Raw genomic sequence first — 115,343 nt, forward strand, 5'->3', positions numbered from 1 at the left:
CCACGTGTTACTCACCCGTCCGCCGCTAAACTCTTGGAGCAAGCTCCAAGGGTTCCGCTCGACTTGCATGTATTAGGCACGCCGCCAGCGTTCGTCCTGAGCCAGGATCAAACTCTCCATTATAGAGTAGTTGATTGCTCAAATACTTGCTGGCGTATCGCCGTCCGAAGACGCGCGATTCGCTTGGATCTGTTTGCACTGATCAGTAGGTTTGCGCGGGCCGTTTGCGCGGCCGTTGCTGTTTGTTGACGTTTTGCTGTTCAGTTTTCAAGGTTCAGTTTGTTTACCGCGCTCATTGGCGACTTGATTAATATAACACGGTCATATTATAGAGTCAACACTTTGGTGTAGATTTTTTCACAACTTTATTATAACAGAAAATTCTTAATAAAAAGATTACAAAAGCGTTACAAATTTGAAAGGAAATCCCCTCTTTACATTGAAGGCATCACCTAATATTTAAAGCTCTCCCATCCTTGGTCAACACTTGAAATTTCTTTGTAAAAAAGCCCTGCGTATATTTTCATACGCCGGCTTCAAACTTTGGAATTGTTTTTACAGTTTTCTATGCCCAACGAAAACATTTGGAGTTTCTTCTATATATACTCTGCTGTCGAAATTTACGCTACAGAAAAAAGTCCGCCCAGAAAATGGCGGACTTTTGTATTTACACTAAGAAAATAAAATACAAAATGAAAATTACGAATAGGCCGTACATGATTGGATGAACTTGCTTAGCTTTTCCTGAAGCGACCATTGTAATTGGATAAAAGATAAATCCAATTGCAATTCCTGTTGCAATACTATAGCCAAGCGGCATAGCAATCATCGTCAAGAATGCCGGAACTGCAATTTCAAATTTAGTCCAATCTATCTTCCCAAGCGCCGAAACCATCAGGACACCTACGATGATTAAAGCCGGAGCTGTCACAGCGCTTGTAATTACTTCAAGCAAGGGATAAAAGAAAATGGATAACAGGAACAACAGACCGGTGACGACAGCGGCAAAGCCGGAACGAGCTCCTGCTGCAACTCCAGACGTCGATTCAATGTATGAAGTCGTCGTCGACGTACCGAAGATCGCTCCGCTTACTGTAGCGATCGAATCGGCCAAAAGCGCTTTGCCGGCTCTTGGCAATTTGTTATCTTTCATCAAGCCTGCTTGGTTAGCTACAGCAACCAAAGTTCCTGCCGTGTCAAAGAAATCGACAAACAAAAAGGTTAAGACCACTATTAGGAACTGGATGTTCAGCAAGGAACCAAAGTCATTGAAGATAGGTTCAAGCGCTACACCAAAAGTAGGCGCCATACTCGGCACATTCAAGTCAACGACAGCACTTGGCAAGTCGACTACATTAAAGATCATCCCAACAACTGCTGCGATTAAAATTCCGAAAAAGATCCCGCCGTGAATTCCACGGACTATGAAGATAACCGTAACGACTAAACCAAAAATCGCCAATAATGCTGAGCCGTTCGATAAATCACCCAAGCCAACCATCGTATCTGGATTGCTGACAATAATCCCTGCATTCTGTAAACCGATAAAGGTAATATAAAGACCGATTCCCGCACCCACCGCATATTTTAATTCGGCAGGAATTGCGTTAATGATTAACTCACGTAATCCTGTTAATGTAATAAGAATAAAAATAAGACCGGAAAATAATACACCTGTCAATGCAGTTTCCCATGGAATTCCGTAAGTCAAAATAACTGTGTATGCAAAGAACGCGTTCAATCCCATTCCCGGAGCAAGAGCAATCGGGTACTTCGCCAGGATTCCCATGACTAGACAACCAATCGCTGCCGCAAGAGCGGTTGCCATAAAGACAGCTCCGTAATCCATGCGCAATGCGTCATCAAGATCCGGAACGGATTCCAATGTCAATGTCAGCGGGTTGACGACAAGAATATACGCCATCGCCAAAAATGTGGTTAAGCCGCCGATAAATTCACGACGGTAGTTTGTCCCCAGTTCTTCAAACTGAAAATACTTCTTCATTCTAATTCCTCCGAATGCCAGCGTATAAATTCTACAAAAGAAAAACGCATACAGCGGATTGCCGTATGCGTTCGATTTATCCCAGCAATTGAAAATTGAAGGGCATCCTACTCTAAAAGTGAGCGGACTAAAATCGTAGTCGAGTCATTTACGGTGACTCGGTAGAAACTTTCGGGCCATATCCCCGACATTATACGACAAGCTTATTTAATTTCTTTCGTAATATATCATGTATAAATATATTCCACAATACTAAACACGAACATTTGTTTAAAAAAATCAAAAAAAGTTCGTAAAAAAGACAAAGGTGTCAGCTGCAACAGCTGACACCTTCAAATTTACTCCCACTCAATCGTTGCTGGTGGCTTGCTCGTAATATCGTACAGTACACGGTTAATGTGATCCACTTCGTTAACCAGTCGAACACTGATTTTTTCAAGGACTTCCCAAGGAATACGAGCCCAATCAGAAGTCATCCCGTCAATTGAAGTGACCGCACGGATACCGATCGCATAATCGTAGGTACGGGCATCCCCCATTACACCAACACTGCGAAGATCCGGCAGGACGGTAAAGTACTGCCAAATGTCACGATCAAGGCCGGCTTTGCTGATTTCATCACGCAGAATCCAGTCAGACTCACGAACGATTTCCAATTTTTCTTCCGTGACCGCTCCCATGATACGAATGCCAAGGCCTGGACCAGGGAATGGCTGGCGCCAAACGATTTCATCCGGCATGCCAAGCTCTTTTCCAAGAACGCGCACTTCATCCTTGAACAGTGTGTTCAATGGCTCGATCAATTTAAACTGCATATCTTCCGGTAATCCGCCTACGTTGTGGTGGGATTTGATGGTTTGTGCAGTTGTCGTACCACTTTCAATAATGTCGGTATAAAGTGTTCCTTGTGCAAGGAAATCCATGCCTTCCAATTTTGAAGCTTCATCATCGAATACGTAGATGAATTCATTGCCGATGATTTTACGTTTTTTCTCTGGGTCTGTCACGCCTGCTAATTTGTTCATAAAACGGTCGCGCGCATCAATTTTGATGACGTTCATATTGAATCCGTCAGCAAATGTCTTCATGACGCTTTCCGCTTCCCCTTTACGTAGAAGGCCATGGTCTACGAACATACACGTCAATTGATCACCAATCGCTTTGTGAATCAAGACAGCGACTACTGATGAATCCACTCCACCGCTAAGTGCGCAAAGCACTTTTTTATCGCCGACTTCTTCACGGATTTTTTCAATTTCCAATTCGATGTAGTTTTCCATTGACCAGTCATCATTCATCCCGCAAACGTCATAGACGAACTTGCGCAACAGGTCATTCCCGTAAATGGAGTGGCGGACTTCCGGGTGAAACTGAACGCCATAAAATCCTCGGCTTTCGTCAGCCATCGAAGCGATCGGGCAGCCTGCACTTGTTCCGATAACATCAAACCCTGGAGGTGCTGCAGTAACCAAATCGCCATGGCTCATCCAGACGATCTGTTCTTCGGGCAAGTCTTTAAAAATTTTACTTTCTTTGGTCAGTTTCAGCTCTGCTTTGCCGTACTCGCGGTTTTGGGATTTCTCCACATTTCCTTTCAAGTGCAACGCCATCAGCTGCATGCCATAGCAAATCCCTAAAATCGGCAAGCCCATTTCAAAAATCGCCTCATCGATGGAAAAAGCGTTTTTATCGTAAACAGAATTCGGACCACCTGAAAAGATGATCCCCGTGGCATTCATATCTTTGATTTCTTCAGCAGTGACTGTGTGTGGATGGAGCTCACTGTAAACGCCGATTTCACGAATGCGGCGAGTGATCAACTGATTGTATTGACTTCCGAAATCCAAAACGACGATTTTTTTCTGCTCTTTCAACATTGGACTAACTGGCAAAACCTTCACCTCTTCTATTCAATTCAGGTCTCAAAATAGCAAAAGAACGCGAAAATTGGACCTCGCGTTCTTCTGCTCTACATCAAAAAGGCGAATGCACATGTCTGAGAGCATGCGTCATCCACCTTCATAGTCAAGTCATTTCCGGGGACTTGGTAGAGACATCCGATCCATATTACCGGACATATATGAGGGCACCTGTAATCTATAATTTTCTCAATTGTACAAGCTAAAAGCTGTAAAATCAACCGCTTGTCCGATTGATTAAATTTTCCCAACTTTCCCTCAACTCAGGCCAGTCAACGGATTCACCATCGCCGCCATATACTGTTCGTTCGTAGGCCTCTGTCAACTCCGACATTTCTCGTGTGCCGAAAAACGAATCGATGTATGCGGCATAGGATTTCAACGTCTGCCCAGGCTTTCTGGAAATGCCGTACAATTCCAGTTGTTTTAACAAACGGAGGTATGCTTTTTCAAAGCGCTCCGTTCCGCCTCCACGCATTCGGTAATAGGAAACCAACAATTTTGGCATCCACCTATGGCGAATTTTAAAGAGAACGGCCGCCAGAATCGCCCCGCCCACCATGGCCCAGATCAGTTTCCAGCGATTAGCTGCAATGAAATCAGAAAAGCGATCCCAGAAAGAAGGACCAGAAGCCACAGCTGCTTCTTCTTCGCCTGTATCTTCCGGTTCTTCTGCTATCGGTTGTTCCAGTTGATCTGGTTGTTCCGGATCAGCTGCATCCAGCTCCAAGTCGAAATCGATGGACGAAGCTCCAGTAAAGCCGATCGTCGGTTCGAACAGCATCCAACCGACTCCAGGCATATAAGCTTCAACCCAAGAATGGGCGTTATTATTAGTCACCTGATAAATATCGGTGTCTCCTTCCGAATTGATCAGCTCTCCTTCGTTAAATCCCTTTACCCAGCGAGCGGGAATATCAAGAGAACGAAGCATGACCACCATAGCCGTTGAAAAATTATCGCAATATCCTCTTTTGGTTTCGAACAAAAACTGATCGACATAATCTTGGTCAGCTTCAGGAACAGGAATATCAGATTGGCTGTATTCAAATCCGGATGTACTGAAATACCGTTCAATGGCACGCGTTTTGTCATAGACTGTATCGCTGTTGTTAGTAATTTCAACAGCTAAATCCCTGACACGCTGCGGCAGCTCTTCCGGCAATTGCAAAAAGCGGTCATACTCTGAGGAAAGCTCAGCAAGATCCTCCTCGCTCGTTTCCCGTAAAGCCGTCAAACTATAACTCGGCTCATTGAAGAAGATTTCATAAGTTTCAGGTTCGAATTCCTGTCCATTTTGATACGTTTCAAAACGCTGATCTGCTGTATTGTATTGGTAGTTAGGCGACTCGTCCATGGAAAACGATTTTGTTCCATACGGATAAAGCACAAACGGGAAATCCTGCTCCATTGACAACAACGCTGTTTCCAACTCTTCTTCAGCAGAAATAAAATCTGTATCAACCGTTTCGTTGTTGCCATACACAATCGAATCGCCCAAGTTCTCCGTCAATTCCCACCCCTTGGTGGTATAAATATCTTTTGATTCGACTTTCCAATATTGACCCTCTGGCACTTCTGCGCGGAAAACAGGTGTATCGTCACCAATAAAGGAACCGCCCAACCTCGAATCATCTACTCCATAGCCGATTCTTCCAACATTTCCTCCACTGCCGACACCACCCTGTCCAGAGAAAGAAGTGATAAATGGAACAGGATCCGGCCAAATCGGTTCTGCTTTCGGTAAATATAGCGCTATCGCGGTTGAAACAGCGACCAGCAAAACAAGCGGCACCGCAAACATGGCCATTTTATCCGTCCGCTCCAATATGCGATGCCCTTCCATCCACCGGGCTAAATGCAGCAAACCAGCGAGCAGCAGGCCAATGACCATAATCCGGATAATGGCTGTTTCTCCCGAATACGGACTGAATGTATCAAGAACTGCAATAAAAACGACAGTCAATAAATAAAATAAAAAGATGCTCAACCGGAAACTTACCCAGTAATGGATCAAATAAATAGCCATCCACAACAAGATGAAAAACAGCACGGTCCGAAAAACGTCAGTGGTTTGTGCCCAGTTTTGAGTGGTTAAGGCTGAGAAATTCATGCCAAAATCGTTCCGCAGAAATGAAATCGCTTCCCCTGTGAAAAGCAGGTTGCCTGTATAGACATAAACAATGAACCATAAAATATAAAGAATTTTTATAGGCCCGGAAAACCACCAGGGCACCCTTAAGAAAGCCATCAATAAACCGACCGCAATAAAAATCAAAAAGAGTGCTTTATGCCCTGTTTCGGTCAGCACAATAACCGGGGTCAGCCATTCAGCCAGCATAAAGAAAACCAGCACATACAAAACAGCCATAAATAGTTTGTTTTTTCTTATGGAAGTCATTGCCGGTTCACCTCCGTAAATACTGTTGAAAAATTCTCTGGGCTTACACGCTTTACTATAAAGCCTTTCGATCGCGCATATTGATGAACTGCTTCATCTTCCTTAAGCAGAGGTTCGCCCTTATTGCTAACAACTAAACACATGCAATTGGTAAGATTTTTTGCATTCCGCCGAATGGCATGGACCATGTCCATAGACAATTGACTCGTTACATACAGCAAACTCGAAGTGTTCATCTGCTGAAGCTCACGGCCAATGGCTTGATCGACCGGTTTGTCCAAATCGCTCTGCACTTTCGCTAAATGATACATCACCCGCTGCAAATGCTCTTCGGTTTGGACCAACGGGAAATAATTGCGATTTTGTCCGACTGACAAATAAGCAAGGCTGGAATTGGCGCGTACAATGGATTGCAGAATAGAAGCCACCAACTCTACCTGAAGTTCAAACTTCTCAGAACTTCTTCGGTCATCTAGTAAGAAAAGCTCTTGAGACTGACGATCTTCAAATTCTTTCGTCCGCAAAGTCTGAGTGCGCGCATAAGATTTCCAATGAATCCAGGATACACGATCTCCCGGCTGATAATCGCGGATGCCGCTGGCCATCGTCGTGTCTTTCACCAAAGTAAAAGGAGCCGCCATCGATCCTTGGTCATAACGTGATTCCATCGGCCGATAAGCAATTTCCACAGTATTCGGATAAACCAGGATAGTCTGTTGAACTGGCAGCAATCGGCTTTTTTTTACCCACCCGAAAAAATCTGCAATTTCCATATGAATCCCTTCCATTACATGCTCACCCCTAGGCATTTGATCAACAGCATAGGTCCAGGAATAAACTTTTCGGAATCCCGGAACAATCATTTTCTGTTGCTGTCCCGACATTCTTTTAATCAGTGAAGGAGAATTGGTTTGCTCACTCAATACCGTATAGAGCAATGGAAAGGGAATTTTGCGGTAAATCGTAGCTGTAGCTGAAAAGCTTCCGCCTTTTCTAACCTGTCCTGTATGAACTTCTCTTGTAGCTTCGACATCCTGTAAGGGATAAAAAGTCAACAGCACGGAATAAAGGATAAACGGAAGAGACATGTAGAAAATAAACCAGCTGACAAATCCACCCTGGAACATGGCAAAGGAAAAGGTCAAGAAAAGGATGAAAAGCACGAGGATAAGCCGTCCCCACAAGCCTGTAATTTTTTTCAGTTGGCTCATTGGCCAACAAGCCTTTGAACAGGCACACGGGTTTTCGCTAATATTCGTTCCGTAATTTCTTCCGCGGTGATTCCATCATAACGAGCTTCTGAACGGAGCATGATGCGATGGCCAAACACGAACTTCGCCAAATATTGTACATCATCCGGCGTTACGTAATCCCGTCCTTTCAATAAAGCATAAGCTTGCGAAGCTTTCATCAATGCGATGGATCCGCGCGGACTGACTCCCAGATAGACATAAGAATCTTGACGGGTCTGTCTTGATAAATCGACAATATAGCTGCGGATTGTTTCATCTACTTTAATCGTTTTTACTTGCTCCTGAAGTTCCAGTAGGTCATTGAGGGATATCACCGAAGTCAATTCTTCGATTGGAGCTGCGGACCGCGCCCGGTTCAGCACTTCCATTTCTTCTTTAGGCGTTGGGTAACCCATTTTGATTTTTAATAAAAAGCGGTCCAACTGTGCTTCAGGAAGAGGATATGTTCCTTCATACTCGATTGGATTTTGCGTAGCCATGACAAAGAACGGTTTGGGAATCTGCATCGTGACACCATCAATTGTTACAGAGGCTTCTTCCATTGCTTCCAAAAGAGAAGACTGGGTTTTCGGGGAAGTTCGATTGATTTCATCAGCTAAAATGATATTCCCCATAATCGGACCGGGTCGAAAATGAAATTCCATGTCTTTCGGGTTATAGATAGAGACACCGACGACATCCGACGGCAGCAGATCAGGCGTAAATTGGATGCGCTTAAAATCGGCACCTACTGATTTTGCTAAAGCACGAACCAACATGGTTTTCCCCACACCTGGAACATCCTCAAGCAAGACATGGCCATGAGACAACATCGCCACTATGCTCAACTCAGCAATATTGCGCTTGCCGATAATAACTTTTTCAATATTGTCGATCACTTGTTCCAATCGTTCTTTTGCATTCATCTATAGTTCCTCCAATACGAATCAGAAAATGTTTTGAATTATCACAATCTTATCGTAATCATAACGAATAATAGGCAATAACTCAACTGCACGGCTCTTTTCATCCGACCTTTTTCCCAAAATAAAAAAAGCAGAGTCCTTAAAGGAACTCTACTTTTTTGCTTATCATTTCCAAAAATCATCAAAAACAGTAATGGGCAAATGACGCTTATGCTGTGTTTTCAAATAATGGCCTTCCAGCTTTTCTTGAGCATCCGTAGGAATTTTTTTGCCTTCTAAGTAATCATCAATCATTTCGTACGTTACTCCTAATGCCACTTCATCAGGAATTGCGGGCTTATCTTCTTCCAAATCAGCAGTCGGAATTTTTGTATATAGATGTTCAGGAGAACCAAGTTCCTTCAACATAGCTCGTCCTTGGCGTTTGTTCAAACGGAATAGCGGCGTCAAATCTGCTGCTCCATCGCCGAATTTTGTATAAAATCCTGTAATGGCTTCTGCTGCATGATCGGTTCCCAATACGACAGCATTGTGCATGGCCGCGACCGAGTACTGGGCCTTCATCCGCTCACGCGCCTTTTCGTTTCCTTTTGCGAAATCGGTCAACTCGATGCCAGCTTGTTCTAAAGCACGGTCACTTGCGTCCACTGCTTCTTTTATATTAATAGTATAAATTTTAGTCGGTTGAATAAAATCCAAGGCATCTTTGGCATCATGTTCATCAAACTGAACGCCATAAGGCAAGCGTATCGCATAAAAGCCATACTCATTGCCACCTGATTCTTCATTTAATTGGTCGACTGCCATTTGAGCCATCTTGCCGAGCAATGTAGAATCCTGCCCGCCTGAAATTCCCAATACATAGCCTTTTAAAAAGGAATGATGCTTTAAATATTCCTTTAGAAAGGCAACCGTCCGTTCAATTTCTTCTTTTGGCTCAATAGAAGGCTGCACCTTCAGTTCTTTAATAATTTGCTGTTGTAAAGTAGTCATAAGAATTCCTCCCTAGTCTCCGATATATTCATGAACCGCCTGCCGTACTTCTTGAATGTTCTTCATTTTGTTGTCCCAGCATTTTTGACTGAGATCCACCGGATATTCTTCAGGATTTAATGAACGTTTGTATTCATCCCACAGCAAATCCATATTTCGGATTGCATAAGCCTGCATTTCCTGCAAACTTGGATTTTCATAAATCACCTGGCCGTTATCAACGACTTTTTGATGGATATTGACTGCTTCGAAATTCGTTACGAATTTAGATACAAACGTATGAACCGGATGGAACATTTTCAAGCGTTCCTGCGAAGCGGGGTCTTCATCATGCATGGCAATATAATCACCTTCTGATTTCCCATTTTCCCTATCTATGATCCGGTAAACGTTCTTTAATCCTGGAGTGGTGACTTTTTCTGCATTTCCCGAAATTTTGATGGTATCTTCCATTTCGCCATTTTCATTTTCAATGGCTACCAATTTATAAACCGCCCCCAATGCAGGCTGATCGTAAGCAGTGATCAGCTTCGTACCGATCCCCCATGAATCAACCCGGGCACCCTGAGCTTTTAAGTTCAAAATCGTGTATTCGTCCAAATCATTTGATACCACTACTTCCGCTTCCGGAAAGCCTGCTGCATCCAGCATTTTGCGTGCCTCTTTCGACAAGAATGCAATATCTCCACTATCCAGACGGATTCCGTGAAAATTAATTTGATCACCCAATTCCTGTGCCACTTTTATAGCAATAGGCAGTCCTGACTTTAAGGTATCGTATGTATCTACTAAAAAGACGCAGTCTTTATGACGTTTAGCGTATGCATGAAACGCTTCGTATTCGTCCTTATAAGCCTGTACCATTGAATGAGCATGCGTACCTGCAACCGGAATACCAAATTTCTTTCCTGCACGCGCGTTGCTTGTCGCTTCAAGTCCGCCAATATAAGCTGCTCGCGTCCCCCAGATTGCGGCATCCATTTCTTGAGCCCGTCTTGTTCCAAATTCCATGACTCGTTCGTTTTTGACAATTTGCTTAATGCGGCTGGCTTTCGTCGCAATCAGCGTCTGGTAATTGACGATATTTAAAAGGGCGGTTTCGATTAATTGCGCTTCTACAAGAGGCGCCTCGACACGAATCAATGCTTCGTTTTGGAATACCAATTCACCTTCCACTACCGAATAGACGTCCCCTGTAAATCGGACAGTCCGCAAATATTCTATGAAATCTTCCTTATAGCCGAGCTCTTCCTGAAGATATGCCAAATCACTGTCCGTAAATTTGAAGTTTTTCAAGTAGTCCAAAATACGTTCCAATCCAGCAAAAAGGGCATATCCGTTGCCAAATGGCAATTTCCGGAAAAACAATTCAAATACCGCTTTCCGTTCGTGCATGCCATCTGCCCAATAAGCTTCCGACATGTTGATTTGATATAAATCCGTATGTAGTGCTAAACTGTCATCCGCATAATGCTTATCCATAAGAGTCTCCTTCTTCCACCATCAGTAATGCCTACAATTATACACCAATAAAGGGAAGACAAAAAATAAAAGCCATTTGAGCTAGGTCGAATGCATGAAATAATGATTCATTCAACAATGCTTTTACTTCGTGCGTTAAAACCACACTGTCAAATTCAATAAAATTACTTTGCAGTTTCAGAAAAACAAATAGTACAATCTATCGTTTTCATTTATCTTTTGACATTTATTAAAGATTGTGAGATACTTATTTGGTTAACATAAAGGTAACTGGTAAATTTTGATAATCTGGCATTCTACAATAATGTTTTTGAGAATACTTATTCACACTGGCGCGATTTAAGGATCGCAAGGACGTAAAAGAAGGTAGGGTTTACGTTGCTTAAGTTAGAAAGCACCCAGTGGAACAATGACCGCGGTACTGAAAGTAACACTTTCAATGGAAATGATTCCCCAGTAAAATGGGTTGAAAAATTGAGTCAAAACAAATTATAGTTACCTTAAACAAACAAAGGGATGTCCTCTAGTCGAGGGCATCCCTTTTCCAATTCTTCAGGATTTAATATTTAAGCGCGACATTCTTCAAGATGGTGTAATTGCGTAAAGCTTCAAGGCCTTTCTCCCGACCAAATCCACTTTTCTTGTACCCGCCAAAAGGCATCTGAACACCGCCACCTGCCCCATAATTATTAATAAAAACTTGACCCGCTCGAATTTTACTGGCCACACGATGAGCCCGTGCTCCATCTTTTGTCCAGACGCCCGTTACCAGTCCATACTCTGTACCATTCGCCAATTCAATCGCCTGCTGTTCCGTTTCGAATGAAAAAGCGGCAATGACTGGTGCAAAAATTTCTTCCTGGGCCACATAGCTTTTTGGTGCCAGCCCATCTATAACCGTCGGTTGGAAAAAATAGCCGTTTTCGAGTCCTTCTGTTTCCTGGCGCTTGCCACCCGTTAAAAATACAGCTCCTTCTTTATTGGCGACATCCATGAATTCCATGATGCGCGAAAATTGTTTTTCATTTAAAATCGGCCCTAAATCAGAATCATCTATTCCTTTTCCGATTTGGATGGCTTCCATCTTCACAACTACTTTTTGCAGAAACTCATCTTTAATCGATTGCTGGACCAGCAAGCGCGAACCCGCCGAACAGGTTTGTCCTGCATTTTGAATGATGGACCGCACAACCCAATCAACCGCTTCCTCCTGATCGCAATCTTCAAAGATGATATTTGGTGATTTGCCGCCAAGCTCCAAAGTTACCGGCTTAACGTTCTTAGCTGCTCCCATCATAACTGCAGATCCGGTTTGGACAGAACCCGTAAATGTAATATGGTCCACATCAGGGTGTTCTGAAATCGCGGCTCCTGCTTCAAAGCCATAACCGGTCACGACATTAAAGACACCTTTCGGCAAAGCAGTTTGATCAAAAATCTCTGCTAATTTGAGAGCGGTCAACGGGGTGTCTTCCGCCGGTTTCGCAACGACTGTATTTCCCGTTGCTATCGCTGCTGCTGTAGAGCGTGAAATAATTTGCAGCGGATAATTCCACGGAACTATGTGAGCTGTTACACCAATTGGCTCACGCAGGGTATAATCCAGAATTCCAGGCTGGACCGGTATGGTTTCCCCAAAAATCTTATCGGCCATTCCGGCATAATATTCGAAGTAAAGAGCTGCTGATTCGACATCTTTGCGGGCCTGTGTCAGTGGTTTTCCCGTATCTAAGGTTTCCAATAAAGCAATTTCTTCCGCATCTGTCCGCAAGGCATCTGCTACTTTATGTAGAATGCGCCCTCTTTCGATCGGCGGAAACGACTGCCATTCCTCCGATTCGAATGTCGATCGAGCCGCTTGCACTGCTGCCTCCACATCTTCTTTTTTTCCTCTTGGAATCTCTGCCAAACTTTCACCGGTTGCCGGATTTCTTGTTTCAAACCGGTCCCGCCCGATACTATCTATCCATTCCCCATTTATATACATCTGCTGTTTTTTCACTTTTTTCACCTCTCTTCAATTAAATTCCGCGTCCTCCGTCAACATTCACTACGCTGCCCGTCATCATTTTTGCTAAATCAGAGCTGAGGTACAAGACACAATTGGCGATCGCTTCGGGGGTGATCAGTTCACCCAGCGGTACACTTTTACGGAATATATTCTCTTTTGCCGCCCCTTCATCACTGCCGGCTGCAGTGAATTCGCCCAGCATTTTAGTATCAGCAGGGCCGGGGTTGATCGCATTGACCCGAATATTATAAGGAGCCAATTCAATCGCCAGCGCTTTCGTTAAGGAAATCGTTGCTCCTTTTGAAGCGATATAAGCATTCAATCCCGGACGTGGACGATCCACGGATACAGAAGCTATATTGATGATGGATCCGTTGTTTTGTTTCTTCATATATGGAACAACTGCACGGGAAGTTAAGAAAACAGCAGTCGAATTGATCGACATAATGCGTTCCCAGTCTTTCAAAGATACTTTTTCAATGTCAGTAGCTGCCTGGGCAATCCCGGCAACGTTTGCCAGTACATCAACCTGTCCAAAAGTATCGACAGTTTTTTTGACAGCATCTTCCACGCTTTGTTCATCTGTTAAATTACCTTGAATAACGAGCAATTGATTTGGGTATTGCGCTTCCAGTTCAGCAAGGCCATCGACTTGAATGTCGACACCCGCCACTTTTGCACCTTGTTCAAGAAATTGCTCCACTACCACTTTTCCCATTCCACCGCCTGCACCTGTAACAATTGCTACTTTGTTCTCCACCTTCATTTGACTCTCCCCCTATTTTGATACCAGCTGTTGAACCTTTTCTGCAATTGCTGTTCCCACGTCCTGTGTTGTGGAATTGCCTCCTAGATCTGGTGTCAGCACTGTTCCTTCTTGAAGCACTTGTTCAATCGCGTCAACTATGGCGGTCGACAGGTCGGTTCTTCCTAGGTGCTCCAACATCAAAGCGGCTGACCAGATTTGTGCAATTGGATTGGCAATTCCTTTTCCAGCAATGTCCGGCGCTGAACCGTGAATGGCTTCGAACATGGAAGGGAAGTTGCCTTCAGGATTAATATTGCCCGATGGAGAAACACCTAGACCTCCAACTAAAGCGGCTCCAAGATCTGTTAAAATATCTCCGAACAGGTTTGAAGCGACTACTACTTCGAATGATTCCGGACGCATCACAAAGTATGCAGCCAAAGCATCAATGAAATTACTTTCGAGTTCGATATCAGCATAGTCTTTCGCCACGGACTCGACTACTTCATCCCATAGTTTCATCGAATGGATAATAGCATTGGATTTGGTCGCACTGGTCACCTTGGATTTATTATTTTTTCTTGCATATTCGAATGCGTATTTGGCAATTCTTTCCACGCCCTGTTTGGTGATGACTGTGTTTTGAATAGCCATCTCTTGCGAGTGCTGCTGATAAAGCCGGCCGCCGATATTGGAATACTCGCCTTCTGCGTTTTCCCGGAATACCATAAAATCGATGGGCTGCTCATTTTTTAAGGGAGACTCAATTCCCGACAAACGCCTGATTGGCCGCATATTAACGTATTGCTGAAAATTTTTACGAATCGGCATAATCAATTCCCAAATAGTGACTTCATCCGGCACACGCTTGTCTCCAACGGCACCAAACAGAATCGCATCAAAATCCTTCAGTTGATCCAATCCGTCCTCAGGCATGATATGGCCATGCGCCAAATAGAACTCACTGCCCCATTCAAACTGTTTAAAATCAATATCAAAACTAGCATCTGTCTGTTTTAAGGCTTCTAGCACTTTAATCGCTTCTTTTGTAACATCCGGTCCAATCCCGTCTCCGGGAAGGACCGCTATTTTATAAGCTGGCATGAACTTTCCTCCGATTTCTTAGTCTCCAAGAAGGAATAAACTGATTCCTGGGATAAACGAAATAATGAGTACATCTACTATCATAATCAGCACAAACGGAACAATCGCTTTCAACAGACTTTCAAACTTCGTCCCCGCAATATTGGCGGCTACGAATAAATTGACTCCCACCGGCGGCGTAATGAATCCGATTCCGAGATTGACGATCATGATAATGCCGAAATGCACGAGATCGATGCCAAGCGCACTGGCAATCGGGACAAGAATCGGTGTTAAGATGATGATTGCTGCAGATGTTTCCAGGAAAACACCGCAGATCAGCAGCAGCAGGTTGATGATCAATAAAGCAATAATCCAATTATTCGTCACACTCAGCATCAATTCAGTCAGCTCAGCCGGAATCCGCTGCCGCGTCAAGTAGTAGCCGAATACAGAAGCCCCTGCAATGATGAACATAATGACTGCCGTTACAACAACAGAAGAAGAGAAAATTTTGACCAGATCCGCCAACTTGATTTCGCGATAAATGAAAATCCCGACAAACAGGCCATAAACAACTGCTACGACTGCAGCTTCCGTCGGTGTAAAAATTCCGCCGTAAATACCGCCAAGAATAATCACTGGCATCATTAAAGCCAAAAATGCATCTAAAAACGCCTTAAAGAAATCTTTGAAGCCAAATTTTTCTCCTCCGCCATAGCCCTCTTTCAATGAAATCAGGTACACCAGCAAAATCAGTGAAACCATAACAAACAAACCGGGAACAATCCCTGCGATAAACAATTCGCTGACTGATACACCAGCCGCTACACCGTATAGTACGAGAGGCACACTTGGCGGAATCATAATACCGATGGTTCCGCCAGCTGCTTGAATGGCAGTAGCGAAACTTTTGTCGTAGCCTTTATTGACCATTGCAGGAATCATTAAAGCCCCGACTGCAGCTGTTGTAGCAGCTGCAGACCCTGAAATAGCCGCAAAGAAGGCGCATGCCACAATTGATACAATGCCCAGACCGCCTTTGACCCGGCCGAAAATGACGTTGGCTAAATGGATCAGACGCCGCGAGATCCCGCCGCTCTCCATCAATTTACCCGCAAGAATAAAAAACGGAATCGCCATCAGCGGAAACGAGTCAACAGAGTTGAACATCCGTTGAATAATGACGATTAACGAAACGTTTCCATCGAGAAAGAATACGAGAGTCGAAGCGAGTCCAAGCGCTACGGCGATCGGAACATTAATTAAAAACAAAGCCATTAATAAAATAAACAGCACCAACGCCATCGTCAGACACCCCCGCTTTTAAAGTCTTTTGAAAACTGCGAGGCCATATTAATGATTAAAACTATACCGCTTACCGGTATTATCATATAAATCATTCCCATTGGAATCCGCAGCACAGGCGATGTTTGGGACATCCCTTGCATGGCCAAGTCATAGCCTTCAATCACCATCAATAAGAAAAAAATCAAGCTGGCAAATGTCGCAATGATATAGAGAATCTTACGGATGGAAACGCCGAACAAATTCACAAAAAACTCCATTCCGATATGCGCCTTCAAGGACATTGCGTAAGCTGCACCTAGAAATGTCAGCCAGATCAAGCTATATCGCGCCAACTCCTCAGTCCATGCAAGAGGTGAGTTCAAGATAAACCGAAAAATCACCTGGAGAAAAACGACGGTGACCAGTAATGCCATAAGAAGATTCAATACATGCTTGATGCCAAAATTCATATACCCAATTAATTTATCCATCGTCTTGCCTCCGATATAAAAAAGAGAGAAAGGATTCTCTCTTTTTGAATTAACTTATTGTTCGTTTACTGGGCATCCAGAATTTCGTTCAATAGATCCTGGTGTTCGATTGTTTCATAAACTGGCTGCACTGCTTCCTGGAAAGGTGCAGTATCAATGTCTTCTATGATTTCCATACCGTTATCCTTTAGAGTTTGAAGCGACTCCTGTTCCATTTCAACAATCAAATCACGTTCTCTCGCTCCTGCTTTTTGTCCTTCTTCGACAACGATGTCACGCAATTCTTCCGGCAATTCATCGTAAGTCTGCTGGCTCATCATATAAATGGCTACAGAATAAACATGGCCTGTCAAACTCATGTATTTCTGGTTCGCATCATATAAACTGAACTGATCTGCAACGATTGCCGGATTTTCCTGAGCATCGACTACTCCTTGCTGCAATGCAGTGATTGCTTCAGTCCAAGCCATTGGAGTAGGCTGTGCACCTAATGCTTCAAAAGCAGCTAAATGAATTTCGTTTTCCTGTGTTCTGATTTTCAAACCTTGCAGATCTTCAGGAGCTTCAATCGGACGAACGGCATTCGTAATATGGCGGTAGCCATTTTCTCCCCACGACAAACCGATGATTCCGTTTTCTTCCATCTTCGCGAATAGCTCGTCACCGATATCGCCTTCTAAAATTTCCACAGCCGATTCACGATCCTGGAATAGGAACGGTACGTCCAACACGCCTAATTCCGGCACAAAGTTGGTAACCGGTGCTGTTGATGAAACGACCAAATCGACAGTGCCAAGTCCCATACCTTCTGTCAATTCACGTTCTGCTCCAATTTCACTATTTGCAAAAACTTCAATTGTCACTTGACCATCTGTCCGTTCTTCTACAGCTTCTGCCATTTCCAGAAATCCAAGGTGGTAAGGATGATCATCCGGCAATGAATGGCCGGCCTGCAGGACATAAGTTTCTCCTGATCCTTCTCCTTCTCCTCCTGTTGATGAACCACTGTCAGAACCTCCACAAGCTGTTAAGCCCAAAACACTTGCTAGCATAACTGAAACAAATCCGAATTTTTTCTTTACCATCTTCTTTTCCCCCTTTTTTATTCTGCTTCAGCGCCCAGTATATCCCCACTTATTCAGCGAGAACGCAACTAGCCGTAAAAGTTTGGTTTGCCTGACTTGCCTCCATGGAAATCAAATCTGTAGGCTTTTTATGTCAATTGGAACAATTTCCCTGGATTCAATAAATTATGCGGATCTAAGGTCTTTTTAAGCGCTTGCATAACTACTAAAGAATTGCCATGTTCAAGTGGCTGATATTTCATTTTTCCGATTCCGACGCCATGTTCACCGGTGCAGGAACCACCGCGGGCCAGCGCATATTCAACAATATGCTGATTGAACTTTTCCGCTCTCGCCATTTCCTCGGCATCTTCAACATCAATCATCAGCAGCACGTGGTAATTGCCATCTCCGACATGGCCGACAATTCCACCAATCAACCCGTATTCCGGCAATGCCTTTATTGCGCCTTCGATTCCACCAGCCAATTCAGAGATCGGAAGGCAGACATCTGTCACCATCAATTTTTTCCCTGGATTAGCCCGCATAGCTGCATAGGCTAAATTGTGGCGTGCATCCCACAATAAGTTACGCGCAAGCGAATCCTGTTCAAATTTAAATTCCGAACAGCCGCTATCCAACAAAATCTCTTTAGCAAAATCAACATCCTGCATTAACCCTGCTTCGTTGCCGTGAAATTCAAGGAACAAAGTGGGCACTTCCGCATAATCTGTTTTGCTGTAGCTGTTTACCTGGGCAATCGATTGCGCATCAACCAGTTCGATGCGGGCGACTTGAATGCCGGCCGATAAAACGCCGACCACCGCTTCCACTGCCTGGTCGATGGTTTCAAATGTAGCCCTTCCAGCTACAATCATTTCCGGAATTCCATAAACTTTTAAAGTCAGTTCAGTAAAAGCTCCCAATGTTCCTTCAGAGCCGACGAACAAACCGTTCAAATTATAGCCGGAAGATGATTTGACCGCTAAGCTTCCCGTATGAATAATTTCTCCATTCGCTAAAACCACTTCCATATCACGCACTTGGTCACGCATGACGCCATAACGCACAGAAGTAGTGCCACTGGCATTGGTTGCTGCCATTCCGCCAAGCGTTGCGTCAGCTCCCGGATCCACCGAGAAAAACAAACCGTGTTTCTTCAATTCCTGATTCAGCTTGGAGCGGGTGACACCAGGCTGTACTTTGACTAAAAAGTCGCCAGGCATTACTTCAAGCACTTGGTCCATCAAGGAGAAATCGATGGAAATACCGCCGTTGTAAGGAATCACATGTCCTTCTAGACTGGTACCAAGACCAAAAGGAATAATAGGGACTTTGTGTTTTTCGGCGATTTTCATAATGCTGCTGACCTCTTCAGCGTTCAGTGGAAAAACAACTGCATCCGGAAAGGCAGGTTTGTGATAAGATTCATCCTTGCTGTGCTGATCCAGGACCACCGGGTTTGTTGAATAACGATCAGTCGGCAGCAAGCTTGCTAGTTCATCAAAATAGCTCATAGCAGCCTCCTTAATTTACGTAATATTCCGTCTTTTATTAACAAAATGACTCAGTGGAGTTGAAAGAAATTCCACTGAATGTTGATGCTTAGAACTTTATTTAATAGTAAAAAGATACTTCTTCACACCGCTTCCTCTTCATACATCAAGACGGAAGCGGTGTAAAAAAAGAAGCTTTCTATCAATTCGACTTTTGCAGTACAAATTTGTTTAACGGTTTAAGTAATCGGTGACTGCCCCTTTAGAAGAACAGGACACGTTATGTGCATATTTGCCAAGCACACCTTTTTTGTGGAGCGGTGGAGCTACCCAGTTTTTGCGGCGTTCCTCCAATTCTTCTTCAGGAACATCCATGGAAATTTCCTGCAACTCAGAGTCTATGGTCACCATGTCGCCTTCCTGTAAAAAGGCAATTGGGCCACCAGCCTGTGCTTCCGGCGCAATATGTCCAACTACTAAACCGTGTGTACCGCCCGAAAAACGTCCATCTGTCAGCAATGCTACAGACGCGCCCATGCCTTTACCGACAAGGATTGCTGATACTGATAGCATCTCCGGCATTCCCGGACCACCTTTTGGTCCTACATAACGGATGACCAATACATCTCCGTCATTGATTTCATTCGCCATGACAGCTGCTGTCGCTTCTTTTTCATTATTGTAGACGCGAGCAGGTCCAGTGTGGCGTTTCACTTTCACGCCTGAGACTTTCGCCACTGCGCCGCTCGGTGAAAGGTTTCCTTTAAGGACAATAAGTGGACCATCTTTGCGTTTCGGATTATCGAAAGGCATGATGACTTTTTGCCCTTCCTGCAACGCCGGAGCTTCATTCAGGTTTTCTGCCACTGTTTTGCCCGTGACCGTCATGCAGTCGCCGTGCAGATAGCCAGCCTCCAGCAACATCTTCATAACAGCCTGAACGCCGCCGACACGGTGCAGATCCTGCATGACATATTTGCCGCTCGGCTTCAGATCAGCCAAATGCGGTACAGTTTTCTGTAAACGGTTAAAGTCGTCAATCGTCAAATCTACTTCTGCTGCATGGGCAATCGCCAATAAATGCAGAATGGCATTTGTCGATCCGCCAAGTGCCATGACAACTGTTATCGCATTCTCAAACGCTTCTTTCGTCATAATGTCTTTCGGATAGACGCCTAGTTCAAGTAAATTATGTACTGCCGCACCCGCTTTTTCACAGTCCGCCAGTTTTTCTGGAGATACTGCAGGGTTGGAAGAACTTCCCGGCAAACTCATCCCCATCGCTTCAGCTGCCGACGCCATCGTGTTAGCTGTGTACATTCCACCGCATGAGCCCGCTCCCGGACAAGCGCCGCATTCGATATTGCGCAGCGTATCATCGTTGATGTCACCATTGTTATGCTGGCCGACACCTTCGAATACAGACACAATATCAATATCCTGGCCATTGTGACGGCCGGGAGCAATGGTTCCTCCATAAACGAAAACAGCCGGAACTTCAGAGTTAGCGATGGCAATCAAACATCCAGGTATGTTTTTGTCACAGCCGCCGATTGCCACTAGGCCGTCCAGACTTTCTGCTCCTACAACCGTTTCAATCGAGTCCGCAATGACGTCCCGGCTTGAAAGAGAATATTTCATACCTTCGGTCCCCATTGAGATTCCGTCAGAAACGGTAATCGTATTGAAGATAAATGGCACGCCCCCAGCAGCTCTTGCCCCTTTTTTCGCACTAATTGCTAAGTCATCAATATGTATATTACACGGCGTCACTTCACTCCAAGTACTGGCGACACCAATCATCGGTTTCTTAAAATCTTCATCGGTAACTCCTACTGAACGCAGCATGGCACGATTAGGTGCTTTCATCGCTCCTTCACTGAAAACCTTACTGTTAATTCGCAAATCTTTTTTCATAATTATCCTATCCTTTCTTTTCTATATATTATAGAGCACATTTGTCAGAATTCAACGAATAAAAAAATAATATTTTATTATTTTTATAATCGTCAAACAACTTACACAATGTATACGGTTTCATGTAGTCATAGCTTTTTTCATTCTTGCCGTATGCAATATATTTCTATATAATTACCTTGTCTACAATAACTTTTAGGACAGGAAGTAGCTGTCCTTTTTTCCAGTTATCCTGTTACATACTATGAGGTTAACCGAATGAATTCTTTATTTATTTAATGAAGTAAGGAAACGCGCTTGGAATTTCGAGTAAAAGGAGATGGTCATTTGTTGATTCGTGAAGCCAAAAAAAATGAGTTTTATTTATTGAAAGAGCAGCGCCTTTCTTCATATAAAACATATGAAGAAGAGCTCTCGGCACAGCACTGGGAACTGCTGAAAGCCAATCTGTCTTCCGATAATGACCAGCAGCCAGGAGTTGAAGTTTTTGTTGCAGAAATTAGTGGAGAGATTGCTGGCAGTGTCGCATTGTTTCCCGCTGAGTCCACAGCTTACGAATGGGATTCCGAGACGATTGATTATCCAGAAATCCGTTTATTGGCGGTCAGTACAGATTTCCGTTCCCGTGGAATCGGTAAAGCGTTGGTTGAACATTGCATCGATATTTCCAAAATTCGCAAACAAAAATTCATCGGACTCCATACGGGAAGCTTCATGAGAAACGCCATCGCCCTTTACGAAAAGATGGGCTTTGAGCAAGTTGTTTCACTCGACCATACACCGCTGGATGACGGCATTGTTGTCAAAGCATTTCGACTAGACATTCAAAAACAGTAAAAAGGTTCCGTCAAATTTTGACGGAACCTTTTTTTAAAAGATTCTTTTTAAGCATTTCTTCTATCGAGGAAAGGTTGATAGTTGAATTTTAAGAACGTGTTATTGAATTATGTGCGCTCCTGTCTTCACTTCTTCATAAGATTTCCCTTTCACTTTCTCCGAAGATTTTTCTACTGACTAGACAGTTTAAAGCAAACAACTTTCGGCTCTGTCATTTCTTGAATGGAGAATTTGATGCCTTCACGACCTAACCCTGAATTTTTAACCCCGCCAAATGGCATCGCATCGATACGATAGTCACTGCTGTCGTTGATCATAATGCCGCCTACATCTAATTTAGCGATCGCTTTATGTGCAAAATCAATATTTTTTGTAAAGATTCCTGCCTGCAGTCCATAATTGACGTTATTTGATAACGCAATGGCTTCGTCAAGATCTGTTACTGGATAAAGCAAGACGACTGGCCCGAAAACCTCTTCTTGCGCAATCGTGCAATTATCCGGGACATCCGTCAGCACGGTTGGCGAGTAGAAGGCACCGTTGCGCTCCCCTCCTGTTAGGACTGCTGCACCCTGATCAATCGCTTCGTCGACCAGCTTTTCAACGCGTATCGCTTCTTTTTCAGTAATCAACGGTCCCATATCCGTCAGTTCGGATTGCTTGTCACCCAAAATATATCCTTCTGCGCGCTCCACAAATTGGACTTTGAATGATTCGAAAATACTTTTCTGGATATAAATCCTCTGAACGCTCAGACAATTTTGTCCAGCTGCCGAGAAAGCACCTGATACGCTTGAACCCACAGCATCTTCTATATCTGCATCTTCCAGAATGATGACCGGTGAATTTGATCCAAGCTCCATGCTGACTTTCTTCAATCCTGCTTTCCGTGAAATTTCTTCACCCGCTTCCAGTCCCCCAGTAAAAGTGATCATTCGGACAGCAGGATGCGTCACAAGTACATCACCGATTTCGCTGCCCCGTCCTGTAATTACGGACAGGACCTTAGCTGGCAAGTCAGCAAACGAAAAGGCTTCTGCCAAAAGCAATGCGCTAAGCGGCGTGACGGTTGCCGGTTTAACGATGATGGCATTGCCTGACGCAATGGCTGGACCAATCTTATGGGCAACCAAATTGAGTGGGTCATTGAAAGGTGTGATTGCTCCAATAATGCCAATTGGAAAGCGATAGAAATAGCCGATGCGATTTTCATTTCCGGGTGACTGGTCGAAAGGAATTGTTTCACCGTTAATCCTTCTTGCTTCTTCTGCGCTGATGCGCAGGGTTTGAATAGCACGCCCTACTTCTTTTGTTGCTTCACGAATTGTTTTGCTGCTTTCCAAGGCAATTGTTCGGGCATACTTTTCTCTGTGCTTTTCAATATACTCAGCGGCGTCATTGATCACTTTTATACGCTGGTGAACTGGCATGGCGGCTGCAATTTCCGCTCCTTCTTTTGCTTCTTCTATACAATTGAGCATATCTTTTGCTGTAGCAGAAGGGACTGAATCAATGATGCTGTTGTCTTGGGGATTACGAACATCGATAATCCGATCACTGTTTATCCACTTTCCCGCCAGAAACATTTTTTGGCCTGCAAGATGAGTAGTCATCCTATTACCCCCTATTTCTTCATAGTTTGACCGGGTGCTTTTCCCGGGCGATTGTAATCAGGTCAATCAATAGCGAAAAACCTGTCTCTACCTTACCGGCTCCAGCTCCGCTTAATGTTACAGAGCCCAGCAGATCGGTCTCATAAGTAATTGCATTGGTTGCACCACTAATAGATGCCAATGAATCAGTCAAATCCACCTTCTCTGGTGCAATCGAAGCGACCACTCCAGCAACTTCTTTACGCGCTTTTGCTACGAGCTTCCAGCGCTTTCCTTCTTTTTTGGCTTCTTCAATATCCGCTAATGTAATACTTGAAATGCCTTTGCAGGAAACTTCTTCAACGGTCAAGGGAGCCTTCATGACATAGTTCGATAGAATAACAATTTTATAGCGTGCATCATAACCTTCCACATCACTGGTCGGATCCGCTTCTGCATAGCCCAAAGCCTGGGCTTCCATCAAAGCTTCTTCATAACTGACGCCATCTGTCTCCATTTTTGTCAAAATATAATTTGTAGTGCCATTCAGAATCCCACGCACCTCGGTTATGTCATTTCCGGCGAGTGTCGCAATTGGCATTCGTAGTGCCGGCGTTCCGCTCATCACTGTGCCTTCAAATCCCCACGATACTCCATGGCTGTCGGCAATTTCCGACAACTCCTTATATGCCAAAGCGACGGGCCCTTTGTTTGTCATTACTACATTTTTCCCATTTTCAAATGCTGTTTTGCAATGATCGATTGCCGGTTGTCCTGTTTTCACATCCGTATAGGACACTTCGATGATGGTGTCGGCATTCGACTCGCGAATGGTCATCAAGCTGTCCCAGCCTTTGATCAGTCCAGCAGTTTGAGGATAGTCCTCCACATTGCCGGTTTCTTTCAGCGTTTTTAAGACCAGTTCGATATCAAGACCATCTGGCTGATATATCGATCCTTTCATCAAATCAGAGATTGCCACGATTTTTGCTTCAAACTCTTCCTCTTGCTTCAAGGCTTCTTTTTTTTCGAGAAGGATTTCAGCTAAGCCTTGGCCGACCACGCCAAATCCTATAAACGCCAATTTGTGGACCATGGTTTACACCTCTATCTTTTTAGTTTCAACTACGTTCATATCCTCCTGTAAAGAACAGCTGCTCCAAGCAGCCAAGCTTTATTTATTGTCAGCCGAATTTTTTACCTGTTAAAAAATTGAGTGCTGTTTGTGCAAGAATCGCAGTTCCTATTGGCAGGCAGCTTTCATCGATATCAAAAATTGGTGTGTGGAGGTCCCGTTGGTTTCCATCAGGAAAAGCACTTCCCAAGAAAAACATAGATCCTGGCAGCTTTTGTGTGACATAGCCAAAATCTTCTCCACCCATGCCAAATGGTTTTTTTGTGATCCTTAAATCTGGATATGTTTCGCTCATTGCTTTTAAGAATTTTTCATTGATTGCTTGGCTATTAACCAACGCAGGCTCGCCTCTTTGAATTTCCAAAGAATATTCGCCATCCAGATCTTTTGCAATTGAAAATGCTCTTTTAAGTTCAGCCGATAATAACTCACGGATTTCAGATGAATAACTGCGCATCGTCCCTTCAATCTTCACTTCTGTCGGAATGATATTGCTTGCTGTTCCAGCATGGATCTGACCTACGCTGACAACGGCTGCTTCTAATGCCGGCACTTTACGTGAAACAATTCCATGCAATGCCTGTAAAACCGGACCCAGCATCCAGGTCGGATCTGTTCCAAGTTCTGGATAAGCACCATGTCCGCCAGTTCCCATAATTTTCGCACGAAAAACGTCGACATTTGCCATGCTGCATCCGTCATTGACTTGAACTTCTCCGACAGGGAGCCATGGACACATATGAACTGCAATAGCTGCATCTACTCCTTCGTATACGCCAGCTTGGATCAGATAAGGGGATCCTGACATTCCCCTTTCATCTATACACTCTTCCGCTGGTTGAAAGATGAATTTAACGGTTCCTCTGATGTCCATTTTTTTAAACTGCTCGGCCAGAATTTCAGCCGTTCCTAATACAATCGCAGGATGGGCATCATGGCCACAGGCATGCATAATGCCCTTATTTTGTGAGCGGTACTCGGTTTCATTTTCTTCTTCAATCGGCAGTGCATCGATATCTGCTCTGATTGCGATTGTCATTCCTTCCCCCGCAGTTAAGGTCCCCACTACGCTCGTGTCTAGTCCGATTCCTATATCCACTTCTATCCCATCGATTTCTTGTAAAATACCTGCAATGTATTGTGCGGTTCCGAATTCTTGGAAACTGAGCTCTGGATATCGGTGAAACGTGCGCCGCCATTCAACCAATTTTGCTGTCATAGAATTGGCTTGTTCCACAATAAGATGCTGTTCCGGCATTTTCCATGCACCTCAAATCTGAATTTAAACTTTCAAAGCGATTTCCACATGATTAAATGCTTGCTCAAAATCTGCAATGATGTCTTCGATGTTCTCGATGCCGCAAGACACACGGATCAGCCCTTCCGGAATCCCCATTGCCGCACGTTCTTCAGGTGTACATTCCACATGGCTCGTCGTGCGTGCTGGCCCCACAGTTGTTTCCACTGCGCCTAAGTTTGCTGCGCGGTGGGCATACTGCAATTTTGGAAGAAGATCCCGCACTGTATCAACGCCGCCTTTGACCGCAAAACTTAGCATGCCACCGAAATCTTTCATCTGTTTTTTGGCGATATCGTGATTAGGATGGGTTTCGAGTCCTGGATAGAAAACGTCCTCGACCAATTCTTTTGTTTGCAGGTATTTTGCTAGCTCCATCGCATTTTTACATTGCTCACGAACACGGAGGTGAAGTGTTTTCATGCCGCGCAAAGTTAAGTAAGCTGCCATTGGGTCCATTGTAGCGCCGTTGATTTCGCGATAATGATAAACTTGCTCCACCAGTTCATGTGAACCGACCAAGACACCGCCCAGTGCATCTGCATGACCGCCGAGAAATTTTGTCGCGCTGTGGATAACCAAATCCACGCCAAGTTCAAGCGGGTTTTGGTTAATCGGTGTTCCAAATGTATTATCGATAATAACAAGAGCCCCTACTTCATGCCCCGCTTTCGCCATCCGTTCAATATCAGTGATTTTGACGGTAGGATTTGTCGGTGTCTCCAGATAAAGGATTTTGCAGCCTTTCGCGACTTCCGCTTCAATTGATTCGTGGTTGCCGGTTTCAGCCAAAGCCACTTCGATATTCTGGCGCGGAAGAAATTCTGTAAAAATCTTATTGGTGCCGCCGTATGTATCTTTAACAGATACAATACGATCACCAGGCAGTAAGAATGTCGCTAATGTATTGCTGATAGCGGCCATGCCTGTAGAAAAGCTGGTTGCTGATTCGGCGCCTTCCAGAATCTTCACTTTATCTTCGAATGCTTGTACAGTCGGGTTCGTATTGCGTCCGTAAATATGGCCTTTTTTCTTTCCGATTGCTACGTCATACCATTCGTCCATATCGTCATACGTATAGGCCACACTTAATACGACGGGTACTTGAGTTGCTCCATGAGCCAAGTATTCTTTTTCTCCCGCCCATACCGCTTTTGTTCCTGCTTGAATATCTTTTTTTGTCATATGACCACTCCTCTTAGTTTTCTTATAGTTCTTGATTATCGATTTCCATTCCTATAGGCTGCTTCAGCAATTCCTGGTAAGCAACCAAGGCAATGGCTGTATCTTGTACTCCGGTGCCGGTTAAATCACAAACTGCAATTTGCTCATTGTTATCCCGGCCGATCACCTTTTTTGAAGTTAATTGGCCCAGTTCTATTGCTTCGGAAGAATCTTTTAAAACATCCCTGTCCAAGGCGTAGTGTAATTCTCCAGCCGCTGCCGCCCGAATTTTGGTCAAATAACCATTATCCAGAAGAAATGCTTGAGGAATAACAGTTTTTTCACTCATTAGCACCATGAATCCATTGCCGCTCGGCAAGCCGATTTTTGGGTTGTCAAAAAATCCGGAAGAAACTTTGATAGCAAACCTTATTTGATTAAGGTTTTTCCTTTGACATACAGTCCTCTGGGTACATTGCCAAAGATTTCGCAGCCATCTTCTGTCACCCGGAAAGATTCGCTTATTTCAATACCGGATTTATCGCTCCACATCCCGAGAATCATATGAAATGTCATATTCGGCTGCAGGATCGTTCGATCGCCTTTACGGATACTTGCTGTATGTTCGCCCCAGTCCGGAGGATAATTTAAGCCTATCGGGTAACCGATTCGTGATTCTTTTTCGTAATTGTATCTAGCAATTGATTTCGTCCATGTTTCGCAAACTTCTTCCATGACAATGCCGGGTCTGATCATTGCAAGACATTCCTCAAGACCTTCTATTGTCACTTGTGCAATTTTTTTCAATTCATCACCTGGCATACCAAGGTGGACCGTTCGTGCTAGTGGTGAATGATAGCGTTTATAACAACCAGCCAATTCCAAAATGACTGATTCATTGTTTTTATAACGGGCATCCGTCCAGGTTAAATGAGGAGTCGATGTTTTTTCCCCTGATGGGATCAATGGCATAATAGCCGGATAATCCCCTCCAAATTCTTCTGTCCCTGTCACTTGTGCATGAAGTATTTGTGCTGCAACATCACATTCACGTACACCTTCGTTAATCATTTCAATAGCTGCATTCATTGCTTTTCCAGTGAGTATAGAAGCCTTTTTCATATAGGAAATTTCTTGATCTGATTTTACGATCCGGATCCAATTCACTAGTAGAGTTGCATCTTGAAAACGTGCGTTCGGCAATCCTTTTTTTAATTGTTCGTAGCATTTTGCTGTGAAATAATAGTTTTCCATTTCAACTCCTATACTTCGATTATCCTGCCCAATTTGCTTTAAAATTTCAGCCACAAAATCCATTGGATGATTCGTCTCTGATTGAACATACGTATCCGGATAAGAAATAATGTTGTCGTGATATAGCCATGTGGTGATTTTCGCCCCATTCGCATCCATTGTGCGCCCTACCCAAATTGGCTGGTCTTCATCATCAATGACAATCAGCATTTGATGTACATAGAATGACCAACCATCATAACCAGAGAGATAGTTCATATTTGCTGGATCCGTGATAAGCAAAACTTCTATCCCTTTAGATGCCATTCGCTCTTTTGTCTTTCGAACTCTTTCTTGATACTCTGCGGTCCCAAATGACATAGGAACTTCACCCTCTTTACCAAGTATTTTTTGAATATTCGGAACAAAAAATCCGTTACTTTAGTATAGAGTGACAGCCTCAAAATTATCATCTGCAATTGTGTATGAAAATTTCAACCTATTATAGTCAAATTTCTAATGGTTCTTTTTAAAAGAACAATAAAAACCGCCCCCCGAACTTTATATAAAGTTCGAACAGCGGCTTATTCATTTATATTTTCTGCAATCCCGATTTCCCAAGTTTTCAGACTCAGATCCAATAAAAATAAATCATCGGGATCAATAAGCGAAAGTCCGGTCAAAGATTCAATTTTTCTGAGTCGATAAAGCAAGGACTGGCGATGTAAACTCAAAACTCTTGCAGCTTGACTGACATTTCCTTGGCATTGATTATAGGATTTCAAGGTTCCGGTCAAATCCATATTGCGCTGCTTGTCGTATTCTACAAGTGGTTGAATCGTACTCATCATCACTTTTTTCATTTCCTCATTTTGCGCAAGGTTTAAAAGTACGCGGTCTATTTGAGTGTCACTGTACAGCATACGATTGCCCTTCCCTTTTTTCCGTCTGCCGATATCCAATGCCATAATGGCATGATGATAACTTTCAGCCAATCCTTTAAAGCCTTCAATATAATCCCCAATTCCCCATGAAATAGTGACTTCGGGCAAAAGATTCCTTAAACGGCGATCAGTCAAATCCAAAAAATCAATGATGTGATCTTCAGTTGATTCAACTGGCTTCTCCAGATAAATCAGCAATTGGTTTCCTTGGTAAGTCATCATGACTTCTCTTTTCAAGGACTGGGCAGCAAAGTAGATTTCCTCTTCAATATAGCGAATCATGCTTTCTTTCCACTGAACATAAGAGTCATAATCTTTCTCACGTTTTTCAAATAACTCCTTAAAATTTTCAGGAAATCCGATCAAGCAAACATATGGCAAATCAAGATTATATCCGAGCAGCTTTGATCTTGAAAGGGCTTGGTCCATTGAAATAAATTCGCCAGTAGCCACTTCTTGTACAAAATCACTGCGCAGATTAGCTTTTGTTTCTTCAATGGCATTTTCCCGTGAAAGCCATAGTGATATAGCCGTCGCCGCATGTTCCAATACTGCTGCCCTGAAATTTGTTAAGTACGAAACTGTCGGCATTTCTTTCGGCAATACTACGAAAATATAGCCTTGCGGATCTTCTGAAACTTGCAGAACCGGAATTTGCAGTATAACTTTTCCATCTAAATCCCCAGTCCGGAATTTGCGCAGCATGGGATCGTTATTCACCAGCTCCGCTTCACGCTGAATTGGAAAATCGCCCAAAATAACAGCGTTCTTCCATTTACCGATGAAATCCTGGGAATACCCACTAGCAGCTTGTATAAATCCGTTTCGGTCCGTAATAAGAAGTTGACAGTCAATCTGCCGCTGAATATATTTTGAAATATGATTCAAGTCCGTGTCACTCAGGATAAGCTTCAACAATTCCTGCTGAACTTTCTCTGACTTCTCCCGGTCTTTATACTGTGCATCGCTGATGTTCTTCATTACTTCTTCGATGATATTGGAAAATCTTACTTCCCATGGAAGCTCAATGATGACAAAGTTTTGTCGCTCAGCCAATTCAAGAACTTCTCTTGGAATATCAAAAACATGGCGGCCAATGGCAACCATCAATGCTGATGCATTTGAATCGATGATGTCTTGAACAAAACTCTTAAAACTGTCTACATTGTTATGACACCCGATTGCGGTCGTCAGGACAAGCTCGTTCTGACGGACGAAATTCTCCACTGGCATCTCCATTACAGATACCCACTGAACAATACGATCAGCCACAGAATTTTTTGCTGTTAAAATGCGGGCATTTTCTAAAATCTTATAGTTTAATACACTCTCTACCGTCAATTGCATGGTATCCCCCTTCGAGCTTAAACAGATTTCCTTTTGCCGCAAGCAAAAAAGCTTCAGCCAAATCGTTAACCTTGATTATAACATCGCAGAAAATACAGGGAAACATTTATCTGAATACTCTTTTTTTAATCATTTTTGATAACTGTTCTAAAAACTTGAGTTCATTCTCAAATAAATCCAAGCCTTCGTCTAAGGCTCGATGCAGAAAACTCAATTCGATTGGAAAGCTCACAGCATTTGCATGACGTTTTATTCTTCGTAAATTCCCACTGCTTTTCAAGTATATTTTTGGATCACTTTGAGCAAAACCGAAGTAACCACAACTCGTCCTGAGATAATTACCGCAAACGACGGATTTTGATGACTGATTTGATTCCCTAATACAGCTGCAATACCTGTAGCCGCTGCACCCTAGACAATCATACTTTGTTTATCCCATCATGTAAGCCATGGCACGGCCACTCTCTTCCTCAGGAATCAAAACTGACTGGCCCATAAATTCCTTGACCATATAAAAAATATTATTGATTATTGAGTCCGATGCCTCCACGTAAACTGTCCGCAAGAGTATCACTTTCATCCATTTCCCGTGGTTTACCAACTTTTATACTCTCATGCATAACAGCGGATTTTTCCATCGAAACACCAATTATTTGGATTTCTGGGCTGTTGGTTTTTAAAGCCAAACCGATTCCAGAAAGCAACCCTCGTCCGCCAATAATATGCGGATCGGCAACTGGCTCAAGCTCAAAATGACTGGTTCCACAAGCGAATTTTCACACAACTTAACCGGCAGGACATAAGAAAACAAGCCGAAAAAGCTTCGCGGCTTGTTTATTTCCTAGGATATTTAAGTACGGCTTTCTATAATAGCTTGCCGTTTATCTCCTCGACCATCATTGATTAAATGGATTTTTCCACTCCATCAGCAAGGCATAATTTCTTGACTCTTCATCTTCCACATAATTGGGTACTACAGCGACAGGCGTTCTGCCACAGCGCAGCAAAAAAGAAATGACCGGGTCTTTTATTTCACCCGCTATTACCTGATCTGCGTACTCTTCTGCTGACAGCTTATCTGAAAACCTGTGGTAACCCGGCATCCTCCCTCCTCCAAGGAGACGCTCCAGTCCATCCTGCACAACACGCTCGTACATGGATTGCATCAAAAGCTGGCCGAGTTTCAAAGACCGGTATTTTGGCCGGATGCAAATATCGACGATATACAAAGTTGCACCTTGCGGTTTGTGATTTCGGATATAGCCATCATCGGTTATCTCCTGCCATTTATGTTCAGGGTGCACAGGATCAAAATCCGTCAGCAATGCAGTCATCGACCCCGCGAGCTCTCCTTCTACTTCTATGCATAATGCTCCTTGGGGGTAGAGTTTCACATGATTTTCCAACTGTTCGTCATTCCACCAAAGTTCCGGAGGAAACGGTGGTGGAAAACTTTCTTTTTGAATCGCTATCAGCTCTGGAAAATCGAATTGGTTGTAATGGCGGATTTCCACATTTACTGGCTTTCTTCCGTCAAAGACATATTGCTTTTTACTGTACAATGGCTTCTCTCCTTTCTTTTCTTTATCATACGATATCCTTCTCCCGGTTTAAAACTACCAGGTGATTGCATCTTTTCTTGAAAAAAGGCAATAGGCAAACTCGATTTGGCCGAGTTTGCCTATTGCCTTAAAAGCACTTAAGTATAGGAAAGCTTTGACTGCAACGATTAGATGGGCGGCAAGACATTAGGTCCACCCAATGTCACCGCAACAAGTAAACCTGTAGATACGATAAATAAGATAGATAGTTTCATTTTCATCATTTCAATTCACCGCCATTCTCATCTCGATAAGATTGATAGAAATAAGCTTTTTCCCACTGCTCTTGCATCCGGTAATGAGCAGCCAATTCAGAAGCAATATTTTTAGTTTCCTTAATATAACCATGCTTTCTGAAAAATGGAAACATTATTTCTTCACAATAGGTATAAAGATCTGGTTGGGAAAAATTTCTTTTCTCGAAATAATTGGCATAAATTTGAAAATAATTCTCTTGTGACACTTGGCTGATCATCTTTAATTCAGCTATCAACAATGCAGCATCTTGTCCGGTCTCAATCATAGCTTCTAACAAGCTTACCAGAACTGCCTTGTAGAAATACGTATTGGTTTCTACTTTATCTTTTAGCGTCTGAAGAATTTCCAGGGCTTCCCCTGGTTTTCTCTTCAGCTTCAATAATTCTGTGTAATTGTATAGCGTTTGGCTATGCAATTCTATCTGTTTTGTCAGGTGAGTATTGCGGATCAATACCTCATAGATGCTTTCCGCCTGCACCAGCAGATTTCTCCGCGTATAATTGATTGCTAATAGCATTTGGGCATGCAAGAGCCGGATATAATTATGATGAAGCTGAAAAGAACGGACCGCCAATTCAGCAAAATGGGCAGACAGTTCGTAACGGTCAGCCAAAATGAGCATACGCGCCTTCTGGTAATAGAACTCTCCTTCAAATTTCTGCGGAATACTTTGAATTCCCATATCCAGACTATTGAGAATTTCAAGAGAGCGTGCATTGTCCCCTACCATGGACCAGTACAGGGACTGAAAAAATTGATGCACCCAATGTTCCGGCGCTAAAAAAGAGGCCTTCATTCGTTCCAGCAACTTTTTTTGCCGTTCCGCCTTAGCTGCATCAACATCATAAATATAGAAACGGAATTTATAAAGTTCATATTGATTGACTAGATAAGTAGATTGAATGTAATCGTTTTCTCTTTCCAACTGCGTATAGATTTCCCTCATAGTTTCCAAATCATAATGAAGAGAGCAATCGATGAAATTTTCGAGCAGCTTTTCCAATCTCTTGTGTTTTTCCACTTCACCTTTTAATTGAACCCCCATCTTTAATAACAGCGCATGAATGGTCGATTCATGCGGAATATAGGCATTTGATTCGATCTTGCTTAAATGTGAAATCGAGCAGATGCCATCTGCCAATTGCGATTGCGTCAGCTTGTTTTTTGTCCGATAGTACTTAATAACAGAACCCACATTCATAATTTCACCCTTTTTTACAGAATAAATAAAATATACCATAAAAAAACAACCCCGACATTTCTGACAGGGTTGCCGCTTTTGTGATGGCCTATTTAATTATTGAACACGCGCAAAACCAAATCCTGACGCATAATCGTCACCGTATCCAGCACCTGATCCTGACAGGATATCATATGCTTTTGCGCGGTTTTGAAGATTAGCTCGTACTTGAACATTGCTTGCACTTGGGTTTGTTGCCCATACTTTTGCAGCAAGTCCGGCTGCATGCGGTGAAGCCATTGAAGTTCCACTGATTGTCGCGTAACCACCTGTGTACCAAGCTGAATAAACTGCAGCACCTGGAGCTGATATTTCCACATCGTACTTGCCGATTAAGTAATCGCCAGCTGTAGAGCTATAACCGCGTGAAGAAAAGTCGGCTACGCGGTATGTGCCGTTCTGGATTACGTTTTCAAGAGCCGCTACTGCCACTGCATTTGGCAAGGCGCCAGGGAAGCCGATCGACCCTTGATAAGGACCTGAGTTTCCGGCGGCCGCGATAATCAACACACCTTTGTTGTAGGCATAGTTGACGGCGTTCGTAATCAGACTGCTTTCAGCAGAAGATCCCAACGACATATTGATAACCACTTTTGTCTTTAATGCAGCTGCTTGATCTGCAACGTGGCGGATGGCTGCTGCAATGTCATCAGAAGAACCCGATCCATTATCTCCTAACACTTTATAAGCCCAAAGGTCGGCTTGTGGTGCAACTCCGTACAAGCCTCCGTTGCCATTTGCAAGGGCAGATCCTGCAACATGCGTTCCATGTCCTTGACGATCCGTACACGTGCCATTTGTAATGCTGGCACCAAGCGTAAAGTCTTTGCACTGCTCAATATTACTCGCTAGATCCGCATGGTTTACATTGACTCCTGTGTCGAGGACTGCAATGTTAATCCCTGCCCCTCCTGAGGTTTGAGTTAGATTGCTGTTATTGTAGATGGCTTTGATGCCCCATGGTGTCGATTGAGAAGCCGCCATTGTTGAATATTTAGCCAATGGTTCAGCAGATGTTTCTTCAATACTGTATTCTGGAACTTTCTGGACAGATATATTTTTGTTTTTCTGGAGAGCTTCGAATTGTTTATTGTTCATATTGGTGGTGAATCCTTCGCTTTCAAAATCCCAATGGACCCCGTACTGGTTTTTGGCATTTTTCAGCTCTTTCTGGTTTGCTGTATCAATCAATACACGGAATTTCTCGTTGCCGTTCGCTTTTTCAACGGAATCCCCATTTGCGCTGACACCCAGTGCCGGTAGCAGTAAAGTAGCTGTCAACATTGCAGTCGTAATGAATTTTGCCGATTTCTTCATCGTTCAATCCCCTTTTCCAATATGGTTTATGGCGTTTAGGATCGGCAGCGGCGTCCCGCATCATTTTATGATCCCCGGTTGGTAAACCTGCCACATCTATAAGTTAGCAGAAGTTTCAGTTTTCCGTAATTGGGAAATTTATTATAATATAAGAAGGAAAATCCTATACTGTGTCTATATACTCAATTAAATATACCTATAAAAATTATTCATAAAAAAGCCGTAAAGCTATTCTTTCGAATTGCTTTACGGCTTCCTATAATCTCACAGCTATCAATAGGCCTCTTTATTTAAGAAAAATACGCATGCTTCATACGGTTGAAGCACGCCTTTGACCCGCTCTTCGTAATTGGTCAAAAGAAGTTCAGCATGATAAGGCGTATTCCAGGTACATGGGCGTTCACTTAAATTTGAGGCAATCAGCATCTTCGTATAGCGGTCTTCTCGAATATATGCGTAGACATCCGGACAGCCTGAATCAGTCAGATTGGTTGTTCCATAAACTAGGACTTCCCAGTTTTGACGCAAATGAATCATTTTCTTATAAAAAGACCAAATGGAATTAGGATCATTCTTCTGAGCTTCTACATTCAGCCATTGATAATTTGGATTTACGCTTAGCCACGGCTTGGCTTTGGAAAACCCTGCATACTCTTTGTTGTTCCATTGCATGGGGGTACGGGCGTGATCACGGCTAATTTTTTTGATGATTTCCATTAAATCTTCATGCGCTACGCCTTCTTTACGGTTATACCGATACATATTCTTTGTTTCAATGTCATTATACATCTCGATATCGTCAAACGGGGCGTTGGTCATGCCAATTTCCTGTCCTTGGTATATGAAAGGTGTGCCCTGCATGAAAAAGTACATACAGCCTAGAGCCGTTGCGCTTTCGAACCAGTAATCCCGGTCATTTCCCCAAATGGAAACCGTTCTGGGGCGGTCATGATTTTCGATATAGAGAGAATTCCAGGCAATGCCGTGTGCCACCTTCTGCCAACGGTTAAGAACTTCTTTTAAGTCTTCGACATCCAATCCGCTTTCATGGCCGGTGCTTGCTGCTTCAAGAGCTTCCCTATGAAAAATCATATTAAATTTCCCTTCATGTTCGCTGATCCATTGTTCCATGTCATGTGATTTTACGCTGTTCGCTTCGCCTACAGTAACAATATCATAACCTGAAAAAGCCTTATCCCGGAGTTCTGCGAGCATATCTTGCAAGCCTTCCACTTCAGTGAACTTTTCCCAGGCAGGTACATAAGGGAGATTTTTGGGATTTAGCATATTGGTATAATCTTTCTTCAAATGATTAATGGCATCGACGCGGAAACCATCAACGCCTTTATCCAGCCACCAGCGGATCATCTCATAAACGGCTTCGCGCATGTCTTTGTTTTCCCAATTCAAATCCACTTGGTTTTTCGTGAAGATATGCAAATAATATTGATTTGTCTTCGGATCAAAAGTCCAGGCAGGACCGCCGAAAATACACTCCCAATTTGTTTGCTGATCACGCCATACGTACCAGTCGCGTTTCGGATTATCTGTTGAGGAGCGCGATTCCACAAACCATGGATGCTGGTCACTTGTATGATTGATAACAAGATCGAGGATAAGCCTCATTCCTCTTTTATGCACTTCCCCAAGCAATCGGTCAAAATCCTCCATCGTCCCCATCTCTTCCATAATCGCCTGATAATCGCTGATGTCATAGCCATTATCAACATTCGGAGATTTATACATCGGGCAAATCCAAATAATCGTGATGCCAAGCTCATCCAAATAATCCAATTTTTCTGTTACACCGTTCAAGTCGCCGATACCATCTCCATTTGAATCATTAAAGCTTCTCGGATAAATCTGATAGACTACTGCTTCTTTCCACCATGTTTTCTTCAAAGTCCTCTCCCTCTTCCCACCATTGGAAATAACTATTGTCGAATCGGTTTTCCTGATCAGCTTCTTCTTTATCCTTTAAATATGCGCTACTTGCTCTTTCAGTCCTTCCATCCATTCCCAGCCGCTGATTTCAACAGCATCGGACACGTGATGAGGTTTGCTGGCCCCCACTATGGCAGAAGTGACAGCAGGCTGATTAAGGATCCAAGCCAGTGCAAACTGCGACAGGTTGTAGCCTTGATCGCCCAATAATTCCTTATAGGCTGCGACCTTTTCAAAATTTGCATCTGTAAAATAATGTTGGATCAATTCCTCCCCTTTTGCTGCACGACTGTCTTCTGGCATCTCTCCTTTTGTTTTGTACTTTCCTGATAACATGCCACGAGCCATTGGGCTGTATGCCAGCAGTCCCATTTTCTCCGACTGACAATAAGGTACCACTTCATTTTCCAGCTCTCGCGACAATAAATTATACTGCGATTGGCTCGAAACAAAATGTTCGAGCCCGTGTAACTCGCTGACTCCTTTTGCTTTTGCCATTTGCCAGGCCGCATAATTTGAACAGCCGATATAGCGAACCTTTCCCTGTCTTACCAGATCCGTTAACGCGGATAAGGTTTCTTCCAGCGGTGTACTGCTGTCAAAACGGTGAACTTGATAAAGGTCAATCCAATCGGTCTGAAGCCGCCGGAGGGATTCTTCAGCCTGTTGCATAATGTGATATTTGGACAAGCCCTGCTGGTTTGGCCCTTTGCCCATCGGCAATCCTACTTTAGTGGCTAGTACGACCTGATTCCGCTTCCCTTTCAAATAGTTACCGACAATTTCTTCGCATTCCCCTGTTCCATATTTAAATGCCTCGTCTTGGCCTTTGCCATAGAAATTAGCGGTATCAATCAGGTTGATGCCTGTATCCAGAGCAATGTCCATAATTTCAACTGATGCCTGTTCATCTATCCACCGCCCAAACGCCATTGTGCCTAAACTGATATTCGAAACTTTCAGTCCAGTATCTCCTAAGTTTCTATATTCCATCCAACTCCCCCTTATTGAGTACTGTCCGAATCCTGCAACATTTCATTACTCTTTCTATTCAATATTCGCTTGGAAATTCCTGCTATTTGACTCACTATATTATTAATAACTTCATTTTTTAGATTGTTTTTAATTATTTTGGGCAATATTGTTCTGCTTCACATATTACTAGCCTAGCTGCGGTTTTCCCGTTTGAAAATCTGGTTCTTTCGTTTAGCATGTACGATCATTTTTCCAAAGAAAAGCCACCAGCATAATCTACTGCTGGCGGCTGTTTTTGTCTTTTATTCAGTTTTATATTCTTCAAATACTTTAGCTGCAAATCCAGCGACATAATCACTGCCGCCATTGTCTTCGATCGATTCGATCATCATTGCCAGGATGAAATCGGGGCTTTCAGAATCATAAGCGACAAAAAAGCCATTTTCCTGCCCTTCTTCTCCTATCGCCCCTTTCAATTCAGCTGTACCTGTTTTTCCGGCAATTTTTACAGATGTGCTGTTTGCCGACTGGGCATAGCCGTCCACTACGACATTGCGCATTCCAGTACGAAGAATTTCCGCATTTTCCGCACTCAGCAATCCTTCTTTCCATACCTGTCCTTTTTCCTCTTCCATGAACAGCAGCGGCTTATACATAATGCCATCTGTCAAGAACGGTTCATACATGGAAGCCAAATGAAGTATGTTGGTCAGCATCTGTCCTTGTCCAAATGAAGTATCAGCCAACTGGCCTTCAGATCCAAGAGTTCCCTCATTTGAAATCTGCGATGACTGCAGCTCCAGCGCAAACGGAATTTCTTCTCCAAAGCCAAAATTCTCTAAGCCGGTAACGAATGCTTCGCTGCCGATGTCGAGTGCTTGGCGTGCAAAATAAATATTATCGGAATACACCAATGCTTTATTCAAGTCGATTGGATTTGGTGCTTCCGGATGCAGACGTGTCACCCGATAATCTCCCCAGGAACCGTCCTTTTGCCAAGTTGCTCCGTCAATCTGCAGACCTTCTGCTGGATCCAGCGTACCCGCTTCCATTCCGATAGCCGCTGTCACGGGCTTAATGGTCGATCCAGGTGCATAGGCCGCTCCAAATCGATTGAATAAAGGTGTTAATGGATCTTCGCTCAATTCTTTAAACCGGCTTTCGCTAATGCCAAGCATATACTCATTCGGATCATATGCCGGTGAACTGACCAGCGCCAGTGTTTCTCCGGTTTCCGGATCGACTGCTGCACTTGTTCCCGCTTCCCCTTCCATTGCTTCATATGCAGATTTCTGAAGCTCTGCATCGATGGTCAGGATGACCGTTTCCCCATTTTCAGCAGGGGTTTCGGCAACTGTCAATTCTTCCCCATTATCTCCTTGCTTCTTAATAAGGATTTTCATGCCATTAGCTCCATGAAGACGTTCTTCAAGCGTTTGTTCCAATCCTCTTCTGCCAATCGAGTCAGTTGATGTGTAACCCTGGTCTTTTAGCTCTTCCAATTTTTCAGCAGTAATCGGTCCGATATAGCCGCTCAAATGACCAAGTGCTTCTCCATACGGATATTCACGCATAGCGGTTTCCTGATAAGTCACACCAGGAATCGCAGTTGCTTTTTCCAGCAACTCCGTATCGTTTTTTGCAGCTTTGGAAATTGGTACAAACTGATTTTCCTGAACCCAGCTTTGACCCAATTGTTCATCGATGTTAGCAACCGAAATTCCCAGAAGTTCGGCCAAATCTTCTTTAGCTGACGCTTCCGTAAAACTCTCGGGAACAACCCCGATATTATAGCCGGTTCCGTTTATCGCTATCGGCTGTTCATTGCGGTCCAGAATTTCACCACGTTCTGACTTGGTTGTCGATACGCGAACCTCGTCGCCCGTTTCCAACTGTTCGAAAATAAAGGATGGATCCCATTCAACAAACCAGTCTTCTGTTTCTCCTTGTTCTTCGAACAGCAAAGTCATGTTTTTTTCAAACTCAACTGGTCCTGCAATCGTGTCCATTTTTACCTGCACCGGAAAATCTGCAGGGTTTTCGGTGTCCCATTTCGCATCTTCGGCAGGTTTGGTATATGTCACTTCGACATTATCGATCGCCAAATCCTCATAGAGCTTCTGCTGCCGTTCGACAAAGTCTTCCGAAGCATACGCTTCTTTGGATCCTTGATTTAAATAAACGCTGTACATCTCTGAAAACTCTCCATTATTCCAGTGTCCTATGTACTCCTTAAGACGGTCCTCAGGTGTAGCCTGTTGCTGACAGCCTGCCAGAAAGACCAGAAAAACCAGTCCCAGGATCATTGTTAATTTCTTAGCCATACCGTAACCCCCAATTGTTTTCTTTATTTTACCAATAAATGCCCAATAGTTGAAAGGATAAAAGCTCTTTTGTAAAAGTGAATTAAAATCAAATTTTCCGTCATCACTTCGTGCGCTTGAACATAGCCTACTAAACTAGCTGAATTGTTTTGTGGAATATTTTATGTGACATTCATTCTCTGGGTCAATTGAATTATCTGATTGCATAATTTACTCCTCAAAACATCCGCTATTGGCGGTTCTTATATGGTAAACTGGTTTAACAAAAGATAGGAGGTTGAATATGGTTGAAATTACATTTTCAGAATCAATTGGTTCCGTATTAACACTTGAAAAAAGAACACAGTTAAAGGAAATCCATGAAAATCTTCACAACAAAAAAGGAAAAGGCTCTGATTTTCTTGGATGGGTGAATTGGCCAAGCACACTTGACGAGGAATTTTTGGCAAAAGTCGAAAAAACAGCTGCAAAAATCCGCGACAATGCGGATGTCCTCGTAGTCATCGGCATCGGTGGATCTTACTTGGGAGCTAAGGCCGTATTATCAGCATTAGATCCTTATTTCGACAAAGAATCAGGTCTTGAAGTGCTCTTCGCAGGTCATCAGGTCAGCGGTGAATACTTGAAACAATTGCTTGCCCACCTTGATGGCAAGCGTGTGATGATCAACGTTATTTCCAAATCTGGTAAAACAACAGAGCCGGCTATCGCTTTCCGTTTCCTAAAAGATTATATGGAGAAGCGTTATGGCCAGGAAGCAGCCGAACGAATTGTTGTGACAACAGACGCTGAAAAAGGCGCATTGCTGACACTTGCTGAAGAAAATGGCTATGAACGTTTTGTCGTGCCTGCTGACGTAGGCGGACGTTATTCTGTTTTCACGGCTGTCGGATTGGTACCGATTGCAGCTGCCGGCTATTCTATCCGCGACTTGATCGCAGGGGCTGCAAGTGCTGAAGAGCTTTATAACAATACCGATTTTGATGAAAATGCTGCGGCACAATATGCAGCAGTCCGCCATCAGCTTTATGTTGAAGGGTATACGACAGAAGTGATGGCAACATTCGAGCCGAAGCTTTCATTTGTACAAGAATGGTGGAAGCAATTATTCGGTGAAAGTGAAGGCAAAGAAGGCAAAGGGATTTTCCCGGCGTCGGTTTCCTTCACCACTGACCTTCATTCGATGGGCCAGTATATTCAGGACGGCAAACGCAACTTGTTTGAAACCTTCCTGCTAGTTCAGGAAGCGAACGAGGACTTATCAATCTTCGAAGCTGAAAACGATGATGATGAATTGAATTACCTGGCAGGCCTTTCTTTACAGGAATTCAACCATGTTGCGTATAAAGGAACATCGAGTGCCCATTTAGATGGTGGCGTGCCTCAGCTCAGCCTGACAATCCCTAAAATCAATGAGCACCATTTGGGACATTTGCTGTATTTCTATATGCTTGCTTGTGCATACAGTGCTTATATGCTCGATATTAATCCATTCGATCAGCCAGGCGTGGAAGACTATAAAAATAATATCTTTAAACTTTTGAATAAACCTGGATTTTAAACCATAGAAAAAGCTGACCTATTAGAGGTCAGCTTTTTCTATGGAAATAATTATCTTACTTTTCTTCCAGAACTAATAGAGCTGCACCTAAAATCCCGGCATCATTCTCAAACTGTGCCACTTCAACAGCCAAAGGATTCAGTAATTGCGGTTCCAGCTGCTGCAGGAACAAATCCCACCACAGCGCCGCTGATTCTGAAACACCTCCGCCAATAATCATCATTTCCATATCAAAAGCTGCCTGCAGGTTGCTGACGATAAAGGCTAGGTCGGCAGTAAATCCTTCTACCAGCTTCATGCAGTCAGGATCCGCCGCTGCGTTTTCAAACAGTTCCTGCGGTGTTACTTTCAGGCCCGCTTCCTTGATGCGCCGCCGGATGGCAGTACCGGAAACATATTGCTCACCGCAGCCTTTTCGGCCACATGGACAAAGGACGCCGTTTGGGTAAAGAAGCATATGACCAAGCTCTCCAGCTCCTCCGTGCGGTCCCCCGCTCAATAATTTGCCATCCCATAAGACTCCCCCGCCAAGACCAGTTCCAAGCGTCAAGCAGACGACACGATCAAGTCCTTTTGCTGCTCCGAACTTGGCTTCAGCTAATGCCACACAGTTTGCGTCATTTTCCACTTCAACTTTTTTCCCGGTTGCCTGTTCCAATTGTGCTTTGACCTGTGTGCCTGACCACCCCGGAAGAATATCCGTGGCATAAATTACACGCCCTTCTTTTGGCTCGACAAAACCATGTGTGCCGATTCCGATTGCTGCCACTTCAGGATACAAGGTCAGCAATCGCTGAACCTGTTCTTCCAAATAAGCATACAAAGGAAATTGTGTAGGTACCTGTTCATCATAATAAATTTCGCCAGCTGCATCGATAATGCCCATGCGAATCTTCGTTCCCCCGATATCTATTCCTAAAACCTTTGCCATGAGAGCCTCCTACTAATTGACTGAATTATTTCTATCATACCTTAACTAATCGAAAGGTCTATAATTTTTTTCAGATAAAGTACTATTCTTCTTATAGTGATAGGCGTAATTCTTACTAAATATTTGTGTTAACTAAAATAAAAATTAAGTTGACTTAAATATTTGTTCTGATTATACTCAATTCATAGAAAGAATATAGGAGGAACCTGTATGACAACGACCACCACCAGATCCACCAATCATTCCCGCACGCTGCAATTGGTACATATCGCCATGTTCTCAGCCTTGATGGCTATTGGTGCAAACATCGCTTCCTTTTTAATCGTCGGAGGCGTACCCATCACCCTTCAGACATTTTTTGCAATTTTGGCAGGCATTTTGCTCGGCAGCCGCCTAGGTGCCGTTTCTATGATTGTATATGCATTTATCGGCCTCGCTGGCGTACCGGTCTTCGCAAAATTTTCAGGCGGTATGGATACCTTGATCAGCCCCACATTCGGATTTATTGTTTCTTATGTATTCGCCGCTTATATTGCCGGATTGATTGTGGAGAAATGGCCTTCCAAAAAAGGATTTATCGTTGCGGCGCTGACCGGAACAGCCGTTAATTACTTATTTGGCACCAACTGGATGTATGCAGCCTATAAGCTGTGGTTCGCTGCACCAGAAGGCTTTACTTACCAGATGGCTTGGGCCTGGATGGCAGTACCCCTGCCAAAAGATATCATTTTGGCCGTTCTTGCCGGTATATTCGGCTTCCGTTTAAAGCCTATCATTCAAAAATATCTATAAAAAACCGGATGCCAATTGAGGCATCCGGTTTTTTTGTTTCTTATTTAGTTGGAGCTGATTTCCATTGGTCTTCCAACCACTTCTCAAAATCTTCACCTTTATCGCCTTTATACGTATCATAAATATCGACGCGCATTTTTTGAAGCTTTTCTTTGAAATCTTCATAGCTATGATCTGCAGGCAAGCTTTTTTTGATGCGTACCAAAACTTTAGAAGTGTCTTTGATCAAATCAAATTTCTTCCGTTCCGGCATGTGAACATTTTCACCAAGATCTTTCAATTTTGAATAGGCAGCTTCCTGTACCTGATAAACAGGATCGTGGTTCATGCGATGTGTCAAGATATCGATCGTTGGATCGCTCTTCCACTTGCCAAGCTCTTCAACCGCAGCCAAACGTTCTTTCCAGTTTGCTGTCCGGTTCGCCGCTTTTTTCAATTCGTCATAATTCGGTGGTAGATTTGGGGTATTTTTGTTCGGTTGTTTCAAAATTTCATTCTCCTTTGTTCATCCCCTTTGCGGGAAATGACGTAATGCTCTCTGTTGACGGAACAAGTTCTTACTAGTATAACATCATCTGAGACAAAAGGAAAAAAGCCGACTATTCTGCGAGCCTCGTTGCTATATGTAGAGAGTGGTAAATTTTGGAGTCCTAAAGTTTATAACTCCTGTATTTTCTATAAGTATTTTTACCTTTTTTAACTAATATTTGATAAAATTATTAAAAATTAATTGAAAATTAAGTAAACTATAGGTAAGATAAAAGATGTTACATAATCATTGGAATGGGAGGAATAATTATGAAGAAAAAATTTGTTGGAGTGGTCTTTGGTTCATTTTTAGTTTTAGGCTCTGCATTGAACGTCGGAGCTGTAGAAAATGACAAAGATTGTGGGGACTTTTCATCACACGAAGAAGTAATGGCATTCTGGTATGAGAATGGTTTTGATGCAAACAATGATCCGCATGATTTGGATCGCGACAACGATGGCTTAGCTTGTGAAGTTAGTCAAAGTGATTACGATAGCTACGTAGCTAAACAGCAATCTGATGATTCTTCTGATGAGGCTTCTGGTGAAGAAGAAACAGCCACTGAAGAAGATGAAACAGAAGAAGGCGCTGCATTGCCGAACACAGCTTCAAATGGTCCATTGATGATGCTGTTTGGTGCCGGACTTGCCGGTGCTGGTTCTCTTCTATTGTTCCGTCGCAAAAATCAAAACGCTTAAAACAAAACTTGCCGGCAGGAATTCCCCTGCCGGTTCTCTTTGAGGTGAGTCTTATGAGAAAATGGCTTGGTGTATTGTTGATTGTTTCTGGACTGGCAATCGGTTTGTATCATTTATATGAATGGCATAGTGCATCCAGCTCTGCACAAACCTTGACCGACGAAGAGTTGAAAACAATCCACGAGATAAAAGAATATTCCTCATTCGAGGTCCCGGATGAACCCATTGAACTTGCTGAAAAAGCAGCCACCATTCCCGCTGATGTTGAAAAACCGAAACCCGTATTGACGACTTCTATTCAACATGAACCTGGCAAAAAAACAGCCGACTTGCTGATTCCTAAAATCGCCCAAAAATATTCGGTTTATTGGGGAGCCGATGATAATACTTTAGAAAAAGGAGTAGGCTTATATGTCAGCGACTTAACGACCGTTCCAGGAGGAAATGGCCATACTGTTTTAAGCGGCCACCGTGATACGGTTTTTACCGGATTGGGTGTGCTTGAAGAAAAAGATGACTTGATAGTTGAATACGATGGAGAGATTTTTGTATATGAAATCACTGATATTTGGATCACCCATGAAGATGACAGAACCGTCATTACTGAAAAAGATCAATCCAAGCTGACTTTAACCACGTGTTATCCATTTGATTTTATTGGCTATGCACCTGACCGTTATATCGTCCAAGCTGAATTGGTTTCAACACATAAAACGGCTCCAAATTAAACAGGGCAACTGCCGATGATCTCATCAGCTGTTGCCCTGTTTATCATTTTACAGATTTTTTATTGCATCAATTAAACGCTCAACTTCTTCTTCCGTGCTGTAAGGAGCAAGCCCTGCACGCACCCATCCTCCACTGTCGTTGACTCCTAATACCTCACCAAGCGTTGAGGCATAGAAATGGCCAGCCGCGACAAAGATGCTGTGTTCTTCTGCCAATCTTCTGCAGATTTCTCCAGGCTCAATGCCATTGACTTGGAAAGCAACTGTCGGAGTTTTTGGTACATTTAGAGCAGCCTGTGTAACCGTAACGCCCTCAATAGCTGACAGTCCTTCACGAAGCCGATTGGCCAAGCTGTTTTCATATACTTCTATTTGTTCCATGCCAGATAAAATGCGTTCTCTGCGGCTTTTTCCTTCACCGAATTGAGCAAAAAACTCAATGGCGGGGCGGATACCGGCAATGCCTTCATGGTTTTGCGTACCAGTCTCCAGCTTGTCCGGGTAATAGGCAGGTGAAGTTGTCAGCTTATAGGGTTCAAGTTCTTTAAAGACATCTTCCCTGATAGCAGCGATACCGATATGAGGACCAAAGAATTTATAAGCCGAGCATAATAAAATATCAATTTGCTGCTGATCCCGGTCAATTGGCAAATGCGGAGCGGCATGGACAGCATCCGCTACCAGCAAAGCGCCGACTTCTTTTGCCCGTTCAGTAAAAGGCTGTAGATCCACTACGGTTCCGATGGCGTTAGAGGCCATACCCACAGCTACGATTTTAGTGTTGTCATTGATTTGCGTATCCAGTTGCGTCAAATCCAATGTTTTTGTTTCAGCATCTACTTTGATCCAGCGAACCGTTAAGCCCCGGTCCTCTGCCATCATAATCCAAGGATCAACATTGGCTCGATGATCCATTTCAGTGACGACAATTTCGTCACCCTTTTTGAACTTTTTGCCAAGCGCGTTCGCTATGGCAATCGTTAATGTTGTCATATTAGCGCCAAACGCCACTTCTTTTGCTTGGACATTCAGGAAGTCAGCTACTGCCTGTCTTGCCTCTGAGAGGATTTCTTCCGTTTCCCAGCTTGAAGGGAAAGCCCCATGAAGATTGGCACCTCCTCTTTCCATATAGGCTGTAATTGCCTGAATCGCGGAATTGACGACTTGGGAACCTCCAGGGCCATCAAAATAGGCTACTGGTTTTTCTTTATATGTTCTGGCCAAAGCTGGAAATTGTTTCCGAACTTCGGTGATAGGAAAAGTAGTTTCAGTAAATTTCATGGTATGCAGCTCCTTTTCGATTAAGGTACTTTAATCGTATTCAATTTTCCGTTGAAATCTCCTTTATTTTTCAGCGATTTTCACAATACAATCCGTTAAAGAACAAAAACGATCCAGGGCGCTGAAAATACGATCCAAACATGATTTTATCAACTAAAAAAAGCCGCATGTGGCAGCTTTTCTCTTCTTTTCATTAAACTGCTTTCTGACAGACCAGAATTTCACGCAGGAACAGTCCTTTTTTCGCTATGCAGCGGTCAGTGACTACAAATCCGGCTTCTTCAACCATGTGATCCATCGTTTCAATCGTGACAACCAATAACTTTTCCGTAAACGGATGGGCATCTTTCAAAATGGCCAATTGATCTGCGGGTGTGGCATGCGTGTATAAATTATACGGCATGTCGATGATGGCCACGTCATAATTGTCTTCGACTTCCGCTATTGGACCCAAATTGACATCACCCGTCAACCCAAAATGCGCAATATTCTCCCGCGAGCCCTCGACGACCAATGGGTTGATATCACGCCCCACTATATCAATGCCCATCGATAACGCTTCCACCAAAACCGTGCCGATACCGCAGCATGGATCAATAGCTTTAACGCCTTCGGGAGCTGGAACCGCAATATTCGCTACGGCCCGTGCAACGCGGGTACTAAGGGCAGTTGAATATTCCCTAGGCTTTTTCATATGCTTGAACCAGACCGGTTCACTTTGGAGATAACGGCCAAAATACCAACGCCCGTCAAAAGGAATTAACCCGAATGTGATGTCCGGATGATGGACGTCCGCTTCGCCGGTAATAGCCGCTCCGATCTGCCGCTCAATATCCCGCTTTCCAAGATAATCCACCTGATCCTTTTCCGACAAGCCATTAATTTTCAGAAAAATGACTTTGAATGTAGCATCAGCCATATCAACTTCAGCTGATTGCTCCAGAATTCCCTGTAATGTCTCGCCTTCAAAACATACTTCAATTCGTTCTTTGATGAACGGGCTTCGGCTTGGTTCAATTCCTACTCCGCTCTTAATAATTTTATCATTTGAATCTTTTCCAAAAAAAGAGCGCATTTCCAATTGGCATAACGCCTCTTCATCATTCGTATAAGCGTAGGTATAGATGTAGTCACCAGTTGCAGTTAATCGATTCAATTCATCCCGTCCTTATCTGCCCTTTTGTTTAGGACAATATCCCTTAAGTATAGCAGAATTCGTTGAAAGTTAGTCGACTTGTAGTTCATAATTTGATTCGATAACTTTTACGATTCCTGTGATCAATTCGTTATGTGGAGTCTCAAGGCCATGTTCTTTGCCGATTTTCGCCACGGCACCATTGATGGCGTCAATTTCTGTTTTTCGTTTATGCAGAACATCCATCAGCATGGAGGATTTATTGGCGCCGATATCTTCCCTGCCCATCTTCAAGCAATTGGCGATAACCTGCTCCAAATCCGCAGAAACCCCTTCCGCTTCCGCCACCCTAACAGCCTCACTAACGACATTCCGTAATAATGCCTTGCCTTCATCCGTGTTCAAAATGTCACCATTTCTCAATCGCGTCAATGCGGTCAGCGAATTGAAAGCAACATTTACGAACAGCTTATTCCAGATGACACTTTGGACATCTTCTGCCAGTTCCGTTTTCAGCTCGGAGCGATTCAACAGGCTAATGAACTCCATCAATTTTCCGTGTGCTTCCGCGTCTTCAGCTCGGCCAATATAGTTCATGCCCCATCCTCTGTGAAGAATCCGTCCGTCACTTTCCACACTTGCGCCGCATCCCATCGTCCCTGCAACTACCGGATTGTCTGGAAAGAGCTTAATGAGGGTCTCCAAGTTTCCAAGGCCATTCTGCATGGTGATGAGCAGCGTCTCAGGGGAAAATGAATCTTTCATTGTTTCCATAACCACTTGGGTAGCATGGGCTTTCACCAGTACTAACACAACATCATAAGCAGCTGTCTTTGACACTTCCTGCACAACAGTCAATGGGACGGTCGTTTCTTTATTATCGCGTTCGACGATCGTTAATCCGCTGCGATTTATTTTTTCCACGTGCGGGTTGTTCCGATTATAGAGAACAACTTCAGCTTGTTGAGCTTTTAAACGTCCACCGAACAAGCAGCCCATTGCTCCTGCACCGACAATCAGTATCTTCATAAAATCCCTCTTTTCAAGCAGCACTCCCTGCTGCTGGCTAGCCTGAATATAGCACAAAAAACCAGCTGCCTCTATAGGGCAGCTGGTTTGCTAAAGCTTATTTTTTCGCCGGTTTCCCGACTTTCCGGATATCCGCGACAATCAAAGCCCCTACCAGTAATAAGCCAAGGTACCCAATTATCGGATAGAACCAATTGACGAGTGCAGTAAATCCCAGGAAACTTAACAGGAATGCCGCTAACCCTGCAACGATCACAAAAATACGGAAGCGTTTTGTTCCAATTTCCATAAAGCGTGCAGAGAACGACAAGAGCATGCTTACAGCCGTATTATAGATCATTGCAAAAATGACAATTGACATGATGATACCCAATATCGGAGAAATGTTGTCGGCAAGAGCCAACATCGGTAAATCCGAAGAGCCCACAACATCTACTTTTGAAAAAATGGCTAAATAACTTAATAAAATCAATACACCAAAACCAAGGCCGCCAATCAAACCGCCGCGCGCTGCAACTTTTGCATCTTTCTCGGCTCCCCCCATAACGAGGGACATTGAAGCTCCGAGTGCGATGGCCAACGATACATAATTAACCGCCGATAATAGCCAATGAGGGGTTGATGACAATTGTTCTCTAGCAACCGGCTCCAATTCCGCAAAACTTGAAGTCATCGTCAATAGGCTGTAGACGGTGATTCCAACAACTAACAAGACTAAAAATGGGGTAATACTGCCGATGATTGCAATGACTTTTCTCACATTCAACATGATGGTGAAAATAACAAGGATAATCATGATACTCCGGCCAAATGCCGGGGCCATGTTGAATTGCTGAGAGAAAATCGATCCAGCTCCCGCAATCATAACCACTAAAATCCCAAATAAAGTGATGATCAATGTATAATCGATCACTTTTCCAAGTACTTTACCGCTTATGGCATACACGGCATCTTCATGGGAAGTGGTTTGCATCCGGCTGCCCAGACGCGTCAACACCATTCCTAAATAACCAAATAATGCAGCTGCCACAAGGACTGCTCCAATTCCCCAATAACCAAAGCTTGTGAAGTACTGCAAAATTTCCTGTCCGGAAGCAAATCCTGCCCCTACGACAATTCCAATAAATGCACTTGCTATTCTCAAGCTTCTTTTCATATTCTCTTCCTTCCGCTTCGCCGCTTCTGTTCTATAACCAGATCCATACGGCAGGTTCAGTTTTTTCTTAAACTACTTTCTTTTTCCCGTAACAGAAGACGGCTTAAACATAATTTTGGGAATATCTTTCCTCCTCCTTGCTTTTGCCTTCCTTTTGGATTATCCTACCTTATTAGTAATCATTTTTAGAGAGGTCGGAATCGTATGGATCAATTCGATCAATCCCTCGAAGTTTTCATGGACAATGTTGGCTGGCTGGCTCCATTTCTTTTTATCCTTTTGCATTTACTGCGGCCGCTACTGTTCCTGCCGGTTATCGCCATTTGTATTGCCGGGGGCTACTTGTTTGGTTTTGTTGAAGGCGCATTTTTGTCGTTTATTGGCCTTACCTTAATGAGCCTGGTCTCTTATACGCTGGTCAATAAATTCCCGAAATTCCGGGAAAAGATGTCGCGCTTGAAAGACAAGATTTTTCCGGACCGTACCCTATCCGTAGCCCAAGTGATGATTTTGCGTATCATGCCTTTCGTCCATTTTCATTTGCTGTCACTCTATTTAATGGAAATGACCAAATCACGGAAAGAATACATGGCCATCTCTGCTTTGGGCCTTATCGCACCAGCAGTTCTCTATACCGCTTTTGGGCAGGCCATTTCAGAGTTTCCCTGGTACACTTCCGCCAGCATGTTTCTATTGCTTGCAGCCATCTTCAGCTTTATTGAAAAATGGCAGAACTCCCGGGCACAATCCAATTAAATGGAAGAGAATATCAGTCAGCAAAATGTCATTGGATTCTCACTATTTTTTTAAACACAACAATTCGTTGTGTTTTTTATTTTGCTGAAAAAGCGGTAATCTTTCAGAGACAGGGTATAACTTAACAGGGGACCATCAGTTTTAATAAAGGAGAATGATTATGCCAGTTTTTTCCCACAACGGAATCGATTTGTATTATGAAGACATCGGAGAAGGCCGTCCTCTTCTGCTGCTGCACGGATTGACCAGCAATTCAGCGATGTTTTACCGAGAAATAGAGTTCTTTAAAAATAGCCGACGTGTCCTCGCACTGGATTCACGCGGCCATGGCAACTCAAGCCGGCCCGAAAAGTACACATTGCAGGATCATATAGAAGACGCCATTGCTCTTCTTTCCCATCTGTCTCTTAACTCAGTTGATGTTATTGGCGTATCGATGGGCAGTTATATCGCGCAGGGAGTAGCAGCGCAGGCAGCTGAAAGAGTAGAGAAACTTATATTGGTTGCTACAAAATCTTATGGTGAGCAATCATCCATGACGGAACTTTTCGATCGCTTCCCCGAGAAGTTTGAGGGCTTGAGTATGCTTGAAAAGTTCAGCTCCTCTTCCAGTTATATTTACTACAACCAGCCCCTCATCGATGAGTGGCTGAGCAAAACAGCTAAAAACAGCCGACAATTGACCATGCGGGAACAAGTTATCGCTTCTGAAGCTTTGAAGGAGTTCGACTTTCGCACGCAGCTTAGCAAAATCACTGCCGAAACATTGGTGATCAGCGGGAAATTCGACGGTTTGAACCCCCCAGAAAAAGGACGGGAAACGGCAGTTCTTATTCCCGATGCCACCTATATGGAATTTAAGCGCTCCGGACATGCACCGAATGTCGAACAAGCCAAACTATTCCTCGGAATTGCAGAAAATTTCTTAGACTAGTTGATCTTCCATTTTCAACCACAGTGCACCAAACTATATTAATTTAGAAGCTTCCTTGGGGAAGCTTTATTACGTGGGACTAACCGGGCAACCTGCAGCTTCCGGGTGTTTTCTATGGTTTAAAAGCAGTTGAACGGGGAAAGGATTAACTAGCATTTACCATCATCCATTTACTCAGGAGGGAAAAACATGGCAAAACAATTGGCGATGCATGAAAAATTGGAAGTCCACGAAGTGCTGACTTTTAAAACAGCTTGTGCTGCTAAAAATAAAGTATTCAGCGGTTTGGCACAAGACCCAGAACTGAAAGCCATACTTGAAGAAGATTTGGAACTGTCAAAAAAGGCGATCAAAGATCTACGGAAACTATTGGCAGATGCAGAAAAATAAGTTCCATCAATCTATTTGGAAAGGGTGAGGCATATGGCAAAGAAAGCCGATAACAAACCTAAAAAAACAACAGCTAAAAAAAGTGTTACAAAGATAAACGCGAAACAGGATAATTTAGCAATCCCTGGTTCAATGCTCGATGACATGGCGATTGCTACAGATTTTCTGGTGACAGCGAAAGCTGGCGTTCGAAACTTGGCAGTAGCAATCACGGAAACCGCTTCTCCGGAAGTCAAAAAAATCCTTCGCCGGGAATTGGACATTGCCATCGATACGCACGACAAAATCGCTCAGTACATGATTAAAAAAGAGATGTACCATGCCTATAACATCGATGAGCAAGTTGAACACGACTTGAAGAAGGCAGATATTGCACTTGAATTGATCAAAAATAAAAATTTTGTCTAATGCACAAGCTTTTACGCATGATAAAAACCCGTTCAGCGCAAATGGCTGGACGGGTTTATTCGTTCACTTAATTTTATTGAGCTGTATAACCGCCGTCCAGAACGACGGCCTGTCCCGTTACTCCCGAGGCTTTGTCGCTAGCGAGGAACATCGTATAGTCCGATATTTCTTTTACACTCAACAAACGCTTTTGAGGAATTAAAGGGTACAGTACTTCTTCAAAGACTTTTTCAACAGGCACAGAACGTGTCTTGGCCAAATCTTCCATTTGATTGCGGACAAGAGGCGTGTCGACATAGCCCGGACACATTGCATTCACCGTGATTCCGTGTTCCGCCCCTTCCAGCGCAGCCACTTTGGTCAAGCCGATAACACCATGCTTGGCACTATTGTATGCTGCTTTCCCGGAAAATCCAACGAGTCCATTGATGGAGGCCATATTGATGATGCGCCCAGATCCCTGTTTTTTCATAATAGGGAATGCGTGCTTGGTCGCAATAAACGGAGCGATGAGCATGATCCGAATCAATAATTCGTATTTCTCGGTAGGAAATTCCTCAAGCGGCGCAATGTACTGCAGGCCAGCATTATTGATCAAGACATCAAGCGATCCATAATGCGCCATTGTTTGTTCAATGGCGTTTTTAATGTCCTCTTCATTGGTTACATCACATTTGATGCCGACACAGTCCATGCCTTTTGCTTTCAGCGTTTCCGCAGCTTTTAAAACAGCTTCTTCATCGATGTCTGTCAGCATGATTTTCGCACCAGCTGCAGCAAAATCAGCGCTGATTTCATAGCCGATTCCGCTTGCAGCACCTGTTATCAATACTACTTTATTATCTACCATAGTCCGTTCCCTCCATAGCTTTTGTTAAATTCCAAGTCCCAGTGTAAACAGGACAATAGCGATAGCTAATCCGATCAATGGAACAATTACGGTTACTGCACCAACAGCACCATAGGCGGCTTTATGCGTTTCTCCACAAATCCCTTGAATGGTCGTAACGACATAACCGTTATGCGGCAAAGAATCGAGAGCTCCTGATGAAATTGCAATTGTTCGGTGAAGCGCTTCTGTATTAACGCCCATGTCAATATAATGAGGGGCAATCAAAGGCAGTGCGATAACCTGACCGCCAGAAGCAGAACCGGTTAATCCTGCAATGACGCTGACTGCAATAGCTCCTCCAATCAATGGACTTCCCGGGATACTGGTCATGGCATCCACTGCCATTTGGAACGCCGGCACCGCTTTAGCGACTCCCCCGAATCCAACCACTGCAGCCGTATTCCCAATTGCAATCAATGCTCCAATCGTTCCTTCAGACAAAGCCTTGCCCAGATTCAAGAAATATTTGCGGTTCAATAAATAAGTCGTAATGACACCGCCCAATAAAGCAATGATCAACGCAGAAGTCATTAATGAGTCATGGAAAATATACGAAATGCCTAGAACCACCAGCAGCGGGATCAAACCCATCAAAGGATTCGGAAGATCTCGGTCTTCCACAATCGGATCTGTTGAACGCGCTTCAAAACGCTCTCCTTTATTGACTGCTTTTTGGATCATTCGTTTTAGCCACCAATAGCCGAACACCGCCATAAAGACGGCTACCAGAATACTGACTTCCCATCCCGCGTACGGGCTGGTATTCAAGTATTCAATCGGAATCCAGTTTTGGATTTCTGGAGAACCGGCAGACGTCATCGTAAACGTCACGGAGCCCAGTGCCAAAGCGGCGGGGATAAACCGGCGCGGCAGATCAGCCTGTTTGAACAGGCTGAGTGCCATCGGGAAGACTGAGAACGCAACAACGAACAAGCTGACTCCACCATATGTCAGTACAGCACAAGCGATAACAATCGCCAACACTGCTTTGGACAAACCGAACTTGCCGACCAGCCATCTTGATACACTATCAGCAGCACCGCTGTCTTCCATTACTTTACCAAATATGGCCCCAAGCAGGAACATCGGGAACCACGAAGTGATAAATCCAGAAAAACTGGTCATATAATTCGTTAATAAGTTCGCTTCCCCTTCGCCCACTAATTGTGGAAATAATGGCAGGCCACTAAAAAGTGCTACAAACAATGCAGATAAAGGACCCGCAATTAATAAATTCATGCCTCTCATCGTCAAGACGATAAGGAGAACAAGTCCACCCACCATTCCAATCATGCTTAACATATAAAACTCCCCCTTTTGCTGTTTCCAATGATTTGAAAACGCTTACTTAAAACCTCAAAAAAATAATGTAGTTGTCTAAATATTTTGACCTGATGGCTTTCATTAGTGTACAACTGACAACAGGATAGGTAAAATGAATAATAACTATAAGATCTATAACAAATAGTTATAAGTGAGGAGATTATGTGGATATACGACAGCTAACGTACTTCATTGAAGTTGCCAAACATCAAAGCTATACAAAAGCTGCCCTGGCTCTTCATGTGACACAACCTACTTTAAGCAAAATGGTTAAAAACTTGGAGGAAGAGATGGAAGTCGTGCTGTTTGACCGCTCAGCGCGTCAAATCAGTTTGACCGATGCAGGCGAAGTGGTCTATGTACAGGCCCAAAAAATTATTCATAGCCTGGATGATCTGTCAGCGTCACTATACGATGTCATGAATTTAAAAAAAGGAAAAATCAAGATTGGTCTGCCGCCAGTGATCAGCACTCTATTTTTCCCAACAATCATTGCTGAATTTCAGCGTGCTTATCCTGAAGTCACAATCATGCTTGCTGAAGACGGCGCTAAAACAGTGGAACGGAAAGTATATGAAGGCGAGGTCGATTTGGGTTTTGTCATGCTCCCTGTCGATGATGAAAAATTTAATGTCGTTCCGTTTGTCGATCAAGAAATTAAATTGCTGGTCCATGAATCACATCCGCTTGCTCATCATGACTTGATTGATTTGATTGAGTTTAAAGAAGATCCCTTCTTATTGCTCAGCAAGGAATTCACCTTAAATAGCCGCACAATCGAATTTTGTATCAGTGAGGGATTTACCCCAAAAATCGCCTATGAAAGTTCTCAATGGGATTTTATCGTCGGAATGGTCGAAAAAAATCTCGGCGTCACGCTGATGCCAAAACTGATTTGTGATCGTGTTAAAGGAGGGCCTTTTAAAATGATTTCACTAACCCACACATTTCCTTGGAGACTGGGCATTATCATGGCAAAAAATCGGTATGTGCCCTATGTTTCACGCGAATTTATCACCTTAGTAGAAAAATTGCCGAAAGTTTGAGTCAAAAAAAGGAGCTCCTTTTGGAAGCTCCTTTTTACTTGCTATAAGAAAACGATGATTGCCAATACAGCTGCCAGTACCAATCTATAAATGGCAAAGGGCACCAGCTTGATGCGCGAAATCAGTTTCAGAAAGAAACGGATGGAAATCAATGCGAAAATGAAAGCTGACAAAAAACCAACGACATAGAATGACAAATAATCCATCGACAAGGTATCCCAGTTTTTCAATACGGATACGAGGCTCGCTCCAAACATGATAGGAACCGCCATAATAAACGTGAAATCAGCCGCGACCCGGTGATTCAGACCAAATAGGACACCGCCTGAAATCGTAGCACCTGATCTGGAGAACCCTGGCCATAAGGACAGACATTGCACAAGACCAATTTTTAAAGCCTGAAAATATGTAATTTCATCCAAAGAGTTGACAGAAGGATTTTTAGGGCCGAACTTGTCCGCAACGATCATTAGGATCGCTCCAACAACCAATGCATAGATAACAGTCTCTACACCAAACAAATGGTCATCGATTAAATCCTTAAAGGCGAATCCGAAAACCACTGCCGGCAGCATGCCGATGATGACATGCAATAAATTGAAGCTGGAGTTTTCCGGCTGCCCTTCAATCTTATATAACCCGATTAAGTTGAAAAGACGTTTCCAAAAAACAACGACAACCGCTAATATGGATCCCAATTGAATGACAATTTTGAACGTATTGGCTGGATATTTCCCCAAAAATTCCTGTGATTTCAGCCACATATCATCGACGATGATCAAGTGGCCAGTAGAAGAAACTGGAGCGAATTCTGTCATTCCCTCCACAAAACCTAAAATTAAAGCTTTAAGTAAATCTAACCACTCCATTTGTGCTGATCCTGCTTTCTATAATAAAATCAATGCTGAACTTAGAACGCATCAGCATGGTTAAAGGTTGCATTCATTTCAACTGGAATAAATGTTTTTCAGGTATTCATTTGCCGGCTTTTATTTTTACGGCGGTTTCGATCTGCTCTTCTCCTTTGACCACTTCCAAGATCTGTCCAGCGGTTTCAGGGTACTTGAGCAGTTCTGCCAATGTGCCAGCAACGTCTTCCCGTGAAATCGTATCATACATAAGCGTATAGCCCAAATTCACTTTTCCTGTGCCGGCTTGGTCTGTTAACGTTCCGGGCCTTAAAATGGTCCAATCCAAAGCAGTTTTTACCAAATCGACTTCCGATTGCCGTTTAATCTTCATATAATGCTCAAAACTGGCAGGTGTTTCTTTGCCGCGTCCAGCGTCCGGAAATGCCGAGACTAGCAAAAAGCGGCGGACATTTGCCAATTCGGCAGCTTTCGCAATCTTTACCAATCCTTGGCCATCGATGGCAGTTGTCAATTCCTCGCCCGCTCCGCCTGCTCCTGCAGTAAAAACTACAGCGTCGCAGGTTTTAAGCAGTTTCGCAAATTCATCGGCATCTGTAGCGATGAGGTCTGCTATGACTGTCCGAATGCCCTGTGCTTCCAATTGCTCAGCCTGCTCTGCCTTGCGAATAAATCCGACTGGTTCGTCCCCTCGCTCAGCAAGAATCCGCCCTAATTTACTGCCTACTTTTCCGTTTGCTCCGATAATCGCCACTTTCATATGCCGCACTTCCCTTCATCCTATTGATCCTGCTGTTTTTAAGTTTACCAAAGACCCAGCAGTTTCCACCACAATCCGCCTGCACCCATCCAAACCACAATGTGGATCAGAGAAATGATAAATCCAAGTTGCCACCATTTTTTCTGGCTGACATAGCCGCTGCCAAAAAAGACCGGTGCCGGCCCTGCACCATAATGAGTTAAACAGCCAAACAAGTTGCTGAAGAAAGCCAAAATGAGAGCAGACAATAACGGCGGAGCTCCTGCTGCTACAATGACAGACAAAAAGGCGGCATACATGGCACTGACATGCGCTGTATTGCTGGCAAAGAAGTAATGGGAGTAGAAATAGACGATCGCCAAAATGATCAAAGTCGGCATCCAGGACAATTGGTTTACCGAATTTTGCATAAGCCCACTAAACCACGGAACCATTCCTAAAACATTTAAGTAAGTCGCCATCATAACCAGAACCGCAAACCACACTAGTGTATCCCAAGCACCTTGTTCTTTCTTTATATCCGACCAAGTCAAAACCTGTGTCAGCAATAAGACGCTCAACCCTACAAAGGCACTGGTAGTAGCATCGATGCCAAAATTCCCACCGAAAATCCAAAGCAAGAGCAACAGCACAAATACGCCCATCATGTACTTTTCTTCGTTTTTTAAAGGACCCATTTCATGAAGCTTTTGCTTCGCTATCGAAGGAGCTTCCGGTGTTTCTTTCAGTTCGGGTGGATAAAGCTTGTAAATGACCAAAGGAATGAGAATAAGACTGATTAATCCTGGCACAAGTGCAGCTAATGCCCACCCACCCCAAGTGATTGTAACTCCGGTAATATCCTGAGCAATTTGGACAGCTAAAGGATTTGCGGCCATCGCTGTTACAAACATAGCAGATGTAATCATGTCTCCCTGGAAAGATACTTTCGTCAAAAACGCTCCGACTCTCCTTTCAGTCCCATCTTCAACTCGTGACTCATAGGTTTCAGAAAGTGAACGAATGATTGGAAAAATGATTCCACCAGCCCGGGCTGTATTGGACGGCATAGCCGGTGCCAATACAAGATCACTGAAAAGCATGGAATAGGAAAGCCCCAGAGTTTTCTTTCCAAACATCCGAACAAAAATATAAGCGACTCTTGTACCTAATCCTGTCTTGATAAATCCGCGTGAAATGAAAAAAGCAATGACGATTAACCAAATCGTTGTGTTTTGGAAACCACTGAGCGATTCTTGCAAAGTTAAGGTATTCGTCAATACAATCACTGTCAGAGCTAAAATAGCGGTACTGCCCATTGGGATAGGCTTGATTACCAAACTGACGATAGTGGCTACAAAAATACTGAATAAATGCCAGGCTTCCGCTTCCAAACCTGAGGGTGGGGGAATAAACCATAAAATAAGACCAATTGAAATAGAGATAAACAGCTTGCGCCAATTAACCTCTCCTTGTTTTTTAACGACTGACATTTCACTTCTCCTTACTCTTTAATAGATTTAAACGCTTTGCTGCATGATAAATGCAAATGAAACCAAACTGCTTGTGTAATTTTTTAGCGATCTTCTGACTAAAAGTCGGGTTAAAAAAAGCAGAATCCATTTGTTCAATATTGGATTCTACACCTTTTTCAAAATATGTAAAGCTTCAATACTTTCTTTTGTTTGGTTCCTCTGAATTGCATAAATAAAGCCATAAAAAATCCGTTGCATTAGATCATGCAACGGATTTTCCTTTTGTATATTCAGTAGGCGGTCCACCCGGCATCCGCAGTGATCACTGTGCCGTTGACGAAGCTTGCATCGTCAGAAGCCAAGAACAATGCCACTTTGGCGATTTCTTCTGATTTGCCGTTGCGCGGATTCAAAGCTAGTCCGGCCTGTGTACGCCCCATTCCCATTTCACTGATGGACGTCATGGATGAACTGATATTGGTTTCCACGCCTCCTGGCGCAATGGCATTGCAGCGGATTCCTTCTTTTGCATACATAAAACCGGTATTTTTCGTGAAGCCGACAACTGCATGCTTCGAAGCTGTGTAAGTGGCTCCTGCGCGAGCTCCGTATAAACCGCCTGCTGAAGCGATATTGATGATAACCCCTTTGTTTTTCTCTAGAAAAATAGGCAAGGCTTTGCGTGTTGACCGCATGACACTCATCGTATTGATGGAAAAAATACGCTCCCATTTTGCATCTTCAATCTCTCCAGCCGGTTCGAAATTATCCATGATGCCTGCATTGTTGACAAGAATGTCCAAAGTTCCATATTCACTCACTGCCAAATCGATCATCGCTTCGATTTCCTGGACGTCCCCAACATTCGTTTTAATCGCTTTTGCTATGCCGCCCTTTTCTATGATGGCTGTTGCTACTTTTATTGCACCTTCTTCATTAATATCCGAAACGATTACTTTTGCGCCTTCTTTGGCATAAAGTTCGGCAATCGCTTTCCCCATCCCTGATGCTGCCCCTGTTACGATGGCTACTTTTCCTTCTAGTTTCATTTTATCCTTCTCCTCTTCTGCCGGTTATTTTACGATGCGGTAAAACGCTTTCATCTATACACCCCAAGTATATTGGCCTATACTTTAGTTAACAATCAGCAAATTTCTAGTGAAGTGTTGACTAACGAACATCTGAATTCGATTTTGTGCAGTTATGCAAAATAACTATGAAAGTGAGGTCGTGCTGATGAAAAAAGACCGAAGAATCGACAAATCAAAAAATGCTTTAAAAGAAGCATTGATTTGTCTGATGAATGAAAAAGAATTCAAAAGCATCACGATTACAGAAATTGTCCATTTGGCAAATCTGAATCGTGGAACTTTCTATAAGCACTACCCAACACAGGAAGAATTATTGAACGAATTGATTGAAGACATTCTCAACGACCTCATCGATTCTTACCGGGAGCCTTATAAGACCATGAAAAATTTTGAGGTTGGCAAGATGTCATCCTCTTCCATCAAAATCTTCGACCATGTTGAACGCTATTCACGATTCTATACAATCATCATCAATTCCAATGTTCTTCCTGGCTTTCAAAATCGCGTTTGCCAAGTGCTGAAAGAGCTCGTCCAACATGATTTGGCCGCAGTCAAGCCAGAGGCCAATATTGACCGCAGCCTGCTGAGCAGCTACAACGCCTATGCCTTGTTTGGTCTGATAATTGAATGGGTGAATGGCGGGTACAAGTTTACGCCTCATCAAATGGCAGAACAATTGCTCAACATCATTTTGTATCAGACTCCCAGAGAATCCATTGAAGCAGTGGCCGACACCAATAAATTAAGTTGAATTGCGATCAAAAATACCCGCTTATTCCTGGTTTCGGAATAAGCGGGTATTTGTTAGTTATTCTTCAACAAGACTAGCGTAGACAATTAACCGTTCTTCACGTGTTCCCCGGTCAAAGTCGTAAGTTCCTGAACAAGTGATCAAAACCAACTCGGGAGAAGAGGTGTAGCCAAAGACCGTTGAAACATCTGTCAGATCCAGTGGAACAGACTCCATTGTGTGAACTTTGAACGTTAAGGTCTTATCTTTGTTTTCAACCACCACTTCGTCTCCCAACTCAAGTTCGGAAAGATCCCAGAAAATTGCAGGCCCTTCTACTCCGTCAACATGGCCAGCAATCACAGCCCGGCCGTTTTGGCCCGGCTCATACCCAGGAGAGAACCAGCTGACGTCTTCGATATTGTCCGGGACAGCCATTTCACCTTTCTCGGTAACTCCCAGGTGCTGGACTTTTGCTTCCAAATCAATCGAGGGAATCTTTAGCGAGGTAGGCTGAATGCCTGTACGCTTTAATCCATTTATCGGATTTTCTGCAGGAGCCGGCTGCTGGATATTGACGGCAGCCGGTACATCAAGCGTGAATCCTACATTTTCCGATCGTACGCTAACTTCATCGACAGGCTGCTGGCAACCGGATAGCAGGAAAATAACCGGAATGACCAGTAGTTTGTTATTGAAACCGTCTCTTCCATACAAGGCTGCTGGCTCCGATAAGTACTAGAGCTCCACCAAGCAGCAACCATATAGACTGTGACTGATCAGGTGTTCCAAGACCAGTGGTCGGCATACCGTCTGGTGAACCAGCTGCTTCGTAATCGACCAAGGCAATCACTTCAAGTGAATCCACTGTGTTTACCGCAAAGACGCTATAGACTGTATTTGCAGCCAACTCTGTGCCTTCAAGAGGCAATACCTGTGTTCCGTCTGGCAACCGGATTTCCAAATCATACGTACCGGCATCTACTTCTGCATAATCCGTAATTCCTGGGAATTCAGCTCCACTGAACAATGCATCTCCACCGATTATGCCAACATCAACCGCTGGGGCATCAGGGGATAAATGGCCAACACGGACTTTTGCTTTTCCTTCTGATACTTCCATTGAATCTTCTGCAACCACAAATTCAATGGATTCCAATAAGTTTGCCGCTGCTACTGTATAAGCTTTCCCAGCTTCTACAGCCAAATCGGCTTGCAATACACCTTCACCTGCAGCATATTCAGTTCCGCTTGCAAAAACTTCTACATCATGTGTTCCAACCGGCACCTCTAAGTAACCTGAATCTGCTTTAAAAGGTACTTCTTCAAGCGTTAATTCCCCATTGACGTAGACATCGACAGCAGGAGCATCTGGTGAAGCATGAACCACTCTGACTTTAGCGGTATGGCTATCGGCCATAACTCCAGAAGCGAGCAACGAGAATACAAGGGCCACGGCAACAGAGAATGAAACTAAGATTTTCTTCATTTTTCCCTCTCCTTCATGTGTAGTTTTTGCACAATTATTGTACAATTTATTTATAACCTAAAAAAACAGTTTTCGCAAGCAAAAATCAGATTATTCTGATTTTTGAACAGAAAGTACTAGGACGCTTTATAGCAATAAGATGTAAATAGTGGAATCTTTTCTTTATCCTCCATATATCAGCCTTTTAACCAGACTTTCGGTAGAAAATCTGTTCACTAACCATCCATTTACTTAACTGCTTTCTCAGTTTGTATAAGTTTTGCCTATCTACCTAGCTTTATACAATGATTTCGCTTTCAGCTGAAATGACGATTCCGTTCAAAGCTTGAGTGGCCAGTTTATCAGCTTCTGCATTGGCTTTACGTGGGACTAATTCATATTCTGGCTGGAGGCCCATTTCAGCTATTTTCCCTTCAATTCGATTGACCCAAGGAATCAGCTGTTCTTCAATCACCGGCCACTCATTAGACATGCCGTTTATGACGATGCGGGAATCTCCGTTAAACCGAATAGGCAAATGATGAATCTCTAACTGTTCCAGTTCCTGCAAACAAAAATAAAGAGCTGCATACTCTGCTTCATTATTGGAAGTTAATTCATCCAGTTGAGTGTTGGCCCGAAGCCGATATGACTTGCCGTTTTGTTCGTAATAAATAACGCAGCCCAGTCCTGCATTTCTTCTGGTACGCTCGTAGCCGCCATCAAAATATACAATCACATTATGAGGTTCTGTTTCAATTCCTTTCAAATAAGCCTTCAATTCTTTTATACTCCAGCCGCTGTCATACTGATCCACAAAATGAAGGTTTTTGGATCGCTCAAGACGTTCAAGATCTTCAGCAATCACAATCGCTGTCTCTGCCGGGATTTCTTCTGAAGAAAAAACCGCTTCTTGGCCCTTAGGAATTTTATACGTCCATTCTATTCGAATTTTCATCTTTCCTCCTCCATTTCCTGCAAAACTCTTTGTATTTCTGTCTCTTCTTGCAGATACCATTCCCCTAAAGCAAATCAATAAACGGCTGCATCATCCAGAAAAATAGCCGGTTCCAAAATAGGAACCGGCTGATCAATGCATTATAAACCTTTATCCTCCAGGCGCTTCAGATCATCTTTATGCCCCATGACGATCAATACATTGCCCTGCTCGACGATATCGTCTATCGCTGGCGCAATATTAACTTCTTCCTCTTTCTTTATCGCTAGTACGATGCAATTGAATTCCTTGCGAATGTTCAGATCCACTAAAGTTTTATCAGCCATCTTGCCAGAAGCCACCAATTCAATGATGCTGTAATCTTGGGATAAATCGATGTAATCCACAATCTTATCTGAGTCCACATGGTGGGCAACACGGATTCCCATTTCTTTTTCGGGCTGAATGACGCGGTCTGCACCAACTTTATCCAGGATTTTTTCATGCTGCAAATCCCTCGCTTTTACCCAGACCTTCGGTAACCCTAGTTCTTTCAACATTAACGTACACAACACACTGGCTTGGAGATCGTCCCCGATGGCCACTATTGCATGTTCAAAATTACGAACTCCCAGAGAGTTCAGCTGGTTTTTATCTGTAGCATCCGCAATCACTGTAAAAGAAGCGGAATTTGCCACAGCATCGACTTTCTCAGGATCTGTATCTATTGCCATTACTTCATGGCCAAGAGTATGAAGCTCTCTGCAAACACTGCTGCCGAAGCGTCCTAATCCGATGACCACAATCTGTTTTTTCACACGCTTCCCTCTTTTCTATATCTTCTTCCTTACTTTATTCGCAAATTGCATTGATTGCAATCAAAGGTGTTGGACTTTTCAACGGCTAACTGATACAAAGAAACTATAAAGTCTTACTATTCGAATAAAGGAGGGTAATTATGCAAACTTTAAAGTATACATTGGTAGATGTCTTTACTAGCCATTCTTTTGGGGGCAACCCGCTGGCAGTTTTTCATGATGGCTCAGGATTGGAGTCTAAAACCATGCAGCGAATCGCTAATGAACTCAATTTGTCGGAGACGGCATTTATCTGTCCTCCCAAGAATCCACAAAATCAAATCAGCCTCCGAATTTTCACCCCTCAAGTAGAATTGCCGATAGCGGGCCATCCTACTATTGGAACAGCTTTTGTATTGGCTTACTTAAAAATGCTTCCTTCAGAACATGGGCTTAATGAGTGGATTATCGAAGAAGGATGGGGAGACGTTGCTGTAACCATCCATAAAGAAGCGGAAAAGATCGTCAAAGCTGAAATGATTCAGCCTCTTCCTGTTTTTGGAGAAATATTGACGAGACAAGCCCTTGTAGCCGACTTGCTGTCATTGCCCAAAAGCGAATTGGACACAAGTTTCCCGATACAGACCGTATCTTCAGGCATTCCTTTCCTGTTCGTGCCGCTTCGCTCTCTGGCCGCTATGAGAGAGATCCAGTTTCGGACCGATGTCTGGGAACGCCATTTCAGCGGCGACCTCGACCGCCAGCACATTTTTGCATTTACGACTGAAACAGAGCATGATGAATCTGCTGTTCATTGCCGGATGTTCGCCCCCGCCATGGGCATTTCAGAAGATCCGGCAACCGGCGCCGCCTCCGGTCCTTTAGGTGCTTATCTAGTGGAACATGGTGTTATCAATAGCAACGAAGAAGGAAACTACTCTATCCGCAGCGAACAAGGCATCGAAATGGGAAGACCCAGTTTCCTCGATATTACAATCAAAAAAGAAAAAACGAAGTACACAGAGGTTAAAATTGGGGGCAACGCAATAGTCGTAGGACAAGGTGAACTTTACGTTCCTTAACGCTGAACCCTGACACCCCTCCAAAAAGGAGAGCAATTGCTTAAAAATAGCCCTCTAAAATAATTGAGCCAACATGAAAAGGCGAATACAGGTTTCAGGGTTATCACCCTTGGCCTGTATTCGCCTGTTATTTCATTTTCAATCTTTAATAAAAACTTTTTGTTCCGTTTTTAATGAGCGGTAACAAGCATCAATGACCCGCATATTCTTGACTGTGGAATCAGCTGTAATAACAGGTTCCGCATTCTTCAAAACCGCATTAGAAAAGTTTTCGATTTCCATCCTATAAATATCTCCCGGTATTTTCTCTACCCGCTCCACTCCATCTTTTCTTACTAATACAGTGCCAATGCCGCCATTGATGTCTGGACGGAAAGCAAATGGCACTTTCACACTTCCTGTGGTACCGATTACTTCGTACTCGTTTCTGTTGATCATGTCAAAACTGCAGTCGAACAGAGCGCGGACACCGCTGCTCATCTTCATTTGAACCATTGCCGTCAAATCGATTCCTTTGACCGGATCCAGCGCGCCTTGTGCCATGACTTCCACCGGCTCGGCATCGGTAATATGGCGCATAACCTGAATGGAATAGCATCCGATATCATAGATGCTGCCGCCTCCCATTGCAGCATCCATTCGTATATCCGACGAACGGTTATGTAAATAAAACGAGTGGCTCGATTTTATCAGCTTAATTTCTCCTATTTCTCCCGAAGCGACTATCTCCTTAACCCGGGCATGTTGAGGATGCAATTGATACATAAATGCTTCCATCAACTTGACGCCATTTTCCTGGCACGCTAAAATCATTTCTTCAGCCTCGGCTTCGCTTAAGCCAATTGGTTTTTCACACAGAATATGTTTGCCTTTTTTTGCTGCACGTATTACCCATTCCTTATGCAAATGATTTGGGAGCGGTATATAGACTGCATCAATTTCTGGATCTTCCAGCAGTTCTTCATAACTTTCATAAGCTTTCGGAATTTGCAACTCCTGGGCGGTTGCATGCACCTTGCTGGTGCGGCTTGCTATGGCGACGATTTCAGCATTGTCAGCACGGCCAATAGCAGGAATGACTTGGGTTCTTCCAATATTTGCTGTACTCAAAACACCCCAGCGAATTTTCTCCATCGTATTCTCTCCTTTTTGCATTAAATTATTCGACTTTTAGAGTTGATAAAGCAAACCGCCAAGAGAGTACGATGACTCTCTTGGCGGTAGGTAAGATATTTTTAATATACCCCTCTGATTTCGGGATGTACACGATCTTGATAAAACTCAGCTAATCGATTCATTTCCTCACGTGAAAAATCTTTTGCCTCCAGCGCTTTTAGATTGTCTTTTGCCTGCGCCACATTTCTGAATCCCGGAATGACTGAAGTGATGGCTTCCTGCTGTAAAATCCATTTCAAAGCTGCCTGCGTACGATTTCCTCTGCCGTCTGCAATCCAAGCAAGCTGATCACTCAATTCTACGCCTTTTGAAAATTCGACTCCTGCAAAAGTTTCCCCTACATTGAATGCTTCGCCGTCACGATTAAAGTTGCGATGGTCGTCGGATTCAAATTCTGAATCGACCTTGAATTTCCCAGTCAATAAACCACTGGCAAGTGGAACACGTGCTAATATGCCAACATTTTTTTCGATTGCTTTCGGAAACAATTCTTCCAATGGTTTTTGACGGAACAAATTGAAAATCACTTGTAAACTGCTGACATTTGGATTCTCAAGACATAAGAGTCCTTCTTCCACTGTTTCCACACTGACTCCGTAAGATCTGATTTTTCCTTGTTTTTTCAACTTGTCCAGCACCTCAAATACACTGCCGTCCTTTAGAATCTCCATCGGAGGGCAATGAATCTGAAATAAGTCAATCTGCTCGCGTCCAAGGCGTTTTAAGCTCGCTTCCGCATACTTGGAAACCTGATCCATCGAGTAAGTTTGCGGATCATGGATATCGCCCGCCCTGCAAAATTTGGTAGCGATATGGATTTCGTCATGTTTCCCTTTTGTCGCTTTTCCCAATAACTCTTCGCTATGTCCATCACCATAGACATCTGCCGTATCAAAGAAATTTACCCCTTGTTCCATGGCATAATCTAGTGCTTCCATGGATTCCTTATCATTCGTGTTTCCCCAAGAACCGCCGATTGCCCATGTTCCAAAGCTCAATTCACTTATCTTCATATCCGTCTTGCCAAGTTGACGATAGTTCATTCCACTCACCTCTTCTTAAGATTAGGTTTTCTTTACAGAAAAAACCTCAACTGTTGAGTTGAGGTTCTATTTGGACAACTACTTGCGGAATTCTGAAAGTTTGACGTTCAACTCTCTAGTGCTCCCATAAACTTCCTGATAGAGCGGAAATAATCTTCTGTATGCCAAAACGTTTTCTTCAATCGGCAAATATTGCTGATCTTCCTGTAAGAATGCATCGGCACATTCCTGCAATGTCTGGAACCATGAACAGCCGAAAGCTGCCAGCATGGCTGCGCCCATACCGGGTCCTTGCTCACTGGTGTGGCGAATGATTTTGGCATCAAAAATGTCTGCCTGCATCTGCAGCCATTCTTCATTTTGAGCGCCGCCGCCAATAGACACAATCGTGTCGATGGTTTTGCCGCTGTCCCGGAAAATTGAAATCGATTCGTGCAAGGAAAACGTGATTCCTTCGAGAACTGCACGCGCAAAATCTTTCCGGCGATGCGAACCGTCCATGCCGATAAAACTGCCACGGATCGCGGCGTCTGCATGTGGTGTTCTTTCCCCAACCAGGTAAGGTGTAAACACTAACCCATTTGAGCCGGCAGGTACCGTATGAATATCGGACAACAGTTCATCAAATGAAGTTTCTGAAGCAAATGCATCTTTGAACCAAGACAAACTGTAACCAGCAGCTAAGGTTACACCCATCGTGTAAAAGGCACCGGGTACTGCATGATTGAAATAGTGGACCTTCCCGCCAAAGTCTTTGTTCCCTTTGGCTTCGTATGACAACACGACACCTGAAGTACCGATGCTGCACAATGTTTTGCCTTCCTGTAAAATGCCTGCCCCGATAGCTCCACAGGCATTATCTGCTCCGCCAGCAAAAACCCGGGTTGTTAAAGCAAGTCCCGATACGTCAGCAAAAGCTTCTTGGACAGTGCCTACTTCATCATGAGAATTTACCAAAGGCGGACATATGTCGACATCGAGTTCCAATAACTCACAGATTTCTTGGCTCCATTGTTTTTGTGTGATATCCAGTAACAGCGTTCCCGCCGCATCTGAAAATTCCATTTGAAGATTTCCGGTTATTTTATAGCGTAAATAATCTTTTGGCAGCACAAAGGATTTCACCTTTTTGAAAAGTTCAGGCTCATTTTTCCGAACCCATAAGATCTTTGGCAAAGTAAAGCCTTCCAATGCTGGATTTTTCGTAATTTCCAACAGCCGTTCACGCCCAACCCCATCATAAATCAGTTGGCATTCGGCGGTTGTACGGGTATCATTCCACAGAATGGCCGGACGCAGGACTTCATTGTCTTCGTCCAGCAGCACCAGTCCATGCATCTGTCCCGAAAAACTGATGCCTTCAATAGCTGCCGGGTCTCCGCCAAAAATATTCAGCAATTCTTTTATGCCTGCAGCCGTCTGCTCCACCCAATGCTGTGGATCCTGTTCGCTGTATCCATTCTTTTCATGAATCAAAGGATAAGCCTTTGAAATCTGCTCTACTGCGTTTCCCTGCTGGTCCACCAATAGAAGTTTTACAGCACTTGTTCCCAAATCAACACCAATTACATATTTCATAAAGTCAGCTCTCCCAGCCTGAAGATTTTCTTACTTTGCAAAAGCCTGCAGCAAGTATTGATTAATGGTGGCTTTGATTTGCTCAAGGCGTCCGGATGTTTGTTTAATATCTGTTATGCCGAACGCATAGTCTTCAAGTTGGTGGAAGTCTGTATTGCCATTGACAATATCCAATCCGATGCCATTCGTATAAGTTTCGTATCGATTGCTTACTACATTTTCAAGCACTTTGTCGTCAATCAACTGCTGTGCCACTTTCAATCCAACCGCAAAAGCATCCATTCCTGCAATATGTGCATGGAACAAGTCGTCTTGCTCAAATGACCCTCTTCTTACTTTAGCATCAAAGTTTAGGCCTCCACGTCCAAGTCCGCCATTTTGCAGAATTTCGTACATCGCCAAAGTGGTAGACCATAAATCAGTCGGGAATTCGTCGGTATCCCAGCCCAAGAGTGGATCTCCCTGATTGGCATCTACAGATCCAAGCATATTGTTGATGCGCGCATAGTGAAGTTCATGTTCAAAAGTATGGCCAGCCAATGTAGCGTGGTTTGCTTCGATATTGAACTTGAATTTATCATCCAAGTTATAGCTCTGCAAAAATGCATGTGCTGTTGCTACATCGTAATCATATTGATGCGTGGAAGGCTCTTTTGGTTTAGGTTCAATCAAAAATTGTGCGTCAAACCCGATTTCTTTCGCATAATCGGCCGCCATATGATAAAAGCGTCCCAAATTATCAAGTTCCAGTTTCATATCCGTATTCAACAAAGTTTCGTATCCTTCGCGCCCACCCCAGAATACATAGTTTTCAGCGCCAAGCTCTTTGCCGATCTCAAGTCCCTTTTTCACTTTTGCTGCGGAATATGCAAAGACGTCAGCATGGCTCGAAGTTGCTGCTCCATGAACAAAGCGTGGATGAGTAAAATTATTGGCGGTGTTCCACAATAATTTTGCTTTGCTGTCTTTCATGTATTCCTTGATCATGCCAACAATCTCATCCAGATTTTTATTGGACTCGCGTAGATTGCTGCCTTCTGGTGCAATATCAACATCATGGAAACAGAAAAATGGCACATCCATTTTTTCATAGAATTCGAATGATGCTTCAACCCGTGCTTTTGCTAAATCCATTCCATTTAAATGATCCCATGAGCGGATCATACTGCCGGCACCAAATGGATCTGAACCGTCCATTGTAAATGTATGCCAATAAGACACTGCATAACGAAGTGTTTCTTCCATCGTTTTATTCCCGATTTTTTCTTCCGGGTTATAGAATTTAAAAGCGAACGGATTTTTTGAAGAAGCTCCTTCAAATTTTATTTTTTCAATTCCTGAGAAATGCGCCATGTTCCATACCTCCAATGTAGTTTTAATTCATTCAATATGTAGCAATATTTAGACTAGTAGATGAAAAGGCTTTCATTAAGGATTATAACAAGTTATAATTAGTTTGTCTATTGATTAAACAAAGTATTTCAGAAGCTTTCTGATGTATTTATTCAATTAGTGAGATATGATTTTATAGGTTACTGAAATTTTGATTAAGGGCGGTTATCGATGAATACTACAAGCAGCTATATTTATCTTGCACTCGAATGGGTTACCCGATTTGCCTATTTGAATTTTTTATGGGTAATGTTTTCATTGCTCGGGGGCATTCTTTTCGGATTTTATCCTGCCACTACATCTATGTTTGCCGTTTGCCGGGAATGGCTGAAAGGGAATACAGATCTCCCTCTCTTTCAATCCTTTTGGGGTTTCTATAAGAAAGATTTCTTAAAAAGCAACCTTCTTGGGGTCTTCGTTTCTGTATTTTTATTGTTTATTGTGTTGGATATTTTCTATATTCAAGCAAGCCCGGCTCAACAGTTGAATTGGTCTTATGCCCCACTCTTTGCATTCATGCTAATATTTACTTTATTTTTGTTTTATCTTTTCCCTGCTTTCGTGCATTACGATATCAAAATTCCATCTGTTATTAAAAATGCATTTTTTCTGATGCTGGTCAATCCAGCCGCCACAGCGGTCATTATCCTCTGTCTTGTTTCTCTATTTTTTATCATGAGGCTGCTTCCAGCTTTAGCTTTTCTATTTGGCGGCAGTGTATATGCGTTTCTAACAATGTGGATGGCGATGTATGCGTTTAACAAAACCCATAAAAAAGCTTCACATTAAAGGGTCTCTTCTCCTTTAAATGTGAAGCTTTTTTAGTTTATCCTTTTACTGCGCTCGATGAGATTCCTTCAACCACTTTATTGCTGAAGAAGATAAAGGCGATAATGATCGGCAAGACACTGATGACCAAAGTAGCGCCAATCGCTCCCCAGTCGGTCATGTATTGGCCAATAAAGTTTTGGATACCAACAGTCAAAGTTTTGTATTTTTCTGAACTGATGAAGGTGTTGACAAACACAAACTCATTCCAGTTATAGATCATATTGATGACGACAGTTGTTGCTAAAATTGGCGTGGTCATCGGTAAGATGATCCGAAAAAACATTCTGTGGATTGAGCAGCCGTCAATAACCGCTGCCTCTTCAATTTCATGGGGCAATGTATAGTAGAAGCCCAGTAAAATCATTAAAGTAATCGGCAAATTATAGGCAGTATAAGTGATGACAATCGAAATCGGATTATCGATCAAGTTTACGCTCAAGAACATGCTGTAAAGTGGTATCAATGCAGAGTGGATCGGAATCATTAATCCGACCATGAAGAGCCCTAGTACCAGGCCGCTCATTTTCCATTTCAACCTTGTTAAAGCGAAAGCTGCCATACTCGCAAACAAAACGGTCAAAATAATTGCCAGAACCGTAATCCAAATACTATTGAAAAAATAGGTCCCGATTCCGCCATTCCAGACTTTTTCGTAATTCTCCCATCTAAATTCTGATGGAAGGGCAAACGGCGAGCCTGCAAAGATTTCATTATTGTCTTTCAAAGAAAATAGGAATAGCCAGACCAAGGGCAAAATTTGAAATAACGCCACTACTATCAATGCCAGGTAAAGTAAGAAGTAACCGATGCGGCCCATTCTCATGCCTCCTCTAATATTCGAGTTTATCTTTTGTCGCGGTCAATTTTCGTATAACGAAGGTAACGATCAAAGTAATGACCAACAGCAGGAAGCCGATAGCACTTCCGTATCCAAAGTTGTAATTGGCGAATGCCAGTTTGTACATATAAGACGCCATAACTTCACTGGCTCCGTTTGGTCCCCCGGCAGTCATGACATAAATCAAATCAAAGTATTTAAGGGAACCGACTATAGCCAAGACAATGGTTACGCTGACGACTTCCTTGATCAATGGCAATTTGATCCGTGTAGCAATCTGAAAAGCGGAAGCTCCATCAATTCGGGCAGCTTCTATCAACGACTCAGGAATATTCTTCAAGGCCGCATAATAGATCAATATGTAGAAACCGGCATACTGCCACAAAATCGGAACAAAAATAGCAAACAGGACAATAGAAGGATTCGCTAACCACAATGGTGGATTTTCCACTCCGATGCTCATTAGAAAAACGTTAAGAATTCCATTTGACGGATTGTAGATCTTCACCCATAGCTGTGCAATCGCAACCGAAGACAATAGCATCGGGATCAAGTAAATTTTACGCAGCAAGTCTGCCCCTTTGATCTTGGAAGCCAATATGAAAGAGACTGTTAAGTAAATGACTAAACTTAAGGTAGAAAATATCGCCAATAAGAACGAATGGAACGCGCTATTCCAGAACAGCTTGTCCTGAATACCGTTAATGTAGTTTTCTAAACCGATAAAGGTTTTCTCTCCTATGCCGTCCCAATCCATCAAGCCATAATATCCTGACAGGACTAAGGGGATGAAAACGAGGATCAAGAGCAGAAGAAGAGCTGGTGCAATATAAAAAGCGATATAGAACTTATTCGACATTACTTTATTCATACCATTCAACCCCATATCTTAGAAAATACAAGGGGACAATCCGTCATACAGGATATGTCCCCTCTTTTTAATTAGATTCATAACATAAATTTTTCAGTTATTCGTTTGAAAGAGCTTCTTCATGGTTCTTAGCAAACTCTTCTGGTGATATTTGATTTCCGAAAAGGGCTTGAATGGAATCCAAATGCACTTGTGCTACGTCGGGGCTCATCTGAACGTCCGCGAACAAAGTGATGTTCGTAGCGCCATTCAATTCGTTTAAAATATCCACATACATTTCTGGAAGATCCAACGATTCTGCATCCACTTTAGTGGCTGGAATAACACCCGCTTTGGTTACTGCTTCTTCTCCCCATGCCTTAACAAAGTATGCGGCAAAATCTTTAGCTTCTTCTTTTACTTCTGATTCTTCAGCAACAAACAATCCTACTCCCGGGCCACCGACAAAACTACTCATATCTCCTTGGCCGTTGACAGTCGGGAAGTTAAGATAGCCGATGGAATCTCTGAATTCCTGTGGCACACTTTCGTTTGTCGTAAAGTTAGGAAGGTCCCAGGTCGCGATTAAGTACATCGGTGCCTGCCCACTCATGAACATCGATTTGGCCTCTTCGTCAGCCAAGCCGTTAAATCCGTTGACGAAAGCGCCCATATCAACCAATTCCTGTGTTTTAGCAGCGGCTTCAACCAATGCTGGATCTTCAAAAGAACCTGAACGGTCAATTGCTTTATTTAAAACATCTGCGCCCCCGATCCGGTCAGCAAGGTACATATACCACATAGAGCCTGTCCAAGAATCCCGGTTGCCCAAAGCAATCGGCTGAATTCCAGCGTCATTAAATTCTTTCACGGCAGTCTCAAGTTCTTCGTAAGTTGTAGGAGGTGTAATCCCCTGCTCTTCGAACATTGCTTTATTATAGTAAAGAGATACGATGTTCAATTCCAATGGCAGTCCATAAGTTGCGCCATCCATTGCATACGCTTCTGTTGTTCCAGGTACAAAAGCATCGCTCAAGTCTTCTTCGATTACGTCATCAAGCGGCGCAAACATATTTCCGCCCACATAAGGTTCTAAAAATCCTGCCGCCCAAGTCAATCCGACATCTGGAAGGTCTCCCGACGTGGAGAGTACTCTTAATTTATCTTTGTATTGTTCGTTGCTCAATACTTCAAGGTCTACAGAAACCCCTTCATTTTCTGCTTCGTATTCAGCGATGATTTCATTCACCACGTCAAAATGCTTCTTCGAGCTGCCCTCAGGCCATAGATGCATAAACTTTATTTCTTTTTCAGCCGATCCTGAACTTTCCCCTGCTTCTCCTGAATCAGAACAACCTGTCAATAACATAGATAAAGCGAAAGCGGTCGATAGAAGTGTAAGCGTTTTCTTCTTTCCCATTTTGTACTCTCCCCCTCATGCATTTTGGTATTACAACAATTTTCAGATTGTTGTATGCGGTTTCATTGTAGCAAATATTATTTTGTTAGTCTAGTGGCTAAACAAAGTTTTATTTTCATGTTAAACTATTAATTGAACAAGCAAAATTACGAAGCATACATAGATGACGTTACACGATTAAAATTTAGAAGTTGATACTTTTTCCAGTGCCGATTTGCTTTTTCTCTTTTTCCAGCACATTTGTTCAATGATGGAGAAGCATTCAGAAAAGGTTTTTGAAGGCTGACTATGGAATAACCTGTTATAAGGATTTCAAATTCAATTTATAAGTTCATCAGATAGAAGGAGTTGATCGTCATGAATATTGGAGAAAATAAAACCTGGAATCATCATGTAGTAAAAGAAGGAAACAAATCGCTGGTCCTGAAAAAAATCATAAACCACTCCCCTATCTCAAGAGCTGCAGTTGCACAGGAAGTCGGTTTAAATAAAGGTACAGTATCATCACTCGTAAATGACTTGCTTGAAGATCATTTGATCTATGAATCTGGACCAGGTAAATCCAGCGGAGGCAGACGGCCAGTGATGCTGCTATTCAATGAAAAAGCAGGCTATTCTGTGGGTATCGATATCGGAGTCAATTACTTGCTGGGTGTACTCACGGATTTAAGCGGGAATATCTGTAACGAGAAGGAAGTTACATTTAAAAACTTATCCTATGAAGAAATCGAAAGCCAACTTTTTGACACCATCGATTATCTGATGGCTTCCGCTCCCAAGAGCCCGCACGGCATTGTGGGCATTGGAGTAGGTGTTCCCGGCATCGTTGATAATAGTGGAGAAATACTGCTTGCCCCAAATCTAAAATGGAAAAACCTGAATTTAAAATTGATTCTAGAAAGCAAGTACAAATTACCCGTTATCATTGAAAACGAGGCAAACGCGGGCGCATATGGCGAAAAGAAATTTGGAGCCGGACAAGACTCCGAACACATCATCTATGTCAGTGCAGGAATCGGAATAGGCGTCGGATTAATATTGAACGGTTCTTTGTATAAAGGCTCAAATGGTTTTTCAGGTGAACTTGGCCATATGACCATTCAAGTGAATGGTCCCACTTGCCGCTGCGGCAACAAAGGATGTTGGGAATTATATGCTTCTGAACAGGCTTTGCTGACAGCTGCAGAAAAAATGCAACTTGCTTCTTCTAACGGAAAAGAACTGGACTTGAATGATCTTTTGGCGCTCGCCGAACAAGGCGATAAAAAAGTGGTTTCACTGTTTGAACAAGCAGGTGATTATCTGGGTGTCGGCATCAACAACATCATCAATAGCTTCAACCCTCAACAAGTGATTATTGGCAACAGGATGGCTTCTTCTTCTAAATGGCTCAATAAAACCTTGAGCGATCGTGTATCAAATCAAGCCCTATGGTTTCAGCAAAACAATTTGACTATTTGTTTCTCAGAATTGGGCACATTTTCAAGTGCTTTAGGCGTCTCTGCCTTCTCTATTGAAAATTTTCTTAGTGTCAGCATCCAGCAAAAAACAAGTTTGAATGCTTAATAAGCAATATCTAGCTGAACTCCTTTTAAAGGGGATCGGCTTTTTTTCTGTTTATTTGGATATTTTTTAGAAACTTAGTTTACTCGATAGACTAAGTAAGGTATGATCGAATGTAAGTTTAACACTTTATATTTGTAAGCACTTACATATTTAGAATGGAGGAAAAAGTAGAATGAGCATAATCCAAAACCCGATTTTACCTGGTTTCAATCCTGATCCATCTATTTGCCGCGTAGGAGAAGATTATTACATCGCAGTCTCTACATTTGAATGGTTTCCAGGAGTAGGCATTTACCATTCCAAAGATTTAAAGAATTGGCGCTTGATTTCCCGTCCGTTAAACCGATTGAGCCAATTAAATATGTCCGGTAATCCGAATTCCGGCGGCGTTTGGGCTCCTGCTCTTTCCTATAGTGATGGACAGTTTTGGTTAATCTTCACAGATGTGAAAGTGACCGAAGGCCAATGGAAAGACTGCCATAATTATTTAGTTACTTGTGAAACCATTGATGGTGAATGGTCTGAACCATCCTATTTGAACAGTTCAGGATTTGACCCTTCCCTGTTTCATGATGAATCCGGCAAGAAATATTTCGTCAATATGTATTGGGATCATCGTGCTGGACATCATAATTTTTACGGCATCGTGTTACAGGAATTTGATCCCGCAACACGCAAACTCATTGGCGACTCAAAAATCATCTTTAAAGGCACCGACATTAAATTGACGGAAGCGCCTCATCTCTACAAAATCGGTGAATACTATTACCTGCTTACAGCCGAAGGCGGCACAAAATACGATCACCAGGCAACAATCGCTCGTTCCCGGAAAATTGACGGACCTTATGAGGTTCATCCTGAAAATCCCTTGATCACTTCATGGCCGTATCCAAGAATTCCGCTTCAGAAAGCAGGACATGCTTCTATTGTACAGACCCATACTGATGAATGGTTCCTGGTGCATTTAACAGGCCGCCCTTTGCCGCAGGAAGATCAGGCTTTATTGGACCCTCGCGGCTACTGTCCGCTTGGCAGAGAAACGGCAATCCAACGATTGGAGTGGAAAGACGAATGGCCTTATGTCGTCGGCGGCAATCAGCCGTCTTCTCAAATTGAAGGACCGGCTATTGAAGAAGTTGTATGGCAATCGGACTTTCCTGAAAAAGATGATTTTGATTCTGCAAAATTGAATAGCCATTTCCAGACGCTTCGCATTCCGCTTGGAAAAGAAATTGTTTCTTTGACGGACAACCCAGGACACCTTCGCTTGTATGGACGAGAGTCGTTGACTTCCAAGTTCACGCAGGCATTTGTGGCAAGACGCTGGCAGCATTTCAATTTTACTGCTGAAACGAAAGTCGCTTTTCAGCCAACTACTTTTCAGCAGGCCGCGGGACTTATAAATTACTATAATACGGAGAATTGGACAGCGCTGCAGGTTTCTTGGAATGAAGAAAAAGAGCGTATCCTTGAACTTTCTATATGCGATAATTCCTCATTTTCGCAACCGCTTCAGGGAGAAGAAATCAGTATTCCCGAACACGTGGAATATGTTCATATGCGTGTGGAGGTTAAGACGAAAACGTATACGTATTCTTATTCATTTGACGGCAAAAACTGGATTACGCTGCCGGTCAAATTCGACTCCCACAAGCTTTCAGACGACTATATTCAAGGCGGCGGGTTTTTCACCGGTGCATTTGTCGGTTTACAATGCCAGGATACTTCCGGACAGCAGCAGCCTGCTGATTTTGATTATTTTATTTATAAGGAAACAAAAGAATAATACTACGAAAAAACAGCCTTGGACTTGTTATCCAAGGCTGTTTTTTTGCATTTCGTTATGGATTTTCTGCAGATACTTTTTTTCGATGTGCACTGCGTCCAGCTATCAGTTTAACGAATGGCACAATGAATACGGATAAAAATAAAATGCGGAACAGCTGGAAAGCCGTCACTACTGTGACATCTGCATGAACCGATGCGGCAATGATGCCCATTTGGTCAAGCCCACCCGGCACCACACTGAGAAAGCTGGTGGCAAAGCTTAGTCCATAATGATCTTGGAGTATAAAACTGAGTCCATAGGCAAACGCAATCAGCACAGCGCTTGAAAAGAAAGAATAGAATATCATGCGTTTCGTCAATTTCAAGTCCTCTTTTTTCAGCAGCAAACCGATGTAAATGCCAATAAATAATTGGGCGATATGGAGGAACGAACCCGGCATGATCGGCACTGTCGCCCCAACCAGATTAAAAGCCATAATCAGAAAGACTGGTCCCAGCAGAAAAGCTGTCGGCACTTTCAGTTTCTGGGCCATCATGCCAGAGCCATAGCACAATATGAATAAACCAAATAGATAAAAAGTATAATCGCCTTGCCCCAAATCTTCAACATGCGGAGAACCACCGTTCGCTACAATAAATGGAACGATGGCAACAATCAGCAGGACGCGAAGAACATGATAAAAAGTCACCGCAGTCAAATCGATGGTTTTTTGTTCCTCAGCAAACGTTATGATTTGAGACAAGCCGCCCGGCACGCAGCAAGTCATTGCAGTTGCCTGGTCAACCTTTGTCCGGGAAGCCATCAGCGAACTGATCAACAGGAAGAGAATAAAAAATGCGATGTTGATTAATACCATGGCTATGAAATACTGTTTCATTCCCTGCAGCGCCTCAAGCGTAAAGGCATAACCGATGACATACCCTGCCACAACGAGTCCGCCATTGCGGAAACGAGAATGCCATTTAAGCGAAAGCGGCGTAAACAATTGCACAAGCAGCACGGCAAACAACGGACCAAGCAGCCAGGGCATCGGCGCTCCCGCTGCGATAAAAAGTCCTGCACCGCCCAAGCCTATTACAAAAGCTTTCACCATCGGATGAATCTTCATATGGTCATCTTCTTTCTAGAACATTAACAGTTGGTTTTTTCATTATATCTTTTTCGTGCGACGAAATAAAACCTTATATTTCACAAAAGAAAAAATTCAAATCCATTCTTTACACTTTTTGCTGATCGACTAAAAACTTCTCCATAAATTCGACAATCAGGGTATTCATGTGAATATGATTTTCTATTTTTTCGGTTTGATGCCCTTCATCTTCAAAAATGACCAATTCCACATGCTTGCCTTGATTCTTCAAATCGGCAGTCAGTTGTTCAGCTTCGCTTACAGGTACGCGAGTGTCATTTCGTCCATGGAAAACCAGTAAAGGTGCTTGGATATGTGCCGTGTGGTTTAAAGGTGCAATCTCCTCAAAAAAATCCGCATCGTCTTGTAAGGAACCGTATTCAAATTCGCGCATAGCCCGCCGCCAAGAACCAGTATTTTCTAAAAACGATTTAAAATGCGAAATGCCGACGATGTCTACACCCGCCGCCCAGACGTCCGGATAATGCGTCAAAGCTGCTAACACCATGAATCCTCCGTAGCTTCGTCCCATAATTCCAATCCTGTCACGATCTGCGCCATGGCTGTTCACCAGGTCTTCAGCCAGCTCTTTCAAGTCAGCAACTGAGTGCATCCGCTTCCGTACATCGTCCAGTTGCACATATTCCCTCCCATAGCCCATACTGCCGCGGACATTCGGGGCAGCGACTGCAAACCCATTAGCAGCTAAAAACTGGATAACCGGATTGAACTCAGCCCGAATCTGAGATTCAGGTCCACCATGCACATAAATGACAACCGGTTGGGAATAGTCTTGTTTTCCATATAAAAAGTAAGGAATCTTCAGACCGTCAAATGAAGAAAAGCTGCATAGTTCCGGTTCCATCCATAAATGCCCCACGGTCTTGTCTTCCCCGATAGTTGTCAGGCGTTTGCTTTTGCCGGTTTTTGCCGAAACTTGCCAGATATCCCCTGGATAAATAGGGCTTTCCAACCCGCAAACCAATTCTTCTTCTGTTATCCAAGCAAGTGACTCGTAGACGCCTGACGGGATCTCGTCAATCATCTTTTGTGTTTGTTCAGACAAGTCAAAAATGCCTAGTCTGGAAATGCCTCCTTCGTTTACAGTAAAGGCCAGCTGCGAATTATTGGGCGACAACTCAATTTCTTCGATATCCCAATTTTCCACTGAATAAAGTTCATTCAATTCTTGAAGGGAATCAAAAGAAAATTGCCGGATCGACAACGTATCTCTTCCGACATCTGACACTAAAAATCCACCGTGTCCATCTTTCGACAATTGAATGGAATGATGCCTGCCCAACACATTTTCCAAACCGATTTTCTTTTTTTCTTTTGTTTCGATATTCAATACATAATAAGATTGATCAATATTCGTATCCGGAATGCTTAAAATTATGCTTTGTCCATCCCGGGTCCAACTAACAGGATTGCAATTGGCTTCCGTTTCATAGATAGCCTGTTCAGTTTTTTGGGAAAGATTCATGACAAAGACATCAAAATATCCTGGATGACGCCGGTTGCTGGAAAATGCGATTTTTGTTTCATCCGGAGACCAGCCCCCAAAGTAATGGAAATGATCCGGAGATACGACCAATGCTTCTACGTTTGATCCGTCGCTGTCCATCATGTAAAATTGCTGCTTTTCATTGCCTTTATGATCCATGCCCACAATCGTTTTTTTGCCTGAAGGCGAATGACTGACCAGTAATATCCGGTCTTCCAAATCAGTCAGCTGTTCGATGCCAGCTGACTCTTTGCTCCATTTCCAAACTTGCGGGATTCCGGTTTTTTTAGATATAAACGTAAAAGTTTGTTGATGTGGAATCGCTTCCGGCTGTGACGCCCCAGTTGCGTTTAAATAAGCAAGTAAATTAGTAGATGAAACTTCAGACATTCCAATTCCCCTTCCGTTCTGTTTTTTAAATTTTCAAAACGTATTCAGAAATATCAAACTTTTAAAAGAATTTTATGTTAGTTTATAATAGCAAATTTTATAAATCAAATTTTGTCAGCCTTTCCTGCTTTTTTATGTACGATATGAATTGGTTGTCTCTTTGAGCTTATGGCTTTTTTCAGGTAAACTGAGTCAAAGCTTAAATCATTGTTGTTATTTAAGCATGTTTATTCAGCTTCCTTCATCAGGTTCGGGTAAACCAAATCATTCCAAAGGAGGACAGATAACTGTGAATAAGGAAACTTTAAAGATGCGCATAGACGCCGCCAATAAAAAAACAAAAGCAGATTTGGTTATTCGACACGCAAGCATCGTCAATGTCTTCACAAAAAGCCTGACTACAGGTGATGTCGCTATCAGCGACGGCGTTATTGTTGGCATCGGTGATTATGAAGGCATCCAGGAAATTGATGCGACCGGTAAATTCATTGCACCGGGCTTAATTGATGCACACGTGCACATCGAATCGTCCATGGTGACACCACAGCAGTTTTCACAGGTTGTCCTGCCGCATGGCGTCACAACAGTCATCACAGATCCACACGAAATCGCCAACGTCAGCGGTACTGCCGGCCTGGAATTCATGCTGAAGGATTCGGAATCGACACTGCTCGACATCAAGCTCATGCTGCCATCATGCGTACCTTCGACCGCTTTCGAAAATGCAGGAGCAAAACTTTCTGCGGAAGACTTGGCGCCTTTCCTGTACCGTGAGCAGGTTTTGGGCTTGGCCGAAGTGATGGATTTCCCTGCAGTTTTGCACGGCGATGAAGCCATGCTTGATAAACTCTTGCTCACCTCTCAAATTGATGGACACGCAGCAGGCCTCAGCGAAAATGACATCAATGTTTATGGAACCGCTGGCATCTTAACAGATCATGAATGTGTCACAAAAGAAGAAATGATCATGCGCCTGGAACGTGGCATGTACGTTATGCTCCGTGAAGGATCCGTCGCAAAAAACCTCCATGCCTTACTCGAAGGAGTGACCGAACAAAACGCACAACGCTGCTTGTTCTGTACGGACGATAAACACCTAGACGATTTAATCGAAGAAGGCAGCGTCGATTACAATGTCCGAATAGCCATTAAGCAAGGCGTTCACCCAATCACCGCTATTTCCATGGCTAGCATCAACGCGGCGCAATGCTTCGGTCTTCACAAAAAAGGTGCCATTGCTCCAGGCTATGATGCTGATTTGCTGCTGCTTGACAGTCTCGAGGACTTCGCAATTACAGCAGTCTATAAAGGTGGACGATTAGCCGCACAAAATGGACTGTACATAGGTCCCGCACCAAAAAAAATGGACACGGCACCGGTTCAAGATACTGTTCGTATTGCTGAACTGTCCGAAGACTGTTTTCAAATTCCGATGGGCACGAGCACCAAAGCACACATTATCGGCATCAATCCTAACAATCTGATCACTGAACATTTGATTGCAGAAACGCCTGTAACCAACGGTTTTTTTGTTTCAACTACAAAACAGGATTTATTGAAAATTGCTGTGATCGAACGCCATAAAGCCACTGGCAATATCGGCCTCGGCATCGTTAAGGGACTTGGCCTTAAATATGGTGCCATAGCCACCACCGTCGCTCACGATTCGCATAATATCATCGCTGTTGGAACAAATGATGAAGACATGAAAGCGGCAGTTGAAGCCCTGCACGAATTGAAAGGTGGATTAGTGGTTGTCCAAGGCGGCCAGGTATTGGCAAGCCTCTCTCTTGCTATTGCAGGATTGATGTCGGAACAACCGTTTCCTATCGTCTATAAACAACTCAAAGCGCTTGATGAGAGTCTGCTGCAAATTGGCGCACCCACTCACTTTAATGCCTTTTTAACCTTGTCATTCTTATCACTGCCGGTCATTCCGCAGTTAAAATTGACCGATTGCGGTTTGTTCGATGTTGGAAGCTTCCAGCATATTCAGGTAGCTGTCGCGACAGAATAGCTGAATAACGATAAAAGACCGCAACGCCTTCAGAAGGCGTTGCGGTCTTTTGTTCAATCATCCGTTACCAATGGACAAGATGGGTCACTTGCCCATTCACTTAAAGATCCATCATAGACGGCAACATTTTTCTGGCCCAGTTTGTTGAGAATCAACGCAGTCCACGTTGCGGCAATTCCTCCGCCACAGTAAGTAATGACTTTTTTATCAGGATCCAATGCGCCAATTTTTTCAAATGGTTCACGCAGCACCTCATCTTCATGCATTTCCATCGTCGTCTGGTCGGCATGAACACCAAAAAAGATATTGGCACTCGTAGGGATATGGCCTTTTCTCGGGTAAGCATCGGTTTTCCCTTGGAATTCATCTTCCGACAGGCTGTTGATCAAGATGACTTTGTCGTCATTCATTGCCTGACACACATCTTCCTTCGTGGCAATGAGCTCTATCCGCCGCTGCCCGGAAAATGCTGCAGAAGAATAGTTTCCTGGCACTGCCGTTAAAGGACGTCCTTCCTTTTTCCACTTTGGCAACCCGCCCTCCAGAATTGCTATATTTTCATAGCCTTCGTAATGCAGTTGCCATGCTAATCGAGAAGCCCAATAAGGAGCGGCAATCGGATCTCCCACTAATGCCCCTTGATCATAGATGACTGTATAATGATCGTCACCTACACCTAACTCAGCCATCTTCTTAATGAAATGTTCCCGCGGCGGTGCCATGAAAGGAAACGGTGCATTCGGATCTGACAGTTCATTAAGCAGATCTGCATAAACCGCTCCGGGAATATGTTCGTTCTCATATGAAGCTCTACCTGATTGAACAGATGGCGGGCCTCCAGTTTTGGGAATAGTCATGAATGTTGTAGCGTCCACAATCCGCAGTTTCGAGTCATTTAAATGCTTCTCCAACCAGTCTGAACCTACGATTAAAGGCATCTTTTCCATTACGAACTCTCCTCACTTTTAAGCCGACAAATCCAATATGATTAACAAATATGCGTTATACTAGTACAATAAAGTTTGGATATCATCGCGTCAACTGACAGACTTCAGAATACGTGATCCGAGAAATTCAGCAGCAGAAAGAAAAAGCAGACTATGAAATCCATACCTTAGAAAGGTTGTTTCCTACATGAAACCATATAACAATATCATCGAATTGATTGGCGATACGCCGGTCGTAAAACTGAATCGCATTGTTCCAGAAGGCGCAGCTGATGTCTACGTCAAACTGGAAATGTTTAATCCAACCAAAAGCGTTAAAGACCGCGCTGCTTTTAATATGATTCAAATGGCGGAAAAAGATGGCTTAATCGAAAAAGGAGCAACTATCATCGAACCTACGAGCGGCAATACAGGCATTGGCCTTGCTATGGTCGCTGCTGCAAAAGGCTATCGTTCTATTTTGGTATTGCCAGACAATGCCACAAAAGAACGCATCAACCTTTTGAAAGCATTCGGTTCAGAAGTGGTACTGACTCCAAGCGACGACAAAATGCCTGGCGCAATCAGCAAAGCATTAGAGCTGCAAAAAGAAATTCCGAACAGCTTTATTCCGCAGCAATTCGAAAATAAAGCAAATCCGGATATCCACAGAACCACCACCGCCATGGAAATTCTGGAACAGATGGACGGTAAACTGGATGCATTCGTGGCATCTGCAGGAACAGGCGGCACCATCACAGGCACAGGCGAAACTTTAAAAGAACATCTTCCAGAGCTTTATGTTGTCGTTGTGGAGCCGAAAGGATCTCCTGTACTCTCTGGCGGAAAACCAGGCAAGCATAAATTGGTGGGTACAAGCCCAGGTTTTATTCCAGATATTTTAAATACTGAAGTATACGATGAAATCATGGCGATCAACGATGAAGACGCGATTGATGTCTTCAAGAAAGTGGCACGTGAAGAAGGGATTTTCGTCGGCCCCTCTGCAGGTGCCACCATCTATGCAGCGATTGAACTTGCCAAGCGCCTAGGTGCTGGCAAAAAAGTGCTGTGCATCGCACCTGATACTGGCGAACGTTATTTGAGTATGAACTTGTTTAACGAATAATATATAGAGACTTCTCTTACGAAACAGGCAGCCCCTATTGGGGGCTGCCTGTCAGACTGTAGACAAAGTCAAATTAAAATGAATAGGATGTATAATCCAACCGGGCTGGCCACTTCGCTTTCCGTGGGCTCAGCTTCAGCCTCCTCGTCACTGCATTCCTGCGGGGTCTTCAGCTTTCGCTGATTCCACAGGAGTCTTCGTGGCCAGCCCGGTCGGGATCGTATGGTTTCAATCAAAGGCAGAAGGCTGCTAGTCAGCTCAGGGTAAATAAAGCCTGAGTAAGACTGTTAAAAAACCCTTCACTCGAGGATCCGAAGCGCAAGGCGGCGACTCCTGCGGGAAAGCGAAGTGCCGAAATCCACTCGGACGTAAGGCCGAGTTAGTTCGGCGCGAGCCCGCGGAACGCGTCCGCCTGGAGCGCAGGATCCGGTGCAAGTAAAATGAAATAAAGTTTCATTCGTTTAGTGACATATATATTCTTTTGTCTACAAGCTCACAGGCAGCCCCTATTGGGGGCTGCCTGTTTTTTTAGTGTTATACCTTTTGGAATTCCTCAATATTCAAGACCCGATATCAATCTTTAATTTACAAATTTAAAGCAGCATTCTATTAAATAAGACAAAAAATCAGTTTTTTCTGCATGCTCATCTTGACAATCCCTATCATTCTACTATACTTTAATAATATTATCCGATAGGAAAGGTAGGTTTTATTACCGGTGGCCAGCTATGTTTATTGAAGCTAAGCAAATCAACAAAGTGTATTTCGACAAAAATAATAAACCGAATACCGTTTTAAAAGATATTGACCTATCGATCCAACAAGGAGAATTCGTTTCGATTCTTGGTCCCTCCGGCTGTGGAAAATCAACGTTATTATCCATGATCGCAGGGCTTGTCAGCTCAACCTCGGGTGACATTATCGTGGACGGAAAAAAGGTCATAAAGCCTGGAAAAGACCGGGGTATGGTGTTTCAACAGGCCGCTTTGTTTCCTTGGATGAATGTCACCGAAAATGTTATGTTCCCCTTACGCAAGGAAATGTCTAAAAAAGAAGGCATGGAACGTGCCCAGCATTTCTTAAAAATGGTACAGCTCAGCAATTATCCTTCCCATTATCCTCATGAATTATCTGGAGGCATGCAACAGCGCGTATCCATTGCCCGATCGTTGGCGATGGATCCAGCAGTCCTTTTGATGGATGAACCTTTTGGCGCTTTGGATGAACAAACAAGAAGCCGTCTTCACGGTCAACTTGAAGAGATATGGATAGATACAAAGAAAACAATCGTCTTTGTCACCCACAGCATTTCCGAATCAATTAAACTGTCGGACCGTATCATCGTCATGGGTACTCGGCCGGGAACCATCCTGACAGACATCACAGTCGACATTCCCCGCCCCCGTGAACAGCACCGGCAGGAAATCGCTGCATTGGAAGAACAGATTATGGGTCTTTTGAAAAAAGAAATCGATAAAGTCATAGATGAGGAGCAAGCATATGAAGCCGGCAGTTAAACGCATTATTTTCTTTGCCGCGCTCATTGTTTTCTGGGAACTCGGTTCCCGCTTTGAACTGTGGCATGAAACGATACTCCCTTCCCCTGTCAGCGTCTACGATTCGCTGGTGGCGGGATTCGCCGATATGACACTGGTCTACGACCTCGCCGCCAGCTTCCGCAGGCTGCTGATCGGTCTAGTTGCCGCTGTCATTATCGGCACCGGTGTCGGCATCCTGCTGGCGCGCTCGAAAACGGCAGATGAAACACTCGGAACTTTGGTGCTCGCGCTGCAAAGTGTACCGAGCATCGTCTGGCTGCCTTTGGCTATGATGTGGTTCGGTCTTGGTGAAGGATCTATTATTTTCGTCGTTATTCTCGGCGGTACATTTGTCATGATCCTGAATGTCCGCACCGGCATCAAGAACGTTGATCCCCTGTTCATCAAAGCCGCACGGACTATGGGTTCGAATGGTCTGGACTTGTTCATCAAAGTGATCATGCCTGCATCTGTTCCCTATTTTGTTACAGGTGCACGTCTGGCATGGGCATTTGCCTGGCGGGCGTTAATGGCTGGAGAACTTCTGAGTTCCGGTCCCGGACTCGGCTATACTCTGCGCTACGCATCCGATTTCGGAAATATGTCATTGGTCATCGGCGTAATGATCATCATCGGTGTCGTCGGTGCGATTGTTGACCTGATGATTTTCCAAAGAATTGAGAAAAATGTTCTCAAGCGTTGGGGATTAGAAACATAAATTAACCACTACAAAAAACTTATACAACGGAGGAATTTATCTTATGAAACGTATCTTTTCACTTATTGCACCTGTCGCTTTGGTCGGTGTCTTGGCAGCCTGCGGTTCGCCCGACGCAAGCGAAGATTCATCTTCTGTCACGATCGGCTACTTCCCGAACTTGGATCATGTACCAGCCATGGTCGCAAAAGACCAGGAATTGTATGAAAAAAACCTGGAAGACGGCACTAAGGTTGAGTATGTAACTTTCGCGGATGGCGCGGACTTTATGACTGCCTTGAAAACCGGTGATATCGATGCTGGTTTAGTAGGACCTGGACCTGCAATGAATAACTACACAAATGGTGCAGATGTTACGATGGTGGCGGGCGGCGCTTCCGGCGGAACGGTCGTGATGGCACGAAACGGCAGCGGCGTTGAATCCGTTGCAGATTTTGCCGGCAAGACTTTTATTACACCGCGTGTCGGGTGCACACATGATGTTCAATTTGAAACATTCATGAAAGAACATGGCATCACATCAAACCGGATTGGCGGCGAAATGCTTCACCAAACTGGAAATCCTGCTCAATATGAAGCTTTATTCGCTACAGGAAAAGTGGATGTAGCAGTAGCTCCAGAACCTTGGGCTTCTGTATTGAAACAAAACACAGGTGCAAAAGTTGTCATTGAGCCTGATGAAATTTCATTCGGGACGACTTTGCCCGCTTCCGTTCTAGTCACTTCAAACAAACTGATTGAAGAAAACCCCGAAATGGTTCAAGGCATTGTCGACGCACATAAAGAGGCAACAGAATTTATTGCACAAAACCCAGACCAGGCGAAAGAGATCACTATCAACACAATCGATGACATCACTGGGCAGAAGCTCGAAGCTTCCATCATAGATGGTGCATGGGAAAACATGATTTTTGATACCGCTCTTGCTCCTGAAGAAATCCAGGCATTCGGCGACTCCTCTTTCGACTTGAAGTTTCTGAAAGAGCAGCCTGATTTCGCTTTGTTGACTGATACACAATTTTTGGACTAAACCGTTTACCCCGACAGCAGAAATTCTTTCTGCTGTCTTTTTATGTTCTCTTTTACAGCAGTAACGACAAAATAGCGAAGACATTCTCTTTCCGAGTTCTTCATTAAGGTTTTTCAGCCAGAATTTGCTACACTGATGAATGGAATTGATTCATGCTAAAAGGAGATGTTCGTATGCAAAACTTAACAGGAAAAAACGCATTGATTACAGGAGCTGGGAGAGGAATCGGCCGAGCGACTGCCATTGCTTTTGCAGCAGAAGGCATAAATGTAGGTCTTGTCGGTCGTACAGCTGATAACCTCGAAAAAGTGGCAGCAGAGCTGGAACAGTACGGAGTGAAGACTGTATTCGCTGTAGCTGATGTCGCCGATCCGGAAGCGGTCAATGCCGCAGTCGATCATATTAAAGCGGAATTGGGATCGATTGATATTTTGATCAATAATGCGGGCATTGGCAAATTTGGCAAGTTCCTCGAACTTTCACCGGAAGAATTTAAAGGAATCATCGACACCAATCTGATGGGTGTATACTATGTCACTCGCGCTGTATTGCCGCAAATGATCGAACGCCAATCAGGTGACATCATTAATATCTCATCAACAGCCGGACAAAAAGGGGCTCCTGTAACAAGTGCTTACAGCGCTTCAAAATTTGGCGTCATGGGATTGACGGAATCGTTGATGCTGGAAGTCAGAAAGCACAATATTCGCGTCAGTGCCTTAACACCAAGCACAGTTGCCACTGATTTGGCGATCAATGAAAACTTGACTGATGGCAACCCTGATAAAGTCATGCAGCCGGAAGATTTGGCTGAAATGATGGTGGCCCAATTAAAACTTCATCCGCGTGTTCTATTGAAATCAGCCGGCCTTTGGTCGACCAACCCGTAACAAACGGCACAATAAAAAATGCCCAGTTCAATAATTGAACTGGGCATTTTTCTGTATAGTGAGCTTTTAATAATGGCTGTGGCAAGGAACTTTATGGGAGGCCCGCCTCCCCCATTTGTTTTATACATTTTTCTTTGCAGACCAAAAAACAACTGGAATCAATGTCAGCGCAAGAACCCCCCCTACTAAAGACATCACGGCATAACTAGTCTGCGCCATAATCATTCCTGAAAATCCACCGCCTGTTGCACCTGCCAGTGCGACCAGCACATCGACCATACCTTGTGTTTTAGCACGTGTAGATGGATGAGTTGAGTCGACGATGAGTGTGGTTCCGCTGATCAATCCAAAATTCCAGCCAAGCCCCAGCAGAGCAAGTGCGACAATCAATACAAACAAGGAATCATTCGGTGCCAGTGCAGCGACAATTCCAGCCGCCATGAACGTCACGCCGGAAGCAGTCGCCATGACAATACGTCCCAATTTATCGACGAGAATACCGGTAACAATAGACGGCAAATACATTGCCGCTATGTGGATGCTGATGACAAGCCCAACATCTCCAAGATTGTGGCCATAATGCCCCATATGGATTGGTGTCATCGTCATGATGGCGAACATGATCAATTGAGTCAGTACCATGACCGCAGCGCCCAGGACAATACCTTTTTTATTGATGGCAGCGTCCAGCGTTTCCATGTCTTTCATTCCCGCTTGTCCTTGCTGATGCTCGCTTATCGCTTTTGATACCAGCAATGGATCAGGGCGCAAAAAAATCTGCAATACGAAGCCCGCAAGAATATAAGCCGCCGCGGCCAAAACAAAGGGTCCTGCTAGTGCTGGAATGCCGATGGATTCTGCAAATCTGCCCATTACTCCGATCATATTCGGCCCTGCAAACGCCCCAAACGTCGTTGAAACGAGTGCAATGCTGATAGCCGTTCCCCGTTGCTTCACATTAGCCAAATCTGTTCCCGCGTAACGTGCCTGCAAATTCGTGGCAGTTCCTGCTCCGTAAATCAATAAGGAGGCAAACAACAAGATCAAATTATCCGATAAAGCAGCTGCAACGACACCGATCGCACCGATACCACCTGCCAGGAACCCTGAAGCCAAACCGGTTCGACGACTGAATCGCTGAGACAATCGGCCAATAATGAGTGCCGCAGCTGCTGATCCAAGCGTAAACAATGCCACCGGCAAACCTGCAAATTGATCAGTACCCAGCATATCTTGTGCTAGAAGGGCACCGACAGTCACGCCAGCCGCCAATCCTGCCCCACCAAAAATCTGCGAAAGCACGACAATCCACAGCGTGCGCCGGTACAATGCTTTGACCTTTTCAGGTGAGTCGATATATCCCTGCAGCATCGCTTGCTGTTTTTGATTTTGGTTCATATTTTTCGCCGCCTTTGTATACAACTTTGCCCAATCGATTCAAAAGTTCAGATTCTTTGTTAGTATAACGATTTTCATTTTGCTGGTCATTAGATTTTGATAATGTAGATTATCATATTAAGTCGAACGGTTGGAAAATCAAAATAGCTCAAGTGAGTACACTGTAGTTAACGCGAATCAACTAAAGGAGTGTCCCCGAATGAGCTGTACCCATATCGTACCACGTAAACATGTGGTAATCGAAAGTTATTCAATGGATGATAAATCGGAGTCTACATCGCTAGGAACTTGAAACGAAGCAAGCAGCCATGAGCTAGCACGCTGTCAGCCGTACAAGGCATTTTAAGCGCTGCTCGACTACGAAGCCAAACGAGAAAACTGCGGCTGCTGGATGTCAGTCGATCAGGAAGACATCGACTACATCCTGTCCAAACTGAAGTTCGGCTGGTCGCCCGAAAGCATCTTGAGGCGGCACCATAAACTGCACGGAAAATGGTTTCCGAGCAGCCATCTATCGGCACGCTGCACTCGGTCTGTTCAAGCTGTCTCAAAAGCTCCTGATCCGCAAAGGACAAAAGTTGAAGACTGCATGCTCTTTTGGAGGCCAAATTATTTGAACACCCCAACATTTAGTATAGAACCTAAAATATTAGTCTCTATACTAAAAAGACTGTCATGAACACTGGGTTCATGACAGTCTTATTTTTATATTTTTAAAAAAGCCCTAAATCGAAAGGTTTTTGGCTAAAATAGTATTGGAATCAGTGGTGTTTCGGATTTTTTATCGAATTTTCCATACAAATTTTGGCCCTTTTTCATTTCTAAGTTGATTTTCGTCTCCTTGGTCATTTAAAAGATGTTCTTCTTCTGAACCCCGGTCAAGTGGAGACGAACCCAGATTCGGATTGAGACCTGGCGAAAGTTCATCTTGCCTGAGATTGACGCCGTATTCATTGTTCAAATTTCTCCTTTTCTTTCGTTTCAAGGTTCGGTTCATAGTCCAACTGCTTTTCTTTGAGTGAACTTTCATCCTTATGACTGTCTCCAATGGGAGGGACTCCTGTCTCTTCCAGACGGGAACCCTGTGTTTTATCAATGTATTGAGAATACCCATACTGGTCTTACCTCCGCACATCACTGGTGTATTTTCTATCGAAATAGTTATTTGTTGAAATGGAATCAGACGGGACATCCTCGTCTCTTATTTTTTACTAATTGAATTTTTCTTCATCGCGCTCAATGTAACTTTCAAAAGGCGTGAAAGCCGTGCTGCGCTTCCCGTCGTTTCTTTTTGGCTGTATTCAATCATCGTTTCGATGGTCTGTATAGAGCACAATTCCGTCATTTTCGAGAATATTATGAAATTCATCGATTTCTGTTTGGCTTAAATCCAATTTAGTTAATTCTTCCCGTACCGCGTCTTTCCCAGTGAACGTTGATTTGAATCTGTCTGTAATGGTTTCTGTTTCGTGCGTGTGGACTCCTTCTTGCGTTTCAACAGAGTTAAGAATATCCGCATTATCCGCCAAAACATGAATATCATGTTTTTTATATCCCAACGATTTCATTTCTTCCACTTTTCCTTCAAGTTCCTTTTCCGTATAAACCACTTCAAATTTATGGTTTGTTGATTTCATACTAATCAGCCTCCTGTATATTGTTATACTTTTGTTTACCCGTATATCAAAAAAGAAAAAACATGAATCACTTTTTAAAACTAGTTCTAAAATCCGGATTAAAAGAAGCTATTTGCAAGCACATGACCTTTGGTTTGGCTCAATATTCAGTATGTCTTATGCTTTTAGGTAGTCAAGCAGCCTAAAGAGATGTTTTATAGGTGTCTCAAATCGCTATGTCAGTCTAAAGATAGTCGGGGTTTTTCAATTTATCTGTAGCAACTTCCGATAAGCTGTGATATGTAAACTTTAATATTTTTTGAAAGCATTCTATTAAGTGAACACACAAAAAAAGCACCGCCTAGACGGTGCCTTAATCTATTGGTTGGTTAAATCGACTCGGATTGGATCCATTTTAATCAACTTACTTCCCGATTTCCCTTTTGAGATTTCTGGCTGGATAATTAAGTATTTTGCAGTATCACTAATCTCGCTTGTAAAGAGCTTTCGCATAGTTTTCTCGATAGTTTCTTTGTTATTTACGTGCTGTAATACATCTGCATGGCTTTGGCCTAAAAGGGTTCCTTTATCGTCAAAAATAGTTAATCTTATTTCATCAGTCTCTCGGCCTAATGGCAAGGTCATATCATAGCTTACTAGCGTTGTAGCTTCTCCTTTTGACAATGAGTTTATTGTCAATGCGTATCCATCATGTTCTGATGTATTAACACCCTTGACTAAAATTGCTTCAGAGGAAATCTGCTGAAGAGGTACAGCGAATTCCCACTCGCCTTGAACTCCAGCTATCGAGGTGAAGGTTACTGGCAATTCATCCATCTTAGTTAACGCGGCATCAGGATTGAAAAATTCTATGGCAACAATAAAACCATTTTCCGCTTCTGTTAACCCTGTGCTGCTAGAAGCCCACTGTTCTTGCTCGACGCCATCAAATATCTCCATCGTATATCCAGCCTCAGGACCTGCGTTTTGAATTGTTTGAACTGATACAGCATCTCCATCAACCATAAATGCAGTTCCGATGACATTTCCATCGTAGTAGGCGCTAGATAATGTTACCTGAATTCCCTGATCAACTACTACTTGATTCACTTCTGAGATTAACTTGCTTTCTTCCAACTCTTGAGCAATCTGCATATTGTGCTGTTCATAGAAGGAACCGATGAATGGCACTGCCGCTAATACATTGGAAACAGGAGTGAAAATTATTCCAGAAGCTAATAAAGCGGAAGCCGCTGTTGCAGAAACAACTCCAAGAGTCTTGAAGGAATATTTTCTCTTTCTCCAGTTTTCTTTTCTGCCTTTTTCTATCCCTTTGCTTATCGATGCTAAAAGATCTTCTTTTGGAATATCAATTTTTTTTATTTCTTCAATATGCTTTTTGTCCATTTGATTCTCCCCCTTCAATGATTGCTTTCAGTTCAATCTTCGCTCTTCGCAAATACGTTTTAATAGTACTTTCTGGCTTTTCCATTGTTTCAGCTATGGTATGAATAGATAGATCCTGATAGTAAAATAAGATGATTGCAGTTCTATAATTTTCATTCAATAAAGATATTGCTTCCAGAGTATCGAGCTTATCCGTAATATCCTTTTGTCGCTCATCTGCAATATCGTTCGCCAAGTCTTCATAATGATTGCGCTTGTGCTTTTTTAATAAATCAAAAGCGGTGTGGATCAAAATACGCGTTAACCACGTAGAGAAGAATTCAGGATTTTTTAATTGCCCGATAGATATAAAAGCCTTGTAAACAGTTTCTTGTACAACGTCTAAGGCATCTTCTTTGTTTTTCACATATAGAAAAGCCATTCGATACAATTTCTCACTTTCTTCTTTTACAAGTCTTTCAAAAGCCTTTTCGTTTCCTTTGATTGCCTTCTTTACAGTATCTATATTTTTCAAGTTGCTAGCTCCTTTCATTTGTTAGAGCTTGTAATAAAGTAGAAAGTTTCAAAAATACTATTTATATTTTAATTTTTATCACACTCTATTTTTCAGATTAATTTTCGTGCCTTTCAGAATTTTTATTACTTACCAAATTACTTTTTCAAAAGAAACCTATATAAAGGGATTTAAAGTTCCATAAGGAAGTTGAAATACTTCATACCAGTGAAGAGTGTAAAGTTCCAACTTTTTATCTCAAGTGTACAATATAAAATAGAAATTTTTGTAATCCCTTATAATAAATAAGACAACCAGTTTGTATCGAAACTGATTGTCTTGTTAACATGAAATTTTGCTTATTTGCATATAAAATAAAATTAGTCACCCAAGGGTTACTTTTTTATATAGAGCAAATTTAATTTAAAACCGTTCGTAAAAGTGCACCTTTGCGTATTCTCTAGTAGAACTGGAAAACGGCAAAAAGAGCGTTCGCAAGTTTACGCACACTTTTACAAACGCTTTTCAAGTACAACTAAAGAAAATAATCATTTTTGGGGGGAAGCATGAATCGTGAATTTAGCCGTATTTTGATTAACAGTAAATATCCAAACGAACACCATCAGCTGAAAGCTATGAGAGATATCTGCATCAACGAACGAAATATTTATCTGGACAAGCCAAACAAAAAGAATACTGAGCGTACCCACTAACAATTACTCAAACGGATTATTCGAAAAAAGGTATTCTATCTATTCGCTTGATCGACCTGGACCAAAACGCTTAAAATTTCTCGGCATTTCCGGATAAAGCACAAGATAGGTTACTTGAAGTTACTAAATCGACAAAAAAAAAGAACCTGCTGCCAGGCCCTTTTCACTAGTTACATGCAGTTTAATTAGTTCTTTAAAAAAGCGGCTGTTCCTCAGTATCTAGATGACGCAGCCATTTTCTCATCTTATGGCGTAGACGCTTTTCTCTCGGCACCACTTCTTTGGCACGCTGCAATAAAAAATCCATTGCCGCTTCCACCTGCGGATCTTGCTGCCAACAATACTCGGATAAAAAGTACAGAAGAAATTTGATGGCTTCAACATGTTCTTCCTGACTGTACGGATTTAGTGAATTTAAATTAATGATCATCCGTGCAGCTTCCCCGTCCTCCTCAAGCTCTTCTATATCAGGCTTATAGGTAAAATAAAATCTTTCCAATTCTCTGTAGAGCATTTTCATCTCCTCAAGTTTTATAGATGACATTTTCTCTTCATGTAAATTTTCCATTTGTTATTCCTCCTTTATACCCCTTTTTTTAAAATTTCAGTTAATTCTTATTATTCTTTAATCCTTCCGTAATATCCTTCTTTTCTCCTAATAAAAAATGTTCTTGGAAATTTGAACACCGATGCCGATGTCTTTATAAACCCCGATTTTTAATACAGACAGAAGTTTCATCTATACTAGAAGAATAGATAAGATTGGAGTGGCGACAACCATGGCTGAAATGCAGAAACGAAATATTCGAGGTTCTGGCGGTTGGCTCCCCGCATTGATGATTTTTCTTCTGATGGTCAGCGGCTGGATGTTGAAACCCGAATCACAGGAGGCAAAAAATTTAAAAAACGACCTGCAGACGGTCGTCATCGCTCAGACCGGCGAAAAGAGCAATCTGAACAAAAAGCGTATCGACGACATATTGGTGTCTCGTACATTTGAGAATTGGGATGTAGAGCTCGTGTTGAATGCCGATAAAGGATTTACCATAATGTCAACCAAGCAGATGATGTGGCAGCAGGCTATAGCTATTCTGACCCCATTATCTGATAGTCCTCAACTGAACAACATTTCCATTTCATGGATTTATCCCGTCGCTGATGGACAAAACAGCGTAAAGGATGAACAGGTCATGTCCTTCCGGCTAGACAAAGAGACCCGTGATCAATTAATCTGGGCCAATGTCGAGCCTGTCATCCTTCCCGATATCACTTTGGACTATAAGGAACATCCTGTCTTGAATGAATAGAGGGACTGCCTCATAAGTCCTTAAATAAAACTGGCGGAGAAAAATGATTATTTTTTCTCCGCCAGTTTTATTTAAAAGTGAGTTTTCTTGAAGTCCGTTGCAATGGAAATCAGTCAACTCTTTTTAAGAACGACAAAAGGACTGACACCAAAAGTCATTTTTCATGATCTTTTAGTGACAGCCCTTTTATATTACTGGAGGTGGCTGCTATTCAAGTAACTTTCCATCACTTTTCTGGTTTTCATTTTCACACAGCTAAAGGCATTTGACATGGATTCTTCCGGTGAAATGCCGTCATCCGTAATAGCGTGGACTTCGGTAAAGTAAGGCAAAAGCTGTTCTCTGTCCGATTCTTCGACCATTCCAGAAATCAGGATAACCTTTTTTGAGTGGCGATTGGCCAATTCCGCAATGCCAAACGGGGTTTTTCCGGATAAGGTCTGGCTGTCGCTTTTTCCTTCTCCGGTCAGCACCAAGTCAGCATTCAGCAATTGCTCTTCAAAGTTTATTGCTTCCAGCACCACATCGATGCCTCGCTTCGTCTCCCCTAAAAAGAATGCCTGGAATGCTCCTCCTGCTCCGCCGGCAGCCCCTGCACCTTTTTTATTGTGCAGAGCCGTTCCGGTTAAACGCTCCACCAAATCAGCAAAATTCGTTAAAATGGCATCAAACGTTTGGACCATTTCGGGCGTCGCACCTTTTTGCGGTCCGAAAACGGCCGAAGCACCTTCAGGGCCGACCAATGGATTTTCGACATCGCCCGCAATCAGAAATCGGCTCTCCATAATACGTTTATCAAAACCGGATGGATCGATTTTTGATAAGCCATTCAACGCCACAGTACCTGGCCCAAGTTCCACACCGTCGGCATCCAGAAACTTCATGCCGAGCGCCTGCATCATGCCAATCCCGGCGTCATTTGTCGCACTGCCTCCAAGACCGACTATAAACTCTCGGCATCCGGCATCCAGTGCATGGGCAATCAGTTCGCCGGTTCCATAAGTAGAAGCACGGAGAGGATTTCGTTCTGCTTCATCCAAAAGAGTCAGTCCTGATGCTTCTGCCAATTCCACAACGCACGTCTGTTCATCTCCAAGCACGCCATAGCGAGCGGTGATTTTCCGCCCAAGCGGATCTTCGACCACCGCTTCAATCGTTTTCCCGCCGGTTGCTGCCACCAGTGCAGACATCGTTCCTTCTCCTCCATCAGCGGCCGGCAGTAAAACTGTCATGCTGCCGTGATTGGCCTCTTGAACACCTTCTGCCATGGCTAAAGCTGTTTCCAGCGCTGTCATGCTTCCTTTGAATGAATCGGGTGCTATCAGGATTTTCACCAATTCTCCCCCTTTTTATTCACAAGCTGTAAACCCTTCCAGCAAAGCTGCCATCTCCGTGCTTTCAATGGTTCGGAAATCCAGGCATACTCGATCACCTTGGATACGTGCCACAATCGCCGGTTCGGTTTGTCTGAGCTGCGCCGATAATTGTTCGGCACTCATGGTCTGATGGGTTATTGCAGCCAGATAAGTAGGTATTTCAACACCAGGCATGGTTCCTCCGCCTATTTGGGAAGTGCTTTCCTGAAGCAAGCTGCGATACTTGCTGGTCTTTTTGTGCAAACTGTCAACGAACAATTGCGCCTGAATTTTTATTTCTTCTGCAGGACGGATAATATCCCGAATGGTGGGCAATTCCATCATGTTCTCAGAACCGGCCAAATAGCTTTTCAAGGTTTCTTCCAGCGCAGCCAATGTCATTTTATCGACTCTCAATACGCGCGCCAATTGATGTTTTTTCAAACGATCGATCAATTCTTTTTTACCGGCGATCAATCCAGCTTGCGGACCGCCCAGCAGTTTATCGCCGCTGAAGGAAATGAGGTCCACTCCGCTTTCGATCACTTCGCGGACAAGTGGTTCGTCACCGATGCCATGCTTTTTAAAATCATAAAGTGCACCGCTCCCCAAATCTTCATAAAAGATGACCCCGGGATGCGTATCCGCTAATTCGGCCAGTTTGGAAGTCTCTACCGTCTCCGTAAAGCCGATCATTTTAAAATTGCTGGTATGCACTTTCATGATCATGGCGGTTTCTTCAGTTACTGCCTGCTCGTAATCATAAAGATGAGTTTTGTTGGTCGTGCCTACTTCGACGAGATGAGCACCACTTTCTTCCATAATGGATGACACTCGGAAAGAGCCGCCAATCTCCACCAACTGCCCCCGGGAGACAATGACTTCCCGCTGTTTGGCTAAAGCGCTTAAAATAAGAAATACTGCTGCGGCATTATTGTTTACAACCATTGCCGCTTCTGCGCCTGTTGCTTCCAGCAGCAGATCTTCGATGATGTCATGGCGAGATCCACGTTTTCCTTCTATTAAACGATATTCCAGGTTCGAATAATTCTCTGCCGTCTTTGTCACCCGTGCAATTGCTGCCCGGCTTAAACGGGAGCGTCCTAAATTGGTGTGCAATACGGTTCCGGTTGCATTGATCACCTGCGCCAAACGATCTCCTTGCCAGTGGTTGATATGCATTGCAGTACGTTCGAAAATCATTCCGGCAAAATCCGGAACCTCCTTATCAATGACGGCTTTCCCTGCTAGGAGTTCCTGTCGAAGTATGCTGACTTCCTGTTGCAGAAACTCGGTAAGCCGGTTACCGTCCAAGCTGAAAGACTGTTTTAATAGATCAAAGCGCTGGTCTTTCTGCAATTCATGGACTGCCGGCAGCTGCCGCAAATACGCTTTCATCTCTTGTCCTCCATCCAGTGACGCTGATCTTCTGACCGTCTCGTGTAGTTTAGCTGGTCCAACAGTTCCAAAAACGGAATCATGTTTTTCCTCGATAAATTAAGGATATCTTTCGCTTGCTTCAAATCGAAAAAAGCACCCGTGTTTTTTTGCAGCTGGTCAAGAGCCTGTTCAAATGCAGTGTGATGAATCAAGGTATCTTCCCTTAATTGATAAACTTGTGAAGTCTCAAGCAAATACGCCGTAAGTTCAGCAATTTCTGGCTTCGGCAATGGTGTACCAACGAAATAATCTTCCCACTTCTTCGCTTGAAAACCATCCTTCTCTAGAGCCTCGACAATCTGCTCCATTCGGGTACGCCATTTCTTTGGCAGATCCGGTTCAAAAGGGGCCAAAGCCACAAATTGTCCGAATCGTTTTATTTCATTTTGTTCATCCAGTAAATTCAGGCTGAACTCAAGCAAAGACTTTGGATAACCGGTGCTGGCAGTTTGAATCAGCTCCGCTTTGCCCATACCCACCCGCATAGGAAAATCTTCATGAAACAGCCGGAGCCTTTCTAGCACGTCATCTTTTATTTTAATGAAGGTTTTGGTTAAGCTATAGCCTTGACGCGGGACCTCCAACCAGACGTGCGCAGCCAGCCCCTCTGACAAAGTTTCATTTAAAGTGTGTTCATCCAGTGAAGTTTGCTGCATCAGCTGCTGATGGTCGAGAAGAATGTATTTGTTTAAGGCATCGATTACCAGATCCTGCGGCGTTCCTTGCTGGTGCTGGCGAAGCATGTCGATGGTACCTTTTCCAAAACGGTACTTTCCACCGTTTGGCTGAATGACCCAGCCCCCGCCAATCGTCTCTACCGGGCTTGGCCGCCGTAAAATGAAACGGTCTCCTCGGCGTACCACTATTTTTTCATCGAGGCGAATTTGGCAAAGTACCTCATCTGATGTCTTTTCCAGCTCCTTGCGATCGAAAAAAACAATCTTCCCCATCACTTCAGATGTGCCAATGTGAATCTTCACGCCTGTCCGCTGCTTGATCGCAGAAAATTTCCGGTCAATGACCTGCAAAGCCACATCGATCGTATCCGTCACCAAAAAATGACCCGAATCGACCAGCACATCTCCCCGTTTCACGGCTGTGCGATCGATTCCTCCAAGGTTGATGGCGGTTCGCTGTCCTGCTCGAGCCAGTTCACGCTCCTCGTGATGAACTTGTATTTGCCTCGCTCTCACAGGAATCCCTTCTGGCAAAACCATCAATTGTGCCGCTTTCCGCACAATGCCTTCATAAACCGTGCCTCTGACAACCGTACCTTGCCCTTGGACTGAAAATACCTGATCAATCGGCAAACGGAATGAGCCATAAGCATCCCGAAAACTCATCGTTTTCAGTTCCGACAAAATCAGCTGTTTCAACTCATTAATCCCATTACCGGAGAGGCTGTCCAGCGTAATATAAGGGGCATTGTGAAAAACAGTCCCGGACAACCTGTCTTTAATATCATCTGTCACCAATTCGAGCATCACTTCATCGACTCGATCCATTTTTGAAATGGCAACGATGCAGCGTTTAACACCCAGAAATTGCAGGATTTCCAAATGCTCTTCTGTCTGCGGCATGATGCCTTCATCTGCTGCCACCACCAGAATCACCAGATCAATCCCGGCAACTCCGGCAATCATCTGCCGAATAAACCGCTCATGCCCGGGTACATCAACAATTGAAACGAATAGATTCTCTTCAAGCTTTAAAGACGCATACCCCAATTCAATGGAGATGCCGCGTTCTTTTTCTTCCTTTAATCGGTCAGTATCGACATCAGTCAACGCTTTTGTCAGACTGGTCTTGCCATGATCGATATGCCCTGCCATACCGATAGTAAAATACCGTTCTTCCATTTTCTTCACACGCCTTCTCTTATTGGCTTCTCCCTTTACTTTAAGCTTCAGCTGAGGCTGTTTCAAGCCTAAGCACTGTGCTAAAGGTTTTTATGTAGGCGCCTTTCTTGCACAGAACTTTTTTTCAGTATAAACTTGTACAGGTTCCCAAATAATAAATTGGGGTTGGATGGGTGACTGGTGTCCTCCTGGGTCTTCAAAACCCTGAGGGGCCTGCGTGCCAGGCTCGGTGGGTTCGATTCCCACGCAATCCCGCCAATACATAATGAAATGCTGAGGTGCCCAAAAGAGGATGCTAACCTAAAAACGCGACTTCCTGTCGCAACGGTTAGCTGACCCGCTTCCTGCGGGCCCTCGACGGGCATAAGGCAGACCAGCAGTGTGGCGTTCTTTGCCACGCAGCTGGGTTGACTTATGACCCTAGAATCTGGGCGCCGAAGCTGAACAATAGAAAAGCGGAAGCGCCTGTCCAGCTCTGACAGGCTTAAGACCCCGAGGAGCTAGGCGCTGAAGCTGGACAACAAGAAATGCACAAGTCCCATCTTAAAAGATTGCCGTAGCGGCAATCTTTTTTTATGAAAGAAAGACGAGTTAAGTGACAAATTCCCTTAGTTTTAGGATAATTTAATCTAGCAGGAATGCTTGCATATTCAAATCGTTGAATCAAAGGATGAAGAGAATGAAAATTGTTTTAGCTTCACCGAACTATCCGCAGCTTCGCGGAAACACGGTGACGGTTCAACGCATCGCAGAAAACCTGGAAAAATTGGGAGTAGAAATTGAAATTATTTCAACGACAGATACCAACGTCATCCGCTCTTTTCCAGATGCTGATATCGTCCACGGCTTCCATGCCTATAATTTTTATCAGTTTCTGCAAAAACTGGATTCAAAACCACCACATTATATGGTTACCATTACCGGAACTGATTTGAACCATGACCTTTTTAATCCCGAGAAACGGAACGATGTACTGGCTTCTTTGAATGGCGCGAAAGCTATTCATGTATTTGATGAAAAAGCCAAAAGACTGTTGGTGACGGAAGTCCCAGGGCTCACTGATAAAGTTTTTGTTATGCCGCAGGGCAATCACCCTTCTCCTCCTGGCCTTTCGCCTTTTACCAAAGAACCCGACAGCTTTTTATTTTTCTTGCCTGCAGGCATACGGAAAGTGAAAAACATCCCTGCTGCGATTTCGATTCTCGAGGAGCTGCATGTACAACATCCTCAACTGCGGTTATGGCTGGTTGGACCTGTCCTCGAGGAAAAGGAAGGCCAAGTTGTCATGGAATTGGTCGATCGCCATAAGGACTGGATTCGTTATCTTGGTCAAGTCCCGCATGAAGAGATGGGTTCTGTATATCGAGAAGCCGATGTTGTCTTAAACACTTCCTTGTCAGAAGGTCAGCCGGCAACAATTTTGGAAGCAATGGGATATTCTTTACCGGTGCTAGCGTCAGACATTCCGGGCAATAGTGGCATCCTCTCCAATGAGGAAACTGGGTTTTTATATAAAACCCGAAACGAATTCCTTGATTATGCTGAAAAGCTAATGAATAATAACAAAATAAGGCAAAATATAGGTCAGTCCGCTGAAGCCTATGTAAAGCAGCAGCATTCAAGTGAACGCGAAGCTGAGACTTTGCTGGAGATTTATCAACGTATCTTAAACTAAGCTGTATTTTCGATGTGCAGCAAGCAATCGAGTGTAAAAAAGGAGAGATTAACATGGTTGAAAAAGAAAGCGTAAAACTAACTTCTTTATCTACAAAAGGCGGTTGAGGCTGCAAAATTGGTCCTGAGGACCTGGCGCAGGTTCTGCGTCACTTACCGAAAAATGTAGACGATCCAAACTTGCTGGTCGGCCTGGAAACAGCTGACGATGCGGGAGTTTATAAAATTAATGATGAAACAGCACTAGTCCAGACATTGGATTTCTTTACACCGATTGTCGATGATGCCTATATGTTCGGCCAAATTGGTGCAGCCAATGCGTTGAGCGATGTCTATGCCATGGGCGGCAAGCCACTAACCGTCATGAACATCGTCGCTTTTCCAATCAACACATTGGATAAGAGCATTTTAGCCGATATACTCGCTGGTGCTTCCGATAAGGTCAAGGAATCCGGAGCCACTTTGGTCGGCGGCCATTCAATTGACGACCAAGAGCCTAAATTCGGTCTATCCGTTACAGGAACGATTCATCCCGATCGCATTCGCTCCAATGCTGGCGCTAAACCGGGAGACCGCCTTATTTTGACAAAACCGATTGGTGTCGGCATTTTAACAACCGCCATCAAACAAGGCATACTGGAAAAAGAGGATTTGGATGAAGTCATGAACGTCATGGCCACATTGAATAAAACTGCTGCAGAAGTAATGGAAAAATACACTGTCAATGCCTGTACGGATGTGACTGGATTTGGTTTGCTTGGCCATACAATGGAAATCGCAAAAGGCGGCAACGTCGGAGTAACAGTCATCAACCAAAACGTACCGGTCCTGTCACGTGCAAAAGAACTTGCAGAACAAAATATTATTCCGGGCGGCACACGAAAAAATCGCCAATGGCTTGCGGACGATATCGATTATGCGAACGATATCAGTGAAATCGATCAATTGATCCTTTGCGATGCAGTCACTTCCGGAGGCTTGCTGATTTCAGTTCCTGAAGCAGAAGCTGACGCATTACAGCGTAACCTGCTTGAAAACAATGTCCAATCCGCCATCATCGGGAATGTGACAAGTGAAAATCCAGGACGTATTCAAGTAATTTAAGGTTTGGCTTTGCTAATCTGACCAGCTTAGACATGATTTATTTTAAGCTTTTGACAAGGACTCTGCTTGAGTCCTTGTTTTACTGTCAGCTTAAACCTACACCAAAAAATATGAAGAGGTGCTTATATTGAAAAAATGGATTTCAACGATTTCTGTACTTTTCCTGGCATTGTTCCTAGCTGCCTGTGGAAATGATTCAACTGAAAATGAAAGTTCAACAGCGTCCGATAACGAAGAACCCTTTACGATCGGCGTAATTCCAGCACAAACAGAAGGTGAAATGCAAACGGCAATGGATAAACTGCAAACAATTCTGAGCGAAGAATTAGGCCGTGAAGTCGAGATTGAAGTTTATCCTGACTACAACGGTGTTGTGGAATCCATGAATTACGATCAAATTGATATGGCCTATCTCGGACCATTGACTTACGTTATCGCGGAAGCAAACAGCAATGCAAAAGCCATCATCACTCAACTCGTTGACGGCGAGCCATACTATCATTCGTATGTCATTACTCACAAAGACAATCCCGTAACTTCTTTGGAGGAATTATTGGAAAACCCAGGTGAAGTACAGTTTGCTTTCGGTGATCCGAACTCTACTTCCGGTTCATTGATTCCTTCTATTGAATTGCAGGATCGCGGAGTATATGAATCCGAACAGGAAAACCAATTCGAGAGTGTTCGTTTTACCGGATCGCATGATGCTACTGCATTGTCTGTCCAAAACAAACAGGTAGATGCAGGTGCCATCGACAGCGCGATTTACAATCAATTAATTGAATCAGGCAAAATCGATTCTGAACAATTAAAGATCATCTGGGAATCCGAGCCATTGTTCCAATACCCATGGGCTGTCTTGGAAAGTACAGATGATGAAACAGTCGCAAAACTTCGTGAAGCGTTTTTAGCAATTGAAGACCCTGAAATCCTTGATGCCTTTGGTGCTACCGGCTTTACTGAAGCCACAAATGCAGATTACGAAAGCATCAAACAAGCGGCGATAAAGCAAGGAATCATTGAAGAATAGAGTTGATCAGCTTGTGGTTTAAAAAAAGCAATTTCATTACATTGATAATCGTCCTGGTGCTGGTTTATTTCAGCATGCGGATTACGGAATTCGACCTTTCCAAATTTAAGGACTTCCGGAATATGATCGATTTCTTGTCGCAATGGTGGCCGATGGACTTTTCCAAACTGCCGGGTATGGTAGAGGATACATTCGAGACCTTGGCGATGGCCTTTCTTGGAAGTGTTTTTGGCTTACTGATCGCCTTGCCGATCAGCTTTATGGCTGCACGCAATACCGCACCTTCCAAATTTCTTTTCCATATTACTCGTGTCGTGCTTAGTTTTGTCCGTTCCATCCCAGAAATCGTCTTCGGACTAATCTTGCTGACAACGCTTGGACTTGGACCTTTTCCAGCAGTTATTGCCATCATGTTCCACAATGTAGGAGTTTTTGGTAAGTTGGTTTCTGAATTGATTGAAGCTGCCGATCCAGGTCCACAGGAAGCCATGCGGGCAGTTGGTGCGAAAAAATGGCTGGCAAATCTTTTCAGCATTCTTCCACAAATTTGGCCAAATGTTTTGTCCCAGTTTTTCTATCGATTTGAAGTTGCTATCCGTACTTCCCTTATACTGGGCTTTATCGGCGGCGGTGGAATCGGTCAGCGCTTGTTCAATGACTTTAAAACCTTCCAGTATTCTTCTGTTTCATTGGATGTATTGATCATTATGGTTATGGTCATTGCTATCGACTTTTTGGCCAGCACTATTCGAAATCGCGTTATATAAAGGAGTGGCTATATGATTCAAGTGAAAAATTTATCTGTACATTATCCGGATACTAAAGTTGAAGCACTGACTGATATCAGCCTGTCCCTTAACAAAGGTGATTTTGTCTGTGTGCTGGGTAAAAGCGGAGCGGGAAAATCAACGTTTATCCGTTGTTTGAACGGGCTGCAAAAACCAACCGGCGGAGAAATTTATTTTGACGGCAAGGATATTTCTGTCCATAATGAAGAAAAATTGCGTAAAGTACGCAGGGAAACGGGCATGATTTTTCAGCATTTCAGCTTAGTTCCACGTTTGAGTGTGATACAAAATGTTCTGACTGGCATGTTTGGTTACCGTTCTTCTTTCAAGAATCTAATCGGCTGGTTCACCGCTGAGGAACTGGCATTGGCAAAGCAAGTCATTGCTGATGTCGGTCTGTCAGAAATGACTTACCGCAAAGTCGAACAGTTAAGCGGCGGTCAAAAACAGCGTGTCGGCATCGCCCGTGCGCTTGCACAGCAGCCAAAAGTTTTACTAGGGGATGAACCAGTCGCCAGTCTGGATCCCGGCACTTCCAACCATATTTTCACTTTGTTGACGGAAATGCACGAACGCCTGAATCTACTGACGATTATCAACGTCCATGATATTGAATTAGCCAAACGCTATGCTACCCGCATTTTGGCATTGAAAGATGGAAAACTTATTTTTGACGGTCCACCGGAAAAATTCAACAATGCCGAATACCGTGAAACCTATACTTCCAACCCGCAAACCGCATTTTTTGACGCTGGGATTTAACAGCGAAAGGAGATGATCTGCATGATTAAAAGTCCATGAGCAGTTGATCAATCCAGGGTCGTGTACGACTCTACTAATCCGCAAATCATTACACTCAATCAAATTCATAGCGACAAATCCGTAGTCCTCAGTTTTGATGATGGTCCAAGCAAAGTGTTGCTACAAATATTAGACATCCTGAAAGAGGAGAATGTGCAAGCCATGTTCTTTTGGCAATCACGTCTTCTTTATCCATCAAGGCCGTGGCAGCGTCTGGTGGATGAAGGACATATTCTAGGAACGCATTCAATGAAACATCGGAATTTGGTTGAACTTTCTTATGAAGAGCAGTACGAAGATATCCGCAACAGTGTGGCCCATATTGAAAAAATTACTGGAAATCCCCTAGTCTATTTCCGTCCCCCTTATGGACGCTATGACCGTAATACCTTAAAAGCAGCAAGAGCTTTGAACTTAACGACCGTCCTGTGGCGCATCGCCTCAATGGATTGGGAACTGAAGGAAGATCCTGATCAAATTGTTCGATACGTTACGGAAAATTTGGAGGATGGCGCTATCATCCTGCTGCATGAATTAGAGCAGACGGTTGCCATTCTTCCCCAATTGATTAAAGCCATTAAAGAACAGGGCTATAGCTTCTCTTTACTGAAAGAGACCTAACAAAAAGTCGGTGCCATAAATAGGCACCGACTTTTTTGTATTTTTCTTTATATGCATTTCGTTTTAAATGGTATCGCCAGTAATTCTTCAGCGTTTAATATCCTTCCACTCATTCACGGGATCAATAAAATCTTCCACTGCTGCAGAATTTGGCAATCCTTCAAAATCGCCCTTTACTTTCATCACCATTGCCCCGATTGCGTTGGCGCGTTTGACTGTTTGTTTTAAGGAGTCCTGTTTTAAAATGCCGCTGATGATTCCTGCTGCAAACCCGTCACCTGCTCCTACTGGATCCATTATTTGAGAAATTGGGAATCCATCAACGATGAATTGCTCTTCTCGGGTATGCACATACGCTCCTTTACTGCCAATTTTTACGATGATGGTTTTGTCTTTTCCATCATTTAATGATTCTGCCACATCCTCTATTTTTTCTTTACCGGTCATAAATTGCCCTTCATCAAGGCCAGGTAAAATCACATCCGCATGCATGGCGATTTCATTCAATATGCGCTTTGCTTTTTCTGCAGTCCATAATTTCAACCGCAGATTTGGATCAAATACAATGGTCAGTCCATGCTTTTTGGCAATTCTGATGGCTTCCATGACCGTTCTGTAGCACGCATCACTTAAAGCAGGCGTAATTCCTGTGATATGAAGAATTTTTGCCTGAGCAATATATGCTTCATCAAGATCTCCCGGTTCCATCAAACTTGCTGCTGAACCTTTCCGGTAATAATAGACGTTCATGTCTTCTGGTGACAGTTGCTCTTTAAAAAGCACACCGGTTGCTGCTTGATCAGTAAAAATGCAAGATGACGTCTCAACGCCTTCTCCCCTGACCGATTTATAGACATACTGGCCAAATGAATCTTCTCCTAGCTTGCTGAACCAACCGACTCTATGTCCTAAGCGGCTTAACCCAATCGCCACATTAGTTTCGGCTCCGCCAATCCGTTTTGGAAATTGCTGAACATACTCGAGAGATTGCATTTGTTCAGGCTGAAAGACAACCATTGTTTCGCCTAAGGTAAAGACTTCTATTTCACTCATGGAGCTCCTCCTTTTCGAGTATTCTTACTCCGTTTTCTCCACTTGCCAAGACGATATTCGCCATATTGATAAATAACCCTGTTTCAACGACTCCTAAGATCAGCTTTAAATTCCGATGAAGGGCATGTAGGTCGGATATTTCAGCGAATTGACAATCCACAATATAATTGCCGTTATTGGTGACAAAAACTTCTCCACTCTCTCTTCTGAGTTTTGGCTGACATTGTAAGTCCGCTATTTTTTCTGCAGTATTTTCCCAACCAAATGGAACGATTTCAACCGGTAAGGGAAATGCCCCAAGCCGATCAACCAACTTACTATCATCCACAACGATGATCAATTGATCGGCTGCATCATTCACCAACTTCTCCCGCAGCAATGATCCTCCTCCTCCCTTGGTCAAATTAAAGGAAGGATCCACTTCATCTGCTCCATCGATGGCCAAGTCCAAGTGCCGGGATTCTGAAAGCGTTGTTAAGGGAATACCGAATTCTTTCGCCCACCCCTCTGTTCTTAAAGACGACGGCACCCCTTTGACAGTTAAGCCTTCTTTTACACGTTCCCCTAGTTTTTTCAGCATCCAGTAGACAGTGGAGCCAGATCCCAATCCTATTATCATTCCGTCTTTGATGTAATCAACCGCTTTTTCACCAACTTCTTTTTTCTTTGCATCTGCCATATCTTCCATGACTTCCACCCCTTCTCTAGTTTGTTATAAATTCAATTTAAGCCAATCTGTATGGAAAGAACCTTCTTTATCAGTTCTTTTGTAAGTATGGGCACCAAAATAATCTCTTTGTGCCTGCAATAAGTTGGCTGGCAAATTAGCCGTCCTATAACTATCAAAATAAGCCATCGAACTCGACAAGGCCGGTACTGGAATGCCATGCTGAATTGCAGTCGACAAAGTTTGGCGCAATGCTGGTTGATATCTTTCCACCAAATTTTTAAAGAATGGATCCAGCAATAGATTCTTCAATTTGGGATCCCGTTCGTAAGCATTTATAATATTATCCAGAAACTGCGCTCGAATGATGCACCCCTCTTTAAAAGTCATGGCAATTTCTCCATAAGGCAGTTTCCAGCCATATTCTTCAGAAGCTGCTGCCAGTTGTGAAAACCCCTGGCTATAAGCGCACAACTTACTCATATAAAGCGCCTTTCTTACCGCTTCAATCATCTCTTCTTTATTGTTGTCTAATGGTCTTTTTGGCGGTCCATCAATGGATTGGCTGGCATGAACCCGTTCATCTTTCAAAGAAGACATCACCCGGGCAAAAACAGCTTCGGTAATAATTGATAACGGTACACCTAAATCCAATGCGTTCTGGCTTGCCCATTTACCGGTTCCTTTTTGGGCAGCAGTATCCAGGATCACCTCCACCAGCGCTTTGCCGGTATCTGGATCTGTTTCAGTAAAAATATCGGCTGTAATTTCGATTAAGTAACTATTTAATTCCCCTTCATTCCACTCTTTGAACACTTCGTGAAGCTCAGCTGTCTTTAGCCCAACCACTTGCTTTAAAATGAAATAAGCCTCTGTTATTAATTGCATATCGCTGTACTCAATACCATTATGCACCATTTTCACATAGTGGCCGGTGCCGCTTGGCCCTAAATAAGTAAAACAGGGACGTCCATCTTTTTTTGCCGAAATTACAGTTAGCAGCGGCTCTACTTGTGCAAATGCTTCTCTTGCTCCGCCTGGCAGTATAGCTGGTCCTTCCAAGGCCCCTTTCTCTCCGCCGGAGAAGCTAATATCCATAAGATGAATGCCCTGTTCTTTTAATTGCTTGCTTCTTTCCACAGTATCCTGAAAATGTGAATTTCCTCCATCCATCAGAATATCTCCAGCATCAAGGTGAGGCAGCAATGATTCAATGACTTCGTCCGTGGGATTTCCTGCTTTTACAATTACTAATATTTTGCGTGGACGTTCCAATGACTCTACAAAATCCAGCAGTTTGTCGAATGCTGTAAACCGCTTTCCCGATCCTTTGTTCTTCAAAAAAAAGTTTGTATTTTCGTAGGAACGATTATAGAGAGATACCGAAAATCCTCTACTTTCTATGTTCAAAGCCAAATTGCCGCCCATAACCCCTAACCCGATAATCCCTATTTGCTGCTTCTTCATCTCACACTCATCCTATCTGTAAATAATAGTGAATCAGAAAATACAAAAAAAGGAGAGATTCCTCTCTCCTTTTCCATGCTTATTTCTGCTGGTCAAGAATATCTTGACGCACAGGAGTAAAAACATCCAAGATGACACATTCCTCAATCACCTTTACTTGGTGTTTTACATTAGAAGGAATGTATTGGGCATCCCCCTGATGCAACAGCGTTTTTTGGCCTCCTACTTCAAACTCCACAATGCCTTTTTCGATGTAACTGATCTGCTCTTGCGGATGCTGATCTACGTCTCCTGTAAAACCTTCCGCTAAATTAACTCTTACCAACATAAGTGAACCGGTGCTCGATAATACTTCTCTTGAAACCATGAAATCTTCCTTTCTTTATGGAATGTATTTTTACAAGAATAGACCTGGATTAATCATCTTTGGCAAAAAGAATGCAATGTCCGGGAAGAAAGCCACGAACAGCAGTACCACTATCACAATCAAGATATAAGGCAATACCGCCACTAATGAACGTTCTATGCTTAGACCGCCAATTTTTGCCGCCAGCAACAGACATAAACCATAAGGTGGAGTGATCAAACCAATCGCCAAAGTCATAACGACGATTAATCCTAAATGGACCGGATCCATTTCGAATAAAGTAGCGGTCGGCAAAATGATGGGAACAAACAAAATCATCGCTGGAATGGCATCCATGAAGGTACCGATAAACAGGAAGAATGCGATAATGATCAGAATGAACAACCATTTAGTTCCAATATTATCAACAAAGAACTGCTGGGCTACAACTGACAATTGGTAATAGCTCATCAATTCACCAAGGGCACTTGCTGCCGCTAAAGCAAATAACGACAATGAACTGAGTGCCAAAGTGTCTTTCAAAATCCCCGGCAAATCAGACACCTTCAAGGTTTTGTAATAAAACATACTGATTACCAATGTATAAAGAGAAGCTACTGCTGCCGCTTCCGTTGCAGTAAAGAATCCAGTAATAATCCCGCCGATAATAATCACCGGCGTCAATAAGGCTGGCAATGTTTCAAAAACCAGCTTTAAAAATGTTCCCATAGATGCTCTTTCAGATCGTGGATAGCCTCTTTTCAGAGCCATGATGTAAATGAACGTCATCATCCCGACGCCAATTAAAATGCCCGGCACAATTCCGCCAAGGAACAAGGCACCAATTGAAGCATTTGTTAATCCTGCAAAGATAATCATCGGAATGCTCGGCGGAATGATGACGCCGATTGTGGAAGATGCAGCTGTAACTGCGACTGCAGTGTCCGTATCATACCCTTGTTTTTTCATATTAGGAATGAGGATTTTCCCGACTCCTGCAGTATCCGCTTGAGCCGCCCCGGAAACGCCGGCAAAAATCATTGATACCAAAATATTGGAATGCGCCAACCCACCTCTAATGTGACCTACAACTGAAAGGGACAAATCAATCAATTTTTGTGATATTTTTCCGTGATTCATCAGATTTGCTGCTAGGATAAATAACGGTACAGCCAATAGTACAAAAGAATCGATGCCATTCAACATTCTGATTGGCACGGTCACTTCTGGAAGAGTCTCAATACTGAAGACACCGATAAATGACACAATCCCGATAACAAAAGCAATTGGAACACCAATAAACATGAGGACCAGGAAGATCAGAACAAGTAAAATGCCAATCATGCATCAGCCCCCCTTTTCAGATTTTTGAGGTCTTTAAAACCGTTGAAGAGATGGCCAAGCGTGTAAACGGCCATGGTGAAGCCCATAATCGGCAACGAAATCCAAACATAGCCCATTTTCATTTCCGGTAAGGCAACCCAATTATAATCCCAAAAAGTTTGTGCCGCTTCAATTCCAAAATACAAAATCGCCAGCGCAAAAAGTAAAATTATCGTATCGATTACCAATACCAATACTGTCTTTTTTCTGCCCTTTAATTTAATCGTCAAAAAATCAAAGCTAAAATGTTCCCGTTGGTTGACCATAACCGCTGCCCCCATAAAAATAGACCAAATAAATGAATAGTTTGCCACTTCTTCAGTCCATATGATGGCAACACCCATGTGTCTGGAAACAATTTGAATGATGATGGCAATAAAAAATATAGATAAGGTGATTACCCCAAACGTCATTTGCGCCTTCTCTAAGACTTTTATCATGGTACCATCCTTTCATTAAAAGATTGAAAGGGAGAATAGACCAGCTGCTTCTCCCTTTCAATAATCATGGAATTATTTTTGTTCTACAATCTTCTGATACATTTCTTCCGCACCCATGTCCTTGGCTGCCTGCTCCTGGAGCGGCTTTGCCAATTCGGCAAATGGGGCTGTGTCAATTTCTCCGATTTCGGCACCATCAGTGATTGCGATTTCTTTGTATTCTTCTTCTTGTGCAAGCAAAGCTTCCCGCTCCGCTATAACAGACTCTTCAGCTGCATTCATGATAATTTCTTGCTGCTCAGGTGAATACGAATCAAAATCGTTTCCATTCACCAACAAGAATCTGGTCGTGTAATCGTGAGCTGTTTCAGTCACGTATTTCCCGTTATCAGTTTTGTGGTGGTTTTGCTGAACAAAATAAGGATAAGAGTTTTCAGATGAATCAACTACATTTTGTTGCAAAGCTTGATACAATTCACCCCAAGCAACAGATGTAGGGACAGCGCCTGCTTGCTTCCAGTAATCAGAAACCACACCAGAAGTCTGAGTTCTGATCGTCATTCCGTTTAAGTCATCCATGGATTCAAGTGGTTTTTTGCCGTAGAAATGTCTTACACCGGCAGACCAATAACCCACGATTTTAAAATCATTATTCGATTTTTCATTGACAATAGTCGCCATTTCTTCCCCTACCTCTCCATCAACTACTTGCTCCCAATGCTCGTAGCTGTCAAATAGGTAAGGCAGAGCGAATAGATCGACTTCTTTAATGCCCGTTTGGGTCATAAATCCTGGAGATACCAAAACAACGTCCGCTGCCCCCAGCTTCAGTTTTTCAACTAATTCGGATTCTTCTGTACCGATTGTCCCAGCATGTACTTCCACTTCAATATTTCCATCAGATTCGCTTTCCACCACTTCTTTGAATTTCAATAACCCGACCTGATATGGATTATCTGGCGATGTTTGGTTATGCGCTGCAATCAGCTTGATTTTTTCTGGTGCCCCACTGTCTCCACCGGCTGATTCTTCACTTCCACATCCAGCTAATGCTGCTGCTATAACCAATGGCAAAACTAAAAACTTTTTCATCTTCTTGTTCATGTCTTTTCCCCCTTATTTTGAATTGCGTAAATCCCCATTGTCCTGTTGCTTAGCCTTAAGTTACCTGTCACTCAAAGTTTGTATGCCTTCTGGTCATTTCCTCATATACATCTTTGTTTCCATTTTCAGCTAATGTGCCGATGATGATGGCATCCAATATAAGATGGACGGATTGATCAAATTGGTTTCCGAGCGGCTGGATTGTTGCAGGCTCTTCGGGCCGCCGCTGTTTAGTGGCGGCTGGAATATTCAATACCCCATCACAAATCGCTGCGATTTGTGATTCTTTATTGGTTGTCACCAGTGAAACCTTAGCCCCTGACTCTTTAGCTTTTGAAGCAAATTGCAGGATAGCTTCTGTAGATCCCGATCCCGAGATAGCCACCAACAAATCGCCTTCTTCAATACTTGGTGTGATCGTCTCCCCAATTACAAAAACCTGAAATCCACCATGCATCAAACGCATTGCAAAAGCTTTCCCCATTAAGCCGGAGCGTCCTTCCCCGTATACGAAAATACGTTTCGCCGCCTTTAGCTGAGCTGATAATTGAATTGCTTCATGTTCATCTACATTCGATAAGACTGTTGTAATTTCTTCAGCTACTTGTTGGATGATCGATCTCAAAACGCTTTGCCACCTCCTTCATTTCTTTCGCTTCCTGTCCGGGATTTGCAGCTTTTGTGATGGCGCTTCCAATTATTAATGCAGTAAGCTTTTTATCCAGTAAAGCGGGAAGCGACTCTTTAGTGATGCCCCCAGCTATTGCTACTTCCAGATCAGTTGATCCCTGCGCCAGCATCAACAGATCGCCGCTCATCTCTTTTTCAAGCTGCATATCCTTTCCGTGATGCAAACCGACAAGATCTACTCCCATCCTTTGCAGCTCCTTCAGGCGGTGCGAATCTGTCACACCTAATAAATCGACCATTACACGTTTGTTCGATTTTTTCGCGGCTTCTAAAGCATCTATTATTGTTTTATCAGCTGAAAATGCCATAACTGTCATTATATCCGCACCTGCTTCGAAGGCTTGGAGCGCTTCGTGCTTTCCTGCATCACAGGTCTTCATATCCGCCACCAGAATTTTTTGAGGGTAAGCTGCTTTAATGTCACGGACAATCGACATGCCATACTCCTTAATAACTCCTGTTCCTACTTCAATCCAATCGATGTAAAGGGCTGTTTCCTCGAGAATAGCAAAGCATTCTTCTTTAGTTAAACGATCCAGGGCTAGCTGAAATTTCATCTGCTCACTCCTTTCAAATAGTAAAAACCACGGTCAGCAAGAGTTTCTAATTACTAATTCAGGTTCAAAAAGATACATTTTAGATTGGCCCACTTGACCCTCTTTCTGTATTTTACCCATTAAAAGTTCTGCAGCTTTTTTCCCTATATCAAAGGCAGGCTGCTCTACAATGGTCAATGCAGGCTCAAAAAATGATGCAAATGAAACATCGTCAATGCCGATTACCGCCATGTCTTTAGGAATTTTCAAGTTTTGGCTTTTAAGGTATTTTAAAATTTCTATTAAAGTTAAGTCATTTCCAGCTAGTATGGCCTGTGGAGGCTCTTCAAGCTCCAGCAATTCCTTAACCCCTTGCTGCACATGCTGAATTTCTAGCGCTTTAATATAGTCTTCTTCTATCTTTAACCCATTGCTATCCAAAGTTTTTTTATATCCAACAATTCTTTCAATCCGCGGTGCGATGGCATCAATTTCATTCGTGATGATACTAATTTTTCGATACCCGCTATCGATAAAATGCTGAACTGCAAGTCTAGAAGCCATCTCATTATTTACCATGACTGACGGGATGGCGACGTTCGGTAAAGTGCGATCTACAAAAACTACCGGATAATTGCTGTCGACCATGTCATTATAAATAGCTTCATTATGTCCGGTCGGCAAAATGATCATTCCATCGACTTGTTTAGCGCGCAGCATGTCGATATATTTTTGTTCTTTAATGGAATCGTTGTCTGCATTGCAGACAATTAGATGAAAATCAGCTTTATTGCAAATGTCTTCAATTGATCTGATGACCTGAGCTGAAAAGGTATGCAGGCTGTTTGCTACAATGACTCCGATTGTCGTTGTCGTTTTTTGCTTTAAGCTTCTTGCTAAAATATTCGGGCGATAATCCAATTCTTTTATCGATTTTTCTACCCTCTTTTTCGTTTCATCGCTCATATGACTATATCGGCCATTCAAGAAATGGGAGACAGTGCTCTTGGAAACTTGAGCATGTTGCGCTACTGTTGCCATTGTAATTGTCTTCATTTGAATCTTCTCCAAACTCTATGCGATGGGTATATCGGTTTACTAAACCGATATACCTTAGTATAAAGAATATGTAAGCGCTTTACAATAGGTTTCAACTAAATATTCTGATTTTTTATTTTTATTCGGTTGATTAGTTCAAATACAGCAGAAATAACAATCGTCCTTATTGCAAAACGTGTCAAAAAGCTTAGA

General features: G+C 43.3%; 102 protein-coding genes, 1 tRNA gene, 1 rRNA gene and 2 riboswitches. Of the genes, 29 read left to right on the forward strand and 75 right to left on the reverse strand.

Going from position 1 to position 115,343, the window contains the following annotated elements:
* From FQV26_RS12145 to ilvD, 16 genes are all read right to left on the reverse strand, one after another.
* Positions 1-123, reverse strand: a 16S ribosomal RNA gene (locus FQV26_RS12145); the annotation flags it as partial.
* A gap of 544 nt (positions 124-667) precedes the next feature.
* Positions 668-2,005: an NCS2 family permease gene (locus FQV26_RS12150; protein ID WP_146557815.1), complete on the reverse strand. Its 1,338-nt coding sequence runs from the start codon at positions 2,003-2,005 to the stop codon at positions 668-670.
* 116 nt (positions 2,006-2,121) lie between these two features.
* Positions 2,122-2,223: riboswitch (purine riboswitch) on the reverse strand.
* A gap of 120 nt (positions 2,224-2,343) precedes the next feature.
* Complete coding sequence (gene guaA / locus FQV26_RS12155) at positions 2,344-3,882, reverse strand: glutamine-hydrolyzing GMP synthase (RefSeq protein ID WP_146558205.1); 1,539 nt, start codon at positions 3,880-3,882, stop codon at positions 2,344-2,346.
* Between the two features lie 125 nt (positions 3,883-4,007).
* A riboswitch (purine riboswitch) is annotated at positions 4,008-4,109 on the reverse strand.
* A gap of 32 nt (positions 4,110-4,141) precedes the next feature.
* On the reverse strand, positions 4,142-6,325 hold the full coding sequence (locus tag FQV26_RS12160; RefSeq protein ID WP_146557816.1) for a transglutaminase domain-containing protein: 2,184 nt from the start codon (positions 6,323-6,325) through the stop codon (positions 4,142-4,144).
* Positions 6,322-7,536, reverse strand: a complete 1,215-nt coding sequence (locus FQV26_RS12165; protein WP_146557817.1) for a DUF58 domain-containing protein — start codon at positions 7,534-7,536, stop codon at positions 6,322-6,324. The genes FQV26_RS12160 and FQV26_RS12165 overlap by 4 nt, the downstream gene beginning before the upstream one ends.
* A complete protein-coding gene (locus FQV26_RS12170; protein WP_146557818.1) occupies positions 7,533-8,483 on the reverse strand; it encodes an AAA family ATPase in 951 nt (316 codons plus the stop codon). Before FQV26_RS12170 ends, FQV26_RS12165 begins: the two co-directional genes overlap by 4 nt.
* A gap of 165 nt (positions 8,484-8,648) precedes the next feature.
* Complete coding sequence (gene nadE, locus FQV26_RS12175) at positions 8,649-9,476, reverse strand: ammonia-dependent NAD(+) synthetase (protein ID WP_146557819.1); 828 nt, start codon at positions 9,474-9,476, stop codon at positions 8,649-8,651.
* Positions 9,477-9,488: 12 nt separating this feature from the next.
* The gene (locus tag FQV26_RS12180) at positions 9,489-10,958 is read right to left on the reverse strand and encodes a nicotinate phosphoribosyltransferase (protein WP_146557820.1); all 1,470 of its coding nucleotides are present in this window, start codon (positions 10,956-10,958) and stop codon (positions 9,489-9,491) included.
* A 559-nt stretch (positions 10,959-11,517) separates the two neighbouring features.
* Entirely contained in the window at positions 11,518-12,960 is a 1,443-nt protein-coding gene (locus FQV26_RS12185) for an aldehyde dehydrogenase family protein (protein ID WP_146557821.1), read from the reverse strand.
* A gap of 19 nt (positions 12,961-12,979) precedes the next feature.
* The gene (locus tag FQV26_RS12190) at positions 12,980-13,735 is read right to left on the reverse strand and encodes an SDR family NAD(P)-dependent oxidoreductase (RefSeq protein ID WP_146557822.1); all 756 of its coding nucleotides are present in this window, start codon (positions 13,733-13,735) and stop codon (positions 12,980-12,982) included.
* Positions 13,736-13,747: 12 nt separating this feature from the next.
* Positions 13,748-14,821 (reverse strand): tartrate dehydrogenase, encoded by a 1,074-nt coding sequence (locus tag FQV26_RS12195; protein WP_146557823.1) that lies wholly within the window; start codon positions 14,819-14,821, stop codon positions 13,748-13,750.
* Between the two features lie 18 nt (positions 14,822-14,839).
* Positions 14,840-16,108, reverse strand: a complete 1,269-nt coding sequence (locus tag FQV26_RS12200) for a TRAP transporter large permease (protein ID WP_146557824.1) — start codon at positions 16,106-16,108, stop codon at positions 14,840-14,842.
* A gap of 2 nt (positions 16,109-16,110) precedes the next feature.
* Positions 16,111-16,581, reverse strand: a complete 471-nt coding sequence (locus tag FQV26_RS12205) for a TRAP transporter small permease (RefSeq protein ID WP_146557825.1) — start codon at positions 16,579-16,581, stop codon at positions 16,111-16,113.
* A gap of 65 nt (positions 16,582-16,646) precedes the next feature.
* The gene (locus FQV26_RS12210) at positions 16,647-17,666 is read right to left on the reverse strand and encodes a TRAP transporter substrate-binding protein (protein WP_146557826.1); all 1,020 of its coding nucleotides are present in this window, start codon (positions 17,664-17,666) and stop codon (positions 16,647-16,649) included.
* A 128-nt stretch (positions 17,667-17,794) separates the two neighbouring features.
* Entirely contained in the window at positions 17,795-19,162 is a 1,368-nt protein-coding gene (locus tag FQV26_RS12215; protein ID WP_146557827.1) for an FAD-binding oxidoreductase, read from the reverse strand.
* A gap of 210 nt (positions 19,163-19,372) precedes the next feature.
* The gene (ilvD, locus tag FQV26_RS12220; RefSeq protein ID WP_146557828.1) at positions 19,373-21,058 is read right to left on the reverse strand and encodes a dihydroxy-acid dehydratase; all 1,686 of its coding nucleotides are present in this window, start codon (positions 21,056-21,058) and stop codon (positions 19,373-19,375) included.
* A 327-nt stretch (positions 21,059-21,385) separates the two neighbouring features.
* On the opposite strand from ilvD, the gene FQV26_RS12225 reads away from it, so the two are divergent.
* The gene (locus FQV26_RS12225; RefSeq protein WP_146557829.1) at positions 21,386-21,895 is read left to right on the forward strand and encodes a GNAT family N-acetyltransferase; all 510 of its coding nucleotides are present in this window, start codon (positions 21,386-21,388) and stop codon (positions 21,893-21,895) included.
* Between the two features lie 170 nt (positions 21,896-22,065).
* Here the strand turns inward: FQV26_RS12225 and FQV26_RS12230 are convergent, their stop codons facing one another.
* The 14 genes from FQV26_RS12230 to FQV26_RS12295 all read right to left on the reverse strand — a co-directional run bounded on the left by FQV26_RS12230 (position 22,066) and on the right by FQV26_RS12295 (position 40,266).
* A complete protein-coding gene (locus tag FQV26_RS12230) occupies positions 22,066-23,508 on the reverse strand; it encodes an aldehyde dehydrogenase family protein (protein ID WP_146557830.1) in 1,443 nt (480 codons plus the stop codon).
* 19 nt (positions 23,509-23,527) lie between these two features.
* A complete protein-coding gene (locus FQV26_RS12235; protein ID WP_146557831.1) occupies positions 23,528-24,583 on the reverse strand; it encodes a homoserine dehydrogenase in 1,056 nt (351 codons plus the stop codon).
* Positions 24,584-24,671: 88 nt separating this feature from the next.
* The gene (locus FQV26_RS12240) at positions 24,672-25,880 is read right to left on the reverse strand and encodes a M20 metallopeptidase family protein (RefSeq protein ID WP_146557832.1); all 1,209 of its coding nucleotides are present in this window, start codon (positions 25,878-25,880) and stop codon (positions 24,672-24,674) included.
* Positions 25,881-25,904: 24 nt separating this feature from the next.
* Positions 25,905-27,104: a cystathionine gamma-synthase family protein gene (locus FQV26_RS12245; RefSeq protein WP_146557833.1), complete on the reverse strand. Its 1,200-nt coding sequence runs from the start codon at positions 27,102-27,104 to the stop codon at positions 25,905-25,907.
* A 22-nt stretch (positions 27,105-27,126) separates the two neighbouring features.
* Positions 27,127-27,432 carry a hypothetical protein gene (locus FQV26_RS12250; RefSeq protein ID WP_261384329.1) on the reverse strand — a complete coding sequence of 102 codons (306 nt, stop codon included), beginning with the start codon at positions 27,430-27,432 and terminating at the stop codon, positions 27,127-27,129.
* A gap of 80 nt (positions 27,433-27,512) precedes the next feature.
* Positions 27,513-28,697 carry a M24 family metallopeptidase gene (locus tag FQV26_RS12255; protein WP_146557835.1) on the reverse strand — a complete coding sequence of 395 codons (1,185 nt, stop codon included), beginning with the start codon at positions 28,695-28,697 and terminating at the stop codon, positions 27,513-27,515.
* Positions 28,698-28,900: 203 nt separating this feature from the next.
* The gene (locus FQV26_RS12260) at positions 28,901-30,607 is read right to left on the reverse strand and encodes a PucR family transcriptional regulator (RefSeq protein WP_146557836.1); all 1,707 of its coding nucleotides are present in this window, start codon (positions 30,605-30,607) and stop codon (positions 28,901-28,903) included.
* Between the two features lie 521 nt (positions 30,608-31,128).
* Positions 31,129-31,311: a pyridoxal-phosphate dependent enzyme gene (locus FQV26_RS19035; RefSeq protein WP_261384330.1), complete on the reverse strand. Its 183-nt coding sequence runs from the start codon at positions 31,309-31,311 to the stop codon at positions 31,129-31,131.
* Positions 31,312-31,503: 192 nt separating this feature from the next.
* On the reverse strand, positions 31,504-32,169 hold the full coding sequence (locus tag FQV26_RS12270; RefSeq protein WP_146557837.1) for a GNAT family N-acetyltransferase: 666 nt from the start codon (positions 32,167-32,169) through the stop codon (positions 31,504-31,506).
* A gap of 259 nt (positions 32,170-32,428) precedes the next feature.
* Positions 32,429-33,667 (reverse strand): helix-turn-helix domain-containing protein, encoded by a 1,239-nt coding sequence (locus tag FQV26_RS12275; RefSeq protein WP_261384331.1) that lies wholly within the window; start codon positions 33,665-33,667, stop codon positions 32,429-32,431.
* A 96-nt stretch (positions 33,668-33,763) separates the two neighbouring features.
* On the reverse strand, positions 33,764-35,023 hold the full coding sequence (locus FQV26_RS12280; protein ID WP_146557839.1) for a S8 family peptidase: 1,260 nt from the start codon (positions 35,021-35,023) through the stop codon (positions 33,764-33,766).
* A gap of 273 nt (positions 35,024-35,296) precedes the next feature.
* Positions 35,297-36,925 (reverse strand): glycoside hydrolase family 13 protein, encoded by a 1,629-nt coding sequence (locus FQV26_RS12285; RefSeq protein WP_146557840.1) that lies wholly within the window; start codon positions 36,923-36,925, stop codon positions 35,297-35,299.
* A gap of 75 nt (positions 36,926-37,000) precedes the next feature.
* The gene (locus tag FQV26_RS12290; protein ID WP_146557841.1) at positions 37,001-37,960 is read right to left on the reverse strand and encodes an aldo/keto reductase; all 960 of its coding nucleotides are present in this window, start codon (positions 37,958-37,960) and stop codon (positions 37,001-37,003) included.
* Between the two features lie 284 nt (positions 37,961-38,244).
* The gene (locus tag FQV26_RS12295; protein ID WP_146557842.1) at positions 38,245-40,266 is read right to left on the reverse strand and encodes a penicillin-binding transpeptidase domain-containing protein; all 2,022 of its coding nucleotides are present in this window, start codon (positions 40,264-40,266) and stop codon (positions 38,245-38,247) included.
* Between the two features lie 283 nt (positions 40,267-40,549).
* On the opposite strand from FQV26_RS12295, the gene FQV26_RS12300 reads away from it, so the two are divergent.
* Positions 40,550-41,827: a glucose-6-phosphate isomerase gene (locus tag FQV26_RS12300; protein WP_146557843.1), complete on the forward strand. Its 1,278-nt coding sequence runs from the start codon at positions 40,550-40,552 to the stop codon at positions 41,825-41,827.
* Positions 41,828-41,882: 55 nt separating this feature from the next.
* Here FQV26_RS12300 and FQV26_RS12305 read toward each other — a convergent pair whose 3' ends face one another.
* Positions 41,883-42,758 (reverse strand): ROK family protein, encoded by an 876-nt coding sequence (locus tag FQV26_RS12305; protein WP_146557844.1) that lies wholly within the window; start codon positions 42,756-42,758, stop codon positions 41,883-41,885.
* A 210-nt stretch (positions 42,759-42,968) separates the two neighbouring features.
* Between FQV26_RS12305 and FQV26_RS12310 the strand changes: the two genes are divergently transcribed.
* On the forward strand, positions 42,969-43,550 hold the full coding sequence (locus FQV26_RS12310; protein WP_146557845.1) for a biotin transporter BioY: 582 nt from the start codon (positions 42,969-42,971) through the stop codon (positions 43,548-43,550).
* A gap of 40 nt (positions 43,551-43,590) precedes the next feature.
* On the opposite strand, the gene FQV26_RS12315 is transcribed toward FQV26_RS12310, so the two are convergent.
* On the reverse strand, positions 43,591-44,040 hold the full coding sequence (locus FQV26_RS12315; protein WP_146557846.1) for a HEAT repeat domain-containing protein: 450 nt from the start codon (positions 44,038-44,040) through the stop codon (positions 43,591-43,593).
* A gap of 308 nt (positions 44,041-44,348) precedes the next feature.
* On the opposite strand from FQV26_RS12315, the gene FQV26_RS12320 reads away from it, so the two are divergent.
* Together FQV26_RS12320 and FQV26_RS12325 are read left to right on the forward strand one after the other, a co-directional pair.
* Complete coding sequence (locus FQV26_RS12320; RefSeq protein WP_146557847.1) at positions 44,349-44,777, forward strand: LPXTG cell wall anchor domain-containing protein; 429 nt, start codon at positions 44,349-44,351, stop codon at positions 44,775-44,777.
* Between the two features lie 53 nt (positions 44,778-44,830).
* Positions 44,831-45,505, forward strand: coding sequence for a class D sortase (locus tag FQV26_RS12325; RefSeq protein WP_146557848.1), 675 nt, complete (start codon positions 44,831-44,833; stop codon positions 45,503-45,505).
* Positions 45,506-45,553: 48 nt separating this feature from the next.
* Here the strand turns inward: FQV26_RS12325 and FQV26_RS12330 are convergent, their stop codons facing one another.
* The 4 genes from FQV26_RS12330 to FQV26_RS12345 form a co-directional block, all read right to left on the reverse strand.
* The gene (locus FQV26_RS12330) at positions 45,554-46,786 is read right to left on the reverse strand and encodes a cysteine desulfurase-like protein (protein WP_146557849.1); all 1,233 of its coding nucleotides are present in this window, start codon (positions 46,784-46,786) and stop codon (positions 45,554-45,556) included.
* Between the two features lie 193 nt (positions 46,787-46,979).
* Positions 46,980-47,942 carry a TRM11 family SAM-dependent methyltransferase gene (locus FQV26_RS12335; protein ID WP_146557850.1) on the reverse strand — a complete coding sequence of 321 codons (963 nt, stop codon included), beginning with the start codon at positions 47,940-47,942 and terminating at the stop codon, positions 46,980-46,982.
* A 69-nt stretch (positions 47,943-48,011) separates the two neighbouring features.
* Entirely contained in the window at positions 48,012-48,950 is a 939-nt protein-coding gene (locus tag FQV26_RS12340; RefSeq protein WP_146557851.1) for a ketopantoate reductase family protein, read from the reverse strand.
* Between the two features lie 97 nt (positions 48,951-49,047).
* Positions 49,048-50,106 (reverse strand): YkvI family membrane protein, encoded by a 1,059-nt coding sequence (locus tag FQV26_RS12345; protein ID WP_146557852.1) that lies wholly within the window; start codon positions 50,104-50,106, stop codon positions 49,048-49,050.
* Positions 50,107-50,310: 204 nt separating this feature from the next.
* On the opposite strand from FQV26_RS12345, the gene FQV26_RS12350 reads away from it, so the two are divergent.
* The 4 genes from FQV26_RS12350 (at position 50,311) to FQV26_RS12365 (ending at position 52,594) form a co-directional block, all read left to right on the forward strand.
* Complete coding sequence (locus FQV26_RS12350; protein ID WP_146557853.1) at positions 50,311-50,862, forward strand: TVP38/TMEM64 family protein; 552 nt, start codon at positions 50,311-50,313, stop codon at positions 50,860-50,862.
* 160 nt (positions 50,863-51,022) lie between these two features.
* Positions 51,023-51,796 carry an alpha/beta fold hydrolase gene (locus tag FQV26_RS12355; protein ID WP_146557854.1) on the forward strand — a complete coding sequence of 258 codons (774 nt, stop codon included), beginning with the start codon at positions 51,023-51,025 and terminating at the stop codon, positions 51,794-51,796.
* Between the two features lie 189 nt (positions 51,797-51,985).
* Positions 51,986-52,186, forward strand: coding sequence for a spore coat protein (locus FQV26_RS12360; RefSeq protein ID WP_146557855.1), 201 nt, complete (start codon positions 51,986-51,988; stop codon positions 52,184-52,186).
* Between the two features lie 132 nt (positions 52,187-52,318).
* On the forward strand, positions 52,319-52,594 hold the full coding sequence (locus tag FQV26_RS12365; protein ID WP_146558206.1) for a spore coat protein: 276 nt from the start codon (positions 52,319-52,321) through the stop codon (positions 52,592-52,594).
* Between the two features lie 73 nt (positions 52,595-52,667).
* On the opposite strand, the gene FQV26_RS12370 is transcribed toward FQV26_RS12365, so the two are convergent.
* Positions 52,668-53,444, reverse strand: coding sequence for a 3-hydroxybutyrate dehydrogenase (locus FQV26_RS12370; protein ID WP_146557856.1), 777 nt, complete (start codon positions 53,442-53,444; stop codon positions 52,668-52,670).
* 24 nt (positions 53,445-53,468) lie between these two features.
* Positions 53,469-54,788, reverse strand: a complete 1,320-nt coding sequence (locus tag FQV26_RS12375; protein WP_146557857.1) for a GntP family permease — start codon at positions 54,786-54,788, stop codon at positions 53,469-53,471.
* A gap of 185 nt (positions 54,789-54,973) precedes the next feature.
* Here FQV26_RS12375 and FQV26_RS12380 point away from each other — a divergent pair, with 185 nt between their 5' ends.
* The gene (locus tag FQV26_RS12380; protein WP_146557858.1) at positions 54,974-55,855 is read left to right on the forward strand and encodes a LysR family transcriptional regulator; all 882 of its coding nucleotides are present in this window, start codon (positions 54,974-54,976) and stop codon (positions 55,853-55,855) included.
* A gap of 41 nt (positions 55,856-55,896) precedes the next feature.
* Here the strand turns inward: FQV26_RS12380 and FQV26_RS12385 are convergent, their stop codons facing one another.
* The 4 genes from FQV26_RS12385 to FQV26_RS12400 all read right to left on the reverse strand — a co-directional run bounded on the left by FQV26_RS12385 (position 55,897) and on the right by FQV26_RS12400 (position 59,987).
* Positions 55,897-56,724 (reverse strand): undecaprenyl-diphosphate phosphatase, encoded by an 828-nt coding sequence (locus tag FQV26_RS12385; protein WP_146557859.1) that lies wholly within the window; start codon positions 56,722-56,724, stop codon positions 55,897-55,899.
* A 106-nt stretch (positions 56,725-56,830) separates the two neighbouring features.
* On the reverse strand, positions 56,831-57,484 hold the full coding sequence (locus tag FQV26_RS12390) for an SDR family oxidoreductase (RefSeq protein ID WP_146557860.1): 654 nt from the start codon (positions 57,482-57,484) through the stop codon (positions 56,831-56,833).
* Between the two features lie 44 nt (positions 57,485-57,528).
* On the reverse strand, positions 57,529-58,956 hold the full coding sequence (locus FQV26_RS12395) for an anion permease (RefSeq protein ID WP_146557861.1): 1,428 nt from the start codon (positions 58,954-58,956) through the stop codon (positions 57,529-57,531).
* 272 nt (positions 58,957-59,228) lie between these two features.
* Positions 59,229-59,987, reverse strand: a complete 759-nt coding sequence (locus tag FQV26_RS12400; protein WP_146557862.1) for an SDR family oxidoreductase — start codon at positions 59,985-59,987, stop codon at positions 59,229-59,231.
* 187 nt (positions 59,988-60,174) lie between these two features.
* Here FQV26_RS12400 and FQV26_RS12405 point away from each other — a divergent pair, with 187 nt between their 5' ends.
* Positions 60,175-60,780 carry a TetR/AcrR family transcriptional regulator gene (locus tag FQV26_RS12405; protein WP_146557863.1) on the forward strand — a complete coding sequence of 202 codons (606 nt, stop codon included), beginning with the start codon at positions 60,175-60,177 and terminating at the stop codon, positions 60,778-60,780.
* A gap of 57 nt (positions 60,781-60,837) precedes the next feature.
* Here the strand turns inward: FQV26_RS12405 and FQV26_RS12410 are convergent, their stop codons facing one another.
* The 4 genes from FQV26_RS12410 to FQV26_RS12425 all read right to left on the reverse strand — a co-directional run bounded on the left by FQV26_RS12410 (position 60,838) and on the right by FQV26_RS12425 (position 63,982).
* The gene (locus FQV26_RS12410) at positions 60,838-61,476 is read right to left on the reverse strand and encodes a class F sortase (RefSeq protein ID WP_146557864.1); all 639 of its coding nucleotides are present in this window, start codon (positions 61,474-61,476) and stop codon (positions 60,838-60,840) included.
* Positions 61,451-62,248 (reverse strand): DUF4397 domain-containing protein, encoded by a 798-nt coding sequence (locus tag FQV26_RS12415; RefSeq protein WP_146557865.1) that lies wholly within the window; start codon positions 62,246-62,248, stop codon positions 61,451-61,453. The genes FQV26_RS12410 and FQV26_RS12415 overlap by 26 nt, the downstream gene beginning before the upstream one ends.
* Positions 62,249-62,525: 277 nt before the next feature.
* A complete protein-coding gene (locus FQV26_RS12420) occupies positions 62,526-63,185 on the reverse strand; it encodes a reverse transcriptase-like protein (RefSeq protein WP_146557866.1) in 660 nt (219 codons plus the stop codon).
* A gap of 140 nt (positions 63,186-63,325) precedes the next feature.
* Positions 63,326-63,982 carry a potassium channel family protein gene (locus FQV26_RS12425; RefSeq protein ID WP_146557867.1) on the reverse strand — a complete coding sequence of 219 codons (657 nt, stop codon included), beginning with the start codon at positions 63,980-63,982 and terminating at the stop codon, positions 63,326-63,328.
* Between the two features lie 140 nt (positions 63,983-64,122).
* On the opposite strand from FQV26_RS12425, the gene FQV26_RS12430 reads away from it, so the two are divergent.
* Positions 64,123-65,043: a PhzF family phenazine biosynthesis protein gene (locus FQV26_RS12430; protein WP_146557868.1), complete on the forward strand. Its 921-nt coding sequence runs from the start codon at positions 64,123-64,125 to the stop codon at positions 65,041-65,043.
* A 138-nt stretch (positions 65,044-65,181) separates the two neighbouring features.
* On the opposite strand, the gene FQV26_RS12435 is transcribed toward FQV26_RS12430, so the two are convergent.
* The 4 genes from FQV26_RS12435 to xylA all read right to left on the reverse strand — a co-directional run bounded on the left by FQV26_RS12435 (position 65,182) and on the right by xylA (position 70,193).
* Complete coding sequence (locus tag FQV26_RS12435) at positions 65,182-66,177, reverse strand: Gfo/Idh/MocA family protein (protein ID WP_146557869.1); 996 nt, start codon at positions 66,175-66,177, stop codon at positions 65,182-65,184.
* Positions 66,178-66,278: 101 nt separating this feature from the next.
* The gene (locus FQV26_RS12440; RefSeq protein ID WP_146557870.1) at positions 66,279-67,262 is read right to left on the reverse strand and encodes an aldo/keto reductase; all 984 of its coding nucleotides are present in this window, start codon (positions 67,260-67,262) and stop codon (positions 66,279-66,281) included.
* A 78-nt stretch (positions 67,263-67,340) separates the two neighbouring features.
* Entirely contained in the window at positions 67,341-68,840 is a 1,500-nt protein-coding gene (xylB, locus tag FQV26_RS12445) for a xylulokinase (RefSeq protein WP_146557871.1), read from the reverse strand.
* Between the two features lie 30 nt (positions 68,841-68,870).
* Positions 68,871-70,193 (reverse strand): xylose isomerase, encoded by a 1,323-nt coding sequence (xylA, locus tag FQV26_RS12450; RefSeq protein WP_146557872.1) that lies wholly within the window; start codon positions 70,191-70,193, stop codon positions 68,871-68,873.
* A 210-nt stretch (positions 70,194-70,403) separates the two neighbouring features.
* Here xylA and FQV26_RS12455 point away from each other — a divergent pair, with 210 nt between their 5' ends.
* Complete coding sequence (locus tag FQV26_RS12455) at positions 70,404-71,021, forward strand: YesL family protein (protein ID WP_146557873.1); 618 nt, start codon at positions 70,404-70,406, stop codon at positions 71,019-71,021.
* 37 nt (positions 71,022-71,058) lie between these two features.
* Here FQV26_RS12455 and FQV26_RS12460 read toward each other — a convergent pair whose 3' ends face one another.
* From FQV26_RS12460 to FQV26_RS12470, 3 genes are all read right to left on the reverse strand, one after another.
* The gene (locus FQV26_RS12460; protein ID WP_146557874.1) at positions 71,059-71,880 is read right to left on the reverse strand and encodes a carbohydrate ABC transporter permease; all 822 of its coding nucleotides are present in this window, start codon (positions 71,878-71,880) and stop codon (positions 71,059-71,061) included.
* A 13-nt stretch (positions 71,881-71,893) separates the two neighbouring features.
* Positions 71,894-72,772, reverse strand: coding sequence for a carbohydrate ABC transporter permease (locus FQV26_RS12465; RefSeq protein ID WP_146557875.1), 879 nt, complete (start codon positions 72,770-72,772; stop codon positions 71,894-71,896).
* 97 nt (positions 72,773-72,869) lie between these two features.
* Entirely contained in the window at positions 72,870-74,171 is a 1,302-nt protein-coding gene (locus tag FQV26_RS12470; RefSeq protein WP_146557876.1) for an extracellular solute-binding protein, read from the reverse strand.
* A 357-nt stretch (positions 74,172-74,528) separates the two neighbouring features.
* Between FQV26_RS12470 and FQV26_RS12475 the strand changes: the two genes are divergently transcribed.
* Positions 74,529-75,737, forward strand: coding sequence for an ROK family protein (locus FQV26_RS12475; RefSeq protein ID WP_146557877.1), 1,209 nt, complete (start codon positions 74,529-74,531; stop codon positions 75,735-75,737).
* A gap of 172 nt (positions 75,738-75,909) precedes the next feature.
* On the forward strand, positions 75,910-77,523 hold the full coding sequence (locus FQV26_RS12480) for a glycoside hydrolase family 43 protein (RefSeq protein ID WP_146557878.1): 1,614 nt from the start codon (positions 75,910-75,912) through the stop codon (positions 77,521-77,523).
* A gap of 55 nt (positions 77,524-77,578) precedes the next feature.
* On the opposite strand, the gene FQV26_RS12485 is transcribed toward FQV26_RS12480, so the two are convergent.
* Entirely contained in the window at positions 77,579-78,634 is a 1,056-nt protein-coding gene (locus FQV26_RS12485) for an AbrB family transcriptional regulator (protein ID WP_261384332.1), read from the reverse strand.
* 109 nt (positions 78,635-78,743) lie between these two features.
* A complete protein-coding gene (locus tag FQV26_RS12490) occupies positions 78,744-80,552 on the reverse strand; it encodes a S9 family peptidase (RefSeq protein WP_146557879.1) in 1,809 nt (602 codons plus the stop codon).
* Between the two features lie 289 nt (positions 80,553-80,841).
* On the opposite strand from FQV26_RS12490, the gene ade reads away from it, so the two are divergent.
* A complete protein-coding gene (gene ade, locus FQV26_RS12495; RefSeq protein WP_146557880.1) occupies positions 80,842-82,569 on the forward strand; it encodes an adenine deaminase in 1,728 nt (575 codons plus the stop codon).
* A 53-nt stretch (positions 82,570-82,622) separates the two neighbouring features.
* Here the strand turns inward: ade and FQV26_RS12500 are convergent, their stop codons facing one another.
* Positions 82,623-83,516, reverse strand: coding sequence for a sulfurtransferase (locus FQV26_RS12500; protein WP_146557881.1), 894 nt, complete (start codon positions 83,514-83,516; stop codon positions 82,623-82,625).
* Between the two features lie 187 nt (positions 83,517-83,703).
* On the opposite strand from FQV26_RS12500, the gene cysK reads away from it, so the two are divergent.
* The 5 genes from cysK (at position 83,704) to FQV26_RS12525 (ending at position 88,800) form a co-directional block, all read left to right on the forward strand.
* Complete coding sequence (cysK, locus tag FQV26_RS12505) at positions 83,704-84,624, forward strand: cysteine synthase A (protein ID WP_146557882.1); 921 nt, start codon at positions 83,704-83,706, stop codon at positions 84,622-84,624.
* Between the two features lie 728 nt (positions 84,625-85,352).
* Positions 85,353-86,141, forward strand: coding sequence for an ABC transporter ATP-binding protein (locus FQV26_RS12510; protein WP_146557883.1), 789 nt, complete (start codon positions 85,353-85,355; stop codon positions 86,139-86,141).
* A complete protein-coding gene (locus tag FQV26_RS12515; RefSeq protein WP_146557884.1) occupies positions 86,125-86,880 on the forward strand; it encodes an ABC transporter permease in 756 nt (251 codons plus the stop codon). The genes FQV26_RS12510 and FQV26_RS12515 overlap by 17 nt, the downstream gene beginning before the upstream one ends.
* Positions 86,881-86,923: 43 nt before the next feature.
* Positions 86,924-87,910, forward strand: coding sequence for an ABC transporter substrate-binding protein (locus tag FQV26_RS12520; protein WP_146557885.1), 987 nt, complete (start codon positions 86,924-86,926; stop codon positions 87,908-87,910).
* 173 nt (positions 87,911-88,083) lie between these two features.
* Positions 88,084-88,800 carry a 3-ketoacyl-ACP reductase gene (locus FQV26_RS12525; protein WP_146557886.1) on the forward strand — a complete coding sequence of 239 codons (717 nt, stop codon included), beginning with the start codon at positions 88,084-88,086 and terminating at the stop codon, positions 88,798-88,800.
* A gap of 120 nt (positions 88,801-88,920) precedes the next feature.
* On the opposite strand, the gene FQV26_RS12530 is transcribed toward FQV26_RS12525, so the two are convergent.
* The 6 genes from FQV26_RS12530 to FQV26_RS12555 form a co-directional block, all read right to left on the reverse strand.
* Positions 88,921-90,198 carry an MFS transporter gene (locus tag FQV26_RS12530; RefSeq protein WP_146557887.1) on the reverse strand — a complete coding sequence of 426 codons (1,278 nt, stop codon included), beginning with the start codon at positions 90,196-90,198 and terminating at the stop codon, positions 88,921-88,923.
* Between the two features lie 781 nt (positions 90,199-90,979).
* Positions 90,980-91,195 carry a hypothetical protein gene (locus FQV26_RS12535; RefSeq protein ID WP_146557888.1) on the reverse strand — a complete coding sequence of 72 codons (216 nt, stop codon included), beginning with the start codon at positions 91,193-91,195 and terminating at the stop codon, positions 90,980-90,982.
* Between the two features lie 304 nt (positions 91,196-91,499).
* The gene (locus FQV26_RS12540) at positions 91,500-91,835 is read right to left on the reverse strand and encodes a general stress protein (protein WP_146557889.1); all 336 of its coding nucleotides are present in this window, start codon (positions 91,833-91,835) and stop codon (positions 91,500-91,502) included.
* A gap of 357 nt (positions 91,836-92,192) precedes the next feature.
* Positions 92,193-93,221 carry a DUF4179 domain-containing protein gene (locus FQV26_RS12545; protein ID WP_146557890.1) on the reverse strand — a complete coding sequence of 343 codons (1,029 nt, stop codon included), beginning with the start codon at positions 93,219-93,221 and terminating at the stop codon, positions 92,193-92,195.
* Positions 93,202-93,735, reverse strand: a complete 534-nt coding sequence (locus tag FQV26_RS12550) for a sigma-70 family RNA polymerase sigma factor (RefSeq protein WP_261384334.1) — start codon at positions 93,733-93,735, stop codon at positions 93,202-93,204. Before FQV26_RS12550 ends, FQV26_RS12545 begins: the two co-directional genes overlap by 20 nt.
* 885 nt (positions 93,736-94,620) lie before the next feature.
* A complete protein-coding gene (locus FQV26_RS12555; protein ID WP_146557892.1) occupies positions 94,621-94,995 on the reverse strand; it encodes a hypothetical protein in 375 nt (124 codons plus the stop codon).
* A gap of 199 nt (positions 94,996-95,194) precedes the next feature.
* Between FQV26_RS12555 and FQV26_RS12560 the strand changes: the two genes are divergently transcribed.
* On the forward strand, positions 95,195-95,734 hold the full coding sequence (locus tag FQV26_RS12560) for a hypothetical protein (protein ID WP_146557893.1): 540 nt from the start codon (positions 95,195-95,197) through the stop codon (positions 95,732-95,734).
* Positions 95,735-95,925: 191 nt separating this feature from the next.
* On the opposite strand, the gene FQV26_RS12565 is transcribed toward FQV26_RS12560, so the two are convergent.
* From FQV26_RS12565 to selB, 3 genes are read right to left on the reverse strand one after another with little or no spacing between them, the layout of a single operon-like run.
* Positions 95,926-97,068: a glycerate kinase gene (locus tag FQV26_RS12565; protein WP_146557894.1), complete on the reverse strand. Its 1,143-nt coding sequence runs from the start codon at positions 97,066-97,068 to the stop codon at positions 95,926-95,928.
* A gap of 15 nt (positions 97,069-97,083) precedes the next feature.
* Entirely contained in the window at positions 97,084-98,487 is a 1,404-nt protein-coding gene (gene selA / locus FQV26_RS12570) for an L-seryl-tRNA(Sec) selenium transferase (RefSeq protein ID WP_146557895.1), read from the reverse strand.
* Entirely contained in the window at positions 98,484-100,388 is a 1,905-nt protein-coding gene (selB, locus tag FQV26_RS12575) for a selenocysteine-specific translation elongation factor (protein ID WP_146558208.1), read from the reverse strand. The genes selA and selB overlap by 4 nt, the downstream gene beginning before the upstream one ends.
* Before the next feature lie 161 nt (positions 100,389-100,549).
* Here selB and FQV26_RS18810 point away from each other — a divergent pair.
* The 7 genes from FQV26_RS18810 (at position 100,550) to FQV26_RS12605 (ending at position 106,406) form a co-directional block, all read left to right on the forward strand.
* Positions 100,550-100,646 (forward strand) — tRNA-Sec (locus tag FQV26_RS18810).
* A 421-nt stretch (positions 100,647-101,067) separates the two neighbouring features.
* On the forward strand, positions 101,068-102,063 hold the full coding sequence (locus tag FQV26_RS12580; RefSeq protein ID WP_186759896.1) for a glycosyltransferase: 996 nt from the start codon (positions 101,068-101,070) through the stop codon (positions 102,061-102,063).
* Positions 102,064-102,116: 53 nt separating this feature from the next.
* On the forward strand, positions 102,117-103,166 hold the full coding sequence (gene selD / locus FQV26_RS12585; RefSeq protein ID WP_186759898.1) for a selenide, water dikinase SelD: 1,050 nt from the start codon (positions 102,117-102,119) through the stop codon (positions 103,164-103,166).
* A 127-nt stretch (positions 103,167-103,293) separates the two neighbouring features.
* Positions 103,294-104,196 carry a phosphate/phosphite/phosphonate ABC transporter substrate-binding protein gene (gene phnD, locus FQV26_RS12590; protein WP_146557897.1) on the forward strand — a complete coding sequence of 301 codons (903 nt, stop codon included), beginning with the start codon at positions 103,294-103,296 and terminating at the stop codon, positions 104,194-104,196.
* 11 nt (positions 104,197-104,207) lie between these two features.
* On the forward strand, positions 104,208-104,963 hold the full coding sequence (phnE, locus tag FQV26_RS12595) for a phosphonate ABC transporter, permease protein PhnE (protein WP_146557898.1): 756 nt from the start codon (positions 104,208-104,210) through the stop codon (positions 104,961-104,963).
* 12 nt (positions 104,964-104,975) lie between these two features.
* Positions 104,976-105,746, forward strand: a complete 771-nt coding sequence (gene phnC, locus FQV26_RS12600) for a phosphonate ABC transporter ATP-binding protein (protein ID WP_146557899.1) — start codon at positions 104,976-104,978, stop codon at positions 105,744-105,746.
* A gap of 60 nt (positions 105,747-105,806) precedes the next feature.
* Positions 105,807-106,406, forward strand: a complete 600-nt coding sequence (locus tag FQV26_RS12605; RefSeq protein WP_315898442.1) for a polysaccharide deacetylase family protein — start codon at positions 105,807-105,809, stop codon at positions 106,404-106,406.
* 87 nt (positions 106,407-106,493) lie between these two features.
* Here the strand turns inward: FQV26_RS12605 and FQV26_RS12610 are convergent, their stop codons facing one another.
* From FQV26_RS12610 to FQV26_RS12655, 10 genes are all read right to left on the reverse strand, one after another.
* Complete coding sequence (locus FQV26_RS12610; RefSeq protein ID WP_146557900.1) at positions 106,494-107,459, reverse strand: sugar kinase; 966 nt, start codon at positions 107,457-107,459, stop codon at positions 106,494-106,496.
* Entirely contained in the window at positions 107,452-108,147 is a 696-nt protein-coding gene (gene rpiA / locus FQV26_RS12615) for a ribose-5-phosphate isomerase RpiA (RefSeq protein WP_146557901.1), read from the reverse strand. The genes FQV26_RS12610 and rpiA overlap by 8 nt, the downstream gene beginning before the upstream one ends.
* A gap of 24 nt (positions 108,148-108,171) precedes the next feature.
* On the reverse strand, positions 108,172-109,593 hold the full coding sequence (gndA, locus tag FQV26_RS12620; protein ID WP_146557902.1) for an NADP-dependent phosphogluconate dehydrogenase: 1,422 nt from the start codon (positions 109,591-109,593) through the stop codon (positions 108,172-108,174).
* A gap of 79 nt (positions 109,594-109,672) precedes the next feature.
* Complete coding sequence (locus FQV26_RS12625; protein ID WP_146557903.1) at positions 109,673-109,960, reverse strand: cupin domain-containing protein; 288 nt, start codon at positions 109,958-109,960, stop codon at positions 109,673-109,675.
* 30 nt (positions 109,961-109,990) lie between these two features.
* The gene (locus FQV26_RS12630; protein WP_186759900.1) at positions 109,991-111,283 is read right to left on the reverse strand and encodes a TRAP transporter large permease; all 1,293 of its coding nucleotides are present in this window, start codon (positions 111,281-111,283) and stop codon (positions 109,991-109,993) included.
* Positions 111,280-111,762, reverse strand: coding sequence for a TRAP transporter small permease (locus FQV26_RS12635; RefSeq protein ID WP_146557904.1), 483 nt, complete (start codon positions 111,760-111,762; stop codon positions 111,280-111,282). The genes FQV26_RS12630 and FQV26_RS12635 overlap by 4 nt, the downstream gene beginning before the upstream one ends.
* A gap of 72 nt (positions 111,763-111,834) precedes the next feature.
* Positions 111,835-112,866, reverse strand: a complete 1,032-nt coding sequence (locus FQV26_RS12640; RefSeq protein WP_261384335.1) for a TRAP transporter substrate-binding protein — start codon at positions 112,864-112,866, stop codon at positions 111,835-111,837.
* A 67-nt stretch (positions 112,867-112,933) separates the two neighbouring features.
* Entirely contained in the window at positions 112,934-113,491 is a 558-nt protein-coding gene (gene hxlB / locus FQV26_RS12645) for a 6-phospho-3-hexuloisomerase (protein WP_146557905.1), read from the reverse strand.
* Positions 113,463-114,113, reverse strand: a complete 651-nt coding sequence (gene hxlA / locus FQV26_RS12650; RefSeq protein WP_146557906.1) for a 3-hexulose-6-phosphate synthase — start codon at positions 114,111-114,113, stop codon at positions 113,463-113,465. The genes hxlB and hxlA overlap by 29 nt, the downstream gene beginning before the upstream one ends.
* A 33-nt stretch (positions 114,114-114,146) precedes the next feature.
* Positions 114,147-115,148, reverse strand: a complete 1,002-nt coding sequence (locus FQV26_RS12655; protein WP_146557907.1) for a LacI family DNA-binding transcriptional regulator — start codon at positions 115,146-115,148, stop codon at positions 114,147-114,149.
* Between the last annotated feature and the right edge of the window lie 195 nt (positions 115,149-115,343).

The organism is Planococcus sp. CPCC 101016 (assembly GCF_007859295.1).
In the GTDB taxonomy this organism is placed as follows: Bacteria; Bacillota; Bacilli; order Bacillales_A; family Planococcaceae; genus Planococcus.

Coding starts and splice junctions, on each gene's coding strand:
- FQV26_RS12200 (WP_146557824.1), bottom strand. CDS start 16,108: ATGGCGTTGGTGCTGTTTATTTTATTAATGGCTTTGTTTTTAATTAAT.
- FQV26_RS12170 (WP_146557818.1), bottom strand. CDS start 8,483: ATGAATGCAAAAGAACGATTGGAACAAGTGATCGACAATATTGAAAAA.
- FQV26_RS12340 (WP_146557851.1), bottom strand. CDS start 48,950: ATGAAGATACTGATTGTCGGTGCAGGAGCAATGGGCTGCTTGTTCGGT.
- FQV26_RS12215 (WP_146557827.1), bottom strand. CDS start 19,162: ATGAGCTATTTTGATGAACTAGCAAGCTTGCTGCCGACTGATCGTTAT.
- phnC (WP_146557899.1), top strand. CDS start 104,976: ATGATTCAAGTGAAAAATTTATCTGTACATTATCCGGATACTAAAGTT.
- hxlA (WP_146557906.1), bottom strand. CDS start 114,113: ATGAAATTTCAGCTAGCCCTGGATCGTTTAACTAAAGAAGAATGCTTT.
- FQV26_RS12520 (WP_146557885.1), top strand. CDS start 86,924: ATGAAACGTATCTTTTCACTTATTGCACCTGTCGCTTTGGTCGGTGTC.
- FQV26_RS12320 (WP_146557847.1), top strand. CDS start 44,349: ATGAAGAAAAAATTTGTTGGAGTGGTCTTTGGTTCATTTTTAGTTTTA.
- FQV26_RS12300 (WP_146557843.1), top strand. CDS start 40,550: ATGGTTGAAATTACATTTTCAGAATCAATTGGTTCCGTATTAACACTT.
- FQV26_RS12545 (WP_146557890.1), bottom strand. CDS start 93,221: ATGGACAAAAAGCATATTGAAGAAATAAAAAAAATTGATATTCCAAAA.
- FQV26_RS12235 (WP_146557831.1), bottom strand. CDS start 24,583: ATGGTCCACAAATTGGCGTTTATAGGATTTGGCGTGGTCGGCCAAGGC.
- FQV26_RS12400 (WP_146557862.1), bottom strand. CDS start 59,987: ATGAAACTAGAAGGAAAAGTAGCCATCGTAACAGGGGCAGCATCAGGG.
- rpiA (WP_146557901.1), bottom strand. CDS start 108,147: ATGGAAGATATGGCAGATGCAAAGAAAAAAGAAGTTGGTGAAAAAGCG.
- FQV26_RS12475 (WP_146557877.1), top strand. CDS start 74,529: ATGAATATTGGAGAAAATAAAACCTGGAATCATCATGTAGTAAAAGAA.
- FQV26_RS12205 (WP_146557825.1), bottom strand. CDS start 16,581: ATGGATAAATTAATTGGGTATATGAATTTTGGCATCAAGCATGTATTG.
- ilvD (WP_146557828.1), bottom strand. CDS start 21,058: ATGAAAAAAGATTTGCGAATTAACAGTAAGGTTTTCAGTGAAGGAGCG.
- FQV26_RS12195 (WP_146557823.1), bottom strand. CDS start 14,821: ATGCCAGCTTATAAAATAGCGGTCCTTCCCGGAGACGGGATTGGACCG.
- FQV26_RS12465 (WP_146557875.1), bottom strand. CDS start 72,772: ATGAATAAAGTAATGTCGAATAAGTTCTATATCGCTTTTTATATTGCA.
- FQV26_RS12515 (WP_146557884.1), top strand. CDS start 86,125: ATGAAGCCGGCAGTTAAACGCATTATTTTCTTTGCCGCGCTCATTGTT.
- FQV26_RS12180 (WP_146557820.1), bottom strand. CDS start 10,958: ATGGATAAGCATTATGCGGATGACAGTTTAGCACTACATACGGATTTA.
- FQV26_RS12435 (WP_146557869.1), bottom strand. CDS start 66,177: ATGGAGAAAATTCGCTGGGGTGTTTTGAGTACAGCAAATATTGGAAGA.
- FQV26_RS12440 (WP_146557870.1), bottom strand. CDS start 67,262: ATGAACTATCGTCAACTTGGCAAGACGGATATGAAGATAAGTGAATTG.
- FQV26_RS12370 (WP_146557856.1), bottom strand. CDS start 53,444: ATGGTAGATAATAAAGTAGTATTGATAACAGGTGCTGCAAGCGGAATC.
- FQV26_RS12635 (WP_146557904.1), bottom strand. CDS start 111,762: ATGATAAAAGTCTTAGAGAAGGCGCAAATGACGTTTGGGGTAATCACC.
- FQV26_RS12360 (WP_146557855.1), top strand. CDS start 51,986: ATGGCAAAACAATTGGCGATGCATGAAAAATTGGAAGTCCACGAAGTG.
- FQV26_RS12375 (WP_146557857.1), bottom strand. CDS start 54,788: ATGTTAAGCATGATTGGAATGGTGGGTGGACTTGTTCTCCTTATCGTC.
- FQV26_RS12355 (WP_146557854.1), top strand. CDS start 51,023: ATGCCAGTTTTTTCCCACAACGGAATCGATTTGTATTATGAAGACATC.
- FQV26_RS12255 (WP_146557835.1), bottom strand. CDS start 28,697: ATGTCATTTGGGACCGCAGAGTATCAAGAAAGAGTTCGAAAGACAAAA.
- guaA (WP_146558205.1), bottom strand. CDS start 3,882: ATGTTGAAAGAGCAGAAAAAAATCGTCGTTTTGGATTTCGGAAGTCAA.
- FQV26_RS12530 (WP_146557887.1), bottom strand. CDS start 90,198: ATGAACCAAAATCAAAAACAGCAAGCGATGCTGCAGGGATATATCGAC.
- FQV26_RS12415 (WP_146557865.1), bottom strand. CDS start 62,248: ATGAAGAAAATCTTAGTTTCATTCTCTGTTGCCGTGGCCCTTGTATTC.
- FQV26_RS12460 (WP_146557874.1), bottom strand. CDS start 71,880: ATGGGCCGCATCGGTTACTTCTTACTTTACCTGGCATTGATAGTAGTG.
- FQV26_RS12490 (WP_146557879.1), bottom strand. CDS start 80,552: ATGTCTGAAGTTTCATCTACTAATTTACTTGCTTATTTAAACGCAACT.
- FQV26_RS12630 (WP_186759900.1), bottom strand. CDS start 111,283: ATGATTGGCATTTTACTTGTTCTGATCTTCCTGGTCCTCATGTTTATT.
- FQV26_RS12165 (WP_146557817.1), bottom strand. CDS start 7,536: ATGAGCCAACTGAAAAAAATTACAGGCTTGTGGGGACGGCTTATCCTC.
- gndA (WP_146557902.1), bottom strand. CDS start 109,593: ATGAAGAAGCAGCAAATAGGGATTATCGGGTTAGGGGTTATGGGCGGC.
- FQV26_RS12280 (WP_146557839.1), bottom strand. CDS start 35,023: ATGAAGAAATCGGCAAAATTCATTACGACTGCAATGTTGACAGCTACT.
- FQV26_RS12500 (WP_146557881.1), bottom strand. CDS start 83,516: ATGGAAAAGATGCCTTTAATCGTAGGTTCAGACTGGTTGGAGAAGCAT.
- FQV26_RS12310 (WP_146557845.1), top strand. CDS start 42,969: ATGACAACGACCACCACCAGATCCACCAATCATTCCCGCACGCTGCAA.
- xylA (WP_146557872.1), bottom strand. CDS start 70,193: ATGGCGCATTTCTCAGGAATTGAAAAAATAAAATTTGAAGGAGCTTCT.
- xylB (WP_146557871.1), bottom strand. CDS start 68,840: ATGAAATATGTAATTGGTGTTGATTTGGGAACAAGTGCTGTAAAACTT.
- FQV26_RS12325 (WP_146557848.1), top strand. CDS start 44,831: ATGAGAAAATGGCTTGGTGTATTGTTGATTGTTTCTGGACTGGCAATC.
- FQV26_RS12485 (WP_261384332.1), bottom strand. CDS start 78,634: ATGAAGATTCATCCGATGGTGAAAGCTTTTGTAATAGGCTTGGGCGGT.
- FQV26_RS12190 (WP_146557822.1), bottom strand. CDS start 13,735: ATGAAGGTGGAGAACAAAGTAGCAATTGTTACAGGTGCAGGCGGTGGA.
- selB (WP_146558208.1), bottom strand. CDS start 100,388: ATGGAAGAACGGTATTTTACTATCGGTATGGCAGGGCATATCGATCAT.
- FQV26_RS12305 (WP_146557844.1), bottom strand. CDS start 42,758: ATGGCAAAGGTTTTAGGAATAGATATCGGGGGAACGAAGATTCGCATG.
- FQV26_RS12640 (WP_261384335.1), bottom strand. CDS start 112,866: ATGAACAAGAAGATGAAAAAGTTTTTAGTTTTGCCATTGGTTATAGCA.
- FQV26_RS12275 (WP_261384331.1), bottom strand. CDS start 33,667: ATGAATGTGGGTTCTGTTATTAAGTACTATCGGACAAAAAACAAGCTG.
- FQV26_RS12535 (WP_146557888.1), bottom strand. CDS start 91,195: ATGAACCGAACCTTGAAACGAAAGAAAAGGAGAAATTTGAACAATGAA.
- FQV26_RS12470 (WP_146557876.1), bottom strand. CDS start 74,171: ATGGGAAAGAAGAAAACGCTTACACTTCTATCGACCGCTTTCGCTTTA.
- FQV26_RS12260 (WP_146557836.1), bottom strand. CDS start 30,607: ATGCAATTGACGGTAGAGAGTGTATTAAACTATAAGATTTTAGAAAAT.
- FQV26_RS12405 (WP_146557863.1), top strand. CDS start 60,175: ATGAAAAAAGACCGAAGAATCGACAAATCAAAAAATGCTTTAAAAGAA.
- FQV26_RS12525 (WP_146557886.1), top strand. CDS start 88,084: ATGCAAAACTTAACAGGAAAAAACGCATTGATTACAGGAGCTGGGAGA.
- FQV26_RS12245 (WP_146557833.1), bottom strand. CDS start 27,104: ATGACAAAAAAAGATATTCAAGCAGGAACAAAAGCGGTATGGGCGGGA.
- FQV26_RS12625 (WP_146557903.1), bottom strand. CDS start 109,960: ATGGTTTCAAGAGAAGTATTATCGAGCACCGGTTCACTTATGTTGGTA.
- FQV26_RS12290 (WP_146557841.1), bottom strand. CDS start 37,960: ATGGAATATAGAAACTTAGGAGATACTGGACTGAAAGTTTCGAATATC.
- FQV26_RS12210 (WP_146557826.1), bottom strand. CDS start 17,666: ATGGTAAAGAAAAAATTCGGATTTGTTTCAGTTATGCTAGCAAGTGTT.
- FQV26_RS12150 (WP_146557815.1), bottom strand. CDS start 2,005: ATGAAGAAGTATTTTCAGTTTGAAGAACTGGGGACAAACTACCGTCGT.
- FQV26_RS12430 (WP_146557868.1), top strand. CDS start 64,123: ATGCAAACTTTAAAGTATACATTGGTAGATGTCTTTACTAGCCATTCT.
- FQV26_RS12385 (WP_146557859.1), bottom strand. CDS start 56,724: ATGGAGTGGTTAGATTTACTTAAAGCTTTAATTTTAGGTTTTGTGGAG.
- FQV26_RS12510 (WP_146557883.1), top strand. CDS start 85,353: ATGTTTATTGAAGCTAAGCAAATCAACAAAGTGTATTTCGACAAAAAT.
- FQV26_RS12250 (WP_261384329.1), bottom strand. CDS start 27,432: ATGAGTGAAAAAACTGTTATTCCTCAAGCATTTCTTCTGGATAATGGT.
- FQV26_RS12395 (WP_146557861.1), bottom strand. CDS start 58,956: ATGTCAGTCGTTAAAAAACAAGGAGAGGTTAATTGGCGCAAGCTGTTT.
- FQV26_RS12655 (WP_146557907.1), bottom strand. CDS start 115,148: ATGAAGACAATTACAATGGCAACAGTAGCGCAACATGCTCAAGTTTCC.
- selA (WP_146557895.1), bottom strand. CDS start 98,487: ATGAAAGCGTATTTGCGGCAGCTGCCGGCAGTCCATGAATTGCAGAAA.
- FQV26_RS12610 (WP_146557900.1), bottom strand. CDS start 107,459: ATGAGTGAAATAGAAGTCTTTACCTTAGGCGAAACAATGGTTGTCTTT.
- nadE (WP_146557819.1), bottom strand. CDS start 9,476: ATGACTACTTTACAACAGCAAATTATTAAAGAACTGAAGGTGCAGCCT.
- FQV26_RS12345 (WP_146557852.1), bottom strand. CDS start 50,106: ATGAAAAGAAGCTTGAGAATAGCAAGTGCATTTATTGGAATTGTCGTA.
- FQV26_RS12240 (WP_146557832.1), bottom strand. CDS start 25,880: ATGCCGGAACAGCATCTTATTGTGGAACAAGCCAATTCTATGACAGCA.
- FQV26_RS12330 (WP_146557849.1), bottom strand. CDS start 46,786: ATGAAATTTACTGAAACTACTTTTCCTATCACCGAAGTTCGGAAACAA.
- FQV26_RS12580 (WP_186759896.1), top strand. CDS start 101,068: ATGAAAATTGTTTTAGCTTCACCGAACTATCCGCAGCTTCGCGGAAAC.
- FQV26_RS12160 (WP_146557816.1), bottom strand. CDS start 6,325: ATGACTTCCATAAGAAAAAACAAACTATTTATGGCTGTTTTGTATGTG.
- FQV26_RS12350 (WP_146557853.1), top strand. CDS start 50,311: ATGGATCAATTCGATCAATCCCTCGAAGTTTTCATGGACAATGTTGGC.
- cysK (WP_146557882.1), top strand. CDS start 83,704: ATGAAACCATATAACAATATCATCGAATTGATTGGCGATACGCCGGTC.
- FQV26_RS12390 (WP_146557860.1), bottom strand. CDS start 57,484: ATGAAAGTGGCGATTATCGGAGCAAACGGAAAAGTAGGCAGTAAATTA.
- FQV26_RS12555 (WP_146557892.1), bottom strand. CDS start 94,995: ATGGAAAATTTACATGAAGAGAAAATGTCATCTATAAAACTTGAGGAG.
- FQV26_RS12420 (WP_146557866.1), bottom strand. CDS start 63,185: ATGAAAATTCGAATAGAATGGACGTATAAAATTCCTAAGGGCCAAGAA.
- FQV26_RS12455 (WP_146557873.1), top strand. CDS start 70,404: ATGAATACTACAAGCAGCTATATTTATCTTGCACTCGAATGGGTTACC.
- FQV26_RS12365 (WP_146558206.1), top strand. CDS start 52,319: ATGCTCGATGACATGGCGATTGCTACAGATTTTCTGGTGACAGCGAAA.
- FQV26_RS12480 (WP_146557878.1), top strand. CDS start 75,910: ATGAGCATAATCCAAAACCCGATTTTACCTGGTTTCAATCCTGATCCA.
- FQV26_RS12540 (WP_146557889.1), bottom strand. CDS start 91,835: ATGAAATCAACAAACCATAAATTTGAAGTGGTTTATACGGAAAAGGAA.
- FQV26_RS12230 (WP_146557830.1), bottom strand. CDS start 23,508: ATGACTACTCATCTTGCAGGCCAAAAAATGTTTCTGGCGGGAAAGTGG.
- FQV26_RS12295 (WP_146557842.1), bottom strand. CDS start 40,266: ATGGCTAAGAAATTAACAATGATCCTGGGACTGGTTTTTCTGGTCTTT.